The 90,388-nt window shown below is 57.0% G+C and carries 80 protein-coding genes and 3 pseudogenes; 58 read left to right on the forward strand and 25 right to left on the reverse strand.

The genetic code is table 11. The features are described 5' to 3' along the window. The 9 genes from ACSR87_RS18650 to ACSR87_RS18690 all read left to right on the forward strand — a co-directional run. Nucleotides 1-3,076, forward strand: a 3,076-nt coding sequence (locus ACSR87_RS18650) for a type IV secretory system conjugative DNA transfer family protein (RefSeq protein WP_498531700.1), incomplete at its 5' end; no start/stop codon positions are given. A 39-nt stretch (nt 3,077-3,115) separates the two neighbouring features. Then, the gene (locus ACSR87_RS18655; protein ID WP_498531701.1) at nt 3,116-5,131 is read left to right on the forward strand and encodes a hypothetical protein; all 2,016 of its coding nucleotides are present in this window, start codon (nt 3,116-3,118) and stop codon (nt 5,129-5,131) included. Nucleotides 5,132-5,332: 201 nt separating this feature from the next. Continuing rightward, complete coding sequence (locus tag ACSR87_RS18660; protein WP_498531702.1) at nt 5,333-8,392, forward strand: hypothetical protein; 3,060 nt, start codon at nt 5,333-5,335, stop codon at nt 8,390-8,392. Between the two features lie 512 nt (nt 8,393-8,904). Beyond that, on the forward strand, nt 8,905-9,195 hold the full coding sequence (locus tag ACSR87_RS18665; protein ID WP_498531703.1) for a DUF8069 family protein: 291 nt from the start codon (nt 8,905-8,907) through the stop codon (nt 9,193-9,195). Continuing rightward, entirely contained in the window at nt 9,195-9,521 is a 327-nt protein-coding gene (locus tag ACSR87_RS18670) for a DUF7558 family protein (protein ID WP_498531758.1), read from the forward strand. The genes ACSR87_RS18665 and ACSR87_RS18670 overlap by 1 nt, the downstream gene beginning before the upstream one ends. A 155-nt stretch (nt 9,522-9,676) precedes the next feature. Next, entirely contained in the window at nt 9,677-10,027 is a 351-nt protein-coding gene (locus tag ACSR87_RS18675; protein ID WP_498531704.1) for a DUF8105 family protein, read from the forward strand. Nucleotides 10,028-10,033: 6 nt separating this feature from the next. Continuing rightward, complete coding sequence (locus ACSR87_RS18680) at nt 10,034-10,363, forward strand: DUF8158 family protein (RefSeq protein ID WP_498531705.1); 330 nt, start codon at nt 10,034-10,036, stop codon at nt 10,361-10,363. An 84-nt stretch (nt 10,364-10,447) separates the two neighbouring features. After that, nucleotides 10,448-10,708: a HalOD1 output domain-containing protein gene (locus ACSR87_RS18685; protein ID WP_498531706.1), complete on the forward strand. Its 261-nt coding sequence runs from the start codon at nt 10,448-10,450 to the stop codon at nt 10,706-10,708. 581 nt (nt 10,709-11,289) lie between these two features. Continuing rightward, entirely contained in the window at nt 11,290-12,150 is an 861-nt protein-coding gene (locus ACSR87_RS18690) for a DNA-binding protein (RefSeq protein ID WP_498531707.1), read from the forward strand. 245 nt (nt 12,151-12,395) lie between these two features. Here ACSR87_RS18690 and ACSR87_RS18695 read toward each other — a convergent pair whose 3' ends face one another. The 4 genes from ACSR87_RS18695 to ACSR87_RS18710 all read right to left on the reverse strand — a co-directional run bounded on the left by ACSR87_RS18695 (nt 12,396) and on the right by ACSR87_RS18710 (nt 15,702). Further along, nucleotides 12,396-13,244, reverse strand: a complete 849-nt coding sequence (locus ACSR87_RS18695) for a hypothetical protein (RefSeq protein ID WP_498531708.1) — start codon at nt 13,242-13,244, stop codon at nt 12,396-12,398. A 188-nt stretch (nt 13,245-13,432) separates the two neighbouring features. Further along, nucleotides 13,433-14,875: a hypothetical protein gene (locus tag ACSR87_RS18700; RefSeq protein ID WP_498531709.1), complete on the reverse strand. Its 1,443-nt coding sequence runs from the start codon at nt 14,873-14,875 to the stop codon at nt 13,433-13,435. Then, the gene (locus ACSR87_RS18705; protein WP_498531710.1) at nt 14,862-15,272 is read right to left on the reverse strand and encodes a hypothetical protein; all 411 of its coding nucleotides are present in this window, start codon (nt 15,270-15,272) and stop codon (nt 14,862-14,864) included. The genes ACSR87_RS18700 and ACSR87_RS18705 overlap by 14 nt, the downstream gene beginning before the upstream one ends. Beyond that, entirely contained in the window at nt 15,241-15,702 is a 462-nt protein-coding gene (locus ACSR87_RS18710) for a hypothetical protein (RefSeq protein ID WP_498531711.1), read from the reverse strand. Before ACSR87_RS18710 ends, ACSR87_RS18705 begins: the two co-directional genes overlap by 32 nt. 248 nt (nt 15,703-15,950) lie before the next feature. Between ACSR87_RS18710 and ACSR87_RS18715 the strand changes: the two genes are divergently transcribed. Both ACSR87_RS18715 and ACSR87_RS18720 read left to right on the forward strand, forming a co-directional pair. Next, nucleotides 15,951-16,871, forward strand: coding sequence for a transcription initiation factor IIB (locus ACSR87_RS18715; protein ID WP_498531712.1), 921 nt, complete (start codon nt 15,951-15,953; stop codon nt 16,869-16,871). 263 nt (nt 16,872-17,134) lie between these two features. Then, nucleotides 17,135-18,004, forward strand: a complete 870-nt coding sequence (locus tag ACSR87_RS18720; protein WP_498531713.1) for a biosurfactant protein 1 — start codon at nt 17,135-17,137, stop codon at nt 18,002-18,004. A 251-nt stretch (nt 18,005-18,255) separates the two neighbouring features. On the opposite strand, the gene ACSR87_RS18725 is transcribed toward ACSR87_RS18720, so the two are convergent. Further along, nucleotides 18,256-18,744 (reverse strand): hypothetical protein, encoded by a 489-nt coding sequence (locus ACSR87_RS18725; RefSeq protein ID WP_498531714.1) that lies wholly within the window; start codon nt 18,742-18,744, stop codon nt 18,256-18,258. 17 nt (nt 18,745-18,761) lie between these two features. Then, complete coding sequence (locus ACSR87_RS18730) at nt 18,762-19,313, reverse strand: DUF7342 family protein (protein ID WP_371191730.1); 552 nt, start codon at nt 19,311-19,313, stop codon at nt 18,762-18,764. A gap of 136 nt (nt 19,314-19,449) precedes the next feature. On the opposite strand from ACSR87_RS18730, the pseudogene ACSR87_RS18735 reads away from it, so the two are divergent. From ACSR87_RS18735 to ACSR87_RS18780, 10 genes and pseudogenes are all read left to right on the forward strand, one after another. Then, a pseudogene (locus ACSR87_RS18735) lies at nt 19,450-19,600 on the forward strand (biosurfactant protein 1); the annotation flags it as partial. Nucleotides 19,601-19,650: 50 nt separating this feature from the next. After that, entirely contained in the window at nt 19,651-19,839 is a 189-nt protein-coding gene (locus ACSR87_RS18740) for a DUF8012 family protein (protein ID WP_430639634.1), read from the forward strand. 88 nt (nt 19,840-19,927) lie between these two features. Continuing rightward, entirely contained in the window at nt 19,928-20,308 is a 381-nt protein-coding gene (locus ACSR87_RS18745; protein WP_498531715.1) for a hypothetical protein, read from the forward strand. 69 nt (nt 20,309-20,377) lie between these two features. After that, nucleotides 20,378-21,040: a DUF6735 family protein gene (locus ACSR87_RS18750; RefSeq protein ID WP_498531716.1), complete on the forward strand. Its 663-nt coding sequence runs from the start codon at nt 20,378-20,380 to the stop codon at nt 21,038-21,040. Nucleotides 21,041-21,115: 75 nt separating this feature from the next. After that, a complete protein-coding gene (locus ACSR87_RS18755; RefSeq protein ID WP_498531717.1) occupies nt 21,116-21,538 on the forward strand; it encodes a DUF8025 family protein in 423 nt (140 codons plus the stop codon). A 108-nt stretch (nt 21,539-21,646) separates the two neighbouring features. After that, complete coding sequence (locus tag ACSR87_RS18760) at nt 21,647-22,147, forward strand: DUF7995 family protein (RefSeq protein WP_267663331.1); 501 nt, start codon at nt 21,647-21,649, stop codon at nt 22,145-22,147. 6 nt (nt 22,148-22,153) lie between these two features. Next, a complete protein-coding gene (locus tag ACSR87_RS18765; protein ID WP_498531718.1) occupies nt 22,154-22,519 on the forward strand; it encodes a DUF7568 family protein in 366 nt (121 codons plus the stop codon). Between the two features lie 72 nt (nt 22,520-22,591). Next, a complete protein-coding gene (locus tag ACSR87_RS18770; protein WP_498531719.1) occupies nt 22,592-22,987 on the forward strand; it encodes a DUF7567 family protein in 396 nt (131 codons plus the stop codon). Nucleotides 22,988-23,069: 82 nt separating this feature from the next. Then, on the forward strand, nt 23,070-23,654 hold the full coding sequence (locus tag ACSR87_RS18775) for a hypothetical protein (RefSeq protein WP_498531720.1): 585 nt from the start codon (nt 23,070-23,072) through the stop codon (nt 23,652-23,654). 44 nt (nt 23,655-23,698) lie between these two features. After that, nucleotides 23,699-24,649 (forward strand): MarR family transcriptional regulator, encoded by a 951-nt coding sequence (locus tag ACSR87_RS18780; protein WP_498531721.1) that lies wholly within the window; start codon nt 23,699-23,701, stop codon nt 24,647-24,649. Between the two features lie 36 nt (nt 24,650-24,685). Here ACSR87_RS18780 and ACSR87_RS18785 read toward each other — a convergent pair whose 3' ends face one another. After that, complete coding sequence (locus tag ACSR87_RS18785; RefSeq protein ID WP_498531722.1) at nt 24,686-26,050, reverse strand: restriction endonuclease; 1,365 nt, start codon at nt 26,048-26,050, stop codon at nt 24,686-24,688. Between the two features lie 616 nt (nt 26,051-26,666). Between ACSR87_RS18785 and ACSR87_RS18790 the strand changes: the two genes are divergently transcribed. The 8 genes from ACSR87_RS18790 to ACSR87_RS18825 all read left to right on the forward strand — a co-directional run bounded on the left by ACSR87_RS18790 (nt 26,667) and on the right by ACSR87_RS18825 (nt 32,024). After that, complete coding sequence (locus ACSR87_RS18790) at nt 26,667-27,185, forward strand: DUF6166 domain-containing protein (RefSeq protein WP_498531723.1); 519 nt, start codon at nt 26,667-26,669, stop codon at nt 27,183-27,185. Nucleotides 27,186-27,263: 78 nt separating this feature from the next. Next, nucleotides 27,264-27,950 carry a DUF6166 domain-containing protein gene (locus ACSR87_RS18795; protein ID WP_498531724.1) on the forward strand — a complete coding sequence of 229 codons (687 nt, stop codon included), beginning with the start codon at nt 27,264-27,266 and terminating at the stop codon, nt 27,948-27,950. Beyond that, entirely contained in the window at nt 27,950-28,081 is a 132-nt protein-coding gene (locus ACSR87_RS18800; protein WP_011222462.1) for a hypothetical protein, read from the forward strand. Before ACSR87_RS18795 ends, ACSR87_RS18800 begins: the two co-directional genes overlap by 1 nt. After that, complete coding sequence (locus tag ACSR87_RS18805) at nt 28,078-28,743, forward strand: hypothetical protein (RefSeq protein ID WP_498531725.1); 666 nt, start codon at nt 28,078-28,080, stop codon at nt 28,741-28,743. The genes ACSR87_RS18800 and ACSR87_RS18805 overlap by 4 nt, the downstream gene beginning before the upstream one ends. Next, nucleotides 28,740-29,282: a hypothetical protein gene (locus ACSR87_RS18810; RefSeq protein ID WP_200820959.1), complete on the forward strand. Its 543-nt coding sequence runs from the start codon at nt 28,740-28,742 to the stop codon at nt 29,280-29,282. Before ACSR87_RS18805 ends, ACSR87_RS18810 begins: the two co-directional genes overlap by 4 nt. 166 nt (nt 29,283-29,448) lie before the next feature. Further along, nucleotides 29,449-30,609, forward strand: coding sequence for a hypothetical protein (locus ACSR87_RS18815; protein ID WP_498531726.1), 1,161 nt, complete (start codon nt 29,449-29,451; stop codon nt 30,607-30,609). 66 nt (nt 30,610-30,675) lie between these two features. Next, entirely contained in the window at nt 30,676-30,897 is a 222-nt protein-coding gene (locus tag ACSR87_RS18820) for a DUF8129 domain-containing protein (RefSeq protein ID WP_049967113.1), read from the forward strand. Nucleotides 30,898-31,022: 125 nt separating this feature from the next. Next, nucleotides 31,023-32,024 carry a DUF6610 family protein gene (locus tag ACSR87_RS18825; protein WP_498531727.1) on the forward strand — a complete coding sequence of 334 codons (1,002 nt, stop codon included), beginning with the start codon at nt 31,023-31,025 and terminating at the stop codon, nt 32,022-32,024. Nucleotides 32,025-32,075: 51 nt separating this feature from the next. Here the strand turns inward: ACSR87_RS18825 and ACSR87_RS18830 are convergent, their stop codons facing one another. Next, a complete protein-coding gene (locus ACSR87_RS18830) occupies nt 32,076-33,875 on the reverse strand; it encodes a hypothetical protein (protein WP_498531728.1) in 1,800 nt (599 codons plus the stop codon). Nucleotides 33,876-34,097: 222 nt separating this feature from the next. On the opposite strand from ACSR87_RS18830, the gene ACSR87_RS18835 reads away from it, so the two are divergent. From ACSR87_RS18835 to ACSR87_RS18845, 3 genes are all read left to right on the forward strand, one after another. After that, on the forward strand, nt 34,098-34,445 hold the full coding sequence (locus tag ACSR87_RS18835; RefSeq protein WP_498531729.1) for a DUF8013 domain-containing protein: 348 nt from the start codon (nt 34,098-34,100) through the stop codon (nt 34,443-34,445). A gap of 87 nt (nt 34,446-34,532) precedes the next feature. Continuing rightward, a complete protein-coding gene (locus ACSR87_RS18840) occupies nt 34,533-35,480 on the forward strand; it encodes an ArdC-like ssDNA-binding domain-containing protein (RefSeq protein ID WP_498531730.1) in 948 nt (315 codons plus the stop codon). 90 nt (nt 35,481-35,570) lie between these two features. Then, nucleotides 35,571-36,386: a hypothetical protein gene (locus ACSR87_RS18845; protein ID WP_498531731.1), complete on the forward strand. Its 816-nt coding sequence runs from the start codon at nt 35,571-35,573 to the stop codon at nt 36,384-36,386. Between the two features lie 11 nt (nt 36,387-36,397). Here the strand turns inward: ACSR87_RS18845 and ACSR87_RS18850 are convergent, their stop codons facing one another. Further along, on the reverse strand, nt 36,398-37,201 hold the full coding sequence (locus ACSR87_RS18850) for a DUF6036 family nucleotidyltransferase (RefSeq protein WP_498531732.1): 804 nt from the start codon (nt 37,199-37,201) through the stop codon (nt 36,398-36,400). After that, nucleotides 37,198-38,124, reverse strand: coding sequence for a MarR family transcriptional regulator (locus tag ACSR87_RS18855; RefSeq protein ID WP_498531733.1), 927 nt, complete (start codon nt 38,122-38,124; stop codon nt 37,198-37,200). The genes ACSR87_RS18850 and ACSR87_RS18855 overlap by 4 nt, the downstream gene beginning before the upstream one ends. Before the next feature lie 138 nt (nt 38,125-38,262). Between ACSR87_RS18855 and ACSR87_RS18860 the strand changes: the two genes are divergently transcribed. Beyond that, complete coding sequence (locus ACSR87_RS18860) at nt 38,263-38,586, forward strand: DUF6788 family protein (protein ID WP_498531734.1); 324 nt, start codon at nt 38,263-38,265, stop codon at nt 38,584-38,586. 559 nt (nt 38,587-39,145) lie between these two features. Here ACSR87_RS18860 and ACSR87_RS18865 read toward each other — a convergent pair. Together ACSR87_RS18865 and ACSR87_RS18870 are read right to left on the reverse strand one after the other, a co-directional pair. Next, nucleotides 39,146-40,414: an orc1/cdc6 family replication initiation protein gene (locus ACSR87_RS18865; RefSeq protein ID WP_074878724.1), complete on the reverse strand. Its 1,269-nt coding sequence runs from the start codon at nt 40,412-40,414 to the stop codon at nt 39,146-39,148. A 174-nt stretch (nt 40,415-40,588) separates the two neighbouring features. Then, nucleotides 40,589-42,754 (reverse strand): type B DNA-directed DNA polymerase, encoded by a 2,166-nt coding sequence (locus ACSR87_RS18870; protein ID WP_498531735.1) that lies wholly within the window; start codon nt 42,752-42,754, stop codon nt 40,589-40,591. A gap of 478 nt (nt 42,755-43,232) precedes the next feature. Between ACSR87_RS18870 and ACSR87_RS18875 the strand changes: the two genes are divergently transcribed. The 4 genes from ACSR87_RS18875 to ACSR87_RS18890 are packed head-to-tail and all read left to right on the forward strand — an operon-like array spanning nt 43,233 to nt 45,405. After that, nucleotides 43,233-43,634 carry a helix-turn-helix domain-containing protein gene (locus ACSR87_RS18875; protein WP_310916845.1) on the forward strand — a complete coding sequence of 134 codons (402 nt, stop codon included), beginning with the start codon at nt 43,233-43,235 and terminating at the stop codon, nt 43,632-43,634. Further along, complete coding sequence (locus ACSR87_RS18880) at nt 43,627-44,031, forward strand: hypothetical protein (RefSeq protein WP_276278815.1); 405 nt, start codon at nt 43,627-43,629, stop codon at nt 44,029-44,031. The genes ACSR87_RS18875 and ACSR87_RS18880 overlap by 8 nt, the downstream gene beginning before the upstream one ends. Beyond that, nucleotides 44,018-44,419: a hypothetical protein gene (locus tag ACSR87_RS18885; protein WP_310916844.1), complete on the forward strand. Its 402-nt coding sequence runs from the start codon at nt 44,018-44,020 to the stop codon at nt 44,417-44,419. The genes ACSR87_RS18880 and ACSR87_RS18885 overlap by 14 nt, the downstream gene beginning before the upstream one ends. Beyond that, nucleotides 44,419-45,405, forward strand: a complete 987-nt coding sequence (locus ACSR87_RS18890; protein WP_310916843.1) for an AAA-associated domain-containing protein — start codon at nt 44,419-44,421, stop codon at nt 45,403-45,405. The genes ACSR87_RS18885 and ACSR87_RS18890 overlap by 1 nt, the downstream gene beginning before the upstream one ends. Here ACSR87_RS18890 and ACSR87_RS18895 read toward each other — a convergent pair whose 3' ends face one another. From ACSR87_RS18895 to ACSR87_RS18915, 5 genes are all read right to left on the reverse strand, one after another. Beyond that, complete coding sequence (locus ACSR87_RS18895; RefSeq protein ID WP_498531736.1) at nt 45,406-47,148, reverse strand: ATP-binding protein; 1,743 nt, start codon at nt 47,146-47,148, stop codon at nt 45,406-45,408. A gap of 625 nt (nt 47,149-47,773) precedes the next feature. Continuing rightward, the gene (locus tag ACSR87_RS18900) at nt 47,774-48,166 is read right to left on the reverse strand and encodes a hypothetical protein (protein WP_498531737.1); all 393 of its coding nucleotides are present in this window, start codon (nt 48,164-48,166) and stop codon (nt 47,774-47,776) included. Continuing rightward, a complete protein-coding gene (locus ACSR87_RS18905) occupies nt 48,166-48,576 on the reverse strand; it encodes a hypothetical protein (protein WP_276278810.1) in 411 nt (136 codons plus the stop codon). The genes ACSR87_RS18900 and ACSR87_RS18905 overlap by 1 nt, the downstream gene beginning before the upstream one ends. Before the next feature lie 26 nt (nt 48,577-48,602). Beyond that, nucleotides 48,603-48,923, reverse strand: a complete 321-nt coding sequence (locus ACSR87_RS18910; RefSeq protein WP_276278809.1) for a DUF8156 family protein — start codon at nt 48,921-48,923, stop codon at nt 48,603-48,605. Nucleotides 48,924-48,925: 2 nt separating this feature from the next. After that, nucleotides 48,926-49,861: a hypothetical protein gene (locus ACSR87_RS18915; protein WP_498531738.1), complete on the reverse strand. Its 936-nt coding sequence runs from the start codon at nt 49,859-49,861 to the stop codon at nt 48,926-48,928. Nucleotides 49,862-50,585: 724 nt separating this feature from the next. Between ACSR87_RS18915 and ACSR87_RS18920 the strand changes: the two genes are divergently transcribed. Together ACSR87_RS18920 and ACSR87_RS18925 are read left to right on the forward strand one after the other, a co-directional pair. Beyond that, nucleotides 50,586-51,062 (forward strand): hypothetical protein, encoded by a 477-nt coding sequence (locus tag ACSR87_RS18920; protein ID WP_310916840.1) that lies wholly within the window; start codon nt 50,586-50,588, stop codon nt 51,060-51,062. Nucleotides 51,063-51,108: 46 nt separating this feature from the next. Next, nucleotides 51,109-52,623 carry a DUF6338 family protein gene (locus tag ACSR87_RS18925; protein WP_498531759.1) on the forward strand — a complete coding sequence of 505 codons (1,515 nt, stop codon included), beginning with the start codon at nt 51,109-51,111 and terminating at the stop codon, nt 52,621-52,623. A gap of 183 nt (nt 52,624-52,806) precedes the next feature. Here ACSR87_RS18925 and ACSR87_RS18930 read toward each other — a convergent pair whose 3' ends face one another. Then, nucleotides 52,807-53,832 carry a Cdc6/Cdc18 family protein gene (locus ACSR87_RS18930; protein ID WP_498531739.1) on the reverse strand — a complete coding sequence of 342 codons (1,026 nt, stop codon included), beginning with the start codon at nt 53,830-53,832 and terminating at the stop codon, nt 52,807-52,809. A gap of 171 nt (nt 53,833-54,003) precedes the next feature. Then, the gene (locus ACSR87_RS18935) at nt 54,004-54,231 is read right to left on the reverse strand and encodes a DUF8139 family protein (RefSeq protein WP_498531740.1); all 228 of its coding nucleotides are present in this window, start codon (nt 54,229-54,231) and stop codon (nt 54,004-54,006) included. 299 nt (nt 54,232-54,530) lie between these two features. Between ACSR87_RS18935 and ACSR87_RS18940 the strand changes: the two genes are divergently transcribed. Then, the gene (locus ACSR87_RS18940; RefSeq protein WP_498531741.1) at nt 54,531-58,343 is read left to right on the forward strand and encodes a helicase-related protein; all 3,813 of its coding nucleotides are present in this window, start codon (nt 54,531-54,533) and stop codon (nt 58,341-58,343) included. A 29-nt stretch (nt 58,344-58,372) separates the two neighbouring features. On the opposite strand, the gene ACSR87_RS18945 is transcribed toward ACSR87_RS18940, so the two are convergent. Continuing rightward, nucleotides 58,373-62,005, reverse strand: a complete 3,633-nt coding sequence (locus ACSR87_RS18945; protein WP_498531742.1) for an Eco57I restriction-modification methylase domain-containing protein — start codon at nt 62,003-62,005, stop codon at nt 58,373-58,375. A gap of 202 nt (nt 62,006-62,207) precedes the next feature. Between ACSR87_RS18945 and ACSR87_RS18950 the strand changes: the two genes are divergently transcribed. Beyond that, a complete protein-coding gene (locus ACSR87_RS18950) occupies nt 62,208-64,349 on the forward strand; it encodes an Eco57I restriction-modification methylase domain-containing protein (RefSeq protein WP_498531760.1) in 2,142 nt (713 codons plus the stop codon). Nucleotides 64,350-64,387: 38 nt separating this feature from the next. On the opposite strand, the gene ACSR87_RS18955 is transcribed toward ACSR87_RS18950, so the two are convergent. After that, complete coding sequence (locus ACSR87_RS18955) at nt 64,388-65,056, reverse strand: tyrosine-type recombinase/integrase (protein WP_310917059.1); 669 nt, start codon at nt 65,054-65,056, stop codon at nt 64,388-64,390. A 135-nt stretch (nt 65,057-65,191) separates the two neighbouring features. Between ACSR87_RS18955 and ACSR87_RS18960 the strand changes: the two genes are divergently transcribed. From ACSR87_RS18960 to ACSR87_RS18975, 4 genes and pseudogenes are all read left to right on the forward strand, one after another. Continuing rightward, nucleotides 65,192-67,777, forward strand: coding sequence for a PD-(D/E)XK nuclease family protein (locus ACSR87_RS18960; protein WP_498531743.1), 2,586 nt, complete (start codon nt 65,192-65,194; stop codon nt 67,775-67,777). Next, a complete protein-coding gene (locus ACSR87_RS18965; RefSeq protein WP_498531744.1) occupies nt 67,774-70,623 on the forward strand; it encodes a UvrD-helicase domain-containing protein in 2,850 nt (949 codons plus the stop codon). Before ACSR87_RS18960 ends, ACSR87_RS18965 begins: the two co-directional genes overlap by 4 nt. A gap of 37 nt (nt 70,624-70,660) precedes the next feature. Continuing rightward, nucleotides 70,661-71,093, forward strand: a pseudogene (locus tag ACSR87_RS18970) (TRAM domain-containing protein). 155 nt (nt 71,094-71,248) lie between these two features. Then, nucleotides 71,249-71,521 (forward strand): hypothetical protein, encoded by a 273-nt coding sequence (locus ACSR87_RS18975; RefSeq protein ID WP_092635495.1) that lies wholly within the window; start codon nt 71,249-71,251, stop codon nt 71,519-71,521. 83 nt (nt 71,522-71,604) lie between these two features. Here ACSR87_RS18975 and ACSR87_RS18980 read toward each other — a convergent pair whose 3' ends face one another. Then, nucleotides 71,605-72,300, reverse strand: coding sequence for a nucleotidyltransferase domain-containing protein (locus ACSR87_RS18980; protein WP_498531745.1), 696 nt, complete (start codon nt 72,298-72,300; stop codon nt 71,605-71,607). Further along, complete coding sequence (locus tag ACSR87_RS18985; protein WP_498531746.1) at nt 72,297-72,971, reverse strand: helix-turn-helix domain-containing protein; 675 nt, start codon at nt 72,969-72,971, stop codon at nt 72,297-72,299. Before ACSR87_RS18985 ends, ACSR87_RS18980 begins: the two co-directional genes overlap by 4 nt. A gap of 425 nt (nt 72,972-73,396) precedes the next feature. Here ACSR87_RS18985 and ACSR87_RS18990 point away from each other — a divergent pair, with 425 nt between their 5' ends. From ACSR87_RS18990 to ACSR87_RS19000, 3 genes are all read left to right on the forward strand, one after another. Beyond that, entirely contained in the window at nt 73,397-74,215 is an 819-nt protein-coding gene (locus ACSR87_RS18990; protein WP_498531747.1) for a ParA family protein, read from the forward strand. Further along, a complete protein-coding gene (locus ACSR87_RS18995; RefSeq protein ID WP_498531748.1) occupies nt 74,212-74,619 on the forward strand; it encodes a DUF8160 family protein in 408 nt (135 codons plus the stop codon). The genes ACSR87_RS18990 and ACSR87_RS18995 overlap by 4 nt, the downstream gene beginning before the upstream one ends. Nucleotides 74,620-74,892: 273 nt before the next feature. Continuing rightward, the gene (locus ACSR87_RS19000; protein WP_498531749.1) at nt 74,893-76,125 is read left to right on the forward strand and encodes a site-specific integrase; all 1,233 of its coding nucleotides are present in this window, start codon (nt 74,893-74,895) and stop codon (nt 76,123-76,125) included. A 90-nt stretch (nt 76,126-76,215) separates the two neighbouring features. On the opposite strand, the gene ACSR87_RS19005 is transcribed toward ACSR87_RS19000, so the two are convergent. Continuing rightward, entirely contained in the window at nt 76,216-78,081 is a 1,866-nt protein-coding gene (locus ACSR87_RS19005; protein WP_498531750.1) for an MBL fold metallo-hydrolase, read from the reverse strand. Nucleotides 78,082-79,102: 1,021 nt separating this feature from the next. Here ACSR87_RS19005 and xseA point away from each other — a divergent pair. The 3 genes from xseA (at nt 79,103) to ACSR87_RS19020 (ending at nt 81,271) form a co-directional block, all read left to right on the forward strand. After that, the gene (gene xseA / locus ACSR87_RS19010) at nt 79,103-80,155 is read left to right on the forward strand and encodes an exodeoxyribonuclease VII large subunit (protein WP_498531751.1); all 1,053 of its coding nucleotides are present in this window, start codon (nt 79,103-79,105) and stop codon (nt 80,153-80,155) included. Between the two features lie 3 nt (nt 80,156-80,158). Beyond that, nucleotides 80,159-80,341: an exodeoxyribonuclease VII small subunit gene (gene xseB, locus ACSR87_RS19015; RefSeq protein ID WP_092635467.1), complete on the forward strand. Its 183-nt coding sequence runs from the start codon at nt 80,159-80,161 to the stop codon at nt 80,339-80,341. Between the two features lie 705 nt (nt 80,342-81,046). Further along, a complete protein-coding gene (locus ACSR87_RS19020) occupies nt 81,047-81,271 on the forward strand; it encodes a hypothetical protein (protein WP_498531752.1) in 225 nt (74 codons plus the stop codon). Nucleotides 81,272-81,291: 20 nt separating this feature from the next. On the opposite strand, the gene ACSR87_RS19025 is transcribed toward ACSR87_RS19020, so the two are convergent. Further along, nucleotides 81,292-81,495: a hypothetical protein gene (locus ACSR87_RS19025; protein WP_121578304.1), complete on the reverse strand. Its 204-nt coding sequence runs from the start codon at nt 81,493-81,495 to the stop codon at nt 81,292-81,294. 139 nt (nt 81,496-81,634) lie between these two features. Here ACSR87_RS19025 and ACSR87_RS19030 point away from each other — a divergent pair, with 139 nt between their 5' ends. The 7 genes and pseudogenes from ACSR87_RS19030 to ACSR87_RS19060 form a co-directional block, all read left to right on the forward strand. Beyond that, nucleotides 81,635-82,057, forward strand: a complete 423-nt coding sequence (locus tag ACSR87_RS19030) for a hypothetical protein (protein WP_004594540.1) — start codon at nt 81,635-81,637, stop codon at nt 82,055-82,057. Between the two features lie 25 nt (nt 82,058-82,082). Further along, the gene (locus ACSR87_RS19035; protein WP_498531753.1) at nt 82,083-83,738 is read left to right on the forward strand and encodes a DUF8186 domain-containing protein; all 1,656 of its coding nucleotides are present in this window, start codon (nt 82,083-82,085) and stop codon (nt 83,736-83,738) included. Further along, on the forward strand, nt 83,738-84,640 hold the full coding sequence (locus ACSR87_RS19040) for a hypothetical protein (protein WP_498531754.1): 903 nt from the start codon (nt 83,738-83,740) through the stop codon (nt 84,638-84,640). The genes ACSR87_RS19035 and ACSR87_RS19040 overlap by 1 nt, the downstream gene beginning before the upstream one ends. Next, entirely contained in the window at nt 84,633-86,006 is a 1,374-nt protein-coding gene (locus ACSR87_RS19045) for a TrbL/VirB6 family protein (RefSeq protein ID WP_498531755.1), read from the forward strand. Before ACSR87_RS19040 ends, ACSR87_RS19045 begins: the two co-directional genes overlap by 8 nt. Nucleotides 86,007-86,012: 6 nt before the next feature. Beyond that, nucleotides 86,013-87,026, forward strand: a complete 1,014-nt coding sequence (locus ACSR87_RS19050) for a TraC-like domain-containing protein (protein ID WP_498531756.1) — start codon at nt 86,013-86,015, stop codon at nt 87,024-87,026. Continuing rightward, the gene (locus tag ACSR87_RS19055; protein ID WP_498531757.1) at nt 87,023-89,107 is read left to right on the forward strand and encodes a VirB4 family type IV secretion system protein; all 2,085 of its coding nucleotides are present in this window, start codon (nt 87,023-87,025) and stop codon (nt 89,105-89,107) included. The genes ACSR87_RS19050 and ACSR87_RS19055 overlap by 4 nt, the downstream gene beginning before the upstream one ends. Next, a pseudogene (locus ACSR87_RS19060) lies at nt 89,100-90,388 on the forward strand (type IV secretory system conjugative DNA transfer family protein); the annotation flags it as partial. The gene ACSR87_RS19055 and the pseudogene ACSR87_RS19060, both read left to right, overlap by 8 nt.

Here is a 90,388-nt window from a genome sequence, read left to right on the forward strand (position 1 = left end):
CCCCGATCTCGTCCTCGGGCCGGCTGAGTTGGCGAATTTCGTGGTCGTTCCGCCGGCGACTGACCTCACGACCGAGGGCGGGCGGGGGTCCGACGCCGAACCCGAGAGTCGGACACCCCTGCCACTCCCGGCGCAGGACCACATGGATGCGTTTACCGACTCCGGGATGGCGATCGGCCGCGGTCTCGGGGAGGACGGCACGCCCACGTCGGAGCCGATGCGGATTCCTCCGCATTTGCTGCCGTTCCACGTCGGCCGGTTCGCGAAGAGCGGCGCCGGCAAATCGGTCGCGCTGATCAACGACGCGCTCTCCCTCTACGACCATACCACGGGCCCCGTGTTCCTGATCGACTCCAAGGGTGGGAACTTCCCCGAGAACTATATGCGGGCTCACGGGAAGCGGTTCGGCACGGAGGATCTCGAGGAGAACGTCCTCCACTTCTCGGTGCCCGATATCCTGCCCGGGTTCGCGTTCTTCGACATCACGCCGGCGCTGGAGGACGGGGTTCGTCGCGTCGACGCAATCCAGGACAAGGCCGACCACTACGAGGAGCTCATCAAACTCGTGATGGGGCCGGAGCGCTACGAGGACGCCATCGCCTCGCCGACGCTCATCAAGTACCTCATCAAGGCGATGTACGACGAGGAGTACGGCCTCGAAAACGGGCACTTCCGGCAGGATGAGAACTATTTCACCCACGACCAACTTGAACACGCGGTCACGCAGTTCCACGCTGCCGGCCCACCGGACCCGGCGCCGGAAGATGCGCCCCGGGCGAGCGACCCGCAGGTGGCCGAGAAATTAGAGCGACACCTGCGCTCGAACCCGGCGACGTTCTCGAACGTCGTCAGCGGCATCAGCAACCGGATGGACTACATCACGCAGGACGCTCACCTCCGGCGAATCTTCAACAACACTGAGTCACAGTTCGACTTCCGCGACCTCCTCGACGAGGACAAGGTGGTCATCTTCGATCTGGGCAATCTCCGCGACGAGGCCGCCCGCGTGATGACCGGCGTCATCCTGACGCAACTCTACGACGCTGTCAAGCGTCGCGACGGCGACGAGCTGGCCCGCAAGCCGGACGACTACGTGGCGAACCTGCTCATCGACGAAGCGTCCTCCGTCGTCGTCTCGGATACGCTGACGACGCTGCTCGAAAAGGGGCGGGAGTTCCGGCTATCCATCGAACTCGTGACGCAGTTCCCCGAGCAGATGAAGGAGGCTGGCAACCGCGAGGTCTATCTGAACGTCCTGAACAACATCGGCAGTCCGCTCGTCGGAAAGATCGCCGTCGACGCCGACATCGCCGAGGCACTCTCACACGAGGCGATGGATCCCGTCGAGTTCAAGAATCGGATCAGTTCACTCCCGCGTGGCGAGTGGATCGCACAGCTCCCGAGTCCGGAGTTCGGCGAAACCGGCCCGGACCCGTTCAGTATCGAACCCCTCCCGATTCCGCCCGGGCATCCCGATAGCGAGCAGCCTCTGACCGGGGCGCAGGAAGAGCGGTTCCAAGACGCCCTGGAGGCCGTCCACGAGCATACCCGCGAGGAGTACGGGGTCGCCGGCGGGACGACCGTGGAGAGCCGTGACGCGGCGACTGACGTCGCTCTGGAGAACGCCGACGATCTGCCGTTGGAGGTCGCGATGGCCCGTGCGATCCGCGCCGTCCAGCTGTCGAACAACGTCCGCGAAACGAACGGCTGGGTCTCCGTCGAGGACGTCGACGAGGAACTTCTCTCGCGAATCGAGGAAGACACCATCGAGGCGCAGGGCTACGAGACGCTGCCGGAGGTGCGGGAGGCGTCCTCGCTCATCGAGGTCGATCTCCCGGACGGGACATCGTCAGTGCAGTGTCGGCTCACAGACGAGGGTGAGCAGGCAGCCACGCCCGATACGTCGACGTCACCGACCGGCGGGGGCGAGCACCACGATGCAGTCCTCGGATCGGTCGAGCAGTCGCTCGCAACTGCGGGGTTCTCCGTGGAGGTCCTCGATCAAAACGGGGAGTCCCGGCCCGACGCCATCGCGACGCATTCTGACCTTGACTGGGAGCTCCAGGTGGAGGTCGAAACCACCACCCACGTCCGGCCGGCGAAGGTCCTCTCGAACCTCCGGAAAGCCCAGGAACAGGAGCGAATCCCGCTGTTTGTCGTCGCAGACCACGACGATCAACCAGCCGCCGAGATCGCCAACAGGCTCGCGAAGATCCTCAGCGAGCCGCGAAATCAGCTCTCATCCGGGGAGACCCGGCTGTATACAATGAATAACAACGTCACATTCAACGGCGGTGCGCGAGCCGCTGATGGGGTGACGGCTGTCCGACCGGCCACTGGCGGCAGTCGCCACACCCGCTGGTTCGAGCGGGACGGTGCGTTCGTCCTCGAGGATAGTGCCGGAGACCAGCACGCCCGGATCGACTCCTTCGACGCCGTGTCGAAAGACCAGTTCCCGGCGACATACAGCTACGACGCCGAGAGCGAGACATACACCGTCTTCAGGCCGGGAGAACTCCCCGAGACCTACGAGTCCCGCGAGGCATTCGAAGCGGAGTGGGTGCCTGTCAAGCGCCCGTTCGTGCCCAGTACCGACCTTCCGGTTCCGGACTACACGGAGCGCACGTATGCGATTGCGACCACCGAGGGCGACCAGACGCTCGACATCTACACGCCAGACACGGAGACGGCCACCGGCGTTCCGGCACTCGTGGACGCGATCCAGGACGGGACGCTCCATCCAGCAGGGGAGCCTCCGAGTGACTCGACCGATTCCGACGCGCAAGAAGACGACGAGGTGGACCCGTACGGAATTCGGGCATTCGTCCAGGATCGGCTCACCGAATCCGACGACGGGGTCGTCGCGGTCGCTGAGGTTTACGATGCCTACGAGCAGTATGCGGCGGCCGGGGGATACGAGGTGAAGCCGAAAAACCGATTCACACGGACGCTTCGCGACCACGCTCAGTTCCAGCGTGACAAGAAGTGGTTGGACGGCCAGACGCGGCGGTGTTACGTCGGAATCGAGTTGTCCGACGCCGGCGACCAGGAGGGACCGAGCGATGCCAGTGCGTAGTCGTTTTGCTCCCGGTCAGGAGGTGCAGGAGCACACGAGATGACGCTCTCCAAATCAGCTATCCGCGAACACTACCGTCGCGCCAACCCTGTCTACGAGGGGCTGGCGACCGTCAACGACTACCCGACCATCGGGCTGAACGACTTCGTCGGGTGGTACATCAAACGCGACCACGACGATGTCGAGGCGATCAAGGCCGGATACCCCCAGCGCGGGCGGGTTGCCCGTCTCGATCGTGACTACGACGAGATTCACGATCGCCTCGAACGGACCCTCTATGCCGTCACCACCTACAAGACGGCGTCGGCCTTCCAGCGGTGGGAACCTTGTCGGTACGACCAATCCGAGGGGACGACCGTCTGGCAGGATGAGCCCCCGACCCCCGGGTATGCCGACCTCCGGGCAGTTCCCGCTTGGGGCGATATTGACCTCGCTGACGATATCAAGCCGCAACGTGGCGACCTCGATGCCGAGACACGTGCCCTCGTTGAGCGGACCCTCGAGGCCTACATCGAGGAGTATGCAACGCTGTACGGCACGCGGGACGCTGTGTATGCGCTGGACTCCGTCGGGGGCGCGTACGTTTTCGGAGCCCCGGAGGCCACGCTCCCGGTTGCGGATCACTTCAGCGATGATTCGGATGCCCTCGAACGAGTGTTCGACGAGTTCCTTGACCGCTCGAACGCGTGGCTCCAGGAGGCAGAGGCCCGCGTGAACAAGCGCATCGACGGCGCCGGCGACGTCATCCAGCCCGACTGGGTGAACAACAAGAACCGCCAGTATAAGCCGCCGCTGTCGGTGCACGCCGACCACGATGCCGTCGTCACGCCCATCGCGACCGACGACGTCCGCTACGAGCTCCGTCCGTTCGAGACCGTTGACGATGCACTCATCGAGCAGGCAGTCAGCTGGGCCGACGAGCTCACGCAGGTTGAGCACACAGACTGCGTCGACTCGCTGGTCGCGACACTCTGGCCAGATCTGTACGAGGACCACGACGGGTGGCAGGCAACGCTGGAGGCGTGGGTCGAAGCGGAGCGTGAGCGGGAACGAGAGCGACAGCGAGAGCGTGAGGCGGCGCTCCAGCGACGTAAGGAGCGGCTGGCAGAACTCGACGGTACCCTCGAAGGCCGGCCCGTTACGCCGTTCAAAGAGGACGTCTACGAAGCCGTCGAGAACATCGATATCACCGAGATCGCCCGCCACTACGCGAGCGATGCCTACGATACGGATCCGAACCAGCCGCGGCCGCAGTTCGACCCGTGCTGGCGCCACAGCGAGAGTGGACAGTCCTGTTTCGTCGACGAGCAGGCCAACACCTTCGGCGATTCGAAGGTGAACGCCGGCGGCGGGCCGGCAAAGCTGATGGCGCTCGCGACGGGGATTATCTCCGACGCCGATGCGGACCTCGACGGGGAGGACTACTGGGCTGCCGTCGACGAACTGCGGAGCGCCGGCTACGACATTCCGGTGTGGATTCCGGAGACCGGCTCAGACCGTGTTGACGGCGGAACCTACGACCAGATGCCCTTCTGGGCCGTTCGGAAGGCGGCCGTCGCGCTCGAGGTGTGTCCCGAGGACGCGTTCGTCGATCGGGAGGGAGAGGATGGAACCTACGAGGGGTTCCCCGGCTACGAAACCTACAACGAGACGCTGGAAGCCATCGAAGACGCGGGCCTGAACCACGGGCGAGAACAAGTTACGCCCGAGGAGGACACAGCTGACGATGAATCGGATTCACCCACCGATGCCCCGGCGAGCGACGAGCGACCTGGTGACCTGAATCGAGCTCACCTTCGTGAAAAGAACCGCCTGTTGACAGCAAAGGTCGAGCGTCTCGAGTCCGAACTGGAGGAGAAACTAGAGCGAATCGAGGACCTAAAATCGGAGGTCGACGAGCTCCGAACAGAGCTCGCCACCGTCCGCTCCGAACGTGATCGACTAGAGGCTGCTCTCGAAGAACGTGAGTTTGAGCAAGAGCCGAATCAAGAAGATCGGGAGGAGGACCAGTCCCCTCTTGACAGGGCGAGACGGGTTCTTTCGTTCGGCGAATAAATATCCCATTCCCTCCCTTGAAATCCACAGCTGCTGATAGTCTGTTTTAGAGTGTATACTGCGCGCGGATCGCGCAAATGCTACCCCTTCAAGAACTGGTGAAATCCCCCTACTCAGCGGTCAGGCAAATAATTCAGACAGCAATTCGTAATTTCACCGGCCGGTTTTTAATATACTACTTCATATATGTGGTGTATCATGGTGTCAGGCAAATTCCGAGTGCGCAATTTTTCTACCTCGGATGAGCGTGTCCGACGATTGGAGGGCGCTTGGAGAGAAGTCATCGATACGGAGCAATATCGTTCAAGTCCCCGGCAGGAACTGGTGGAGTCGTTAGAGAGCCTCCAGACAACACTCACGAATCAACCTCATAATCGAGGGAGAATATTGGAGGATATTCGCCATGTTGAGGCTCTCTTTGATGATATCCACCGCGACGAGTTTGCGGACATTCGTGATCACTTGAATTCCTATCTCGATATTGATGAGAGTCAGCAACGGTCAGATGCCGAGCGCCTACAAAGTGATCTAAACGGCTCGATAGATTACGATAGATCCGATCTCGAAACAATCTTTGAGGACCATAGTATTGAGAAATCGGTCGATGATTTCATTGGAGAGCTTGGCGGTACAATCGCCGAATTCGCGAAACGCGAGTCTTCGGTCGAAGCGGACATTGAAGACCTGCACGACGCGTTAGCCACAGCAATTAATGATCTCAGAGCGCCTGATTTCCGGACCACGTACAAATCTACACTCATCCAAGACATTGCGTCATTTCTCCACTATGAGAACGATATCAACCAAGAGATACTCCGCAACATTGTCGCATATCTCTCAGCTGAGCTCCGGGCTGATGGCTGGACGTTTGAGAAAGAGGAGGCCGTGGAACAATCGAAAACTGATATCGATCGATTGCTAAACGAGTTCACTACGGACGAGTTCGATTCTCATGATGAACGGATTGCCCACCTCATCAACACTCTCACCGGAACCAGCTATGGCCGCGAGTACTATGTCCCCCTTCCCGACTTTGATCTCGATGTCGACCGACTTTTTGTTGGACAAATTACTATTTACGATCAATCTCACAGCGATTTTGATCTTCGGGATCGATTGAAAGTAGAAAACGACAGCACTGAGTCCGAAGACGCGGAGTATATTTTACCCAAGTCGGTGGTTGACCACGACATAGATTCAGCTGATAAGTTCGCTTACATGGCCACAACAGGCCCAGTACGCGGCGTTACGCGGAAAGCGATGCGTGAAGAACTCTCTCGAGTCCTTGACGCCTTGAATTTTTATCGTGATTACGGCCTGATTCCGTCGCCGTTTCACCAGCCGAGCTACATCTTCTACGAGTTTGAACCCGATGGCAGGGGTAATAGATTCAAGTCTTGGAATCAGCGGCATGGCCATCAACCGGTGTTATCGACAGAACAGGTGAGAGATCACGTTGACCGGCAGCAAGCGCTTTTTAATATCCCTGACGATGCGTCAGAGTTGGAGCAGGGGTATAAGAACAGCCTTCGCTGGTTCCGGTATGGTCTGGAAAGCTATCATCCGGAGGATCAGTTCTTGAAATTCATCATAGCTCTGGAGAACGTGCTGGTCCCGGACCGGACCGTATGGAGGAAGAAGGAACAGTTAGCGGAACGGGCCATGCGGCTGCTCCAGATTATGCCGAAGTTCGAGGAGGAGTATCGGCCGATTTTCGAGCGGATGTACGATATTCGGAGTCAGATTGTGCATGATGCGGCTCGTGATTTCCCTGAGTTAGAACGTGATGTGAAGCGACTCCAATCAAGAACGCGATTGGTTTTGGATGTTGTCCGGAGTAACTTGGATTCATGCGATACAATCACCGAGGTAATTGACGAAATTGAAGCAGAGGAAGCCGATCTACGGGAAGAGCGGCAGGACCGATCGCCAATTGAAGTCGGTGACTCCGCGGAGGCTGTTGGGATTTTAACGGACAGTAATGGCCTGTATTATGGGAATGTCGCTGTCCAGTTCAGTTTACAGGATGATGGTCGGTATCTCTATTACAATGGTGAAATCACAGGGCTCCGAAATGTTCCGGACGATGTGGTGTTCGAGTTGATGGAAAGCCCCGCCCTTGAATTATATATCGACGGGGATTTGTATCGAACGAGCAACTTACGATTCCTCAACGAAGGGCTGGTCCGGGATGTCCTGCAAGTAACGGAAGAAAATCCTTGCCCTCTCCTCTGGCTTGACGTATCCCGGGTTGATGATTTCAGTTTACGGGACGATGTTCAGAGCACGCCCTTTGCGACGTTTCTCCCTGCGCGGCTGCGGATGTATAGTGATGGCAAGAGGGCTCAGTTCATTTTTGGGGAGGAAGATGAGTTCACTGACGAATATCCACATACGGTGAAATATTCGTTCGATCCTAGCCAAGAGGGTGCATACGACCTGTTCCATATAGATGCGATGGATCAAGAGGAGTTCCAAGAGATATCAGATCAGTATGGAGGATTCCGTAGCGAAGTTAGCTGGATGTTTGCCAATACGTTGATCACGGTCTCAGAGTATTTCGAAGTGTGTCGGTTTGCGAAGGCGGTCGAAGACAGGAGTTTAGAGTCTATTCAGTTCATTGCCGACGGTCGGCGTGTCGGTGAGATTCCGCCACATCCAGAGATTCCAGATCCGCCGGTAAATTTGGAGAGCTTGGACTTGTATCGGAAGCTTGCAAAGCTTGAGCAGCATGTCGATGAAGAAATTCGCACCCTTGGTTTCCTTGTTGACGAGCAAATCGAGGTGATTGAGTCCGCCCCTGATTTGTCTTCGTTATATGATGGTCTGAAGGAAGCGATGCGGCCTGCAGTGTCGTGGGTGGAGGTGAAAGCAGAAACAGCGGATGGACGGGTTATCAAGCAGCGTGAACTGGGCCCATTCTTCAATCCGCTGCACCTCCCAGAACAAGACATCCCAGAGGAAGACGAGGATATCGTGGAAGAGTGGGAAGAAACCCGTCACCGACCGTTTAAGAACGAGGTGACTACTACGATGACGCTGCAAGAGGCGTTGGAAGAATTGAATGACTTCGCTGAGGAATGGGAGAACAATATCAGTGATATTGGGAAAACGTTACACCTCCCGCCTGAATTAGAAATGATGGAGGAGCCGGAGGGATTACAGACCCGGCTAAAAATCCGCTTTGAACCCGTCCAAGCTAATATCCTGTATTTGGAACAAGAAGTTTCGTATACGATTACCGAGTTAGAACATGAATGATTATGAATATATACTTTGTATACAGTACGCTATTTCGATCACTTTTGTAGCGTTTCAACAGAGTCTATTTATCTAAATCGCCCGGCTGGACAGCCTGACACCAGCCTCGATCCGTTCTCGACATCAAGTATAACAGGACCATATTGAGTCCGCAAATCGCAGGACGGCAGCACTAGACACCAGAATCACGAATGAGGGAGTTTCTGGACAGTCATCGATATCTGGTGTCAGGTTTCGCCCTCTTGCGATTTGGGGGAGAGTTCGGCCACTAGACAGCAGGAAAATCAACCGATATATGGTGGGGGTGGCCGCCCAAAGTTGAGTTCGCGGCCAACAGGGCCGAGGTGCCAGGCCGCAGGCCAAGCGAGAGGAGGCTGCCACCCAGACGATGGCGTGGGGCGTGGAGGGTGAGGGAGCAGGTCGACATCGTGCCTGAGAGTGGATGGCTATGGCGACTGTTTATTGTGCCCCGGAGTGGGTGCGGGGCGGTTCCTGTGCTGCCCCTGATTCGTATGTCTGGTCCGGATAGATACGACGATACGGCAGACGATCACGAACGGTTCGAAGCGGAATTGCTCGCTCAGGATCGGGATGCGCGGTCACCATCGACGGCGGATCTTGACGACGAGACGGCCCGCCAGCTGCTTCGAGAGCTATACGATGCCGGGACAGTCACACCGGTCGTCGACCAGCGGCTCCTCGTTCACGAGCCCAGCGACACAGCGTTCGAATCGATGCAGCAGCTCGCCGTCTTCCACGAGGGCTGGACGGCCGCCCGCGACGCCAGTGAGGGGGACGAATGATGCAGCAGACGCTGGCCGGCTGTGCCTTCTGCGAGGCGCCACCCGGGACAGAGACCGGGATCGCCTACACGTGGGGGAAAGAAGAGCGAGTCAGTCACCCGATTTGCGTCGACTGTGCGGTTCAGGAGACGCCGGATCCCGACGAGCGTGATCACTACGCCTGTGACAGCTGTGGCCTCGTCGTCGACGCGCTCGCAGCGCTCACACGGTTTCGGATCGAACTCGGCCATCTCGAAGGCCCGATACAAGTCTGTGCGCGGTGTAGTCCAAGCGGGCCAGCAACGTACTGGACGCGCGACCTCGACGCGCACATTGTCTCTGACTGACCCGCCGAGCGCTCTTCGACGCGAGTGGTACGGCGACCACGGGGGGAGGATCACAGTTGGCCGTGGCTACACCGTCCCACGGCCTATCGGCACTGTTTGTGTCGGTGTCCCGTCGCTCCGCTATCTTCAACAGACGGGCGCTCCTCGGAATGACTATGGACTGCCCCGCGTGCGGGTCCCCTGTCACCCTCGAGGTCGGACCGGACCGGCCGCTTTCGACGCCGCTGTCCGACGCCGTCCTCGCAGCGGAAGAGGACGAGCAGATCGAGGTGACCCGAGACTGTTGGGACTGTGGCTGGCACGAAACGCGGGCGCTTCGCGTCACATTGATCGACACGACCGCCGGCGACGAGACTGCCGTCGAGCGAGCCGCACTCATCGACGAGATTACCGATGAACTCGCGGCGATCGGGAGTGTGGATACGCTTGAGGAGACGCTGGCTGCAATCCGCGAGCAACGAGCAACCGACTCGGCGACGACCGATACGGGCGACGCGGCGGAGTGACTCGTAATGCCTGATGCTGAACCCCACTATAACGTCCGTGAGCAAACCGGGAATCCCGAGCACGCATCGGTCGACGATGTGGTCGACCTCGTGATCCACCGGGCGCAGAACCCGCGAACCGAGCACGAGGATGCGCATTTCGATACGACGGTCGCGGCTCTCGTCGACAGGTACGGACCGGAGTCGGTCCGGACAGTCATCCACCGCATCCTCGTCGACGACGAGCCGTTTCGGACCGCCACGAACGGCCTTGAGATGCGCAACGTCGACGGCGTTCGGATCGGAACCGCCGCCAGCTGGTTCCTCGAGGAGCTGAACGCACAGGACGACCACTGAGGGACCGGTTGAAAGCCCGTAGCGACCGGCCGTCCAGTCCCCATTTTTAACTCCTGTTCGTCCTATGTACCTGCTAAGGCCACAATGGCTCCCTCCACCCCCCGAGACTCAGATACATCCCCTGATCTACTCGTTGAAATCGTCGAGACACTGGAAGCCCACGGGTTGGCGAGTGAGTCGTATCAGCTTCACGATGCCGTCGACGTCGAGGCACTCGAGCAGCTTCTCGCATCCTCAGCCGACGACATCGAGGTACGGTTCACCGTGGAGGGGATCCATCTCGCCGTCACCCACGACGGCGTCGACGTCCTATTCGACGAGCGAGCCGGAGTACCTGACCAATAGCGCGATCGAATTCGTCGACAGCGACGTTCCCTGAAAGCCCTCGGCCGCTCGGCATCCCGCGACCACCGCTGCGCTCCTCGTCCCTGCGGTGCTTACGGGGTCGGGGGACGGCCGAGGCGGCCTCGCCCTTTCTGAGTCCGCCAGGACGGTAGCTGGGTCGCCGAGTGTCGCGGCCGGCTGGACAGGTGTGTGCGTACCGGCCCGCCCCGCTCGCCGCTGCCGCCCTCCGCGTCGCTCGCGACCGACCATTCCGGGCTGCCTGCCTGCAGTAGCGGGCGGGCTGCCGGGCTAAAGTGAATGTGCCCTCGACGCCAGCGGGAAAGCGCGGGGGGTTGCGCGGCGTCGCTGCTCACCCCCCACGCTTTCTCCGCTGGCCGCTCGCTCCGGGCGGGTCGGCGCGCGGTGCTGGTTGGGGTCGCCGCACTCGGGCGCGCTCTCGCTCGCGCCCGGTAGGGCGCTCGCGAAGGCGCGAGCGAGAGCGCGCAGTCGGTGCTATCGGACGTCGACATCGTCGGAAAACCGCGATGTTTGGGGCATCGCGGTGGCGGCGCGCGAGCGCCTTCAGGTCTCTGGTGAGACCAATGTCAAGTAACAACTCGAGTCGCAAGGTCGTTACGGTGGATGAACAGGCATTCGAACGAACCGAAGACGCCGGCGTCGACGAGGACGGATTCGAGGTCGTCGACGACAAGCCGGAGTTCCAGGCGACGGTCCAGCAGGAAAAGCAGGCGAAGGTGGATTCCAACCACCCAGACGGCATCGTCCAGGACTTCTCGCACCTGCCCCTCGCGCAGGAAGAGAAGATTCGCGCTCGGGAGGCCGAACTGGACCACATCAGCGCCCAGGCGGAACTCGGCACCCAAGACGGGCGGGCAAAGCGAACTCGCAAGGTCGTCACCGAACGGCGGCAGCGCAAGCGAGAGGAGCGCACCCCCGAGCGGACGGATCCGCGTGAACGCCTCTCCCGGATGGAGCTGGCGAAGGTGAATCAGGAAGCAGACCGGATGGCACAGCGGCTTCGCACCGGTCACAGTCGGGCAGCCGTTTCGCGGGCACTCGCAAAGCGGGTCGCCAAGGGGCAGGACATCACCAAAGCAGTGTTCGACACGATGGGCGCGCTCAAGGCGGCCCCCGGCGCCATCTGCCCGATCGAGGACGTCCCGGACGTGCAGACGGATGAGGTGAGCGTTGAAGGTACAATCCAGACCCTCTGGGAACCTAGTTCGCCAAAGATCGAACAAGTCGGTCTCATCGCCGATGACACTGACCGAATCAAGTTCACCAGCTGGGTGAAATCCGAGCCTCGGATCGTCCGCGAAGGTGAGAAGGTCCGGATGCGGGCGGTCAAGAAGAACTGGTACGAGGGACGGTGTTCACTCGCTGTGACCTACGACAGTATGATCGTCTTCCCAGAGCGCGACCGCCGCTGGTGGGAAGGATAGGAGGGCTGCGTGCCCTCTTTTTTGATGTGTGCCGGACCGGCCCAAGCCCCGCCGCCCCACCCACCGCTCCGTGCTCGCTCCCTGCGGTCGCTGCGCGCGCAGCCACAACCTGATCTACAATTTTTGCGAGGAAACAAGTGGGTGGACCTTGGGTTTCACATCTATAGTGGGGTGTGGTGTAGTCCGGTCAAGTTATTCCATATTAGAATACTCCACCAAGTACCCAAGTGAATTACCAGCTGCATCTACCGCGGGTTCTGATCCTCCTCTAGATCAATACCATACTCTGACTGAATCTCACGTTTTACCTCAATCAGCTGTTCCTGTACCTTCCCAGAGAAATCTAAGAAATTCTCCTGCTCTTTGTGCCACTCCTCTAATTCAGGAACCTCATTTGTCACGGCGACATGGGCTTCCGTTCTATGTTCTACCCACCAATCAGGAAGGTCTTCGTCCTCCTTCTCAACTCCCTCATACACGCTCAACAGAAGGTTCATCAGTTCCTCGTGGTCGTTCTCAGTAATTCCCTCGGTATTCAGTCGGAATTCGGTAACAGGCTCTTCAAGCCGCTCTATGAGTTCACGTGCCGTGTTACTCAGTCCATGTAGCCTGTCATCGTATACTCTGACCATCTGAGCGGTTTCTGGATACGATTGTGCGAATCGTTCAACAGCCACCGAATCGGGGTCGTCGTAGCAGGTCTCCAGATTGACCCCCAGTAGGTCCACTTGTCTCGCCTCAAAAGGAGCGTCAGTCCAGTTTACTTCGCCGTCGAGTATCTTTGACCTATTCGAACTAATAGCAGACAAGGCAGACTCAACAACGTCTCTCAATACTGCTCTCTGGATAGGTTTCTCTCGGTCCTTTAGCCGCTCGCGTACCAGTACTCTGTTATTCAGGATAGTGAGTGACGTGAGCGTTGCAAGTAGGATCGTTCCGAGAGCACCGAATCCCGCAATTAGAAGACGTGAGAGAGTTTCTGAAACATACCCAAGCATAAAGCCAGCAACAGGTACCACGAGGACCAAAAGAGTCGAAACGGCTACGGCACCAACCGCGAGTTTGTATCTATGCTGGTAGAAAGTAGAGTCCATCTGAAGATCTCTGTCAGTCTGAGTGTGTTTTCGTAAGCTGAAAGAATATTCGATTACCGGAACGGACGGCTCCAGTTCCTATGCATCGAGGCCTCACCGAACGAACTCGTAGAAATGCTTGCGAATATTTGCTCTTCTACTTCCCGACTATTTTTAGAATCAGAAGTCCAAGTGCAAGCATTCGCAGACTAACTCAGGCTGGCGAGCTCTTTGTCCTCTAAGGAAAGAAACTCTGTGACGTAGTCTTCCAGTGTGGGGTTTTCAGCTGCGAAGAACTTCATAGTCCGGAATATCTCCCTACTAAACCGCTCATAGAGCCCTAGGATATCTGGATCGAGAAGCTCGGGATGAGATGATACCAGTTCCTTTTGAGTCGAAGTCTGGATACGATACGCGAACGAGAGATGGGCATTCAAACCTAACAAAAACACTGACAAACTGGACTGTCGACTCTGTTCGGATTGGGCAATATTCTCCACACCCACGGCCGAGAAGTCAAAGTTCAAGAAATGGTTCTTGTCTAACATCAACTCGTCTGGTTGTATCTTATGCTCGCTGTTTACCAGACCAATGATGCGGATAAGGCAAGGAATACACTCACCACAGTTGTATGGATGTCCGGCAGCGTTCTTTCCCTGCGACAATTCACGTGGATGGGGGCACGTTCGAGTAAAGAAGATATCCTCTTTGTTTGGGATACAGTCGACGACCTCCTTCTTCGTGTAGCCAAGGAACGGATTGGTGATTTCCACCTTCCGGTCCGAGAATAGTTCCTCAAAAATTCGATTCAAGCTCTTAACGAACAGTGGATGGACCGTGCGAGTCGTCGTCCAACCAGATTCCAGCGAGGAGAATCGTGAGAGGACACCATTCTCGGGGACATAGATATCATCAACATCGAGGGCTACCGCGACAGCGGCAGCGAAGGCGAAGTACATGAATGACCGAGTGAACTGCGTATCTTCGTATGCAGAGAACCCCTCGTCGACACCAACTGAAGTAAGATTACCATCGAAGAGATGGTCAAAATTCCGCACTAGATGGCCGACGTTTCGACCATGATTCACACTGACAAAATGAGGATTGTGGCCCTCATCAGCGAGGTGAAATCGGCCACCCAAACTATCTAATCCGCCAGAAAAAAGTGCGACAGAATCAGCCTCAGGCAACTGATCACGATTTCTACCATCGCTCTCATCAATAGACTGATCCTCGTCTATCGCATCGATAAACCGATACTGAAAGTTATCACGCGAGATGAAGCTAACAGCGTGATTCAATTCAGACTCCAACGGTTGCCATTTCTCCACGTCGTCAACAGGGTATAAGATCTGTATTTGCCGTGATTTCAGCATTTCCTCCCCATCATCTTTCGCACCAGTTGGCCCTCGCTTCACTAAACGGTCCGCAGCATACGTACCGAGTGCAAGCTCAACCAACGCCGTGACTGTTGGAGGGGGACTGTGGCCGAACAGATCATTGAGAACCTTCTTTTTGTACTTTATTAGACGACCACCTTCCGTTTCGGTCTCAGTCCGATAATCGTCGACGACTATGGTGTAGTCCGAGTCTGCTTCGCTAAGAGTCGATCCGGTCCCGGACTTAATCAGGAATCGCTTAGTTCCCTTCAAACTCCTCGTCCTCCCACGCCTCAATCATCTCATGCATAGTATGCCGAATCATTTCCTCTACATCCTCATGCTCTAGGAGCTCCACATCGGCATCTTCGAAAATCGGTGCCAATTCGGGCTGATCCTGTATTTTTTCGACCAACTCATCCGCCCGGTTGGCACACTGATCTCGCAGTTGTTCCTCAAATTTCTCCAGCTCTTGGTCAGTCTCAACGTTCTGGCTGAAATGGAGTTGAAGAGCGGAGTCTGACTCGGGGTCATTTGTAGCTGCCTCAATTTCCTCGTTAAGCAGTTGAAACAGATACTCCCGAAAATATACTCGGAAAAATCCTTCAACGCCATGGGCCTCTACGAACTCGTCAATATTATTCTGAATTTCGGTGTCGTTCAAGAGCATCAGCTCCTTCGGTCATAATGTCACCCATCGCACTTTCCATTGCTCGTTCTGCGGACCCAGAGAAGGCTCGGTCTGTTCCCTGAGATCCATCAGCAAGGCCTCGACTGGCAGCCTCTTTTGAGGCTTGCTCAACAACGGCTTCAGAGGCGCCTGCTGCAACGACCTCTTTTGCCACTGAGGCACCAACATCTCTAGTGGCAGACTCGACACCGTTTTGATGGCTTTTTATCACGAATTCAGAGCCGTACCGGACTGCTAGATATGCTGGAACTTTAGCTGCGCCGTTCGGTTGAGCAGCCAGAATCACCTTGAAATAGATTTCACTTGCCCTAGCAGCATCTTTATCACCCGCAGCATCAGCTAACTCGCGTTTCGCGTCTTCATAACCAGCGTTGGATGCCCCGGATCGGTTCCGGGTTGCCGTTCCCATACAACATTATTCCCATTCTGTATTATAATTCTAATTACTGGGCAACCTCATCGGTATAGTTCAGTGAAATACGCCGGTTAGACCCACATACACGGACATAAACGTCTTATCGCCGGTGCGTCAGTTGCTGTGGATCGAATAGTTCGGCTCCGACTTTCGACTCCCGACGCGTAGAGCCAGGAGTCTGTTGTCCCCTCAATGGGTGAGGGGTTCGCCGTACTGGCGAATTCCTGAATACGGTGAGAAAAATGGCAACGAGAGACATCTACGCGACTGGATTCGACGAAGACATCTACACGGAGTCGAGCGCAAACCAGTGTCCCGAGTGCCACGGACACGTCACTACGAACGTCAAGGAAACGGTCTGTGAGGACTGTGGCCTCGTCATCGAAGAGCAACGTATCGATCACGGGCCGGAGTGGCGAGCATGCGATGCAGACGAGCGCGAGCGAACAGGCGCACCGTTAACGGCGGCCCGCCACGATCGAGGCCTCTCGACGGAAATCGGCCACGGAACCGATGCACACGGGAACGAACTCTCTGGTCAGAAACGCCGGCGGCTGGCCCGGATGCGACGTGAGCAGACCCGTGGTCGATGGCGGTCGAAAGCAGAACGGAATCTCGCACACGGGTTGGGCGAGGTGCGCCGGCTGGCGAGTGCGCTCGAACTCTCCGAGTCGATTCGTGACCAAGCCTGTCAGCTCTTCCGGAGCGCTCAGAGCGAGGATCTGCTTCGTGGCAGATCCATCGAAGCCATCGGTGCAGCGAGCATCTACGGTACCTGCCGATGTAACCAACACCCGCTCCTCCTCGAGGATATCGTCGACGCCGCCAGAGTCGAGTCCACTCGTGTCACCAACGCCTACCGAACACTAAATCGCGAATTAGAGCTCCCAGCACCACCAATGCGCCCGACGTCGTTCGTTCCGCGGCTGATCTCGGAGCTGGAGTTGGACCACGACATTCGTCGACGCGCGAACGAACTCGCAGAACGCGCCGAGGGGACAGCCCTCACGAACGGCTGTCAGCCATCAGGCGTCGCGGCCGCCTGCGTCTATCTGGCCGCTCAAGAACAGGGCGCGTTGATTACCCAATCCACCGTCGCGTCGGCAGCAGAGGTGTCAGTCGTGACGCTCCGAAGCCGGCGAGACGAACTCCAAGCGATCTGAGACGCCTCCAGTAGAGGAATACCTACATACAGGCAGAGAGTCTACCAGGGGGTATGGATCTGGAAGAGACTGTCGAGTATCTGTCCACAGAACTCGATATCGAGCGGAGTGAGCACGTTCGCGAGGTCGGTCGAGCGGTCGCTGAGCTCCGTGACTGACTCCGTCGCAGGCAACCGGATTTATCTCGTCGTCGACGAATCCGTCCCCGCGTTTTCTCACCCTTGAGTTTAAATACCAAACCGGGGGAAACGCGGACCGAATCGATGACTGACCACAACTCAGACCGAGAGGCGTTCCAACCTGTCGGGGAAGGCGCTCTGGTGCCGGACCCAGCGCTGGATCAGCCAGCAGACGGCCAGCCAACCCGCCAGCGTGAAGCCTCGCATTCGGGCGGATATCCGGACGGAACAACCGACACAGACCGAGCCTGTGTCTCCTGTGGCGCATCGATCCCGGCGTCGCAACGAAAATGCCGGTTCTGTCTCGAACACGAACTCGACGCCGCCTCAGCGTCGGATGCTGCGAGTTCCGAGCAATCACTCCGTGGTGTGATCCACTTCCTCGTCGAATCGGGGACGTTCTACGGCGCCGTGGCAAAGGGAGCAGCAGCAGCGACGCTTCTCTCGTCAGGTCACGACCAGCCCATCGACGACTGTACGCTCATCTACGATCTCGACGACGAGCCCGCACCCCAGCTAACCGAGCGCTGGCCTACGCTGTCCGCTGCTGCCGATGTGACCTCAGCGACCGGTGAGGCGTTGCTAACAGCGACCCGTGAGCGGACAGCGTGGGACGAGACGAGCGATCGTTCCCAGACGGAGATTCCACGCGTCTATGATGAGCGTGGCCAGGGAATCCGTGCTGAGTCGTCACTCGAGCACACGCTCGACGACAGCGATCAGCTGTGGATCGTCCCAGCAATCGCTGTTGAAACAGTTCCTCGTGAAACGGAATCCACCAGTGCCGGAGCCGAAATTCCGACCGTGACAGGCCTCGAGTGCCAGCACTGTACGAGAGAAACAGAACATCGGTTCAGGACACGGGAGTCGCTCCCTGACGAGACCTGGACGGGCCAACCAATCTGGGAGTGCCAGGTGTGTAGCACAGGTCGCTACGGGCCTGCTCCCGAATAGGGGAGGAGGAATCTCGCCGGTTAACCAACAGTCTCCGATATAGATGGCTTCTGTTGGTTAACACGGTGAGTACCCTCGAGTCCGACATCAGTCACGGCGGGCGTTCATTCAGCAGGGTTCGCAGCGGCTTGCCACCACAAATCGGGGCGGGAACAGGGGTAGTGAGTAACGAACCGTAACATCGTCGAGTCCGGAAACGTCACGCCGACCACGGCACGGACGCATCACCAGAGGCTCGATGAACTCGCTGTCTAGACGGGCCAGGTAGGGAGCGAGGGCGCTCCATTCTTCCAGTGAATCGCATCTAACGCCGCCGGCAACTGCTGTAGTCGGTCATCGAGAACGGCGAGTGGATGCGCATCGAGAAACGTCGCCTCGTGCCGATCAACCGGCGTGTCTTCGAGATTGAGTTGGATATGACAGGGCCCAAGGTCCGGATGGTCGGCGTCTTGGTGGAAGCCGAGCATCAGATTGCGGTCCGGTTCGACCCAGTTTATGCGGTAGTATTCGTGGTCGACGCCGGCGGGGTACCAGAAACGAATCTCCAGTCGTGCTGTCGCCGCGTCGTAAGAGTCACTCAGGAACGTCGTCGGATCGACATCCGCGATGACGTACCGGGGTCGGCGTCGGGACGGGCGATAGCGGACTTCTTCACACCCTGGCTGGTTCGTCAATCGGTCGTGAACGTCGCGGAGGAGGGTCCGCTGTGTATAGCGGTCGCGACCGGCAAGAAAGATCATTCTGTGAGAGAGGAGGATTAGCTCGTGGCGCGGTCAGCCACGTCGGTCATCTGCTCGCGGGCGGCTTCAACGTCAGAGTAGAGTTCCAGTGCGTGCTTGATGAGGCGGCGATCCTCCTCGTTCTCGCGCCAGAACGCGATGACGTCGCGGCGCTCACGGAGCTCCGCACTTGCGAGGTCGCCGTCAGCCAGCGACTGTTCGAGGTCCTCCCACGTCTCGACGTCGTAGGTCGCCTGCCACTCCTCGATCTCTTCGGTGATCGCGGCCAATTCACTCCGCAGCTCCTCGCGGGTGTTTTCCTCGATGAGCGTGCGGATCTCCTCGAAGAGCAGGCGCGTGTAGTCCGGCTGGTAGCGCGTGGTCTCGCCGGCCTCGACGCGACGTAGCTGGCCCTGGTCGACGAGATCCTGAAGTTCCTCGTTAGTCGTGCTCCAGGCGGCGTCGGCCTGCTCGCTGATCCAATTAACTGAGCGGGGTTCGCGAAGTGACTCGGCGACCGCCCGAATGCGGTCGCGGGCGCTCATCGACTCAGTCCACGATTGGACCCCATCTCGCGAGGATTCGGTCATGGTTGGCACCTCTTGGGACAGTGTTCGCGCCCCGCTCTCATATATGTTTGTACTGTCTCGCATAATCAAGAGTGGAATGCGAGCGAAGGCGTCCGGACGTTGAAATGCGATACCGACAGAAGTTGTGAATCAACCGATGTACGACCGACATTCTGACTTTGTAGAACTACGGCCGACCGGCGAGGCATCCCACATCCCGGACACGATGCTGGACGACGGGTGTGAGAGTGACATCCTGGCGGCAACGCGTCGCGACGAGCACTTGTGGCGACTCTGATGCGCCGACGACAGTTTCGTAAGGAGTCTTTCTGCGCCGGCGAGTGGTGAGGCGCTTCCGATGAATCAGCAAGTCGAACAAGGCTATCGGATGCATCGTGTGCTCAGCAATCTCAGCCGGCTCGACGTCGACCAGTTGGACGACGCGGATCGAGAGCGAGTCGAGACTGCAAGAGACCTCCTGGAAGAAGTGAGCCTACTCACGCGACCAGAGGACGGGAGCGGACCAGACGCCCCAACAGATGACTGATCGTCATCGCCGTCGACGCCAGGGGCACTTCCAGTGTCGGTTTATCGCCCCCCCAAGAGGGGTGCGGGACTTCCCCGTGAGTCCAGACATGGCGACACTACAAGCTGCGACGACGTCAACCGGCGCGATCGTATCGGATCCACAGGCAGTCCGCGAGCTCTGTGAGAGCTACTGCTTCGGGACGCTCGACTGGGAGGTCACCGACAAGGGCGAACTCACCATCTGGGGGTACGATGACTTCGAAGTGTACGAGGCGCGGGAGAACGGCCTGCCGGACTACGAGGGCGGCATCGTGACCCACGAATTCTTGCAAGAACTCGCCGACCACCTCGAAGCCAACGAAGAGTTCGATATCCAGACAGCGGGGTTCACGAAGTGTCGCTTCCCAGTGCTGGCGAAGCGGTACGTCGTTCGCGACGGCGAAGTCCTCCACGCTGACCTCAGTTCTCCCGAACCGATCGACGAGTAGCGTTGTTCATCCCCCGGGAGGGGTGCGGGGCGATCCAGTCGTGGGGCGCCCTGCGAGGTGATTGTTCAGATGGGTCACCGCGCACTTGTTGCGTACGAACGGACAGACGGACAGTACACGCTCCACTACTCTCATTGGGGTGCTGCGAACCTGAAGCTCAAGCACCGAATCTCGGCTGAGTCGCCGTTCGGTGGCGACGACACCGACTCCAAGTGGGCGAAACAGCTGCTGGCGGAACTGGCCGATGGCCTCGAGGCAGATGCCGTCGACGGCTACCTCACCGGCGAAGACCGCCCATCGACGGTCGTCGAGCCGAAGCCCCACGCCACCGACCTCACCCTCGAGGAGATCATCGCTGACCATCTCGACTACCTCCATCACGAGGCGTTCTACGTGGTGTCACCGAACTTCGAGGTGACCGCCTACCGGACGCTGTGGTTCGGCCTGCAGTACGATTCGGAGACAGTCGACCACGGTGAGACGGTCGGGAACGGGGCGCTCGCGACCGTTCGGTGGCACGACGGCGAGCCGGTCGGCGACGGCCATCTGAAGGGGCAGTTCCGGGCGCTGAAGGACGTCGTCGGCGATATGGTCGACAAGGGTGTGTTCACCCAGTCGACGGCTCGCCAGTACCTCAAGCAAAAACTCGGCGAGTGGGTCGGGAAGCGGCAGGAGTTGCGCATACCGAGCGGTCAAACACCGTCACCGGACGCGACACTTAGCCGCTCGTAGGCCGATCTGCGTCGACGCAGATGGTGGTTTTTCTGGGGCAGAAAGGACTGAGCCCAACCATAGGCTCGTGATTGGATGCCCGAGAAACCAGACAACGACCCATTCCACGATTGCGAGTTCGGTCCCGACGCAGTCCTCGGGACGCGCACCTTCCACGATGTCCTGTTCACCGACGACACCGAGACACCGGTGAACGTGCTCACCGGCGAGACGCCCGCACATTCGCAGGCGACCGTCGAAGAAGCGAAGGCGTTCGCTGCGAGTATCGACACGGACACACCACAAATCGCGCTCCCGGCCTCTGTCGAGACGCAGGTCGAAACCCAGAGCAAACCCTACACCTCGGCTGCGTTCTTCCACTTCAAGGCGACCGGGTCGCTCGAACTGCACCGTGCCTACCACGCCGCCTACGACTCCGACGCGTTCAGCGTCGATTTCGAGGCCGACTACGAGTCGGGCAATCTGACGATCACTGTCGAGCGGACACGCGACTCCTGAACCCGGTCTCTCGAAGCGAGTTTTTCGAGCGCCGGCGATGGGTGCCGGCGCACCGAGCAGACAAAGCTGAGCAGTGCCCGGTGAGTCGGCGCTCCGAGGTGAACAAAGATGCATATGGTCATCTACGCGTTGGTCGAGGCACCGACACAGCACGACGCCCTGGTCGAAGGGAAAGCAGTCTTCGACCGTCTCGTCGGGGCGAACCCCCACGGCTGCGCCGTGTTTGACTACTACTGCACCTTCGACGAAGAGGATACGACGGTCGCCGGGAAGGCTCGCTGGGGAGACCTACCGACGGCAGCACCCATCAATTCAGAGGAGGGCGGTGAACTGCTTGACCGAGCCTGGAACGCCACAAAGGAAGAGTTCCAGCGGAATCTCGACCGCGTGAAAGAGGCGCTCGACGAGCTCAGCGACGAGGAGATTATGCGTGATGAAGATCTCGCCCGACACGCGTTCCATCAGGTCGGCGCCTACGAGGGACCATCAGTCCCGATGTACGACCAGCACGCGATGGGGATTCGCCATCGCGATCAGCTCGATCGTGTCCTCGAGGAAGAGGAAGACAGCCAGACACTCTGGATTGTCCCCGCAGACGTCCACTTCTGATTGACAATGCCCAGAATCACAAACTGGTCCCGGGAGAGTCGTACACCAACACTCGCGTATCGAAACACCGAGACTGGAGCGCGAGCTGTTCTACACCGGGGTCCGGATTCATACCGGTACAAGTGGCGCGGGGCGATCCTCGTCGACGGCTACCCGATCTGGTCGCGAGGCTTCGAGACGAAGGAGGCGACAACGTTCCGGGATGCGCTTCGGGAGCGGCCAGCGCCCGAACTGAACTGTCCGGAGTGTCCAAACGACGACGTCCTCGTCGGTGAGAAGACAGCTGATGGAGCGAAGGTACAGCGCTGGTACGACTGTCCGGACTGTGGGTACGAAGCCCCCTCGCGCATCGTCTACGGCCCTGAACGCTGAGAACGTACACACGCAGGGTGTTTTTCGGCCGGGGCGGAGAGAGTGACCCGGTCGAACCGGGTCGGTCCAACAATGAGTCTCGAAGTACTCGACCGACACAGCGAGGCACTGTTCGAGTTCCTCTGGTGCCCCGTCTGCGGGCAGGAAGTGTTCACCCACATTCCCTTCGAGGGAGTGTTCTGCAAGAACTGTAACACCCAGGTCGTCCTCCGAGAGTCCCGAGAAAACCGTGGCTACGAGGAGGCTGTGCTCGCGTGCTTCGACACCGACTCGACGTGGAACCTTCACGTCGACGAGAAGCTCCGTCGCGGCCTGCCTGACGGCTCGGCACGGGCAAAAATCCTCGGTGCACCGGGTGCCTATGAGATCGACTGGTGGAGTCCAGCACCTGGGGAGGATTGGGAGCCGGTCGAGCGTGGTGAATTCGACGACGTGGAGGAACCAGACGAGGTGTCACATCTCGCGTAGCGGATTGCAATCCCGCTACGACTGTGTGGTGTTGTTTCAGCGCCGGCGATGGGTGCCGGCGCACACGCGCCGGCGAGTACCGATGTCGACACGGAGCCAACTCCGATTCGTCCAACGAGTCGAACAGACCGGTGAGACAGATGGCAGCGCCGACCGCGTCGCGCAGGTGTACCGGCATTCGGACGGCTACCCGGGGAGCGTCCTCCGGGATCTCGCACAGCTGAAAGAGCTGCTCGATGCGACCCGTGCCGAGCGCGGACCGGGCTACACGGCGGCGACGTTCATGTTCCTCGACAAGCTCTCGACAGTCGACCTCTATCTGGATGGCGACCCAGAGCGAACGATCGACGCGGCTCAACCAGCGGATCTCCTTGAGCCGTCCAATATGGAGCACCTGGACCAGCCGCTGTTCCTGCTGGGCCACGGCGTCGAGAATCCGGCCGACGGCATCCACGGCGACGAGGAGTACCTCTACGTCGTCGAACTCCCGACGGAGAACCCGTTCGACGAGCCGACCGAGTGGACAGTCAAAGTGAGCGGTCACTCCGCGTTCCCCCGCTGGGAGGGCCCGACCGACGAGGCCTTCGAGCAGGCGAGCTGGCAGTTCCACGGGTCGCTCGAGGACGCGCTCGCAGAACTGGTCCGGGACGAAGCAGTCGTCAAGTAAAATCCCAAATCGTATTTATATAGTTAGGGTTTAGAAAGACCCAGATGATTTCGAAGGCCGGACTCGCGGTGCTTGACGCGCTGAGTACCGGCCGAGATGCAACACCGGAGAAACTCGCGGCCGAAACCGGATATTCACGAGACCATCTGTACGATGTACTTGACGAATTGCTCGTAGCGGGATTGCTCACAGAAACCCGTGCCCCCAGCAATAAGCGTCGTGTCCGCATCGCGGAACATCCAGTTACCGAAGCGTATCGAACGCTGCTGTCGGAGTTCAGCCACGTGGACTGGACGGAACTGCTCTCCCCAGCCACACTCCGCGTGTGTTGGTATCTCGATAGACCACGACACATCGCTGATATCGCAGATCGACTCGGAATCACCCGACAAGGTGTCCATAGCGCGTTATCGCCGCTCAAGCACCGAGCGTTACTCTCCCAATCCGATTCCAAGTACGCCCTCCGGGACGAGGTCTCGCCGCTGTTGGCGTTCGCTCAGGCCGCCGTAGAACACGAACATCGAGCACGAGTCCGGGAAATCGCCCCCAGTGCCACGATCGCGTGGTGCGATCCGAAACGAGCACTCGTTCGCCTGCAGACCGACGAGGATACGGACGCACTCCAAGCAGCTCCGGACTGGGAGATGACCGGACTGGGCCGGTTTGCAGCGTATGGTCTACAGTTTTTCCTCGCCGGCGAGCCTCCGTTCTGGTATGCTCCGGACGAGGAGCTAACGCCTGCTGAAGTCGTATGCCATACGCTCCTTCTGGATAGCGGATCCCGGCGCGTCAGCTATTCGATGCTACTGATCGAGGCGGAGGACATCGATCAGGAGACACTCGTCGGGACCGCACGGTGGTACGACCTGGAACCCACTGTGAAAGCGTTGTATCGGCCACTTCGGGGCGACTTCGACAGGACAGATGAACTGCCCGTCATCCTCCCAAAGAAGGACGAATATATGGCACTCAAAGAGCAGTACGGAGTCTCGTAACCCTAACCCCGCAGCCTGGCGGTAAATTGCGACTGGTTAGATGATGCCGCCGATCGCGAGTAGTCCGATGACGAGCAAAAGCGTCGCAACCACGCTCCCGCCAGCCAGCAGCTTGTTCTCCATCGCCTTCTCGTGGAGGGGCATCTCGGCGTACTCCTTGCGGAACGCGTCGAGGTTCTCCTCGTCGTAGAAGTACTTCGTCTTCAACGCGAACCGTTCGGTCACCGCACAGCCGGTACAGACCGGCTCCCCTTCGAGCCGTTCGGTCTTGATGTGGGTGTCGCAGGCGATCGCCCCGCAGTTCGGACAGTAGGTGTACGTCTCGTCGACGCCGCTCGTCTCGCAGTGGACGCAGCGATGAATCCCGTCCTCCAGAATGACCCGTGAGGGGCCAGCAGCATAGTATTCGTACGGATACGAGTACTCCAGTATCTCTGTCGTCTGCCGAACCTCAGGTAGATACACCGGCTCAATCGATTGCACTGAGATGTCCGAGAGATTCGGCTCACAGGTCTTGTTGTACGTGACGTTATTGTCGCCGGTGTAGGTCACCGTCGTCGTGTGGTAATCCTGGAGGCGGTCAACAGCCCACTCCTTGTACTCCGTTTGGGTCTGGCCGAACCGTCGTTCGTCGACGTCGTCGAATACCTCGGTAAACTGCCCGGTATCGAGGGAGACCGTCGCGTGGAAGTTCTCGGTGACCAGCGTCGCGACTTCGTCGTCGGCCACCTTCGGATGGCCGCGCTCAGCGTGGACAACGAACTGTGTGCGGTCGTTGATCCGGTGGATGACACCGACTGAGGTCTCGAAGACAGCGTTCGTGTCGGCGGTGATCGCAACCACTGGTCGGAACGTCACTTGCGAGTGCGGCACCGGCAGATCCACGGCCTCGATGTTCTCAATGTCGCGGAACGCCTCCTGGACAGGTGCGTCGACATCCGCCGCCGGATCGTACGGTCGGAGCGTCTCGTCACAGAGGATCTCGATGCGCCCGTTGTAGAGATCGAGACCGATTTCGTCGGCGATCTCCCGAAGGTCCTCGCCGTCGATCAGCTCGATGGGATAGGGATCGTCGTTCCGCTGGAGCCGGTCAGCGTACTCCTCGGCAGGGTTCGTAAATCGACCAGTGGTGGCGACCATCCCTCGCTTCGGGCCGTCGAAGTCGAACGTCGCGATGGCCGAGTGCAGCTTCTGGACGACCGGCCGGCCGACCGTCCCGGTGTGCTTGCACTCGACGATGATCGCCCGTCGCGTGCCGTCAACGACCTCCTCCATGATGACGTCGCGCCCCTCGTCGGCCGTCCGCTCGGCCTGGCGGACGTTTTCGTAGCCGAGGTTCCGGAAGACGTCCTCCATCAAGTCCTCGAACTCGAATCCCGAGAGGTCGTCCAGTACAGCCATCCGAATGTAATTGGACAGTATCTTGCTATAACTAAATACGTTGCCGACGGTGGCGACGAAGTCCCGACGACGTGAGCGCTGGTGTTGTTGTTCGTCCCGCAAGGGGTGCGGGACGACACAATCGTCCCGGGTTACCGATGAGTTCTGAGAGCAACAGCGAGATCGCCCCCGACAACTGGTGGTTGCAACGCCGAACAGATGACGACCATTTCGTGTTCGCCTACGAGTTCTCGAAATCCGTCCTTTGCCACGTCCAGCAATCCTCGGACTGGCTGGTCCGGGTCGATCGAGCCGATGGGACGATCCTCTTCAGCCAGCACGACCTCCGGTCCCGAGAGGCAGCATTCGCGCTCGCCGAGAGCGTCATGGAGCTCTGTACGCTGCTCCATCAGGAGGTCGTCACGGAGCGGAGCCAAGCGCGAAAGCCGATGTACGTCGGGTCCCGACCAACCGGAACCGCGAGTGCGAGCAATCAGGGAGCCGGACGCGGTCCAGATACCGCCCGTCGGCCGTCGGATTCCTTCCCCCGCCAGCGCCCGAAACGACCACGAGGTATGGGCCACTGGGAGGGTGAGTTCCGATGACCGCCGGCCGAGCGTACCGCGGTGAACGCTGTATGGGTGGACAGCTGGTGTACACTCCCGATGGCGACGTACTGGACAAGCACCTCCACGTCTTGCGCCGTGCCCCTGGCGGATTCGACTGGGGACTGGAGGCCGACGAGGCCCGCATCGATCAACTCGCGATCGCGCTGCTGGCCGATTCAGCGACGAAGAACATCGCGCTCGACCACTACAAGGAGTTCGCGCAGTACCTGCGTGAAGAGCTCGAGGGTGACGAGTGGCGGCTCCCGACCAGCGACATTTCGGCCGATACCTGGTCGCGAGACATCGACGTCGCTGATGAGACGCCCTCACCGGAAGACGTCGACATCACGGCAGTCGATTTCGACGAGATGACCTTCGCGGTCGAGCGAGCGCTCTGCGAGCAGCACGACATTAGCATCCACCAGAGCGTCGACGACCGCCGCGAGGAACTGGAAGACGCCCGCCAGGCAGTCCAATCAGAAACTACCGACTCGGAGGAGTCACAGACCGACACCGGCGGGTTCGAGTTCCCCGCAGCTAGCCAGTAGGGACGGTGAGGGCGTTTCCGGCTCTGTTTGTAGAACCCCCGAGAGGGGTGCGGGGGTCACCACTCCCGCGACGTACCGATGAACGGGAACGCACGACGTCCCACGTCAAGCAGAGTCCAGACAGAAGCGCTCGCTAACCGTCGCGACGACTCCGTCGAATACGTCGGCTTTCGCATCGACGGCCAGGCCGTCGTTCTGAATCTCTCCGAACACCAGCGTCTCAATCCGGATCGAAGTCTCGATTTGGTCAACCACAGCCCGACAGGCTTCGAGTGGGGATACGCTGGAAGCGGGCCCGCACAGCTCGCCTGTGGGCTCCTCCTCGACTACTACAACGACGCCCAGGTCGCCCGCGAACACTACATCGCGTTCCGGAATCGCGTGATCAGCGAGCTCGAGTGTGATGGTCCGGCGGCGTGCTGGCACCTCACCGGCGAAGAGATCGACGCGGCGATGGCGACGATCACCGACGACGTCGTCGCCCTTCCCGACGGCGGGGGGCCGTCACCGTCACTCCCCGAGAACTGGCGAACGGTCACTCGCCCCGACCGGCGAGTCTTCCAGCGGGCTGATCGCGACCACTACATCGTGCTCGGGGAGGGAACCGACGGCTGGCTGGCCGTCCTCTGCAGTCAGGGAGACCGCGCCTACCCGGCACCCCTAGCGAGCCGGACGGTTTCGGACGATGCCGATGTCGAGCAGGCTATCCGTGCTCTCGTCAACGAGAGCAACGACCTCATCGAGCCACTGGAGGGGGAGTGCTGATGGAGACGCTTCGATTGTCGCGAGCCACCCACCAGCTGCTCGAACGCGGGGTCGAGGCGCTCGAGAAAATCGGTCGCGAACTGGAACGGTACAACGACCGGCAAGAGCAGACTGACGGCACCGACTCGTGACGCAGACACGTTCTCCCGGCCAGCGGCGGAGTACCGGGTTCCAGTACACGCGCACTCCCGAGGGGTGCTCGTGTCCCATTCATCGCGACGGCCAACCGGTCACGGCGCCGCTCGGCCTGCGGTTCGCAGAGCGCGTCCATATCGAATCGATCCCACGACACGTCGCCGGCGCGATCTACGAAGCCCATCATTCCTATATGGACAGTGTCCCGCGGACGAACCTCGTTCATCACGGGCTCTGTTACCAGGACCAGTTACTGGGTGCGATTACGTGGCGCTATCCACTGATTCGCTCGCTGGACTACGACGGCATGCGATACGAGGGTGACGAGATCGTCGAGGCAGCACGGATCTGCATCGGCGTCGACTTCCCGAATCTCGCCTCTGCCGCACTCACCCGGTCGATGGAACGGTTCGTGCGTCGGCACGGTCGGCGGCGAGGCGTTCGCCTTCTGCTGACGTTCGTGCGAGCTGACTTCGACGGCTCGATGATCAAAGCGCTCAGAGACAAGGGCTGGTACTGCGCCGGGAAAACGGAACCCGGACAGGCAGGTAACCGGCCCGACAAGCAAATCCGAGAGCGGCCGAAGTGGCGGTTCCTCTGTGAAGTTCCTGATGAGTCTGAGCGGGAACAGTCCTCACTCGGACGGTGGGCTCCGTGACTACGAATGCTCGTCTCGATGAGTTTGCAGCAGAGGAAGACTCGGACAACCAGCCGGAGCGCGATCCATCTGTAGTCGAGCGACTGTTGGACCCGATATCACCGGCCCAGGGGCTGCGACTCATCCCCGGCCAAGGTGACCCGGTGTACCTCCAAAACAGGGGAACTGAACGCTACCTGTTCCGGGATGCCCACGAGCGGTGGTTCATCCTCCAGCCCTCGGCCAAGGAGTCGGTCGACGACTTCGTCCGCTGGGTGTATCTCCCCGACGGCAAACCCGCCGAGATTGCCCGGACAGCGATCCGTCAACGGACGGTTCGCGGCTACCGGTACGTTCAGCGAAGCGGAGCTCCCGAGCCGGTTGGGACGACGGTGACAGCGATGTACGTCAGTGAGCCCTGGCCCGACGATGTCTACGAGTGTGGATCCTGCGGAGCCGAGTTCGAGTCGCCCCATGCTCACGCCCTTCACTGCTGGGAGGACCATCCCTGGGTTCCGAACCCGGAGCAGGTTCGGCTACGCCGCTCCAGCACCGAGTAACGACAGTGCGACAGTTTCCCGACGGTGGTTCGATTAACCAACAGACAGCCGCTTCCTAGGTTAGTGTTGGTTAACGTGGTGTTGTTGTTGCGCCCGGCAGAGGGGCGCAGGGCGCGAGACGATGCAGGCAGCCGTCGATGAGCGTTCCTGCGTCGAGGTGACTACGATGAAAGACCCAGAGTCGAGAACCATCTTCGCTGGCGTCGATGGACGTACCGACACCGAACTACCCGAGTGGTATCGTCAGCGTCACGGCGGCAAAGACACCGTGAGCTTCGCTGAGGCGATCCGCGACCTCCCGCAGGCCGTCGAGACGACCGTGGCGTACCAGAATCCGTACACCGACGAGTGGGTCGAGACGGAGCGGTTCAACGCGCTCGTCGAGCCGAGTCGCGCTCGAGAGCAGGCCCGTGAGGAGGACGCCGAAACGGATTCTTTGTTCCATATTCCGACCGACTCGTACTCGATCATCAACCCGGTCGACGTCTACGGCCCTCTGGAGGAGGTCCTTCGGGAGGAGACTATCGACCGAACGCCGCTGGGTGACGTGATGTTCGGCGAGATTCGTCGCTACCGGGGCGGCGGCGAGGTCCATATGGACATCATGTTCGACGGCCTCGAGGTGCGCCTCCCCGGCCGGTCGGACCCGATCACGATGGGCGTCACGTCGGGCTACGACTTCTTCGGCGAGCACGCCGTCTACGTGGAGGGATTCGCCCAGGACGGGTACTGTTCGAATACAATGCGCTCGCTCACCGACAAGGAGGTCATCAAGCACGTCGGCGACGTGCGGAATTTCCGAACCTGGTGGGAAGAGATTCTCGCACAGGTCGAACTCGTGGCTGACGACCTCTTCGAGTTCATCCGTGACGCCCAGGACATCGAACTCGACTTCTCCGATCTCCCGTTCACCGTCACGGAGTTCTACACCCTGCTGGGCTTCCCGGACTACCTGGCCGAGCGCGCTGCGAGCGATGCCGAGGCCAACGCGGCCTCACCCGTCGAGATCGATATGTGGACGCTGCATTCCGGCGCGACGTACGCGCTCACTCACTTCTTCCAGGGCAAGGAAGGCGCGTCGCTGGACGGCTACGTTCGAACGGCCAACGACATCCTGTTCAACCCCGAGGGTACCATCGAGCAGGTCGAGCGAGCCTACGAGGAGGAGCTGGAGGCGGACGGCGACGACGGGTCGCAGGCGTCGCTCGCCGGCGAGCGGGCGCTCGCGAGCATCGAGCGCGTCAGCGACGATCTACAGGAGAAGGTCGACCAGTTCGAGGAGCGTGAGGACGCGCTTCGTGAGCGGTTCCAGGACGCGATGGCCTGACGCCGCGACGGTGACGTAGTCGTCTGTTCTGTCTTTCTCGCCCTTCAGGGGTGGAGGGCGATAGAGATGGAGAAATCCGCGGACAGCAGCGGCAATAACGATGAATTCCCACCCGAGAAGCGCCTCGAAGCACCGAACCACCGACTGATCAAGGCCGGGATCGCGACGATCCCCGATATGGAGACACTCCGTGAGTGTGTTGCCTACGAGAACGCCCACCAGAATCGGACGCAGATTCTGCGTCGGCTCCAGTGGAAGGCCGAAGAGTTGCGTGAGGATGAGACGTAGCGATTGGTCTTAACCAACAACCGGAGTCAGCTACCACCTCGTGTTGGTTAACGTTGAGAGTGTCCCGTTTTTTCAGCCTCCTGAATGGGTGCGGGACGACCAGCAGCCGCCTCGCGAGTTCAGTCATGTCCCTCGATTTGAGTCCAGACTCCAGCACGGCTAGCGACATCGCTGCCGCCAGACAAGCGGACCATGTGGCGTTCCTCCATCGAGTTCCATTCGTCGCTGATGCGTTGGCCCTCGGATTTCTTCCCGGGTTTCGAGAAGACTGTGGGTATCAGGCAGACCAGTACCTGAACCTCGAGATTCCTGTGGGGATGCTCGATAACGACTTCCGCAATCCCGACCTGGAACGATTCGTCGATCGCTTCTTCGAGCACGAGCCACAGGTCGGTGTCATCGGCGACATCGACGAAATCGACGACGTCGACGCCCACGTCGCTGCCGCTCGCGAGATCCAAGCGAGCTACCCCGAGGCCGAGCTCATCGTCGTTCCGAAGTCGCGGGCGGTGATCGACGTGATTCCCGAGACCCTCGTCCTCGGATATTCACGGGGATACGCCGACCGCCTGGCCCACGAGTTCTCCGACCCGGCCGATTGGAGAGGGCGACGCGTCCACATCCTCGGCGGGAGTCCGCCCAAGCAGCTCAACGCCATTCGACAGCTGACCAGACCGACACTCACGGACGAGCCACCAGCCGACATCGTCGGCGTCGACTGGAACGGGCTGCATCGCGGCGCACAATTCGGTGAGTTCTGGACGGCCGACGGCTGGGACGACAGCGGTCGCGACGCCGACCACGTCACCGTGCGAAAGACGGTGCGCCACAGCCTCGCTCGCGTCCGTGAGTTTTGGAGGTCCCACGGAATCTGGCCCGAAACGACACCGCAAAACGAGGGGCTCAACGTCGAGTACGAGGGTCCGAGTCCTGCCGATCTCGAGGACGCTGCCTGTACCGAGTGCGGGACGAACGTCTGGCGAACTCGCCGCGGTCCGTACGTGGCCGAATACGATACCGGCGCTATCTGTGGATACTGCAGCTACGAGTGCTACTTCAGCCACCGTCATCGGAACAACCTGGAGGAGATCGCCGGCGAGCAGAGCGTCTACCTGCCACCACCGTGAATTCACGTTTTGACGCTGATAGATGCGGTCGGAGAGTAGCCTCCAATGTGGTTAGGGATGTCCAATCAGCTCGTCTAACCTGTCGACGAAATCCACGCCGACATCCTCTTCGATGAACACCTCGTCTCGGATGTCCGCATAGACATCTTGTAACTGCTCCGCATACTGTGGGATCGCTCGTCTACCCCTGAGCCGCTCTTCAAGATTTGCGAGCAACAGCTCACTGTATTCCCACGGCAACGACCCCTCCCCATGGTTTCGGAGTTCGACCCCGGTCAGGAGGATTCTCTCCGTAATGTCTCGTTTGAACCGATCCGGGATTTCGCTGGTGGTCAGTATCTCCTCGTTGCACGATACCAAGATGATTCCGGTCATCTTGGGGATGCTGGCAGAATCACGCCCAGTGTATGAGCTCCGAATAGTGAGGTACTTTTCAAATTCGTCCGTATCACCCGTTTCGTCCTCGGTACTGGCGGTTTCACTAGAAACTGAACTCTTGTCTTTATCTGTCGAGGTCCGGGCGGCGGACGTCGTTGCCTCTTCAGGTGCGTGCAGTGGCACATCACAAGCTTCGGTATCGCTGGTTCGTGAGACCACCTCTGCCTGCATCATCCGCATCCAGTCACACATATTCCCGACCATCTCGTTCAGGAGCCGAGAGTAGTCGTTTGGCACTGAAGCATCTGGGTCACTGTACTCCGTTATTTCGTAGTTCCGGCAGATCTCTCGTGTGAACGTCTCATAGTAAGAGAGCCACACATGCCACGAAACCTTCTGATGGAACGCCTCTTTCACCAGCACGTCGAAAAACTGGATGCCGATGAACACCGGATCTCGAAAAATATTGTCGTCTGAGATTCTCGTATCAGTTAGCCGTTGATCATTGTACTCGTCGAATTCCTGCCTGCGCTGGTCTACAATTATATCCCGGACGGCATCACCGACCGGCTTGTATATATCTAAGTCCTCAACTCGATCCATATCCGAAAACAAGGCGTGAATGAGCCGATTATCTTCCTCGATCTTGTATCGATACATTCCGTCTGTGCTGGTGTTATTCTGCAGATCCCGATATAGGAGACTGTTCTCGGTCTTTACCAACGTGCGAAGATATCGATGAACAGCTTTCCGTCTTTGAAAGCCCTCCAGAGAATCATCACGAATCAATTTCACTCCAAGATCGGGGTCGATCACCGGATACTGCGCACTGAATTCTGGATCAAGGAACAGGGTTTCAGTGTAGGACGACGCCTCCGGAGCAGTATCCATCAACCAATAATTAACCAGCTGAACATAGTATTGAGCCCGGTACCACCGGATTACCCTCTCTCTCAGTGAATCAGGCTCATCTTCCACCTCCTCTCTCAGTTCTCGCGCGTAAACCTCTGCTAAACTGGGCTGCCTCTGTGGTTCCTCCGGGTGGTGAACAAGAGGCCGATAATGGTTCTGAAGGAGATTGACTAGTGTGCTATAATCGCCCTGATTATTCAGATCACGAAGAATAGACACTATTTTCTCTTCGTTCTTCACCCTGACAGAGGACTTCAGAAAGACCCCCAAGAACAATCCGACAATCCCTAGCACGGCAACTAATTGGAGAGATTCAACCAGCAGCGGGGTGACCTCCACAGAACCAACCCCATAGCTAACCGGTACGCTGGCCGCCTCAAGACTCTCCAAATAGATTGAGAGCCAATACGATCCGATAATCACCAGGAAGGCGATCAAGATATACGCGAATCTGGGCTTCGTCCATAGATTGTATCGAACACGGAGTTGGCGGTGTCGAGGAAGTATAGAATAGACGGCAACGATAGAGGCGAGAAACGTGAAAACCAATAATTCAGCCATAAATTCTCTGTCTTAGTCTGGTCCCATAACACTTGCCGAGAAAGAGTGTGCCACCCCAGACAGGCAGGCGCGAGGGACGGGATTCCTCAGGGCGTCAGATTACATGTGCCATATCCAATACAGCTTTGAAAACCAATTACTAGTATAGAAATCCGCGTGCTGGTTTTTCGCGCCCCCGGAGAGGGCGAGGGCTCCATCAAGAGTCCTCAGAGGTGACTGCCTGTGAGTCAACAACAGAGTCCCGACAACGTCTCGATCGACGACATCCCAGTCGATATCGCAAACACGCAATCAGAGGAGATCAATCCCGCCGATGTCCCCGACGAAATCGAGTCTATCACCCGTGGGCTCGCCGGTGAGCAGCCGCCGACGAATCCCATAGTGGTTCTCAAAGCGGCTCGCTGGTGGTATCTACACGGCAAGGGCGGCACGGATCCCGCCTTCCAGTGGGCCATCGAGTGGGCGCGTCATCTTACGACGGACACGCCCAGCGATGTCGAACGGTTCGACGAGTTCCTCGAGTACCTCGTCTCGGTTGGCTTTGCGGACGAACGCCACGATCTCCGGTGACCGACAGAGCGGTTTTTTGAACGCCCCTGAGGGGTGCGGCGCGGTTTGAACAGACGCAGTCGCCGTGAACTCGATTCGGTGATCACGATGTCTACGACCAGTGACTCGTCGGTCTCCTTCGACCAGACCGACACGCGATCAGACGAGATGAACAGTACCATCGAACAGTGGATCGACGAGCTCGTCGCCGGCGTCGACGACGCGCAAGCCAGCGCGGAGTTCCAGGAGTGGCTGGACGTCCAGAGTCGTTTCCACGACTACTCCTACCGGAACACGCTCCTCATCAAGCGGCAGTGTCCCGAGGCGAGCCGGGTGGCGGGCTACCGGACGTGGCAGGAGGAGTTCGACCGCCACGTCAAGGAGGGTGAGTCGGCCATCTGGATCTGGGCGCCGATCATCACCAAGCAGTGCCCGGAGTGCGAGAATTCGCCGAGCTATCACGAGGATAGCGACTGTGACTACGATGAGACGTCGCCCGAGGAGTGGTCCGAGGGCCTGGTCGGGTTCAAGCCCGCGCCGGTGTTCGACATCTCCCAGACCGAGGGCGAGCCGCTTCCCGACCTGGACACAGAAGCAACCGGGGACGCCGGCGACCTCGTCGAGCAGTTGACTGCCGCCGCTGACGACCTCGGCGTGACGGTGCGGATCGTTCCAGCCGAGGAGTGGACCCACGGCGAGGCGAAGGGCATCTGCGAGCAGCTGAGCCTCGTCGACGTTCAGCCGCTCGTCGAGGTGCGTGATCGGGCGAACGAGGCCGACCTCGCGCGGACGCTAATCCACGAGTACGCCCACGCTCTGCTCCACTTCGACGTCGACGACGACACCGAACGGGCGAAACGCGAAGTCGAGGCCGAAGCCGTCGCGTACGTCGTCGGGCGCTACTGCGGGCTCGACACCAGTGGGTCAGCGTTCTACCTCGCAGCCTGGGAGTCGGACGACCCCGAGGTCGTTCGCGAGCGGCTTGGACGGATTAGTCGAACGGCAGAAGAGCTCATCGACGTTCTCGAGAGCGAATCCTCGTCCCAACCCGGTTAACCAACAGAGTGATGGATTCCTTCCGTTCTGTTGGTTAAGTTTTTCAGCGCCCGCCGAGGGGCGGAGGCGCGTTCTGACCTCCGTCGAATGATGACTGAACCCTATCTCACGACGGTCCTCAAGGAAGCCGAGCACGTTGCCGAGCAGCACGACCAGGTCGCTCGAACGACAGACAACCAAGCCCACGAATACCTCCGCTACGCCGTCCTCCGGGTGCTCGAAGGCGAGGCGGACCACCTCCCAGCAGACTGGACGCCGATCGACGGCGTGACCGTCGGCTACGGGAGCGACGACGCGATGTACGACAGCTGGGGCTCCAGCGAAGACTGGTGGGAGACCGTCCCGCCGCAGGAGGCGTGTACCCGCTTCCGGGTGTTCTTCCCGGACGACCACCAGACGGTTCCCCGCGACATCGTCGACGTGATGGCCGCGCTCGGGGCCTGGCGCGTCTGGACCGGGAGCGCAGCGGCGTGCGGCTCCTACGATCATCGAGAGCGCCGCGAAGTGCACTACCTGTGGCCGGAAGGCCATCCGGTGGAGGAAGTGCTCCACGAGCGGCTCAGTGGCCCTGCGGAAGCCGTCGCTCCCGACGGCGGCCGAACGGGCGACGTTCGCGACCGACTGGTCGTCGACGAGAACGCAGAGTCACAGGACGATCTCGAGCCCCGCACGAAGCGTGCCGTCGCCGAAGCGATGGACGTCTCACTCCTCTCGAAGGGTGGCCGCTACGAGGTACAGTCCGCGTCCGGGAACCGGTACGAAGTCGACGTCATCGACGAATCGTGTACCTGTCCCGACTGGCAGCAACGTTCACCCGAAGGCGGCTGCAAGCACCTGCGCCGCGTCGATCACGAGATCAAACGGGGCCGCGTTCCCCGACCAGACGGCCGCCTTCCCTCCCCGTAGTCGTGACCAGACTACTCCACGGGACGGACTGTGTCGCCATCCCGACGGACCCGGCCGAATGTTGAGAGATACGCGATCCGGTCGTGAACCTCGTCAGTATCCAGCTCCAGTTTGGCGGCCAGTTCGTCGACGGTCATCGGCTCGTCGAGTGCTTGGAGGACTTCGAGCCCCCGGTAGTACCTGTTCGTGAGCTCCTGGACGCGGTCCTCGATCGGTGTGGTCACTCCGTACCGCTCCTCGAGTTCGACCAGGGCCTCGTTCGCGAACGTGGCAAACTGATCGTCCCCCAGGCGTTCGATCTGGGCTTCGAGTTCAGCCCTGACGACGTCGTAATCGAGGCCGGCCTGCACGAGCATATTCATGTCCTCGATGTCGTCGTCGCGGCCGGCGATCGCCTTGAACAGGAAGATATCCTCGTTGCTGACTAGCCGGACCGTCAGTCGATCCGTGTCGAGGAACGGCTCGCTGCGCTCTTGCATCCCGTCGGTGAGCACGAGCTTGTTCGCGACCTGCTGGTTGAAGATGTCGAGGCGACACCCATCGTCGTTCTCAACGCAGCTCGTTGCCCCCAGCGCCCGATAATCTGGATCCAGCGATTGAACCTCCGCATACCCGAGGTCCATCAGGACGGCCCACAGCTGGCCGTACGCGTCGCCATCCGGGACGACCAGGTCGATATCTTTCGTCGCCCCCTTGAGGTCGCGCAGCGACATCGCGCCACCACCGATCAGGTAGACCGTGAGCGGGGCTGAGAGGCCATCCGCGATTCGCTGGAATTCGTTCTCGATGTACTCGCGGCCGAATGTTGGTCTCATTGTGGTAGTGGCACCTCGTAGTCAGCCGCCAGCTCCTGGAACTCGTCCCACTCCGGGAGCCGGTCGTCGTCGACCTCGCCGTGCGTCTCCAGGTAGCGCAGCAAGGCGTCGATTTCGTCTTCGAGGCCATACTTCGCCGCCTGCTCTCGGAGATCCGCCTCGTCGACGTCGACGTGGCTGAGTAGAAGGAGACAGTACGAGCGGTGGCGGCTGCCGTCGTCGATTAACAGTGTGTGACAGCAGACCTCCGCCGGCGAGACTGCGTCGAGATCCTCGGAGTAGACGTAGTAGCGATGGCCGGTGAGCAGGAACTGGAGGTCGAAGGCGGCGAATCGAGCGAGGCCGGTTTCGTGGAACGCCTCCGCATCGATCTCCGTCTCAGCCTGGGCGAGGAATTCGTCGTAGTCCTCCCAGAGAATCGTGCCCTTCGGGGCAACGGCTTCGAGGCGATGGCGATGCAGATGGTGTGCGAGTTCACGGGCGAACTCGTGGAGGCGGTCGAAGTCGGCGTTGAACTCGTAGCGGCCGTCGTCCGTCCCGACGAGCCCACGGTCGCGAAACCGCTTGAGGACCCGGTTGACCGTGTTGCGGTAATTGTCGCTTCGGTCGGCGATCTCGGAGACAGTTCGCGGCTGGTCGAGGTAGTACAGCACCTCGAGTGCCTTGCCGGTCAGTAGCTCGGGGAAGTCAATGTGGGAGTGCTGACGAACGAGGTCCTGATAGAGTTCGACGGCGCGAGCATCCGACGGGATGACTCGTTTTCGCCGGCCGTCGCGTTCTGTGTAGACGAGTCCCTTCTCGACGAGGTCGGCGACGGCACGAGAGAGGTAGCTCTCGCTGTGGTCGAGTTTCGTCGCGAGTTCGGAGATCGTGTCGCCGTGGTCGACCGTGGCGAGGACCTCGAGTTCGATGCGCCGGAGCACGGTGTAACATAGTACGAAACTTGTATATAAAGAGGTTTCGAGTAGTGTTACATCCAGCAATCGCGAGAACCGCCCCCATCGTCTTAACCAACAAAACTATGGGTTTATCGGCCGTGTTGGTTAACACGAGAGTAGCCGATGTCCGACGAACCCCCGACCCCACCGGCGAACCTCCCGACGGAGATCGTCAACACGCTCAATGAAGCCACACCGGAGCATCTTCGGGACGTTGCCAGCTACGCCGAGGCGTTGGCCGAACACAAAGAGCGGGAAGCTCGGCTCGAGGAGGAAGCGGACGACGCCGACGTCGAGGAGCGCCCCGGTGACCTCCCAGACGACGTGCCGGCGAAGGCGACGATCACGATCAAGGAGATCAACGACAACCGCTACTACTACTGGCAGTGGCGGGAAGGCGATTCGGTGACGTCGAAGTACAAAGGGCCGGTGAATCCCGACGAGTAGACGAGATGGAACTGTAGCCTGATGTTCTTTTCAGCGTGATTCGTAGCGTAGCAGATGACACCCCCCAGAGTGTGAATGGGATCGGTTTACCCGACACCCCTCGGTGTGAATGGGCTACCAACCGGCACTCTCTAACGAGACTTCACTCCTAGAGAAGACAGAGCAACACGCGGATAGATCACGCCTCGTTTACCCCCACACCCCTCAGTGTGAATGGTCCACCACCCAGGGTACCGCGATTAAGAAGGCATTAACAGCAGAAGTCCTCACGCCGTAGGGAGGGTTCTCGCCTCAGTGGCGAACCTTCGGCTTCGGCACAAGGCCTCGCCTTCAGAATATACGTACTCGGAGGACTGTTTAGACTGTAGTATAATAAAGATAACTACAACTGCGGTGCGGTGCAGTAGCGGTTCGGGTCAGCTACCGTGGCAGAACGTGTAAGCCGCTCTCCGTGCCGTACTGGGTTCTTCAGACGAACGAGCCTGCTTCTCCGACTGCCGCTCTATCTCTACAACCGTCGTATTCTATAGGGGACCATTCACACCGAGGGGTGGGGGTGTCACCATCCCATCAACGTCTGGAGTTCCGGCGTTGAGTTGATCAGGCCAGTTCGCGTACTCTCAACATCTCCCTGGAGGGAATACGACCTGAACTTCCCCTGATCTCCGCCTTCCTTCTTTTTCGATTCGAGAACTCCTGTCGTCACGTGCTTGTTCAGAAGCTCAAGCGCACGATTGTACCCCTTGGGCTCTACTTCGACGTCCCGTGCTACTGTTTGGTAAACCTCGTGAATCTCTGACGTCCGGAACCATTCTTTTTCCGGGTTATTCCGGTCAAGACGCGTGAGAGCAAACAGGAGTAATTTCCCGGACAACGGGGTCCCTTTCACCATCTCCATAAAGAGTTCAACTTCGACGAGTTCGTCAGCTTCGAGAACGTGATTCGCGGTCACGATATCGTCGCCTTCTTCGTCGGCGATCTCGCCCGCATTCCGGAACAATCGGACTGCCCGTCGAGCGTCACCGTGTTCTTCAGCTGCGAGTTCAGCCGTGGTTGGAATCACCTCGTCATCGAGGACACCGTCGTAAAATGCGTCCCGTCGATTTTCGAGGATTGCAATGAGCTGGTCTTCTTCGTACGGTGTGAACGTTCGGTGTTCTGGCTGGAGAGTCGATTGAACCCGTGACTCAATTTCGCCTTTGAATTCGATGTCGTTCGAAATCCCGATTGTAAGGACTGGGAAGTCAACGTCGTCTTTTGATTGTGACCGTGATAGCGTGTAGAGGACTTCGTTCACTTCTCCGTGCTTGTCGATTTCATCGATAATGACGACAAGACCGCCAGAGAACTCCCGCTGAACAACGGGCCATAATTTCTGATCCCGATAATGCTCGGCTGAGAGGCCCTGATAGGGGACATCAAGTGGGTTCTCTGCTTTCGCGTTCACCTGCTCTGCAATCTTTCGGAAGGTGGAGGTATACGTAGAGATGGGGTCTGGGTTAATGTAGGCAGTAACGATGGGGGAGTCCGTTCCTGCAGTTGCTGCTTCAAGCCGCTCGCAGACGTGTCTTGCAACTAGTGTCTTCCCCGTCCCGGTTTCTCCCCACTCCAGGACGTTATCCGGGACGCTGTTTGTCCGCATCTTTCGGAGATTCTTGGCCAAGAACGTGATATGGTCGTCTCGTCCAACAATTCGATTGGCGTCAGGAACGTTATCGATCTCGAGCAACCACGGTTTCTCAAAAATATCCGATTCATCTTCGCTATCCCCCTCGTCGACATTTAGTATCTCGTCGACGGTTGTTTGCGTGGAATCGTTGTTTGGCATGACCGGACCAATTCGCCCCATTCACATATAGGTTGTCCACCCTCGGTGTGATTGATTTACGTCCATTCACACTCTGGGGGGTCCTGCTCTCTGGAACACCCCCCAGAGTGTGAATGGGATCGACCTCGTCGCCCACTTGTGATTTTGCTCACCTCAGAAGAGATTTGAGACAACTCATCCGTTCCGGGCTGCTGTAAACTCCGTCAGCTCCAGCTCTCGTGTCTCTGCGAGTCTCCGTCGAATGTCTGTCCGATCCCACCCGAGCGGTGAAAGCACGCTCTCGACGGCTCTGACCAGCTGCGTTTCGTAGTACGAGGCATCGTAGGTCTCGATCTCCTCGTGGGCGAGGGCGACCCGGTCTCGCGAGGATTTGTCGTCGTCGACGACCACGTACTCGATATCCTGGCCCGGGTGGACTGCTAGGTCCTGCCTGCGGGCTCGCTTCAAGGCGGCCACGTTCTGTGTATTCTGTGAGTAGCCTTCCAGGGGCTTGGAGACACGGTTCCGCTCGACGAGCCGCTCTACTTCTACGTTGCCCGCCTGTTGTTCGTCGATTGCTCGTTCGAGCCGTCCGAGCACCGCGTCCGGTGACCGCGTAGCATCGAGCTGGTCGAGACAGTCCCGCTGGACGTTCTCGATGAACGGCGGGGTTGAGCGCTGCCGGGCTTCGATGCCCCTGATCTTGAAGTCGTCGTCGCCGGCGACCTTCCCGAAGTACTTCGTTAGCGCGCCGGCGTCGCTCTCGCGCTGCGGGACGAACGCCACCCAGTCGTACTGAGCTTCGTGTTCGAGCCGAATCTCGACGCGTTCCGTGATCTCCGTCGCGAGCGTCTCGAGGTTCTCGCGGTCCTCGTCGTCGACGTCGGGGTCCGGGGTCACCCAGATGGAGTCGACGATGCCGTGGACGACGCGCCAGCCACCGGCTTCCAGCTGCTGTTTCGCCGTCAGCAGAATCTCGCGAGCGAATGCGTTGATTGCCTCGTGGCACTCGATACGGCCGAATTTCGCGTTGCTGAACCCTTGATAGCCGAAGCAGGCGACGAGAATCCACTTTAGCGCTCCCGGCCGTCCCTCGAGCTCCGCCAGCCGGTCCTCATCGGGGTCGTTCCGTTCCTTCTCGCGACGGATGGCCGCCTTGATCTCGTCGCGAGCGTCGATGATCGGCTGGAGCACGTCGACGAGGTAACCCCGATCGTCGCAGATCGAGTATCCGAGGCCGGGGACGTCGTTGCGGTCGCTGTGGCAGTCACACCGGATGACGTCCGGCGAGACGTTCCGGGTACAGATGATGTTGGGATAGAGACTCGAGAAATCGAGTTCGTGGACGTTTTCATGGAGGCCGACCTCGGGAGCGAAGATGAAGCCGCCGCGGTCGGCGTCGTGGAGCGTCCCCATCTGCTTGTAGAACTCGTGGCGCCAGGAGTTCCACGGGACGAGGACCCCGCGGTCGTGGGCCTCGCAGATCTGGATCGCCGTGAGCACGTTCCCAATCGATGCCCACGCAAGCTCCTGGACGGGCTTGTTCGAGCGCGACACGAGGTCGAGGACGCCGTCGAGGTTCGTCTCCCCGTAGAAGAACGTGTTCGACTCGTCGATGATCGCCCGGCCGGGGATGTTGTACCGCGCCGGCGAGTGGCCGACGCGGCCGTAACTCGAGTACGTCGACCGGCTCGCGAGCTGCTGGTAGTCGACGTCCGGCCACCGACTCAGCGAGAAGTCGTCGACGCCGGCAGCCGTCGCCATCTCGTACAGAGTTGGGACGATCTCGCTGGTTGAGCAGACCAGGACGTCCGGATCGTGCGCTTCGAGTGCCCCTTGGACGGCGGTCAGGATATCCGTCGGCGAGCCGGTGACGGTGTCGCCGGCGACGGACAGTTCCTCGTAGACGTCGTTGCTCGTTTCGGTCACCGGAACACTGAGCCGGAGCGTCGACAGCTCGCTCGCCGGCGTCGGATCGGCGCCGGTCTCTAGACAGTACCGGAACTCCCGCGAGAAGTCCACGTTGAAGCAGGCGAGATCCCCGACTGGATAGTCCGACAGCTGGCGCGCTTGCCGGGCGAGTGGGGTGACGCGGTCGATGTGGGCGACGTCGACCGCGAGAGTGGCCTCCTCGTCTCGTCGAAAGCCGGGGCGTCGCGCAACCATCTCGGTCGCGACGACGTCCGGGTGCTGGTCGTACACCGACTGGAGTGTCGTAAGGTCGAGGTCGGCATCAGGGTCGCGAGCGACGACGTAGAAGCGTGGGGTGTAGTCATCGCGTTCGGTCGCGACGGCGCCGTCGGCAGTTGCCTCCCACTCCAGGACGCGGCCGTCGTCCAGAAAGTCGATGTTGAATGGCACTATGTCATTAGGATAGTCGACTCACCGATAAGCCGTGGCGTGTCGTTTCCGCATTTTGGTGAACGGACTTCAGGAACCCTTCTCAAGTACACATACTGCTGTTTTGAGTATTTCCCCTTTTTCTGGAATGATTTCCGGAATTCGTCTACCATTGTTAACCACCGTACTCGAACAAGCCTTCATCTGTTGATGAAATCATTGAACGCTTAATAATACAAGCGACAGGATGACAACACGATATGCTTCCTGACCAATATTCGCTTTCACCTACGGATCCTCCAAGCCATCCCCGAAATGGGTGACTTCATTTATACCATCTCGCCCTTCAAACGCTTTTGGCAACTTGGCAATCTCTAAAGCGTGGCCAATAACCGGAACCATTTATATAACGTGGGTACTTCCGAGATAATGGAGGAGTGGCAAAAGAGACAAGATTGCCAAAGAACTAAATATATGGGGGTGTGAATCGAAAACGTCGATGTCCGAGAACCAGAAAACGCTCGAAAACTTGCTCGTTGACGAGGAACAGATGCATGAAGAGATCCTCCATGATCTACTGGAGGAGTACATCCGAATTGGCAAACAGAGTGGAGACCTTATCCCTCAAGACCGATTTCGGGATCAGACGGCAAAGAATAAGACGCTGATAGTACTGCTCGCACAGAAGGCTCGTTCGGAACTGGATATGGTCGAGTCCGAGTGGATGACTCCCGGGGAAATTAGCACACAAAGTGGGGTTAACCAGAACACGGTGTACCCCACTGTAAGGGAGTTAGATAATGAGGGCCTGATCGAGGGTGACGACGGTACCTATCGAATCCCCTCGCATAGTATCGAGCAAGTCCGTGACTATATCAACGAGGATGATACCGATGAGTGACAGCGCTGAGAGCCTCGAAGAACAGGTTGAGGAACTGGAGCAGCGAGTCACGGAGCTCGAAAATCGACTCGATGGGACAGACCAGCCAACCGCTGGAGCGAACATCAGGGAGTTCGTTGAGGAGAACGATCCTTCGAGTCACACTGAGCGATCCCTCTATATCGCGTACTACCTTGAAACCCAACGTGGGGTTGACGAGTTCACGGTTGGTGATATCGAGGATGCCTATCGTGAGTGTCGAGTCCAACCTGCAGGTAATATGAGCGACGTACTGGGCCGTATGGAGGATCGTGATTGGATTCTTCGGACAGGTAGTGACGGACGTGCACAGCTGTGGAAACTGACTGCGACCGCCCTAAAAACCGTCGAGGAGGGTTCAAACAATGGATCTGAGTGAGCGAATCAACGAGGAGATCGTCGTCGACGATGCGACGATCTTAGAATCGGAGTTTGACCGCGTCAAGAAACTATTCGACCTGCATAGTGACGGGACTATCAATCTTGACAGCAGGGCCCGGTCGCTCGATGCCGAACTCCAGATTCTGGTGTACTTCATCGGGCAACGGTTCGCGTATGAAGGCAACCTCGTGGATGAACCAGAACTGGAGTCGTCGTTCTTCTACAGCCGTCTCGACAAGAGTGACCGCACGGTTCGGAATTACCTTCAGAAACTTCGCGAAGCGGGGTATCTATCGAAGGAGGGCCAAAGTAAACACGAAGTCCTCGTTGAGAACCTTCCGGAGGCTCTTGATGAAATTGAGGATGCGATGGGGGGTGGGGACTAATGACTACGAAACGGCTGTTCAGGCGCCCGAAGCACACGGAAGATGTCCTCGGAGAAATCACTAGTGGGGCATCTACTACTGACGAAGTCGCTGAAGGGCTCGGCAATTCGCGTAAGACAGCTATGAACAAAATTCACGATGGCGTCATTCTCGGTCTCGTGAACCGAGAAGATGGCCACCTGTCAGTGACTGAAGACTCGAGGCGGGTCGTCCAACTGCAGGATCTCACCCCTCTACGGGAGGCTTTTGAGGAGCTTCCGGGTGTCTCAAAGCTCCTCAATCAGATTCAGGACGACTCAATGACGTTCGAAGAAGCTGGTCGGCTAATTAGCTTCGAGACTAAATCTGGTGCTGCGGCTGAAGATACTTTTCGATCATATGGCTCTGTCTATGCCCATTGGATTAGCTATCTTGATCTCGGTACTAGATCTGACGGCGTTCTCGCTTCGAGCCCCGAACAGGTATCGGTCGAAACAGAGCCCTTAGAAAATCCGCGGGGAGCAAACTGTCCCCGCGTTGCCCCGGAGAAGGTTTTTGAGTTACTCCCCCGCATCTCAAGGGCAGACTCTCGTGAGGATTTGGAGGCGAGTACGGAGATGTCTACAAAAACGGTCGAGAAGACCCTATCGACCTGTTATGCGCTTGGGATTGCTGACTATACTCGTACTGGTCCGGTTGTAACTGACCGAGGAAGAGAGTTGCAACAATCCAGCATTGGCAACCGGAAATCGATACTCGCTGATGAGTTGTTACAGATCCCGTTAGTTCAAGCATTCTGTGAAGAAGCTCCAGACGGGGGGTTCAGTGCGGAAACTGTGATGAATCGGGTTTCAGAAACCCACCTTAAAGGATGGAGTGAGGTCACCGTTCAAACTCGTGCCAATCGACTCGTCCCTTGGCTCACGTACACTGAGATTGCAGAAGACGAGACCCAGGGAGAATTAGTTCTGTCAGCAGAGCTTGATAATCAAGCCGCTACGCCGTAGTCAGATACTGCTTATGAGTTCTTCTGAGGCCTCTCGACGAGCAGCAGCGGCACGAATTTCATCGAGATCGTCAATATTCAGGTCGACTTCTGTGACCCGACCATTCTTTGATTTCGTTACGACATCCCGACTATGGAGAGCATTGACTGCAGAGGCCACATGGCCTGTGGAACTAATATTGAGCTCATCGGCGATTTGTTCGTAGGTAACTGACTCATTATGCGCCATTATGGCTGTGATGACCCCCTCAACGTACCGAGGTGACGTTGCATCATCCTTTGCAGACGTGATTTTGTCTTGGATGGCTTCGTCACTCAGGAATTCTTGATAGGTATGAACACTCTTCTCGGCCGTTTCGCTGGGCTGCTCGGTTGTAGGGTTTGATTGCGCCGACAGCTCTTTTTGAAGCGTTTGAACGCGCTCTTGGAGCTGTTCTATCTCTTTCTCTTGAGGGTCCAGACCGAGTGCTTCACCCAATCGAAGATACGCTTCTGACACTTCTTCGATATTCTCGTTGAGGGCCTCGATGCTTTCGACGTGATCGGCGGCCTCCTCAAGTTCCTGAATTCGGTTGTGCAGCTCTCGGTTCTCCTGGCGGAGCTTCTGATTCTCCTCCTGTAGCGAACGTATCTGCTCGTTTTTTTCTTCCCGAATCTCTTCAACGGTTTCCTCAATCGTCTCCGAAGATTTTCTTTGGCCATCAGCCTCAACGAGAGCTTCAGTAAACCGCTCTGCGAGGTCACTAACATCACGAGACCTCTCTAATTCTTCTTGAAGTTCATTGATGTGCTCCTCACGCGATTCCAGCTCAGATCGGAGGCGTTCTATTTCACTCTGCTCGGCCTGTTTCCTTTCGGATATCGTTTCCAGCTCCGAGAGGATATCGTTGCTGACAGATTTCAAATCCGGCCGCTCAATCTCCTCCAGCCCCGGTGTCGCCCCTGCGTCAAAGGTATACTTTCGACGGAACTGAACCTGGCTGATTTGGTCATTCCAGTCCGTATGGAGGATCGCTTCACCATCATCGAGGTCTTTGACTGTCTCCGCATATTCCGGCCCCAAGACTCTGCGTACAACCTTCGTGTCATTCTCCCAGGTCAGACGATGCCAAACGTGCCAGTCGCACTGGGTGATGAAGTCTTTTTTGACATCTGCGGGACGTTGCGAGATGCCACAGAGCCCGAGACCGTGTTTTCGCCCTCGTTTTGCGATTTTGATGAGCATCTGCCCAGCATCGTCGAGCCCCGACTCTGGGATATACTCATGAATCTCTTCAATAAGGAATAAAAACGGTTTCTTCAGCTTTTTTTCTTTCGCGAAGAGATGTCGCCCGACTTCTTTGATTAGTTCTTTCTGGTCTTCTTCGTGGAGATACCCGGACACATCGAGAATGACGGGGATGTTCTCCTCGAGGGTTAGTTCCGCGATCTTCTCTGCATGCTCAGCCCCGACCTGCAAGTCACACTCTTCGTCCGCTCCTAAATGTAGAAGTTCATACTCCTCTTTGAGCCCGAAGTACTCCCCGTCGACATCGACGATCAGTACTGGATAGCCGTCTTCGAGCAGTTCCTCTACGACGACACTTGCCGTGTTACTCTTCCCGCTGCCTGATTTGCCTAAAATCACCCCTCTTCCAGTAAGAACTTCGACGACGGGAAGAGTGTCTCCCGCTTCGTTAATCTGGATTTCATCTTGGGAGCTCGCCTCCGAAGCTCCACTCCCGGAAGCGGCCTGATTAGACATAGGCCATTCTTAGGAGAACCCACGGGCTGTTAACGTAAAAACTATACTATTTCTGTCATATTTTGGACCTTTCCTCGCTATTCGCCTCCGTTTTCCTCATTCGTCGTATCCTGACTCATGAAAGAATCTAGTGATTGATCTGTAGAGTCTGAATCCTCTTCAGAATCTTGATTGTTTGCAGAATCACCCCCTACTCCACCCGTATTCGTTAACTCGTTGCTGAGATCCTTCTCGAGACCGCGACGTATTGCGAGAATCAGTTGTTCAACACTCTCGGGTTCATCATCACCGCTCAATTCTAGAACTGACAGTGAACGAGTCTGATTGAGTTCGATTCACTGACTTGTGTTGGCCCCTCCCGTCCTGATTCGGACTTCGCTGAGATGGGATATCCCTCTCGGAGGTGTCTGGTTCAACTTCGGGATTATCACTCGATTTCGGAGACGCGTCTCGGTCACTCTGTCCAATTTCAGTATCTACGGTTGTTATCTTCTCTACGATATTTTCGAAGTCCTCCGTAACCTCTACCCGAGATTCTTTTCCACGTCGACCGACGATATAGTCCCCACACCCACCAGCATCGAGTGTTTGCAGGAAAGTAATTGCAGCATCTCCTAACGTGCTTTCACTCCCACTCAATCCCATCTCGGTTCGGAAGGTCCGGAGGACATCTTTCTTTGTAATTACCCCGCTGTCTTGTGCTTCTGGAGCCAGAGTTTCGAGTACATCTGTAGAGATCATGCTCGCTGAGCCCTTCTATGATGTGTTCTTCAAGATCACTATCCCCCTCGTCGCAATAGCTTGCACCAATCCCCCGTTCAGTCGCTTTAATTTCCTCTTCCGAGTCCGTTAGGAATCCCAGTCGACTCCCGTATTCAATTGTATCGCCAACTAAACTTCGCCCGATGTCTGCCTCCTCATATATTTCCTCGCGAGGGAGGGGGCCCTCTCGAAGAATTTCACACAGAGAGAGTAGATTTCCTACGGAGGCGTCCTTTCGGGGTGTCGCGTAACTCATCAATCTTCCTCGCCTGAATTAAGCCATTTCGTAGCCTGATGGGTCTTATGAGGCGGAATGAGGTACCCTCCCTGTTCGTCGTCATTAACGACAAAATCCAGATCGGTCGCTGCGTGTCGGATGGTACTGTCGTCAACACCAATCAGGTCCGCAAAATAGGTTGAGTCTTGCCCGACTGTCTCCTCTTCTTCAAGCTCATCAAGGCTCAGTAAGGCTCGCCGATACAGTAGAAGCGCTGTAAACTGCTTCTTCGATGTTGAGGAACTGAACTTTTCGCGCAGGACTGGCTTTGCGGTTTCGGTATCAATTCCGATCAAGCCTGAGATCGCGTCCCGTATTCTTTCCCGATCCTCACTGGCATCGACATACAAATCCGCTAAGGGATTCTCTTCTTGCTCTTTGTTTGCCATATCTGTCCTATTGTATACTCCCATAATCAAACTTCCCGGTCATTGGAGTCGTGACCAGACTGCCTCTCGGTACTTCCGCCCTTGTTTTTGAGTGCGGTCTCAAGTTCCCCGAGGCGCTCTTCGTGGTCGTCGAGGCGGGCCTCCTGTTCGAGATCGATGCTGAGCAGCGCCGGCAGCAGCGGGTTCTGGTGGTTCAACAGCCCACTCGCGTCGGCGTGCTTGCGGGCGTACTCGAACAGCCGGTCGAAGCGCGGCTGGTCGCGACGCCGCAGTGCCTGCCGGAACTCTGCCCAGCGCTCTTCGATGGCCCGCAGTGCATCTCGGTACGTCGGGTTCGTGCGTCCCATCGCTATCGCCCTCCTGTCCCGGTCGCCGTCCATGCATCGAGCAGGGGATCCGCGGTAGCCGCCACCGTTTCACCGTCAGCTGTGACGCCCGTCCCAACGCCCTCGGGAGTCGGCGTCGAGGTCGTCGGTTCCACGCCGACCTGCGTGGCGCGTGCCGCGAGCAGCTGCCGCCAGTACGCGAACGTCGTCTGGTAGTACGCGCCGTCGTCGACGGGATAGACGAGCGTCTCGAAGTCCTCGCCGACGACCCGTGGGCCCATCCGAGTTTGTTCGCACTCGAGGTGATGGTCGGCGACCGTCACGACTGGCTCGGTGAATTCGTTTCGTTCGTTTCGCGTAACGAGCACCGGGATGTCGTACCCATCGGCGTAGGTCGCCAACCGGGCGAGAGTTCGGGTCTGGAGGGTTTTTGCGTGGGTCTCGCCAAGGGTACCGTCGGCGCGGTACTGGGCGTCGACGGCCGGCGCGACGATGAGGGCAGGTGTGTGGGGCGACGTGTCCTCGTCACGACTCGGTTCCCCTCGACCGGCCGTCCCGGCATCAGTGGTGAACATCTGGATCGACTTGTTCACTGCCGTCGGGAGATCACAGACGGCGCCGTAGTGCTGGTAGGCAGTGAATCCGCGTGCCACGTGGATTCGGTTGAGCAAGCGCTGGCTGGGCACGATCTGAGCGAGTGTCGTCGTCGTCGCGTGGCCGTTTGCGTCGACCCAGAAGGCGGGTCCGTCGTGCAGGAGGAGATGGTCGAGCACGAGCGAGTGCAGGATCGGGACGCCGCGGCCTCCTTCGACGTCGAGCAGGGTGATGCCGTCGTCGAGTTGCGGCAGCAGCATCTCGTCCGCAGTCGGATCGGCCTGGTCAGCGAGGGACCGATTGCGGTCAGCCCCCCGTGTCGGCTGGTCCACCGCCAATCGGTTCGTCGTTGAGTGTTCTCCCATACTCGACTAGTTGTCTACGTTCCCGATAAGCCGCGGCGTGGCGCTTCCGCGTTTCAGGGAAGGCACGAGATAGATAGCAACCAGCTCTCTGTCGTCGTATTTCCACGAACGATTGACTGTTTCCAAGAAGGTTTCCAGAATAAGGCTTATCCACTGCTGTTCTGGTTAACCAACACTCCGAATTATCGAGAAAGTTTGTTGGTTAAAATATTGCGCTCTTATGTAGAAACGCGGAAAGGGATCGTTGAGTTGTACCCAGCAGCGAATTGAGTAGCCAACTGGGACTCAGATCGCCGGACTGCGGCAGGTGTTCAAAATGTCAAATTATCTTTCCGCAGTTCTAAGAGCGAAATATTGAGCACGTCCAAGACTTACCAAAGGTCGCTCTTACGTAGGAGATTGTTGACCCTGCTGAGCGATGATTGCGGGGTTACAAAGGAAGTAGAACTATGACAGTCAGCCAGATACAGGAGACCAGCGCCGTGGTGAATCATCTGTTCCGTTCATTACTGTTCGATCGACTTGCTGCCTGAACACTACTTCAAGCCTGATTTCAGCAATTTCGTTGTGTTCCGGCGGGATTTCTGGGCTCCGAATCAGAAGCAACTATCTATGTGTATATAAATGATCCACCACCAGATACTTTTTTACGCGCCCACAAACTCGTGCTAGGTAGTATCCGCTAACAGTACCGTATACGGCTATGGATACGGGGTGAACGACTATGTTGAACCTTGGGCAGCCGACAAACGAAACGAAGCGGGCGATTCCATTAGCACTGCTGAAATTGGCCAGTGACAATGAAATCCAGGGAATCACCCGTTTTCAGAAGCTAGTCTTCCTGCTCCAAGAGGGCGATCTATTGAATATGGACGAAATAAGTGACGACGAGAAGTTTGACTACAAACCACACAACTATGGGCCATATTCAAAAGAACTCCATGACTGGTTAGACGAGCTTGCAAAGCAGGGGACTATCCAGCGTGAAATCAAAGAAACTCCGGCCGGTAACGAGAAAGAGGTCTACCACTGGTCTGACGAAGATGAGGATGCAATTGCAGACACTGATATATTGACTGATGAGGATATGAGAGGTCGCGTCTCCGCGGTTCTTGACGAATTCAATTCGATACCACTGTTGGAATTGCTTGATGAGGTCTATGAAGCATATCCTGAGTATACGATTAATTCGAAGCGGTAACGCGAGATCTGGGTGACCATCTTTGTTTGGGAAGCCGTTCTTGGTATTGCAGCTGGGTGGGTTTTCATTTCCGAATGTTGTTGCGGTCCTCCTGCTCCCAGTGTTCATTCTCCCGGGCTATGCAGGGCTCAAAATTCGACAGTATGTTGCTCGTCGGACAGACGACTATGATCGATTAGATACGGTTGCGTACAGTTGGATAATTAGCACGCTGTCTGTTGCGATTCTGTATGCAATCGTCTTCCTCTTAACGAATGACCTCACTCTGATCCCCGATATTGTTCGTGTTGAGCCAGTCACCAGTTCTGAATCGACTCAGCTCCCTCCTGGGAGTGAAACAGGACTGCGGTTGGAACGACTCGCGTTTGGATATGCCTGCCATTTCGTACTGAGTTCGGTTATTGGCGCGCTGTATGGGGCTTTCGCGTACAATTTTCTCGATGAAGTTCGAATTACTGCTGGAGACTCAAATCGAGAGCTACTTTTTGATCATATTGCCCCGGGCAAACGCGTGGATGTTCGGACGAAATCAGGAGAATTGTTTCGTGGGAAAGCTGGGATTAAGCGCGATACTGCAGATGAGGCCGGTATCTTACTCCGTTCTCCAACTCGTCTCGTTGATAACGACGCGGGTGAAATAGTAAAAAAGCATCCACTGGGGAGATATATCTATATCAACGCTGAAGAAATCAGTCGAATCTCTATTACAGACCAAGAGGAACCGGAGAACCTTGATCCGGAAGCGACATACGATAAGCCAGATCGCTTACAATCGTTCATCACGACGCTGATTGGTGGATTATGGCCGGATAAGATCGTTGCAGCATTATGGACACAACCACATCAGTTCGGTCGTTCGACGGTTGCTACTGTCGGGCCCTTCATACTGATCGGTGTCACTTTGGCCGTTTTTGAGTGGCGTGTTATGGCTCCTCCGAGATTTTCTATGAATCTCTCGTTTACCTTCCTTCTCGCGGTGTTGTGGATTGCCTTCCTCCTCGTAACTTCTGCCGGATTTCTCTCGTTATCACTTGAGAAAGTTTCACCTTGGCAACCTACAGTGGGTTTCACGCTCTCAGCGCTGTATAGTGGGACCTGGTTGTTTTTCAGTAACTCACTTATCGAAGGCTATCTCGGTGCCACTGCAGTCCTTACTGCGGGCCTGCTAATTGGGAGTGTCGGTGTTTATGCAACCACACTAAAACGGGCTCGATCTGGAATTTATTCTGTAATCACACTACTCGGGATTGCGCTTGTTAGTGACCCAGTGACTGTTCCAAAAATTCTCTCACAGGCACCGGTTCAACAGGGTATTCTCCTCATTGTATCCACGTTGATGTTTTACGAGGTGATTCAAGGAGGCCCCTCTCGCCGGATCACTTGGGCAAAAAAGATACAGCCGCCGATTATCATAGGTATGACAGCAGCTTGCGCCCTCAGCTTGCTCCACATCCCAGCATACGTGAGTAGGGAAAATCCGACATTTCTCTATTTCATGTTGCCGCTTGCACTCGGGATTTGGTTTGTATATCACCAGTATCGAAAAGCGATGAATTTCTGACCACCCTGGGTTAGACGGGTACAGTCTGTCTGTCGACGCTACATCTGGATATTTGGCTGTCTACGAGATCTCGATCCGAGTCAACAATCCCGCCAACGACGACGCCAGGTTGTCGAGCTGCTTGACCACAAATAATCGGGCCTCGGCGAATCCTGCTGCGGATCGGAGTAGACTCCCTCGTCACTACATTGGCGACGCAGCTGCCGAATCGACGAGCGAGTATTCTCGATCCCGACTCGTCCCTTCCGCCTTGAGGAGGTTGTACTGCTCCATCTTCGAGAGGTACGTGCGGATAGTCCGTTTCGTCCGTGGGTCGTCGACCTCCTCTGTATAGGCCTCGTGAATCTCGCTCGGCCCGACTGGGCCGTGCTCGCGAACGATGTCGTAGACAACCCGCTGATGGGGGGTGAGTGAGTCGAGGCTCTTCTGCTTGATCTGGGCCCGGGCATCCTCGGCGGCGTCCAGGAGGATGTCGTCGGTGATGCGCTCGTGGTTCTCGCGATCAGCCTTGCCGGCAGCCGTTCGGAGGATCCCGATCGCGAGGCGGGCGTCGCCGGCGGCCGCGTCGGCAATTCGATAGAGCTGGTCGTCTGCGATGACGTCTTCGTCGAGGCCCCACTTCGCCCGCGCACTTAGGATGTCGTACAGCTGCTCGTCGTGATACTTGTCCATCCGGACGTGTTCGCTGGAGCGTAGCCGACTCACGAGGCGGTCGTCGACGCGGCTGAACAGCTCCTCTTCCTTGTTCGCGATGCAGATGATCGCGAACTGCGGGAGGCTGTGGAGGTCGTAGATGACGCTGGGGTCCTCCAGTTGGTCGACCTCGTCGAGGATGACGACGGTTCGCGGGCCGTCATGCTGCTGGAGGCGATCGACGAGTTCGTCGTGGGGCGTCGACTGCCGGTGGATGTCGATGGTGGCGCCGAGATCGTCGAGAATTTGGTAGAGCGTGCGGAACCGGGTGTAGTTACGCCAGCAGTTGACGTAGGTGGCCTCGACGTCGAGAACTTCTTCCCGAAGTCGTTCCGTGACGAATTTTGAGATACAGGTCTTTCCCGTCCCGCTGGGTCCGGTGACGATAGCTGTGTCGGCTGGTTCTCCGTTCGTGATGGGCTCAAGAACGCTGGAGAGGTGGTTGACTTCGGCGTCGCGATGCTCAACTTCCCGAGGAACGAACCCGGTGCGGAGAACGCGAGCATCGCGGATCATCTTTGCTTGATAGACTGGTTTTCTGGCTAGTACTAAAAACGTGACTGGGGTATTTCCGGAAACGATTCAGTTAGTCCCGTTCCATCTGTGATTCTCCCCGAGCTGTAACGCGATTCATTTGTGGAAAATACAGGCTTCCGGGAACTTCCGGAATTACGTTAGAACGACACCTCAGTATGGCCGGAGATCCCGCCACCGGACATCAGTTTTCGTTCTATCCTCAAGCTGAACACGATATAGAACAGCATCGCGAGAATCGCCTGTGACGACGCCAGCATCGTCCTCCAAGATAGCGACGATCTCGCCGTGACGACCGTGGTACCGATCGTAGTCAGGGTCCGTCTCGTCAGGGATATCGATTCGGACGCAATCACCCTCTTCGTACTGGTGGTCCGTCATTCTTATTTTCGGAGGTATTTTCGTTCGTGGACGCCTTTCTCGAACTCGACAGTCGGAGTGAGGGGGGAGGTCAGTGGCGCAGCTACCGCGACCGCGGTAATCGTAAGAAGGACATATCGAACTATGAGGGAATGAGTCCACGTAGAGAGCCTCCCTCGCCAATTCCGATCTCTCATAAACTCGGTTTCATCCTGAATTGCACACTACCACTACATAATTCTGTCAATGGTGAGCCGATAGACGACTCAATTTTTCTCACCAAATACTAAGTCACCTTGAGGGATACATTCGGCAACACGATGATTTCTCTCCCTCCTCTCGTCGATAACGCCAACCGGACTGTCGAAGATGTCTACAGGAAGATCATCCCACAAATCGAAGAAGCACGAATCGCTACCGGCTACTTCTACCTTTCTGGATTCGACCTGTATCGAGAAGATCTCGAACAACTCGCCGACCCAGACGAACTTGGTCACGCGCCCCTTCGTATCTTGATGGGGCGACAAACGAATCGGAATACAGCAGATGAAATCGGAGAGGGCCAAAGCCTACGTGACGAGCTCAAAGATGAGGTCGAAGAGAGCATCGAGGAGCTCAACAACGCACAGTTAGGACGGTTGGACCGGCTGCGAGACTTCATAGCCGAAGACAAGGTTAGCGTCCGTGTGCGAAATCCAGAGAACGGCTACTTCCACGCCAAAGGAGCCTCATTTAGAGCGCCACAGGACGATGATGACTGGGCAGCTGACGACGATACGGATACGCGTCCCTGTGCGACGATTGTCGGGTCTTCAAACTTCACCGCGAGTGGCCACCGAAACAATATCGAACTAAACCTTACGAGTCAAGACCGTCCTGAAGCAGAGGCGTTCGAAGACTGGTACGATAACCAGTGGGCCAATGCCGAGGACTTCAGCGAAGAGATCATCCGGATCATTGAGAACAGCGACAAGTACCAAGACTGGCAGGATCACCAGGAAGAGAAACCAGATGATGAAGAGACGGCTGATGACTTAGGCACGTACATTGAACCATTCGAGCTGTACAAACTTCTCGCATACGACGAACTGAGCGGGAACGTCAACATCCGGGATAGCCCGCTGTACTACTTCCAGACACTCGGATACGAAAGCGCGAAGGAGAAACTCTCCCAGTTCAACGGCTGTATCATCTCTGACTCCGTCGGGCTCGGGAAATCGTTCATTGGCGGTGAACTTCTTCACGACTACCGTCAACGAGGGGATCACTGCCTTCTCATTGTACCTGCGAACCTCACCGAACAGTGGGGAGACCTTCTTCAAAACGATACTGATGAAGACGGCAATCCGTATTTCGGCCTCGAAGTCGATGGGACTCACTTGGAGGTGATGAGCATTAGCAAGTTCCAGAATCTCGCGTATGAGGAGGTACAGGACCTCAAAGACAGATTCGATGTCATACTCATTGACGAAGCTCATCGGTTCCGGAACCACGGCAAGTGGCGGCCGGACCCTAATGACGAGGATGATTACAAGGGAACTCGTCGACATGCAAATCTGCGACAGCTCCGCGGGAAGACGATGATAATGCTGACAGCAACACCGATCAACAATTCAGCGACCGACTTAGAGAATCTCATTAGTCTGTTCACTAGTCCTGAGGAACTACGGAACAAGGCGTCACTGGATTTCGATGCCTTCGAAGAGTACATCGAGCTTTCGGAGGCTCGGAAGAAGATCGCTGCTGGCAAGGAGGAAGCCAGTGAGGAAGAACAACGGAAAATCACCGAGCAACTTCAGCGGCACTCGGAGGAGATCTCGAAGATTCTGAACGAAGTGATGGTGCTTCGAACGCGGAAGCACGTCAAAGACCAGATCCAAGATGGGGAGGACTTCGAAATGAGCTTCAAGCCCCCAACGCTAAGCAAGGAGCAATACTCGCTCCCTGCGGCGTACCAGCCGGTATACCGAATGTTGCCGGACGTAATGGACGCGCTTCACCTCCCGCATATCACGGTGAAGAACCCGAAAGCAGGTGGCACACTAAAAGCGTTATACAAGCTGAATCTGCTCAAGCGGCTGGAATCTTCGACGTACGCGTTCGTACAGTCCATTGAAACCCTTCATCAGAGTGAACGGCAACTTCTCGGCCTCCTTGATGGGCTTCCAGAAGACGAGCAAATCGATATGCTGCGCGCGGCACAGAACGACGAAGAATCTGAGACGCTCGATGACTTTGTGGAGGGAAGTGATGCCGCCGAAGATCTTGAACAGACACTGGAAGAGTTCGGATTCGATACGACCGCTGTTCGTGCCGATGAGGAAGCTGAGAGTGATACCCCAGACGAATTGACGGATGCGACAATCGGTGAGGTGAAGACGTACATTCGAGAGGACTTGACGCTTCTCGCCTACTTCTTGTCCCAGTTCATCGGCGATATCGCACAGGATTCTGGCGATTTGAGCGATCAAGCTGTTTCGACACGGCAGTGGCTTCACGATCATAATGTCGGTGTCCTTCCGGACGTCCCCGAAGAGGAATTAAACCCGATCCTCTACCCGCAAAGTGACCTGACTGACGTCGATGAGGCGACGCGGGAGTTCTATGAGGCGGTATTCTCGTTACGGGAGTTTCGTGACCCGAAGGTTGAGCGGCTCGCGGACGTACTCCATGGATACGATGACGAGAAGGTCCTCGTCTTCACCCAGTACCGTGCCACCGCGGACTACGTTCATCGAACGCTCCTCAACAACCCTGACTCCCCGGTAACAGAGGCGAATAGTGCCGTCGTCAAAGGTGGTGACGACAACAAACAAGACGTTATCAAGCGATTTGCACCGGAGGCCTCGGGGTATCAGCAAACGCTGGCTGAGTCCGGTGAATCGGAACTACAGTACGTCGTGGCAACCGATACCCTATCCGAGGGGGTCAATCTCCAGGACGTCGCAGTTCAAATTTCGTTTGACCTTCCGTGGAATCCGATGCGGATCGTTCAGCGTGTGGGGCGTATCGACCGGATCGGGAGTACTGAGGAGAAGTACGTCCACAACTTCTATCCTGATGGAGATATCGAAGCTGCGATTAAGCTCCTGAAGCGGCTGCAGGCAAAGATCAACGACATCGCGCTCATCGTCGGGAAAGAGAATAATATTCTAGACCCGAATGAGGACCAGATTCTGGAGAAGACGGGTGTCGACACCGAAAAGACGATTGGTGAACTTCAGGTGGATGAGATCGAAGACTCGCTTCAGAAGTCCCGAGAAATCGATGACGTGAACGAGCTTGATGACACGAGTAAGAATCCCCTCCTTCGAAATGCGGGGAGTAACGAGCACGCGGCCTACGAGCGATTCTTGCTCAAGAAGGAACTGAACGAGGACTTCGGACTTTCAGAAGACGACTTTGAATACGCGGCAGACTACTTCGAAGAGGCCCCAGAGGAGCGCGAACGCCTGTACACGAACGTAACCGACCACGATGTAGGGCCACGGCCCGGCGTGTTTGCTCTTGCTCACCTCTGGTTTGATGACGAAGATCACAACCCACCACTTGGGCGTGTTCGTCGGGGGTTCTACTACAAACCGTTCACTGACGACGTAAAGGAGCGTCCTGTTGGTACGCTCAAGATTGATCCATCGGTAGGTGGTGAACCGATCACTGGAGACGCTGAGAACGTGCTGTCAAACCGTGAGGCAATCCAGGATGTTCTCGATGACCGTTTGGAAGCGATTCGAGAAGGGCAAGTCGAAGGTGCATTCAAGCAGGGGGAGGCATTCTCGAAAGAGCAAGAGACCATCCTCGATTTTATTGCTCACTACCTACAGCCAAACCACGGTGAGATATCTGTTCAGAGAGATGACTACGAGACCCTTGAAGAGTGGGCTAGTGACCTTCGTGAGACGCTTCAAGATGTGAAGTTAGCAAATACTGACGAAGACCGAATTCTTCGGAATACATTTCGGCATAACGATCAGTATGACTCGTTCCCTGAGTGGCCCCCCGTAGAATTCTTGAAGCAGCTTGAACTCTTTCTTGAAGAAAACGTAGAAAGTTCAACAGAGTACCAAGCTAAACTCGTAGGCGAAAGCGAGGTACAGGCCAGACTAATGTGTTGGGGCGTTATCGGAACCTGACTAAGTTCGGTAACCTATAGTGAGGGGACCTACGGGTAAGGCCCCTCTTCATCTAACTCGGAGTACTTCTCAAACACGAGATCGAAATAGGGATCATCCATTAGCTTTGGATTGTCTACCTGGTAAAAATCATTGAGTATGAATCTTGTCTCTTCTTCGTTCATCCCATAGGCATGGAATGCAGCAGCGTCGATCTCTGCTTGTAACTCCCGGCGTTTTTCTGCATCAGTAGCTGGATCAATACCACCGAGGCGGTCGCGCATTCCGGAGAATTCGTCTCCATAGCAATTCAGTCTCGCCGCACGCTGAGAAATCCAATTGAACCAGTTGTCACCGGCAGTGAGTCGAGGAAGTTGCGTCTCATTAAGTTTGTATTGGACGATATTGGTGTCGATCTTTGTCCTCATCAGGTAGTCGATTGGGATGCTATTCAATAATCCAAGAACGACGAATAATTCCTCATCGGTAAACACCTCTTCGTAGGCGCTGTGCATCGGGTAATTACCGAGATCATCCTCTGTTGGTTCCACAACATGAGGGCGGACTGTGGCGATGCTGTGTACAGTGACGGTGTCCTTTGGAATGACCCCCGCGATTAATGTCCGTTCATTGGTGCTATTCGTAATCTTTCGAATAGCGATTCGGTACTTCGTGCAGTCAAGCAGCACATCTTCCTTTGATAGTTCTGGTCGACCATGTTGCTCAAGCAGATCGTTGACGAACGACTTCTGCGAGCCTGATCCATCGAATTTGTTGTAGATTGCCTTTTTCAAACTTGCATCAGGATCACGTGACCGGAAGTTCTTCATCCGAACTCTGTGTTTCGCACTTCGGTCTGGATCGCCTTCGTCCACTCCCCAGAGAGATATAGGGTTGATGTCAAAGACGGAGGTGTCATCATAGGCGAACTGGTGCATATTCTTTCCTTCGTAAATTGGGTAATCGCCGTCCTCTTGTTGTTCTATGAGGAGATTGGAGTCATTTGCCCGGTCAAGCTCCTTCATGTACAAAGAGACAAACCAATCGTCTCCAACTTTCTCTCCAATTGGAGGGTGGTCTACGAATTTAGACAGCGAGTCGATCAATTCTTGTGACCGGAAGAAGGGGAAGATACGTGACTCGGGCGAGTATTCAAGCAGAACCTCTGCTGGGATATTAATCGAGTTTTGGTCGAAGTTCCGGAGTATCGATGTATCGCCAGCAGCGAACCCACCTTCCACATTCTCAGTTGCTCCGGTGTTTTTGAATGTACAAATCGCGAATTTATATTGTCCATGTAGCCCTTGGAAAATCCCATTATTCTCAAACTGCACAAAGTGTTCTACACTGGTCTTATCAATCAGATACCTTCTGAGATCCTTCGCAGTAGCCCCAAGGAAGAAATTGCCAGGCATGATTTGCGCTACATACGAGTTTGAACCAGCTAACTGCGTAACTCGCTCAAAAAACAACAGTGAGAGATCGGTTTCGGTTGCGACTGTCTGGCCACCAACTGTCGGTTTCTGCAGTTTATATTGGTCTGATGAGTTATAATAATCGGACCGAATCTGCATATTTTTCTTGAATTCTTCATATTCAGCTGCGATGTCAGGATTCGATAGAAGCTCCTCCTCTTTTCTGTCTTTTTCACTTGGAAGTCGGGTTCTGAACCGCTCGTCGTACTTGGGGAAGAAGTGACTTCGATCCGGTGTGAGTACGTCCCAGGGTGGATTTCCGATGATGATGTCAAACCCACCATCTCGGTAGATCGTAGGAAATTCAATCACCCAATGGAACGGGTGATATTCTTCTAGTGTCTTTTCATCAATCTCCTCGATACCCGCATCGTGGAACTGGTCGAGAATTTTTTTATTCAGTTTCTCACTGTGAGACTCAATCCGGGATTCTGCTAGCTTCCGCGCGTTTGTAGCGACTTTAGAGCTTGTCGCATCTTGGTGACGTTCAATGGCTTCGATCACCCCTTCGTACATCTCTTTGATTCCAGTCCCAGTTCCACCGCCGTAGTTCGAAAGAGATGCATCCCCACTCTTAGTGGCTACTTCTTCGACATCCGTGAACCCAATGAGTGTATTCCCCTGGCGTATATTGAAATCGATATTCGGCAGCGGTTCGACCTCGTTGGGCTCGTCTTCGATATCCGCGACCATCGAGAGCCACAATCGAAGTTTGCAGATCTCGACGGCCCCTTCATCAATGTCTACCCCGTAGAGATTATTCAGAATAACTGTCCGCTTCGCGTATAGCGAGGGCCCTCCCTGTCCTTTATTGACCTCTTCTAACTCATCACGTGTGCGGGAATCTAACTCCCACCCCTTATTTTCACTTTCGAGTTGCTGGAAGTACTCGAGACACTGCATATAGATATCCACCAACACATCCTGTGCAGCGAGCAGAAACGCACCACTACCAACTGCTGGATCAAGGACATGCGCCTCTTTCAGTATGTCGTGATACAGCGTTTCGACGTGCTCCGTGTCTACGTTCTCAGTGGGTACCTGCTGAGTCATCGTTCCGCCATCTGCTAATGCCACTTCACTACTACCGGATTCTACACTCGGGAACCCGAATACGTCGTCAATTTCGTTGTATTCGGCATCTACGACGTCATTGAGTTGGTCAAGCAGGTACGGGTGAATCGTCCGGCGGGACATGAAGCCGGTAATCTCCTCAGGGGTGTAGTAGGCGCCCATCTCTTTCTGGTTGACCGTCTGTTCGAAGATATGCCCGAGAATGGCAGGCGAGAGGTTCTTCGGATCAACGATATCAAGCCGTTCGTCCACATTCCAGTTCCACCCCGACAGGAAATTCAAGATCTCGTCGAAGAGCTTGTTCGTCTCCTGAGCTGACTCACCAAGCTTTGCGTCCGAGAACTCTTCCTCAACAGGGTTTTTGGCAAACAGTCCACCGTTCAAGTATGGGAGGCTACCGAAGTCGGGGTTCTGCTTATCTTCTGCAAGGTAGTCGAAGAACAGCGGCTGATAGAAGTTTTCGTAACGGTCTTCGCCGTCAGCCACTACCTCGCTAGGCTGTTCGTGAAGGTAGTTTGGGTTCCGGTCTAGCAGGCGCTTTTCCTGTATGAAGTACAGGAAAATCATCCGATCAAGGATAACTTGCACGTAGCGTTGCTTCGCATCGCCCCGGTCACTTGGGATACCGGAAACTTCCTGAACGAGCTCGGTGCGGAGGTCTTCGAACTCCTCGTAAAATTCTTTGACTACTTGTTGCGTATCGTACAGCGTATCATAAATTGCAGCTGAGGAACCGTATTCGATCGAATTGAGCTTCTTCAGAACGGTGTTCTTTTCTCCACTATCTCTTGTGAACTGTTCTTTGGTGAACGAGATTTTCTGATGCTTGATACGACCGTGCTGCTGACCTTCCCAACTGCGCGTTCGGGTGAGAAAAGTAAATTCATTGAATTCGTTCGTGGCGACGAGGTTCGTGTGTCGGGAACGGTTGTCTGGTTTGAAGTCGGTCGCTGATTCACCAGGGCCTGCGTTGACGAGTACAACGAATTCGTCATCGGCTAGTTGAAGGACAAGTTCGTTGTCCTCTCCGAGATTCCGACGGGGTTTCAGTCCACGTTTCTCAAACGAGTCAGCGATATCCTGTAGAGAGTCCCAGCTCGCGATATCGGTCGCGGTGATTTGCTGGAGAGCCATGGGTCATTGAAGAAATCATAACGTAATGAATGTACGGATAGCAACGATTCAGTAGAGTTCTCACGAAGTCTTTTCCCACAGAACCCATCTCAATTGATTAATCCAGTTTGGCTATCGCTATCTGAGGTCCGGTAATGCAGCTGAGCTAAACCCCATAATTGCGTTATGATAACTAACCAAACGTGATTACTGTGGGGTAGACATTGATGAAGGGGCCGTCGAGATCTGCAAACTTCGATTGTGGCTCTCGATGGTTGCAGATCTTGAAGATGAGCCACATGAGGTTGAACCGCTACCGAACATTGACTTCAATATCCGACAAGGAAATTCCCTTGTCGGGTTCACAAATTTAGTAGAAATAACTGACGACGGCGATGCATCCCTCACTAATTGGGGCGGCGGCGTCGGAACTGGCGTACAGGAATTATATGAGGATGTAATCAACGCGATCAAACGCCACCAAAAGGCCACCAGTACTGCTGAGGCGCAAAATGCACGCCAGCTTGCTGAATCGCTAGTTGATTCTCATAGCCAAGAATTGAATGAGAAAGTATTAGACCAATTCCACGCTGCGGGGCTTGACGAAGTTGATAAAGGAAAATTACAGGAATTCAGTCCATTTCACTGGGTGTTGGAGTTCGCCCCTGTGTACGAAGACGGCGGATTCGATGTTGTCATCGGAAATCCTCCATGGGACCGTATCAAGCCGCTACGTGACGACTATTTCTCCAAATACGATGAGACATTTCGAACACGACTACCCGACGACAAAGATAGAGTCCAAGAAGAGCTCCTAGAAGATGATGATATCGCTGAGGGCTGGCAGGAATACCAGGATGAAATGGAACTTCGCGCAGAGTACTTCAAGAACACGCCTGCATATGACCTACAGCGTCCTGTGATTGATGGCCGTGTTAATCCCAGCACGAATGATCTTTCATCTCTATTCTTTGAGCGGGTATTCCAGCTTGCTGGTGACTCCTCTCGTGTCGCTCAAATTCTCCCTGGCGCGGTTTTCAACGGAGCATCAGGCAAAGACCTTCGAATCCACCTGTTGAATAACACTACTCTTGACGTACTGACAATCTTTGAGAATCACGAAATATTTGAGCAGGTTCACGGCCAGTACAAATTCGGGGTAGTGGTCTTCAAAAACAGTGGTTCAACGAACCAGGTCGCCGGGAAGTATATGGAGGGTGACCTTTCAATCTTTGATGATTTCGATAATCAGGCGATTCACATCCCCCGGGACGTGTTAGAATTGTACTCTCCAGAGGCTGGCATTTTCCCATTTATTGAGTCCGAACAGAAACTCAGTGTTCTCGAATCGATTATCGAAAATCCCCCCATCGCTCCAAAGGACGCTCCGACCGGATATATGGAGCCGTATCAGGGACTCCGTCGTACGAGTGATGCAGACCGTTTCGTGGATAAGTCCGAAGCTGATTACCCTGTCTACGGTGGTAAGAATATTTACCAATATTCCTATACTCCAGAATTCATAACAGACGTACAGAAACCCGAATTTTGGAGTGTCGAAGAAGATGACGACCCAGAGCGAAGTGCCAAGCAACGGATGCGGGAGAAAACTGTTCGCGATCTCAAATCCGCTATCTATGAAGCGTTTGATGGTACGGGCTCTCAGAAAGGATTCGTCAATGACCTATTGGAGCAACATCGTGGGGAACCACTCACCGAAAATGACGTACTTCTGGATTCCACTGAATATCGAATCGGTATTCGTCGAATTACGAACTCCACTAATGAGCGGACACTCATTGCCTCGGTACTGCCGAAGGGAATCGTTTGTCACAACACATTGTTGACTATCCCCAGCTACCTGATTCAGCCCTACGAGGAAGGACTCTCAGAAAGCCCACTTCATAACTTCTATACCCGGATGTTCTCTGACGAGGAACTGTTCGCTAAGCTCGGGCTTCTCAACTCAATCCCGCTTGATTACCTGCTTAGAACTAAGGTAGACACCGGTATTGTCATGTATAAGTTTAAAGAATCACAGATGCCTGATCTTTCTGAGGATGATAATTGGTTCCACTATATTTCAGAACGGGCTGCTCTGCTGAGTTGCTACGGTGATGGATTCGCCGAAATGCGCGACCGTCTCGGAGGAATTGATCCTGCAACGACTGAAGAAGCAAGGCGTGAAATCCAGGCCGAAATTGACGCTGCGGCATTCCACGCTTACGGTCTAGAACATATGGAAGTTCAATTTGTACTTAAGGATTTCCACAGGGTCTCAAACCCCCGGATTATGACTGAAGACTACTTCGACACAGTACTTGAGAAATACAATATACTTAAAAAAGAAGGACCGAAGCCATAGAAACACTATTCTGAATACAGCTCACTAACCAACTCGCATTAGTGAATGTTGTTGAGCGCCCGACGAGTCATTGCTCCGTCTACGTTGAGATATTGTCGAGCTGTAGCAATATCTTCCCAACCGAACATTGCCCGAAGTGCCGCTAAGTCTAATCCTCTGCTGGCGTGGTAGGAGGCTGCCGTCGCTCGAAGACCGTGTAATGAAGTTGTGTTTCTAGAAAGACGCGGAGCGAGATCAAGGGCGGTATTCAATCTTCGTTGTAATGTTGAGAAGGAGTACGGCCAGCCACCGTGTTCCGTAATCAGAAGGTCGATCGCAACTCGAACTCGATACGAAAAATGAAACGGTACTGTTCGAGCAGCCGCTTCTGTTTTTGGAAGCCAATACAGATCAGCAAAATCTTCGAATCTACTATCTGGATTATGTCGTAGGCGTTGTTCGATTGCCTGCCGACAATAACCACAGAGGCCACCATCCCTCCCTTTGGTACAGGCGTGATGCTCGGGAATGCGGATCATTTGTCGCTCGTGATCGATCCACGACGAACTCAGATGTGTCGTCTCACCAGGTCTTAGTCCGAGACGTCCACCGATTAGAATCGCAGCCCGCGATTCGAGTCGTTGAACGGGCTCGTCGATACGTCCTGCTCCTTCTAACAGTAATTCAAACTCGCGTTCACTAAGTGACTTCTCCCGTGTTGGTGCCATCTAGATAGGAAACGTCTTTGAAATTGTTTAGAAGGCGAGCAAACGGGATCTTGATACGGAGAATCTGCATATACTTCACCCATTCATGAACTCATCTGACAAGGATTTAACCGACATCACGGACTGTCTCTGAGCGTGCCATTTCCCCGCGCCAAATCGCCACACCAACTCTACGAAGAGGTTCAATCGTACGACCGGGTAATCACCCCGGACGGACCGCTTGCGAGTGCCCTCAACCGCCACCTCGATCGTTCGCATCTCGGTCCGTTCGCGATCCCACCACGCCGACTTGCAGTCGGCCGACGCCAAGAGTCTGAGGACCGTCTGGCCTTCCTCGGCATGCTTGATCACGAGGACTTCTCTTGGAAGCGCTGTGCATACGCGGTTGGGAATATCCTCCAGTGTTGGGAACACCGAGGGTCACACGACGCTATTTTCGAGTACGACGGCTACGTCGACGACGCCACCGAACGAGCTGTGGAGCGAATCGCGGAACTCGAGACCGCCTCGATGAAACTCACGAACGAGACCATCGAACCGGATCTCGACGTAGTCGTCGTCGAGCCGGCGATGCTCACCCAACTCGAACGAGCGTATCTGCCCGCCGAGTATGACACGGTCGACCTCTTTACTGACACGGGGTTCGAGCTCCCGCCGTTCCGTATACACGATTCACCGACGGCGATCGTGGAGACCGTCGTTGATTCCGTCAATGACGAGAACGCTGATAACGTCGGAATTGTTCTCGACCAGGAAAGCGAATACTCACCGCTTATCGAGTCCGCGCTCGAAGCGGCTGATATCCCGTTTTTTGGCGGGCCGGGTTTCACAGATCGCAGCGAACATCGGTTGTTCCTCCACCTCCTCCGGACCGCCCACCGGGGGACTGATACCCGAATAAGCGAGATCCGGTCGCTGTTGACGGTCTTCGATTGTGACGTCGACGACGCTGACACAGACAAGCGACTGCACGAGCTTGACGATGGAGATCTCAAGTGGCTGATCGACTTCTGCCACGATGTCCAAGAGTACACGTTCTCGGATGCTCTTTCAGTGTTTGAACGCCACGCCGACGACACGCTGGATGCCTTCCGGGAGGAACTGGAGACACTCACCATCGCGGACGAATCCATCACGGAAGCGCGCCTCGACGATTTGTCGTTCTATCTCCAGACCTACGAGGTGCCGGTCGATCGAGAGAACGAGGGTGTCTTGCTCGCCGATGCGAAATCAGCGTCGTACGTGGGTCGTGAGGTTGTCTTCTACCTAGGGCTTGACGACCGCTGGACCCACTCGGCCCCACGTCGTCCGTGGGTCGACCAGGACGCCCAGTTTACACGGAATCTTAAGAGCTTCCAGCTGCTGTTGCAGAGCGGCAGCCAGCAACACTATCTCGTCCAAGATGCGACCGGCGGATCACCCGTTACGCCGTGCCTGTACTTCGAAGAGCTTCTCGAACCGGAGTACGACCGCTTCTCCGATCTACCTTCGACAAGTCATCAGATCGAAACCGCAGCACGAGCTGGTGACGGATTCGAGAACGAACCTGTCGGTGTGACTTCCGACCCGGTCGAGACGATCAGCAAGTCGAGTCTCAACACCTACGTGAACTCACCGCGAGACTACTACTTCAGCCGGATAGTCGACGGTCCGGAGAAGGCGTATCTCACCGAGGGCAACCTGCTCCACGACTTCGCGGAGTTCTACGTCAACCATCCGGACGAGATTGACGAAGAGACACTCTCGGAGGTCGTCGAACTTATGCTCGAGGACGTCCGTCCGCTGGTTCGCTCCGTCGACGAACGGACCCGGCGCACTGAATATCGTGCGAGCCTCGAAACGATCGTCTCATATCTTGACGCGAACCAGCCGACCGAGGGCGCGTTTCTGACGCCGTCCAGTGGGGGTGATAATGCCGTCGCTGCTCACTTCGGTCGCGATGTCGACTCTCCCGTGACTGAACGTCGGTTTACTGACGAAGAACTGGGCATCAACGGAATGATCGACCTCGTTCAGTCGCAGCAAGAACTGCTCGACTACAAGAGTGGCAGCGAGAGCAGCGCCACCTCAATCGTCAAACACGCCGCGATTGACGAGCCGACAGACGAGCCTGACTTTCAGGCAGCACTCTATCTCACCTATTGGCGATCACAACGTCCGGGTGACCAACTCTCGTTCACCTTCTTCTACGTCACCGAACTCGTCGACGACGTGATCGCCGGCGACGCCGACATCGACGACGCGTTGACGACTGTAACATACTACCCTGAATCGCTCACCGAGCACGTGCAACGTGAGGAGTTCTTCGAGTATCTCCGTGAGGAGGGGGCACAGAAGTGCCAAAAGATCCTCTCGAAGATCGACTATCAGACATACGCCGCGCTCTTCGATGCTGCGCCGCTTGTCGAGACGACTGACAGCGACGAACTCATCGACTCCGAGTTCGGAGAGACGATGATTGACCGGCTCGAAGCCGAGATTGGCGAGTACAAGTACGTGACAACAGGGAGCAAGCAGGTGATGCGCGCAATCGTCGACCGACAGAAGGGTGCATTCTTCAAACGTGATCTCGATGCGTTCGAATCGTTTGTCGACGAGCGACTGACAGAACTCAATCGACGCCGCACTGGCGACGAGGCGTTCCCAATCGAGGGGCTCGCCGGTGAGCCGAACTACCGACGGGTGGACAATCGTGACCTTCTCTTAGAGGGTGAACAATGAGCGGCGTCGACCCGAACCCGGAGCAACGCGGCCTCATCGAGGCGACTGATGGCCTCTATCTCGTCGACGCGGGTGCTGGCACCGGGAAGACGTTCACCGTTACCCGGCGATACGCAAACATTGTCGCCCAAGATGGCGTCGATCCCGAAGACGTGCTGTTGGTGACCTTTACGAACAACGCGGCCGAGGAAATGCGAGAGCGGATTGTGCGTCACAGCGAGTACGGGATGCGGGAACTCGCGAACGCGCCGATCCAAACGTTTCACTCGCTGTCACACGACCTGCTCGACGAATACGGACACGACGCACCGATGTCCCTCGGGATTGATGAGACGATCACTGGCTCGACACGGATTATCGAAGACGAAATCATCGAACAGGCGCTGTTTCGTGAGTTCATCGGCCAGTTCATCGATAATCACCCAGAGTATGACGAGTTCTTCACGGCACTGTCGGAGACGTCGGAGCTACTCGATCTGATCAAGGAACTGTCCGCAAAAGGTGTGTTCCCCACTGCGGATGGCTGGTACCGGGACAGCGAGTCACACCTCGATGGGGACTTTGAGGCGTTCGAGACGCTGTTCACCGACCGGAATGAACCACGGAACGGCGGGAGTAAGCAATCGAAGCTTCGAAAGAAGCTCTATCAGTATGGTGAAGACAAGACGTATCTCCCGGAGGCGCCCGCAAAGTGGGACATCCGTGGCGATGGCAAGCAAGTCCCGGCGGACCTCGCTACACGCGTCTTCGATGAGGACCGAACGGCTCTCAAGCGGTTCGTCCACGACGTGTATCACGCCTATCTTGAGTTCGTGCTTCGGCGGAACTACCTGAATTTCGGGTTCCTTCAGCTGTTCGCGTTCGTGCTTCTGTGTGAGGATCACGACCTTCGAGAGCAGCTGGGGTACGAGTACGTGATGGTCGACGAGTTCCAGGACTCCAGTGAGATCCAGTTCAAACTCACGCTGCTGCTTGCCGGTACGAACAACATCTGTGTGGTCGGCGACTGGAAACAGAGCATCTACAGCTTCCAGTACGCGGACGTCGACAACATCCGCGAGTTCGACGATCGCCTCGAACGATTTGCCGCGGAGCTGAATCGGGACGTAGATCGAGTCACGTTCCCGACGACGCCGGTTGACGACAAGCAGCTGATGCGGAATTACCGGTCGACGCAGTCCATCTTGGACTTCTCTACCCACGCCCTGACTGCCCGTGCGACAAAGAACGAATCTCTGGATGCGGAGACTATCTCCGAGCAGGTAACACCTCTGACTGCCGATACAGATCGAGATGATAGCTACATCGAGGCGCTCACGAGTGAGGACGAACACGAGGCCATTCTCACGAAGATCGACGCAATCGTCGACAACGACGACTACGCCGTCGAAGGCGAAGACGGCACGTATCGCGCTCCGGAATACGGCGACATCGCTGTGTTGACGCGAACCCGCGATTTCGGTCGGGATCTGCTCGATACGGCGAGTAAGTTCGGTCTGCCGATGGCCTACGAGGGTGGGATCGAGGTCTTCCGGACCGACGCCGCGAAGCTGGTGTTAGCGTGGTTGCGTATTCTCGAACGTGACGCTGAACGCGGGTGGGCACTCGTCCTCGAAGAGGCTGGCTACACGATTGACGAGACGAAGACGATCATCGAGCGTGAGGCGTATCCCGAAGCTATGGTCGCATTCCGAGAGGATCTACGGGATTTGGAGACGTTCGGCGGCGTCGCCCGACGCGTGTTCGAACAGTACGGCCGTTCCGGCCCGACCGCAGACGTCGTTCTCGACACTATTCAGTCGGTTCACGGGACGACGACGTTCACCCGTGGAGAACTGATCCGATTCATCGAGGAGGCGATTGCTGATGGGAGTACACACGACGTCGACGCCGGGGCTGGGACGAACGCGGTGACTGTGCAAACGATCCACGCGACGAAAGGGCTCGAATACCCAATCGTCATCCTCGCAAATATGAACGCGAACAAATTCCCGTCTTCCGGTGGCAGCGGAAGCGATATCGCCTACACCGACCCGATTGGCCTCCGTCAGCGGAAGGTGTACTCAGAGGACGCACACGGCGTCCCACACGTCTACGACGACTGGAAGACTGACGTTCTTAATCGCTGCCTCCCCCAGAACTACGACGAGGAACGTCGGCTTCTCTATGTGGCTGTCACGCGTTCTGAGAGCCACCTCGTCTTGACTGGCGGTACTGACCCAAATTCGTTCCTCGATTCACTCCCCGTTGATGTCGAAGATATCGACCCCGATCTATCTGCGTTCGACCCAGAACCCGGCGAGCATTCGACCTACACGGTCGATATTCCGGAGCCTGATGGACCGGCAAGCTACTCACCACACACCTTCATCGATGACGCAGTCTTCGAAGGGAATACCGGCGGCCGGGGAATGGAGTTCGGGTCAGACGTCCACGAGTTTGCGGAACGGTATGTTCTCGGTGAAGCAGTCGAAACCGGCGATAACCCTGACAAAGAGCACGTCAAGGCGTTACTCGACTCACTCGAGGGTGAGACGAGAGCCGAGATCGATGCGTTCCTTCCGCTTACCGTCGACGGTGAGAAGGTAACGATCGGCGGCATCATCGACTTGCTCCACGTGACATCTGACCGTGTTGAGATCATCGACTACAAAACCGATCTCACAACGCACGCAGAAGATGAATACCGGAAACAGCTCAGTATCTACTACCACGTCGTCGCCGACCAATATCCAGAGCGGTCGGTCACTGCGTCTATTTTCTACACCGATGATGGCACTCGTCACAATATTACCCCTCTCGATAAGGCGGCTCTTCGAGAGCTAGTGCTAACACATAGTGTTTAAATTACTTGTCTCGTGGATACTGAGCACTAGAAACTCAATGGTCGAAATTCCCAGCTCCCTTCGCTCTTTGTTCAGTGCTCCAATTAAAGAGCAGGATGGGACGTACATAGTGGAGGTCCCATCGAGCGAAATCGACTATGAAGCGTTGTCAGCTGACGATACGTATCGCGTAGCGATTCTGGAATCTTCTGTCTCGACGGAGTCGTCAGTACAACAGGAGTCACCAAGAGCTCCTTCCCGTGAGACTGCGAGCCATTCTTCCTCCGGACCCCCAGTGGAGGAAGGCGAAGTACGTGATGTGACCATAGACAGTCGGCGATCAGGGCGATGGTATCGCAAAAGTCGAACGTGGCTACGTCGTGATCGTTCCCGGCGCTCAACCCGGCGACGAGCCAACGGTCGAAATTGAACAAGTTCAGGAGAATGTCGCGTTTGCGAGCATTGTCGATAGCGATCCACGAGCCTTCTAACTGCTGTTCTTTCTGTGGATCAATCTGCTTCTCGGTAAACCATCGGTGTGAGAAGGCTCCGTTCGAGTTTGTCTGATGGAGGTGGTTCTGAAAGTCACGTTCGCCCTCTCCGTTCGTTCACGATGTCACAACCTTCCAAAGCCGAAATTCAATCTATGACAAAGGAACCGATTGAGGTACTCGACGACTTGGCCGACCAGGTCGCCGATGAGTTCGAGGCGTATAGACAGCCGGACGAATTCAAGGATGTCTCGCTCGTGATCGAGAACAGCGACGAGGAACATCCGACGCTGATCGTCCACGTCGATAGGGAGGATGCGGAGTCCTTAGCCGACCGTATTGATGAGTTCCTCCGCGAGCACGGTGCTCGTACTGAACGGGAACGACATTCAGCTACGGACGTCCGTGTGTTAGCGACGGTCGACTGACACCGCCCCTCCATTTTTTTGACAGACTGCAGGCACGCCGAAGGCCCCTATCTTCACCTCCGATCTACGAGGTCCCGACCGCTTCAGCTCAGGTGGTCAATCTGCGAAGACAGATACTCTTGAAGAGTGGTGACCGTCTCTTCTGAGACAGCTGAGGCCCCGAAGTCACTCCGAAATCCGTGCTTGAGTTCGTCGCTCTCCAAGATATCCAGTCCACGCTCAAGTTGCTCCCGTAGGGCATTGTCGTCCCCTCGCCGCAGATGGGGCGTGACAGCGTCAAGGTCGATCCCTTCTGCGACTGCCAAGACGTCCCGAAGGTCCGTTTCTCGGCCACTGTGGAGCTTTGCCGCCACGAGGACGGCCCCATCGATGACTCTGGCCGTCGTCGTCACTGTGCCCCCTCTCACCTCCTGTTGATGGCTGTGGTCGTACAGGTAGTCGAACGACCACTGTGCCTCCGTCTGGCGACACCCGAGTCCGTTTACCAGGAGATCGAAGCCGATCGGCTGCTGCGGCGTGAGCCGCTTCTCGTACTCGATTACTTCGGTGTCGTAGAACCATTTCTTGGCGTGACTGTCCGTTTCCTCGAACCCCTGCTGTTCGAGGAACTCGACGAAGTCAGCCTTGGAGTCCGGCGCGACGACGATATCGAGGTCCGTGGAGAAGCGAGCATTGAACGCTGAGACAGCGTAGCCGCCGACAAGAACGTACTCGTGGCCCTGTTGGGTGAGCTCCTCGAGCAGTTCGATGAGCGCGTCACTTCGGTTGTTGAAGCTCATGGCTGTGCCCGTTCGGTCTCTCGATACGTGACGCCGAGTTCGAGGTCCTCGTACATCCGGTCGAGCATCGCGAGCGCCGACTGGAACTGGGCGTAGTTCTCGCGCATATACTCGATTGTCTCTGCTCTCGGGATCACTGGGTACCCTTCGACGTGCTCGATATCGAGTGACTCGCGTGGCTCGAGGACGATCTGCAGCGGTCCGTCCAGTTCGTCTCGGGGCTGTCGTTCGAATGCGGTCGGGAGGTCGAACCACTCGAAAAATGTCTCCCAGGCGTCGACGTCCTGCTCACGAACAGCGAGGAACAGTGGATAGTCGTCGGGCTCGCGACCGACCTGGTAGCCGCCCTGGGTCCACACGTAGACGGCGTCGATCCGTGTGAATGCGAACGGCCAGTCACCGAACTGCGGGATGACGTAGGCCTCCTCGATGGATGGTGGACTGACGCTGGCGCTGGCAGCGACGAGCTCTCGTGCTGCGTCTCTCACGGGGTCATCGACGACGAAGAGGCCGTCATCATAGCGGACGTAGCCTGCGTCTTCGAGACGGTTGACGGCCTGTCTCACCGTCTCGTACGGCGTGTGGAGGTGTTGGGCGACACGACGGATGGAGTCACCACTCTCGATAGCGAGGATGATCTGCGCCGCCGTGTCGTCGAGCACCTCGTACATCTGGTGGTTACCAATAATCCGGTAACAGTTAAAAGTCTTACTCGAATGGCCATGACGCCACTATCTTTTCATTCGTCTCGGAGGTAGCCTTGACCCCTGTCGAAAACACGCGGAACGACTATAACGAACAAAACGAATAGAACGAGAAACACGAGGGTAATGAACGAATTCTGAGAAACGAACTGGTTGAGGATGTCCTGATCGACCTGTACTCGATGACCAAAACGAGGAAAACGAACGTAACGAATGGAACGAATGGATTGATGGCAACGAGTGTGTTTCCCTCAACGAGCGGAACGAACACTTGGTTTTAACATCGTAGTATTCCTCTCACCGAGTGAAACACCCTCACCGAACCAAACGAACAGAACAAGCAAAACGAGCAAAACGAACGAAACGAACACAACGAGGTAAACGAAGGAAAAATGACCGACACCAACACTGCACGAATCACCGTGGCGAATCAAAAGGGAGGCGCTGGGAAGACGACTGACGTCATTCACACAGGCGGGGCGCTAGCTGCCCGGGGCCATGACGTTCTCCTGGTCGATATCGACTATCACGGCGGGCTCACCTGCTCACTCGGCTACAATGATCTGTACTACGATACCGACCGCACAACGCTATTCGACGTCCTCGACTTCGACCAGATGGAGTCGGTGAACGACATCATCGTCGAGCACGAGGAATTCGACATCCTTCCCGCCAGCGAGAAGCTCGCGAACAACAAGAACATCCAGACGCTCCTTGAGGCGCCGAAGAGTCGCGAGCGGTTGGAGATGACTCTGGACGAGCTCGACAAGAACTACGACTACATCATTGTCGACACGCCGCCATCCCTGAACGTTCTCACCGACAACGCCCTGGTCGCGACCGGCAATGTCGTCATCCCCGTCATTCCCGAGAAGCTCAACGCCAACAGCCTCCAGATTTTCGCAAAGCAGCTGAGTTCCCTCGAACAGGCGTACGGAGACATCAATCGGCTCGCCATCGTCTGTAACCGTGTCGAGCAGAACGCCGAGCACCGCGACACCATCGAGGAGATCAAGTCGGCGTACTCCCTCCCGGTGTTCGAGATCCCGAAGCGGACCGACCTCTCTCAGTCGATTGGTGAGGGTGTGTCCGTCTTCGGCTTCGGCAAGGAGAACCAGCGCGTCGAGGATGCACGCGATTTGTTCAACGAGATCGCGGACCTTTTCGACGAGACGTTTGAGAAGACCGCACCTGAGGAGGTGGAAGCATGACCGACGGCTGGGGTGATGCTTCCGGCATCGAGGGCAACTACGAAGAGGAGGACGATGAGGCTGATTCCAGCGAAACGAGCGAGGTGAGTGAAACGGTGGAAACCAGTTCATCGACCGAAACGACCGAATCGACTTCAACGAGTGAAACGAACGAAACGACCAAAACGAAGACCAACATCAAGGACGAGTGGAATGGGCGGACGATCTACATTCCCGACGATGTTCTCGACGAGATGGAGGACACTTATCTCGAGTCCCAGCTGAAGCTCCGCAAGGCGGGCCAGGACGAGTTCAAGAAGAACCGCCACTTCTACCCGCTACTCGTCCAGTTCGGTATTGAGGCGCTCTCTGATGCGGATGCCGAGGAAATCAAGGCTCGGCTTTCGGAACTTGGCGACGAATGACCTCGCAGAGAACAAGGCCTGAAATTTTGTATAGCGATATACGATATACAATATTCTGAAGTGCGGAGCTCCGGCGCTAAGAGACTCTATACCCCCGAATTCTCCCGATGACTCGAAAACAACAAGTGGTACTGATTATGCCCGTAATCACGACCACTTTGAAGTACCCCGACGCCGTCGATGAAGCACGGATGCTGCAACCGCCTCACGACGGCGCTTCCCCCAGGGTAGAGGACCCGAGACCGGGCCCGCAGGACGGTGGAGGGCCGGTGAATGCCTGACCGAGCGCTTTCGACGCCGCTCGACGACAGCTTCGAGCGCTACCTCCAAGACAAGGGGAAAGGCCGCGGCGGCGACGGTGGGAACTATCGACGTAACGCTGCACGCGAGCTCGAACGGTTCGCCGAGTGGGCCGCCGGCGACCGCGGCGCCGACGACTGGACCGGGATCGTCCCCGACGACGTCGACCGCGAGCCGACCTTCGAAGATCTCGACGAACGCGTGTTTCGGGAGTACGCCCGGCATCTCGGTGGAGATCGGGGACTCAAGCAGAACACGGTACAAACCTATTACCGCTATATCTCTGCGTGGTGTGGCTGGTGCGTCAACGAGGGTTATCTCGAGGCGCATTACGCGCAGCGGGCCAGTGCGATGGCGCCACTGCCGGAGGACGACGGTCGCAAGCCCGGCGACCAGCAGGCCTGGACGTCCGAACAGCGCCACGCCCTCACCCGCCACGTCGACGAACGGGCCCGCGACGCCGTTGAGGCGTACACGACGCTCCCGGAGGATACTAACCCACTCGACAAGCAGCGAGCACGCTACGCGGCGCTGAAGGCGGCTCGTGACCGGGCGCTGGTGTTCGTCCTCGCCTACACCGCCGTTCGAGTTGGGGAGCTACTACGGGATCCGAACGACCCGCGCCGGCGCGGCGTCCGCTGGGAGGACCTCTCCCTTGACGACGGGAGTATGGACGTCTATCGGAAGAAACAGCAGTGGGACGCCGCGAGTCTCCCCGACCCGGTGATCTCGCCGCTGCGGAGCTACCGCAAGCTGATGGACCCGCCGACGGAGCGCTGGCCTGTGTTTCCGACATTCGACCAACGGACGCTCGCAGAGCTCGTCCAAGAAGAGCTAACTGAACGAGGGGAACGCCCAGAAGCAATCACTGAACGCCGTGAAGAATACGCTCGCGACCTACTGCTTGCGCTCGATGAGGACATTCGGCCGCCGTCGATTACAACGGATGGAGCACGGTCGGTTCTCCAGCGACTCTCAGAGGCTGCTGAGATCGACATCGACCATCCGAAACACGACTATCTTGCACCCCACGGCGGTCGACGTGGGATGGGTGAGGTCCTCGTCCGCGCGTTCGGGTACACCGTAGCAGCCCGGTATCTCGATAACTCCGAAGAGATGGTTCGCGAACGATACTCACATATTGAGGCTGGCGAGTTGGGGGACGTGGCCACGGAGGCTCTCGAAGAAATTGATGATGTCGGGTAGATCTGAATCTCCAGTAGATGAGGTAGACATCATAGAGCCAATCCTATGATCCGGACTGGTGTCTTCGGCTATGGAGACGCTCTGACTCGCTCAGTTGGATTGATTCTCTTCAACTGCTTCACGGACAATCTCATCCATCTCATCTCGGACAATTTGGCGTATATCTTCTTCCGAAAATCCACTATCATGTCGTTCAACGGCGAGCTGACCACTCAACGTGCGCAAGGCTAATTCAAGAGCTTCGATTTGATCACTGAACTCGGATAACGTCCCGTGGACTGCGTCTGAACCGAATTGGGTACTATCGCCAACCTCAATGTCAGCACCACGCTCGTCTAGTATTCGTTTCGCAGGCCTGTCACCAACGATCTCTTCTTCGGGAAGATCCGGCGACACAGATACCGGATGCATCATTCCCGTCAACTGGATCTTGGAAACCGAGTCCAGATTATCTCTCAGGTGCTGCGCCATCTTCTCTTGTTGCTCCTGTTCACCGTGAATAAGGTACACTTGGGACGGTGAGACTTGGCGAGCGAATTGAAGCAACGTATTTCGCGCTGCGTGAGCTGAGAGGCCGTGATATCGACTTATCCAGCTTACGGGCACCTTCACGCGGGTTCCCTCGCCCTCATCTGGTATCCCTCCGTTAAGTCCGTTCGAGGGAAGAGTGACACCAACTCTCTCGAGATCTTCCTCAATAGCGTCCTCCAATTGACGGCCAGGTGTCCCCTCGGCTTGATACCCACAGAGAATTACGCGTGCATCATCGTACCGCTGGCAGAATTCAAGTAAGTAGGTCGGTGAGAACCCACCCGAGAGCATTCCAGATGGAGCAATAATGATCGGTGTCTCATCAGCTTCGAGCAATTCCTCGCGAGACATCGGCATTCGTCTAGCGGCCGACGCCTGATCGAAGAGGAATGGTTGTTGATCACCTGAATTTACTATGTAGTTTCGGATCGATTCGGCTGCGAACTCGCTTCTACAGTGCTCGTTATACGTGTCAGTGGCGCTTTGCGCCATTCCATCATAGACTACGTTGAGCTGCTTTCGGTCCTCTTCAGGAAGCGTATGAACCCGGTTTTTGAACATATAGAGCAGCTCTTGGGATCGCCCAACCCCGAAACAGGGGATGAGTACTGGCTTCCCATCGGTAGCTGCGTCGATGGCTTCGTTGTAGATGTCCGTTCGGGTGTCAGTGGCACTAGTATGCGAATGGGTGTCCCCATACGTCGATTCAAGGAAGAGGGCGTCTGCCTGTGGAGGTTCATCAATTTCGGGGAGATGATTCGACCGGCCGCCAATGTCTCCTGAGAAGACAACCCGTGAACCGTCTACTGTGAGCGCTAACCAAGCACTGCCCAGTAGGTGGGCTGCATTTCCGAATTCGAAGTGGAGGGTTTCCGTATCTTCGATATGTGCGACGTGATCACTCAGGTCTGCCGCCTGGTATCCACAGGGGCGGAATCGGTCGATAACTTTCCTCAGGTCTGTTTCCGAGTACTGTTGTTCTCTCCCTGGTTTTTGCGTCGCTCGTCGGTGAAGCTTCAGTGAATCTCGAAGTAATGTGTCTGCAAGCGCAGCTGTTGGTCTCGTTGTAATCACTGGTGCCTGATCAGAGAGGAAGCCGTAGCTCTCCAACAGGGGGAGCGAGCCGACGTGGTCGATATGAGCGTGGGTGAGAAAAACTGCGTCTATCTGTCCCTCATCGAGTCCCCTTAGATCAGGGAATAATCCCCCGTCACCTTGATTCAGTCCGACGTCGACGAGATACGTTCCATTACGCGTCTCAACCTGATAGCAACTCCGGCCGATCTCCTTTGCTCCCCCACGAGGGATAACCACGAACGGGGATTCGCTGTCAACCGAAATATCGAGATCAATCTCCCCACCGACTCGTGGGATGTACTCATTTTGCGACCCCTCGTCATCAGATTCTTGAATTGCTTCACTCATCGTGACAGTACTTCGTTTGCGTAGAATCGCTCACTCGTCTCAGTGCGTCCCTGTAGCTGAATGAACTCGAGGAGATCAGTCTCTGCGAGCTGGGGGAAAAATCGTTCAATTTCGGAGAGTACCGGATCAAGCGGCCGATGACTCTCAGATGCCGCAGCAACTTGGTCCAGCATCCAGGCGGCAGGAGTTGCATCAAGTTTGTCTACCCGCTCAGCTTCACCCTCTGTGAAGTATTTGTGTCGTCCCGCTGGTTGCTGTGTCTCTCGACTTGACCGAGCCGGTTTAGCCGTTGCTTCAGTGATCTGGATGAGCTGTGGGGGAGACCGCGTTTCACCAGGCATTGCGGTATCGAGGGAATCCCGAACTTCGGTTGCAGAGAGACTCCCCTCACGCCGGAAATACCCGAGGGTGATGTCCCCCTGGTCACCGTACAATTCTGGCGTGGCGACGGTGTCACCTGTTTGTGGGTCGCTGGTAGTATACCGGGGGGCTATTTCGGCCACACAAAGGTCGGTGAATTGTAACCGATCTGGATCGACATGTGGTGAGTCCTCGATTTCATCTAATAGCTCAGAGAGCGCACTAACGAATTCTCGTGGTCGCCAGGCCGCTGCATTTCGTGGTGGCCGCTCTGCAGGATTATCGAAATAGACTGTAGATTGCGGAATGTATGCTCCCTGTGGAATTCGCACGTCAACAGGGTAATCTGGTGTCCTTAGCGACTCGTGTGTTCGGTCACCACTCGTCGATTTCTGGAGAGCAAATCGAATCATGACCGGGAAGACGGTATTTGGTAAGCGTTCTATCACCGTTCGCGGGTCTGATTCATCCAAAATAACAGCTCCCCGGCTGCTTGTCTCTACAGAACTTGTATCGGAACCACTGTTGCTCATAATCCAGCCAAGGGCCCAACGGAATCTAAATGTCATCAAAGCGGAGTGAAAGTAAAATCGGGAAATGTTGAACGCATAACAGCGAAGATACCTTTTTCAGGCTTCTGTCCAGAAGATAGTAGACATATATGGCGGACGCATCGGATGCTGACCGGCAGGCGGTCGAGCCTGAGTCAGGAGAGGTCCTCAGCGTGTCACAGCTGAACGACCGGATTGCGTCGGTCGTCGAGGACGCACCTGCCCTCGACGGTGTCCGCTGTATCGGCGAGGTCACGGATCTCCATCAGAACAATACGGCACTGTATTTTACCCTCACTGACGGCGAGGCCGAGCTCCCATGTATGATCTGGGCGAACCGCTACCGGAAGATGGACGCCGAGCTCGAGGATGGGACCGAGGTCATCCTCGAAGGCGATATCGACTACTGGACTGAAGGTGGGAAAATCGACCTCAAGCCGTGGGAGGTGATCGTCGTCGGCGACGGCGACCAAGCAGCTGCTGTCGAGCGGCTGCGAAGCGAACTCGAAGAGCGTGGCTGGTTCGACGACGAGCAGAAACAGCGCCCGCCGGCGTTCCCGGAACGGGTCGGTGTTGTGACCTCACTCCGAGGGGATGCTCGGTACGACATCCAGAGCGCGATCCACGAGCAAGACCCTACCGTCGATATCTTGGTGAAGGATGCGACCGTCCAAGGGTCAGAGGCCCCGACGTCTATCGCGAACGGGATTCACCATCTGGACCGCTCCGAGGACGTCGATTCGATTATCGTCGGCCGCGGCGGTGGGAGCGATTCGAACCTCCAAGCGTTCAACACCGAGCGGGTCGCGGAAGCGATCTTCACCGCGAACACCCCGATCGTCACGGCAATTGGCCATACTGACGACCGACTGATCGCGGACCGGGTGGCGGATATGGCCGCGATCACACCAACAGCGGCCGGCGAGTACATCGCGAAGTCTCGGAATGACTTCCTGGCTAGCGACATTGACCCGCTTGAGCAACAGCTTGAGGCCGCGTACGAGACGTTTGAACAGGAGCACGAACACGAACAGGAACTGGCCGAGGCAGTCGAAGAGGCGACCGCGCCTGAGGGTCTGTCGCCGGTTTACTACAAGGTTGCAATTGTCGTGCTCCTAGTGCTGTTGCTGCTCATTACTGCACTCTGGCTGGGGGTGATCTAAGCTATGGCGAAAGACTCGGACATCAGGAGTCGGATGAACCGCATCGAAGAGATTATCGACCAACTCGACGCGGATGAGGTATCACTTGATGAAGGGAGTGAGCTGTACGAGGAAGGGCAGGAGTTGCTGACTGAAATCCGCGAGCGACTCCACGAAGGCCAGGGCGAGGTCATCGAGATCGAATGAGGAACGGGGACAGTATCGACTGTCTCTCCGCGTTAACCAACAGCCTGCCGTTGATCACGAGATTGTTGGTTAAGGTCGCTGCCCACGGCTACCCTTCAGGCTTAACTGCGATGTGCTCCCATCTCGAACCGTTCGGCGAGAATTCCAATGTTCCATGAGACGGTTCTGATATTCGGCGTCTACCTACTCGCGTGTGGTGTGGCGTGGATCCTCCACGAGTCCGCACACTACGCCGTTCACAGGCTCTATGCGGAATCAGTCTCGTTCGGTGTCAATCGACGTGGTCCATACGTCGACGCCGTTTACGCCCCGTCTGCTCCGACAGTCGCTATCCGACTCGGTTCGATCGCGCCGACTCTCCTCTATACCCCTATTGTCGTACTCGGAATTGGAGCCTATCTCTCGTCGAATCCGGTTCCACAGTTGGATCCAGTCGGGTGGTCGCTTGTCGCCGTTCCCCTCGTGATTTTGACTTTTCCGACTGGTGCTGATATCCAAGCGTGTCTCAACGCCTCAGAATAGCGTTTCTTAACGTGTATTCGGTCGGCGTCAGACAAACACTTCATTAGTTACATAGTCAGATTTTAAGAAAGTCATTGGCCGTCAGTATTTAGTAGATAAGACGCAAGTATGTGCAAATGTATCATGGCACAAGCCAGTCCCCGCAGTACCCACCGTGAACCTGATACGGACGAGCGGTCCTCCGTGTCAATTGAAGCGTGGTTGGAGGCGGTCAGTAGAGAACTGGATCCCGCCGAGTGCGAGGACCTCTCCGAACTCGGCATCTACTCGATCCACGAACACAGCAGCGCCCGCACGATCACCCTTCCCGAGGATGCGGACGAGTTCGAGGACGCGACGACGGTAAAGCAGTACTATTTCGAGGGCGAGGATTGCCCGCTTCTCATCGTTGCTCCGCTGCAGGTCTAAGTCGCCCTGTGGGCCGTAGATCAGCAGTCGGCGTCGTCTTCTTTGTGGTCGGAATAGAACTGGATGAGGTACTGGAATCGGGCTGTATCACTCGTGAATGAATCGAGTTCTTCCTGTAACCACTCGTATTTGTCCTGCGGGATTCGCATATTGATTCGGGCCACATCGTCGCTAACATCCGAGCCGGAGTTACTGGCGCTGGTCGCTGTGTCTGCGTCTGACATTAGTTCGACCCAAGCTATGCGGTCGCATATATCCCAGTAGAATGAGAACTTCTCTAGAGAACTTGGAGAACTTTGAAGATCTACAAATTCATTCAAATTTTCTGACCTCTTTTGGTCGTGCTATCCTTTCCCACAAACGATGTGTGCTAAGGTCCCCTCCGGCGAGACGCCGGCCAGTACTGAGGAATCGACGTCCGTCATTCGGATCATCCACAGGTCCATCGGCCCGATTCTGCTGGCGCTCCTCCCGCTGATCCTGTTCGTGGGGACGGCGGCCGCACAGTCGGATCCAGGGAGCGCATTCTGTGACTCGAACATGGCCGATACCATCCAGAACATCTTCACCATCATCCAGTTCGGTGGGCCGCTCATCGGCGGCGTCCTCGCTCTCGGCGCGACGGTGGCGATCCCGTTCACCCGTCGTTCGGACTGGAAGAAGGAGATGAAATCTGTCCGGAACCAGGGCCTGCTCTGGGGCGTGATCGTCGCCCCCCTCGGGACGGAGATCGTCCAGTTCATCCTGAACAACATCGTGGTCGGTGGCACGAGTTGTGGGTTCTAACTACGCAACAGGATTCGCACTCGTCATGTCCGCCGTCCTCGTCGCATCGACAGCCGCCGTTCCAGTGGGCGCCCATCCCCCGAATAGTACTGACCACGGCGTTCCGGAGGAGACCTTTCACAAACTGTGGTCGGGGGATCAAGACGGTGCGACCGACGGTGCGAATCTGAGTAACGGGTCGGCGGTCGAGCAGCTTGGCGAGGGGACCGATGTCCCGTTCGATTCGCCCCCGCGGGCAGTCGGGCGATGGAACCGGGGCGACCACCAGGAGTTCCCGGCGACCAACAGCTCCGTGTCGATCCATCCACCAGATGCGGACCTCACCAGTGACCAGTTCATCAAGGAAGCCTATACTGAGGTGTTCGCCGTTCAGCCGTCCACCCGAGCGCGCCTCTCGTCGTCTAGACAGCCGCTTTACGTCGCTCCAGACGGGACGCTCCGCGGGACCGTCGATTACCGGGTGGCAGTGCCGCCTGACGACACCTCCGGCGATCGACGCGTCTACTGGAGTCTGGAGAGCCATCAGGTTGAGGGGACGAGACTCCTCGTCGACGGCGACGAAGAGACGACGGCTGGTGGTTCCCACACGCCGGCACTGTCGTACTCCTTGGATGGATACGCCGGCGAGAACCACCAGCTCACGCTCCAAGCGAACATCTCGGTCCGACTTCGGAAGGAGGTCGAAGTTTGTACCGCCCACAACGACGAAGGCGATTGTACCAACTGGGAGAGTTCTGTTTCATACCCGACCGAGACGGTCACGGTGACCGATTCCCTCGAGGTCACGAAGTACGACCTCGCGGTATCAGGGTTCATCGCGGAGTATCCGAACGGTGATCTCGGCCTCGTCGTTTACAAGAACCAGCCGTGGCTCGGCTACCAGTTGCCCAACGGTGACGTCCGAGGTGTCTGGCGGTTCTACTCGGCCAGAGACAAGGACTGGGATACGCTGGTCTACAGCTCGGACGACGGACAGCGGACCGCCCACTCACCGCTCCATCCACTCCAGGTGAACGCGTACCCCATCGAGACGGGGCCGACGCCGTCGCCCCGCCGGAACGTGACGATACTGGACGTGTATGGCACGTCGACGTCGCCGCCGACGCTCCCGTCGAACGTTCACCTGGACGTTCTCACGGAGCCGTACACGTCCAGCTACGGCATCGCGACCCGGGCCACGACCGACGAGCAGCCCGAAACCGTCCGTGCGTGGGGACTCGTCAGAGGCGTCGAGGCAGAGCGGCCCGCCGATGAGTTCGCTCGAATCCAGATCTACGAGAGCAACCTCACCCTTGAGGTGGTGAACCAGACCGAAGACACCGTCACCGTCCGGGTCACGCTCCTGAACGCGAATACCGACGCACCAATCAACACCGCCGAACGGGACGGCTACGTTGTCGTCAACGGGCAGCGGGTGAACACGACCGGGAACGGAACCGCCACGATGACGATTGAACGTTCCCCTGGCGGTGTGTCTGCCCGATACGAACCCGGCCACTGGTGGCTCAATCCTCCCGGCTATACCGGCGACTCGGATACCGTCCTGCTGCAAGGCTCAGTGCTCCAGCTGGTGTCGACGCTGTTCCGGATCGGCGTTCCCGTCTCGCTGTTCCTCCTTGCAGTGTTCTTCATCGATCGGATTACAGGGTGGCGTATCTGGCCCCCGTGGAGGTCACTATAATGATCAGAGAACATTCAGAATCCCATGACCGGAATTCGGAACGGTGGATTAGTCGACGCCGTCTTTTGGCTTGGTCCGGAACAGCCCTGCTTACAGGAGTAGCAGGGTGTTCCGGAACCGATGGTCCCGGCAACCAGACTGAATCCCCAACAGGTTCGTCCTCAACGTCGCCGTCTACAGATTCGGTATTTGAGGAGATCAGCTTCGCGGGACCCAACCTTGTGGTGACGCTGGCTGATGATCACGATGTCGACCAACTCAATCTGATTGGCCCAGATGGGACTACGTTCGAACAGTCAACCGTTGCACAGGGAGCTACAGGAGTCGAAATACAGATTGTCTTCAAGACTGGTGGGACGTACTCTGCCGGCGAGTACGAGTTAGTCGCCGTTACCGGGGAGTCGTCTGAGTCGATGTCGCTGGAGCTTCGGCCCGATATCCAGATCGTCGATGTCGAGCCGGAGTTCGATGAAGATGATGGCTACAGTAGCGGTCGGCTCTTTGTGACGGTCGAGAACGTCGGTACTGGCCCCTCTTGGGTGTATAATATTGGCTTCCGGAATGCGCCGTATCGGAACGCACCTGAGGTCATCGAAGGAGACGGCGTTGCTGATACAACGTTCGAGCGTCCGGAGGCGAGCGAAGAATTCCTCAGCCCCGGTACTGAACGGGAATTCCTGAAACAACGGGGTGTTCTCGTCATCGATGACAACGACGATGTCTCATGTCAGAGTGATACTACAGAATTAACCGTCGTTGTTCAGACCCCACACGGAGATATTGAGCAACCGATTCGGGCAGAGCTGTCCGGTGGATACCATATCGACGACCAAGGCGCGATCCAACACCCGTGTAAAGACGTCCAGATTGAACTACTGGACGGGGGTGGAGACAATGCGTAGTCCCGTTCGATTCCTAATTCGCTCTATCGTCGTCTTCTTCGGGCTACTGAGTACGGGCACTGCTCCGGTTTTAGCTCAAAGTGACGGGGGCAGCGATGGCGGTGCCCTTGGAGACATTATCATCAACGCTATCCAAGAACTCCTTGAGATACTCTTCAGCCCCATAGAGACCGTCATCGAAAATCACGGTGATGCAGTCTTGCGGACAGTGGTGGGTACTCCCCATCCAGATTCGGTGTTCAATCAGCCGACGAACGCAGCGTGGCCTGGAATTTACGACTACTACTGGGAGATAATTATCCCGCTTTCGCTATCGCTGTACGGTCTCTCGCTTGGGATCGTCATTTTCCTTGAATCGACGAGCCACTTGTTCAACGGATACCATCGCTCGAAGCTCAAGAAACGCGCCTTCGCTGGATTGCTCGGTATCTTGTCGTGGTGGTGGATCTCAGCGCTCTCGTTGCGATTTATGGATGCATTAGCTGGGTTCCTCGTCCCCTCGGTGTCAGAGATCTCGCTATTCCAGACGCTGTCGTTCACTGGAATGGGTGTGCTCGGCACAGTTGTTGCTCTCTCAACGAATTTGCTCCTATTCGTGTTGATCGGCCTGATTTACCTCGCGAGACAGCTGGCACTCTACCTATTCGTGTTCCTGATGCCACTACTCATCGTATTCTGGATCCCTGGCGTCGGGCCGTTCGCCCTAGTCTCGAAATTCATGAAGAAGTTGGCCGGATTCTACGTCCCTTTCCTGTTTATGACGGTTCCAGTTGCTCTCCTGTTCCGTCTCGGGGACATCTTGGGGACGAGCTTCGGCCCCTCAGCCGGTGAGTTCGGGGCTTGGTTGACGGCACTCGTTATCCCGCTTCTCGCCGTTGCCTCCCCGTTTGTTTTGTTCTGGCAGGCCGGGGCGTTGTTCTTCATCGCCGACAGGGCGGCCAGACATATGTCTGCTGAGAAGGCCCGTAGTCGGTTGTCTAGAGGACGTGAACAAGTCCAGTCGGCCAAACAGGGTGGGAGAAACTTCGTTCGAGGAGTGCGCGATGAGCCCGCAGTCAAGAGCGGTGGCCAATACGTCTTGAACTCTGGTGAGTCGAGAGCCCACTCTACCGGCCAACGACTCAATACGACTGGGTCTCGCCTCCGTGAAGCACTCACCGACGGCAGTGGTGGGGGTGGAGGAAACAGCGGAGGCGGAGGTCTCGACGACGGAAGTGATGGTTCTACGGCCGGCTCCACCACCAGCGAGGATAGTAGTGGGAACGACGGAGGCGAAGAATTCGATCGAGACGATGCGTTCCGGGATCCCCAGACTCGGAACCGGAATCGAGATTCTGCAGATGACCCGCCACGCTACATCCACTAACAACCCATGAGCTCCGCAACTGACCCCGCAAAACGAATTCCGAAGTCGCTCGGTACCGACACCCAGTTTCTCGGGAAGTACTCGCTGACGGACCTCGCCGTCGCCGGTCTTCCCGGTGTACTGGTAGTCCTGGTGACGCAGGTCGTTATCCCACCGTCGCTCACCGTTCGCGGCATCCCGGTGTCCGCGCTGACCATCCCACTCGCAGCGATTGCAATCGCCTTCGGTGGGCTGTTCGTCTACCTCACCCCCGGCTATACCAACAGTCTCGACTGGCTCGGCCTGTTCGTGAACTTCCACCGCAGCGAGACAGAGATCGCCCACGAGGAGGCGAAGGAGTACACCCACGTCGAGCGCGTCTACCCGCGACACGACGCCATCGAGCGGACAGACCGGGCCCTTGTCGGAGCCGTTCAGGTGTCGCCACCGACGATGGCGCTCGCGACCGACGAGGAGTGGGCCCAGAAGGCGGAGGCCTTCCAGGACTTCGTCAATACGACCGTCGAGTTCCCGATCCAGATTTACTCGACGACGCAGGCGTTCCCCGCCGACGAGTACGTCGGGCGGTACGAAGACCGGTTGAGCGACCCGGATGTCAAATCGAACGAGAAACTCCAGGCGCTCATCGAGCACTACGTTGACTGGTACGACCGGGAGCTGGCGCAGCGTCAGATGACCATTCGCGACCACTACGTCCTGATTCCAGTGCGACCTGGGGAGGTCCGATACGAACGGGCCAGCCTCCTCGAAAAGCTCGCTGGGATTCCTGTACTGGGTATCCTCATCCAGATTGTCACGGCGCCGCCGGAGGAGGAAGAGCGAGCCGCGATGCTTGAGGAACTGGACGAGCGGCGCCGGCGGGTCGAGCGCGGCCTCCGCGGTATCGAGGGGTGTGACACGCGCCCCGTTGATGCGGCCGAACTCACCCGCCTCATCGCGGAATACTGGACCGGCACGGAAATCGAGTACGGCGACCCCGAACAGGTGCTTCGAACGTCCCCCGTCATCAACAAGTCATGATTGGAAACCTGCTTCCGTTCACCAGCTCGGATAGTTCGGAAACCGACGACGAGGCCACGGCAGACGAGGCCCCCGACGAAGAGGGGGAAGATGCTGAATCACAGTTTACCGTGGACTACGAGGCCGACGGTGAGGCAGTCGACGGCATCCCCGAGATCCATCAGACCGTCGTCTCGCCGTCGAGTATCGAGCGAACGCCCAGCGCCCTCCGGACTGACACCCAGTGGGCGCAGAGTCTGTGGGTCGGTGAGTATCCCGATGCTCCGATGGATGGCTTCCTCGAAAAACTGTACGCGGCCGCCGAGACCCAACAGACAGATGTCAGCATCCACATCGATCCTCGTGATACGCGAGAGACGTTGGATTCGCTGGAGAACAAGATCGAGGACCTCGAAGCCGACTACGAGTACCTGACCGAGAAGCATCGTGCGAGCGCCCGGGGCGTCGAGAAAGACCTCGAGGACCACCAGGAGATGTACGACGTCCTTCGGAACACGACGATGCAGGCGTTCGACGTCTCGATGTATCTCACGGTCAGGGGCAACGATCGCGAGAACATCGACGCCGAGTCGGTGTCGACGACAGCCCGACAAGCGCCTGCGAATCTGACGCCGGTGACGCCCCGGTGGTCACAACTGAAGACGTTCACCTCAGCGAGCCCGATCGCCCTGGATCAGTTCAACGAGACGCTCGACAGCAAGACGCCGATGCTCGGCGGGGCAGTCGGCGCGATGTTCCCCTTCGTTTCCGGTGCGTTTGCGGAACCCGGCATCGAATACGGGACGTACGCTCTGAATTCGAGTCCACTCATCCTCGACCGCTTCAAGCGGCAAACCGGCTACTGTATGATGGTTATCGGCCGACTCGGCGCGGGCAAATCGTTCGCGACCAAGCTCCGGTTGGTGCGGCGCGCGATGTTCGACGAGGATACGGTCGTCATTATGCTCGACCCGATGCGGGGGTTCGCCGGCGTCAACGAGGCACTCGATGGCGAGCGCATCACGGTCGGTGGCCGGCGGGGGCTGAACCCGCTGGAAATCAAACCGACGCCTGACCACGTCCTGCAGGAGGTCGACGACATCGACCCGTGGGGCGAACAGATCAACTGGGTGATGACCTTCTTCGCGACGTTCTTCGAGCACGTCGCAGACCATCCACTCGGCGAGCGCAACCAGACGCTCCGACGGGCCGTCCAGGAAGCCTACGAGAAGCGGGGTATCACCCGCGACCCGGAGACGCACACCCGGGACTCGCCCACCATCCACGACGTCATCACGGTCCTCGAAGAGATGGTGGATGATCCCGAAGAGTACGGGTACGTCACGGATGGGGAGCAGGAAGCCGTCCAGTCCGATGCCCAGTCGCTACTCAAGGATCTCCGCCCGTCGTTCCGCGAGGGTGGTGAACTCGAGAATCTGGCTCGTCCCTCTGAGTTCGACCTTGACTCGAAGGTCATCTACCTCGATCTCCATCAGGAGGAGGGGACCCGTGGCCGAGCGGAAACCAGCCTGATGATGCAGGTGCTGTTCAACAGCGTCTACGAACGGGTCAAGCAGACCGACAAGCGCGTCGTCTTCTGTATCGACGAGGCGCACTACCTGATGAACGACGCTGTCTCGCTGGACTTCCTGGAGACGGCCGTCCGACACAGCCGCCACTTCGATCTGAGCCTCGAATTCATCACGCAAACGGGGGGTGAATTCGCGCTGACGCCGGAGGCACGCACCATCGCGAACCTCTGTTCGCTGACCGTCCTCCACCGCGTCAACGAGGAGAAAGAGAAGATCGCCAAGTGGTTCGACCTCAGCGAACGGCAGGTGAACTGGGTTACCTCCGCGAAGGCCGGAGAGGACGAGGACGGCTACTCGGAAGCGCTGGTCGGCATCGACCAGGAGGGCTGGTTCCCACTCCGAATTCGGGCGAGCGACTACGAGGCCCACGTCATCGACGGCGGCGCTGCTGACGTGGCCGAGCTCGAGCCAGAACCGACGACGAGCGTGACGAATCCAGATAGCCGACCCGCCGGCACGCGTGCCGACGGCGGTGAACCAACTAGCACTACCTCTCAGGAGGATGACTGAGCAGACCCCGTCAGAACTCCCGGCAGTGGCTAACGGCGACGAGTACATCCGGATCACTCCCTCCCGGAGCGATCTCGCGCCAGACACCGTAGTCCGTCAGCTGGCCGGCCTCCACGGCCTTGATGCTAGCACCGACGGACTCCTCGAAAGTATCGGTCCCTTCGGCGATCCGCCACCGGTGTTCGAGTTCCTCGTAGTGAGTGAGGGGGCAGACGAGCCGGTCGAGTTCTATTACGCGGCCGACCGCCGGTTGGATGCCTTCGAGGAACGCCTCCGGACGCTGTATCCTCCGACCGTCACGTTCGAGCGGGTCACCCTTGACTTGGAAGCGAAGCTACTCCCATCGACAGCAGACCCGTCTCAAGACGACAGTGCCGGAGGAGACGATAGCCACGGAATGGACCCCCGGACAGCTGAGGAATCCCCCGGAGACCCGAATTCGGATTCAGAGCCCGTGACTCTCTTCGATTCGTCGGGACAGGAACCGGTCGGTGATGGCGGAAGTGTGCTGTCGGAGAGCTCTACGTCGCAGGACGAGGACGTGGTTCTGTTCGAGGCCGATTCGAGTGACGAATCCACAGCGGCTGGTCCGTCCGACTCCGAACTTGATACCGATCACCAGCCGGCCCATACGCAACCGACCGTCGATGAGACGACCCCACTCGGAATCAGTTGGCACGGGCAGGCTACCCGGCGGGAAGACTGGATGACGACACTACCCCAATTCACGAATACGGAAGACGACGATGACGATCACGCTCGGGCCCCGCTCGCGTCACTCATCGATCAGCTGACCCGGGCCGAACACCCGATCGCCTTCCAGGTACTCTTTCAGCGGAAATCGGACTGGACGCACGAGGCACGAGAGCGCCAGCGGAAGCTCCGTGAAGGGGAAGACCGAGTCGTCGACTGGTTCTTCGGAGAACTCCTCGGAAACACGGAGAACGAACCACAGAGTCCGTCGAACACCGGGCGACAGCGTCGGTACCTCGACATCGGTGGGCGGGAGCGAGTCGAGGCTATCGACGAGAAGGAGCCACAGCACACGTTCACGGTGAATATGCGGGCGCTTTCGCTCGTGACTTCCGACCGACAACGAGAGCGGGTTGACCATCGTCTCGACGATATCGGGTCCGTGTTTGACCACCTGAACGGGCCGCACTATCGGCTCCGACCGAAGCGCATCCGCCGTGGGCTTCGAAAGGGGCGGCGGGCCAAGAAGCACGCTGACCGGGTACTCAACGCTACGTTGGCTACCAAGAGCGACTGGCGGAAGACCCG

Source organism: Haloferax sp. SDI50 (assembly GCF_059802635.1).

Bases quoted from the DNA above. Each gene is read 5' to 3' on its own strand.
- ACSR87_RS18655 (WP_498531701.1), top strand. From the start codon at position 3,116: ATGACGCTCTCCAAATCAGCTATCCGCGAACACTACCGTCGCGCCAAC.
- ACSR87_RS18665 (WP_498531703.1), top strand. From the start codon at position 8,905: ATGTCTGGTCCGGATAGATACGACGATACGGCAGACGATCACGAACGG.
- ACSR87_RS18670 (WP_498531758.1), top strand. From the start codon at position 9,195: ATGCAGCAGACGCTGGCCGGCTGTGCCTTCTGCGAGGCGCCACCCGGG.
- ACSR87_RS18675 (WP_498531704.1), top strand. From the start codon at position 9,677: ATGGACTGCCCCGCGTGCGGGTCCCCTGTCACCCTCGAGGTCGGACCG.
- ACSR87_RS18680 (WP_498531705.1), top strand. From the start codon at position 10,034: ATGCCTGATGCTGAACCCCACTATAACGTCCGTGAGCAAACCGGGAAT.
- ACSR87_RS18685 (WP_498531706.1), top strand. From the start codon at position 10,448: ATGGCTCCCTCCACCCCCCGAGACTCAGATACATCCCCTGATCTACTC.
- ACSR87_RS18690 (WP_498531707.1), top strand. From the start codon at position 11,290: ATGTCAAGTAACAACTCGAGTCGCAAGGTCGTTACGGTGGATGAACAG.
- ACSR87_RS18695 (WP_498531708.1), bottom strand. From the start codon at position 13,244: ATGGACTCTACTTTCTACCAGCATAGATACAAACTCGCGGTTGGTGCC.
- ACSR87_RS18705 (WP_498531710.1), bottom strand. From the start codon at position 15,272: ATGCTCTTGAACGACACCGAAATTCAGAATAATATTGACGAGTTCGTA.
- ACSR87_RS18710 (WP_498531711.1), bottom strand. From the start codon at position 15,702: ATGGGAACGGCAACCCGGAACCGATCCGGGGCATCCAACGCTGGTTAT.
- ACSR87_RS18715 (WP_498531712.1), top strand. From the start codon at position 15,951: ATGGCAACGAGAGACATCTACGCGACTGGATTCGACGAAGACATCTAC.
- ACSR87_RS18720 (WP_498531713.1), top strand. From the start codon at position 17,135: ATGACTGACCACAACTCAGACCGAGAGGCGTTCCAACCTGTCGGGGAA.
- ACSR87_RS18725 (WP_498531714.1), bottom strand. From the start codon at position 18,744: ATGATCTTTCTTGCCGGTCGCGACCGCTATACACAGCGGACCCTCCTC.
- ACSR87_RS18730 (WP_371191730.1), bottom strand. From the start codon at position 19,313: ATGACCGAATCCTCGCGAGATGGGGTCCAATCGTGGACTGAGTCGATG.
- ACSR87_RS18740 (WP_430639634.1), top strand. From the start codon at position 19,651: ATGAATCAGCAAGTCGAACAAGGCTATCGGATGCATCGTGTGCTCAGC.
- ACSR87_RS18745 (WP_498531715.1), top strand. From the start codon at position 19,928: ATGGCGACACTACAAGCTGCGACGACGTCAACCGGCGCGATCGTATCG.
- ACSR87_RS18750 (WP_498531716.1), top strand. From the start codon at position 20,378: ATGGGTCACCGCGCACTTGTTGCGTACGAACGGACAGACGGACAGTAC.
- ACSR87_RS18755 (WP_498531717.1), top strand. From the start codon at position 21,116: ATGCCCGAGAAACCAGACAACGACCCATTCCACGATTGCGAGTTCGGT.
- ACSR87_RS18760 (WP_267663331.1), top strand. From the start codon at position 21,647: ATGCATATGGTCATCTACGCGTTGGTCGAGGCACCGACACAGCACGAC.
- ACSR87_RS18765 (WP_498531718.1), top strand. From the start codon at position 22,154: ATGCCCAGAATCACAAACTGGTCCCGGGAGAGTCGTACACCAACACTC.
- ACSR87_RS18770 (WP_498531719.1), top strand. From the start codon at position 22,592: ATGAGTCTCGAAGTACTCGACCGACACAGCGAGGCACTGTTCGAGTTC.
- ACSR87_RS18775 (WP_498531720.1), top strand. From the start codon at position 23,070: ATGTCGACACGGAGCCAACTCCGATTCGTCCAACGAGTCGAACAGACC.
- ACSR87_RS18780 (WP_498531721.1), top strand. From the start codon at position 23,699: ATGATTTCGAAGGCCGGACTCGCGGTGCTTGACGCGCTGAGTACCGGC.
- ACSR87_RS18785 (WP_498531722.1), bottom strand. From the start codon at position 26,050: ATGGCTGTACTGGACGACCTCTCGGGATTCGAGTTCGAGGACTTGATG.
- ACSR87_RS18790 (WP_498531723.1), top strand. From the start codon at position 26,667: ATGGGTGGACAGCTGGTGTACACTCCCGATGGCGACGTACTGGACAAG.
- ACSR87_RS18795 (WP_498531724.1), top strand. From the start codon at position 27,264: ATGAACGGGAACGCACGACGTCCCACGTCAAGCAGAGTCCAGACAGAA.
- ACSR87_RS18800 (WP_011222462.1), top strand. From the start codon at position 27,950: ATGGAGACGCTTCGATTGTCGCGAGCCACCCACCAGCTGCTCGAACGC.
- ACSR87_RS18815 (WP_498531726.1), top strand. From the start codon at position 29,449: ATGAAAGACCCAGAGTCGAGAACCATCTTCGCTGGCGTCGATGGACGT.
- ACSR87_RS18820 (WP_049967113.1), top strand. From the start codon at position 30,676: ATGGAGAAATCCGCGGACAGCAGCGGCAATAACGATGAATTCCCACCC.
- ACSR87_RS18825 (WP_498531727.1), top strand. From the start codon at position 31,023: ATGTCCCTCGATTTGAGTCCAGACTCCAGCACGGCTAGCGACATCGCT.
- ACSR87_RS18830 (WP_498531728.1), bottom strand. From the start codon at position 33,875: ATGGCTGAATTATTGGTTTTCACGTTTCTCGCCTCTATCGTTGCCGTC.
- ACSR87_RS18840 (WP_498531730.1), top strand. From the start codon at position 34,533: ATGTCTACGACCAGTGACTCGTCGGTCTCCTTCGACCAGACCGACACG.
- ACSR87_RS18845 (WP_498531731.1), top strand. From the start codon at position 35,571: ATGACTGAACCCTATCTCACGACGGTCCTCAAGGAAGCCGAGCACGTT.
- ACSR87_RS18850 (WP_498531732.1), bottom strand. From the start codon at position 37,201: ATGAGACCAACATTCGGCCGCGAGTACATCGAGAACGAATTCCAGCGA.
- ACSR87_RS18860 (WP_498531734.1), top strand. From the start codon at position 38,263: ATGTCCGACGAACCCCCGACCCCACCGGCGAACCTCCCGACGGAGATC.
- ACSR87_RS18865 (WP_074878724.1), bottom strand. From the start codon at position 40,414: ATGCCAAACAACGATTCCACGCAAACAACCGTCGACGAGATACTAAAT.
- ACSR87_RS18875 (WP_310916845.1), top strand. From the start codon at position 43,233: ATGTCCGAGAACCAGAAAACGCTCGAAAACTTGCTCGTTGACGAGGAA.
- ACSR87_RS18880 (WP_276278815.1), top strand. From the start codon at position 43,627: ATGAGTGACAGCGCTGAGAGCCTCGAAGAACAGGTTGAGGAACTGGAG.
- ACSR87_RS18885 (WP_310916844.1), top strand. From the start codon at position 44,018: ATGGATCTGAGTGAGCGAATCAACGAGGAGATCGTCGTCGACGATGCG.
- ACSR87_RS18890 (WP_310916843.1), top strand. From the start codon at position 44,419: ATGACTACGAAACGGCTGTTCAGGCGCCCGAAGCACACGGAAGATGTC.
- ACSR87_RS18895 (WP_498531736.1), bottom strand. From the start codon at position 47,148: ATGTCTAATCAGGCCGCTTCCGGGAGTGGAGCTTCGGAGGCGAGCTCC.
- ACSR87_RS18900 (WP_498531737.1), bottom strand. From the start codon at position 48,166: ATGAGTTACGCGACACCCCGAAAGGACGCCTCCGTAGGAAATCTACTC.
- ACSR87_RS18905 (WP_276278810.1), bottom strand. From the start codon at position 48,576: ATGGCAAACAAAGAGCAAGAAGAGAATCCCTTAGCGGATTTGTATGTC.
- ACSR87_RS18910 (WP_276278809.1), bottom strand. From the start codon at position 48,923: ATGGGACGCACGAACCCGACGTACCGAGATGCACTGCGGGCCATCGAA.
- ACSR87_RS18915 (WP_498531738.1), bottom strand. From the start codon at position 49,861: ATGGGAGAACACTCAACGACGAACCGATTGGCGGTGGACCAGCCGACA.
- ACSR87_RS18920 (WP_310916840.1), top strand. From the start codon at position 50,586: ATGTTGAACCTTGGGCAGCCGACAAACGAAACGAAGCGGGCGATTCCA.
- ACSR87_RS18930 (WP_498531739.1), bottom strand. From the start codon at position 53,832: ATGATCCGCGATGCTCGCGTTCTCCGCACCGGGTTCGTTCCTCGGGAA.
- ACSR87_RS18935 (WP_498531740.1), bottom strand. From the start codon at position 54,231: ATGACGGACCACCAGTACGAAGAGGGTGATTGCGTCCGAATCGATATC.
- ACSR87_RS18940 (WP_498531741.1), top strand. From the start codon at position 54,531: ATGATTTCTCTCCCTCCTCTCGTCGATAACGCCAACCGGACTGTCGAA.
- ACSR87_RS18945 (WP_498531742.1), bottom strand. From the start codon at position 62,005: ATGGCTCTCCAGCAAATCACCGCGACCGATATCGCGAGCTGGGACTCT.
- ACSR87_RS18955 (WP_310917059.1), bottom strand. From the start codon at position 65,056: ATGGCACCAACACGGGAGAAGTCACTTAGTGAACGCGAGTTTGAATTA.
- ACSR87_RS18965 (WP_498531744.1), top strand. From the start codon at position 67,774: ATGAGCGGCGTCGACCCGAACCCGGAGCAACGCGGCCTCATCGAGGCG.
- ACSR87_RS18975 (WP_092635495.1), top strand. From the start codon at position 71,249: ATGACAAAGGAACCGATTGAGGTACTCGACGACTTGGCCGACCAGGTC.
- ACSR87_RS18980 (WP_498531745.1), bottom strand. From the start codon at position 72,300: ATGAGCTTCAACAACCGAAGTGACGCGCTCATCGAACTGCTCGAGGAG.
- ACSR87_RS18985 (WP_498531746.1), bottom strand. From the start codon at position 72,971: ATGTACGAGGTGCTCGACGACACGGCGGCGCAGATCATCCTCGCTATC.
- ACSR87_RS18990 (WP_498531747.1), top strand. From the start codon at position 73,397: ATGACCGACACCAACACTGCACGAATCACCGTGGCGAATCAAAAGGGA.
- ACSR87_RS18995 (WP_498531748.1), top strand. From the start codon at position 74,212: ATGACCGACGGCTGGGGTGATGCTTCCGGCATCGAGGGCAACTACGAA.
- ACSR87_RS19000 (WP_498531749.1), top strand. From the start codon at position 74,893: ATGCCTGACCGAGCGCTTTCGACGCCGCTCGACGACAGCTTCGAGCGC.
- ACSR87_RS19005 (WP_498531750.1), bottom strand. From the start codon at position 78,081: ATGAGTGAAGCAATTCAAGAATCTGATGACGAGGGGTCGCAAAATGAG.
- xseA (WP_498531751.1), top strand. From the start codon at position 79,103: ATGGCGGACGCATCGGATGCTGACCGGCAGGCGGTCGAGCCTGAGTCA.
- xseB (WP_092635467.1), top strand. From the start codon at position 80,159: ATGGCGAAAGACTCGGACATCAGGAGTCGGATGAACCGCATCGAAGAG.
- ACSR87_RS19025 (WP_121578304.1), bottom strand. From the start codon at position 81,495: ATGTCAGACGCAGACACAGCGACCAGCGCCAGTAACTCCGGCTCGGAT.
- ACSR87_RS19030 (WP_004594540.1), top strand. From the start codon at position 81,635: ATGTGTGCTAAGGTCCCCTCCGGCGAGACGCCGGCCAGTACTGAGGAA.
- ACSR87_RS19035 (WP_498531753.1), top strand. From the start codon at position 82,083: ATGTCCGCCGTCCTCGTCGCATCGACAGCCGCCGTTCCAGTGGGCGCC.
- ACSR87_RS19040 (WP_498531754.1), top strand. From the start codon at position 83,738: ATGATCAGAGAACATTCAGAATCCCATGACCGGAATTCGGAACGGTGG.
- ACSR87_RS19045 (WP_498531755.1), top strand. From the start codon at position 84,633: ATGCGTAGTCCCGTTCGATTCCTAATTCGCTCTATCGTCGTCTTCTTC.
- ACSR87_RS19050 (WP_498531756.1), top strand. From the start codon at position 86,013: ATGAGCTCCGCAACTGACCCCGCAAAACGAATTCCGAAGTCGCTCGGT.
- ACSR87_RS19055 (WP_498531757.1), top strand. From the start codon at position 87,023: ATGATTGGAAACCTGCTTCCGTTCACCAGCTCGGATAGTTCGGAAACC.